Raw genomic sequence first — 111,607 nt, forward strand, 5'->3', positions numbered from 1 at the left:
GCAGTTGCGGCTCGGCCGCCAGCGCACGCGCCAGCTCGACGCGCTTCTGCGTGCCGAACGGCAGGTCGGCCACTTCGCGTTCGGCCACGGCCTCGAGGTCGAGAAAGTGGATCAGCTGGTCGGCCCGCGCCCGCGCCTGCGACTCGATGGCCGCCACGCCGGGCAACCGGAAGGCGTTGCGCAGAAAGCCCGCGTGGTGCTTGCTGTGGCAGCCCACCAGCACGTTGTCGCGCACGGTCATCGTGCGAAACAGCGCCAGGTTCTGGAAGGTGCGCCCGATGCCCAGGCCCGCCATGCGGTGGCGCGGCAGGCGCGTGAGCGGATGGCCGTCGAACTCGATGCGGCCGGCGCTGCACTCGTACAGGCGCGAGAGACAGTTGAACAGCGTGCTCTTGCCCGCCCCGTTCGGTCCGATGAGGCCGCAGATCTGGCCCCGCCGCACGTCGAACGAGACGCCGTCGAGCGCCACGATGCCGCCGAAGCGCACCGACACCGCGTCGATGCGCAACAGGGGGGTGTTCGTCTTGTCTCCGCGATCGTTGTCATGAATCATGCGTCGATCTCTTTTTGTGAGGGAACGGAAAAGGTCAGCGCCGCCCCCGCGGGCGCTGCCAGGTGGCGGCGCAAGGGCCGCCCTGCTTCGTCAGAGCCGCTCGATGATGGTCACGTTGGCCATGCCGCCGCCTTCGCACATCGTCTGCAGGCCGTAGCGCTTGCCGCGCTGGCCCAGGGCGTTCACGAGCGTGGTCATCAGCTTGGTGCCCGAGGCGCCCAGCGGGTGGCCCAGCGCAATGGCGCCGCCGTTCACGTTGATGCGGGCCGGGTCGGCGCCCAGCGCCTTCAGCCAGGCGATGGGCACGGGCGCGAAGGCTTCGTTGACTTCGTACAGGTCGATGTCCTCGATCTTCATGCCGGCCTTTTGCAGCGCGCGCTGCGTGGCGGGCAGCGGGGCCTCGAGCATGATGACCGGGTCGTGGCCCAGCACGCTCATGTGGTGGATGCGCGCCAGCGGCTTCACGCCCAGCGTCTTCAGGCCGCGCTCGTTCACGACCATGAGGCCGCTGGCGCCGTCGCAGATCTGGCTGGCGGTGGCCGCCGTGCAGCGCCCGCCTTCGGCGATGAGCTTGACGCCGGCGATGCTCTCCAGCGTGGCGTCGTAGCGGATGCCCTCGTCGGTGGTGTGCAGCTCGCCGGTCTCGGTGCCGTCGGCCATGCGCACGGCCACGGGGACGATCTCGCGCTCGAAGTGGCCGGCCTTGGTGGCGGCGATGGCGCGGTGGTGGCTTTCGAGCGCGTAGCGGTCGAGCGCGTCTTTCTCGATGCCGTAGTTGCGGGCGATCATCTCGGCGCCCGTGAACTGGCTGAACTGGATGCCGGGGTAGCGCTTTTCCATGCCGGGACTCACGTAGAAGCCCAGGTTGTTCTTCAGCGGCAGCGTGGTGGGCAGGCCCATCGGCACGCGGCTCATGCTCTCGACGCCGGCGGCGATCACGATGTCCATCGTGCCCGACATGACGGCCTGCGCCGCGAAGTGCAGCGCCTGCTGCGACGAGCCGCACTGGCGGTCGACCGAGGTGGCGGGCACCGACTCGGGCAGGCGCGAGGCCAGCACGGCGTTGCGCGCAATGTTCGAGGCCTGCTCGCCGGCCTGGCCGACGCAGCCCATGATGACGTCTTCGATCAGCGCAGGGTCGGCGTCGGTGCGCGCCACGAGCGCGTTGAGCACCTGTGCGGCCAGGTCGGCCGGGTGCCATCCGGCGAGGCGGCCGTTGCGGCGGCCTCCGGCGGTGCGCGCGGCGGCGACGATATAGGCTTCGGGCATGTGAAATCTCCGGTGATGGGTTCGGTTCGACAGTCCAGCGCATTGTTGGCGCCGCGCCGCCGCACAGCGTCGTCGGAACCGACGATTTTGGGCGACATGCCGCGCGCCCTCACCCTCTCAGCGGTGGCCGAACACGGGCGGGCGCCGCGCCAGGAAGGCCTGCAGGCCTTCGCGTGCATCCTCGGTGGCAAAGCGCGCGTGCAGCTGGCGCCGCTCGAACAAAATGCCCTCGGACAGCGACGATTCCCACGCCCGGTTGACCGACTCCTTGATCGCCACGAGCGCCGGCAGCGAGTAGCCCGCGATGCGCGCGGCCAGCGCCAGTGCCTCGGGCATGAGCGCCTCGGGCGCGACCACGCGCGACACCAGGCCGTAGCGGTCGGCCTCGGCCGCATCGAGCACGCGTGCGGCCAGGCACATCTCCATCGCCTTGGCCTTGCCGATGGCGCGCGGCAGGCGCTGGGTGCCGCCGGCGCCCGGCAGCATGGCGAGCTTGATCTCGGGCAGCGCGAAACGCGCCGATTCGGCGGCCAGCACGATGTCGCAGGCCAGCGCCAGCTCGCAACCGCCGCCGTAGGCAAAGCCGGCGACCGCGGCGATCACGGGCTTGCGCACACGGCGGATGGTTTCCCAGTTGCGGGTGATGAAATCGTCGCGCACCACGTCGGCGTAGCCCCAGTCGGCCATCGCCGCGATGTCGGCACCGGCGGCGAAGGCGGTGTCACCGCCGGTGACGACGATGGCACCGATGCCCGCGTCGGCATCGAAGGCCAGCAGCGCAACGCCGAGGGCGTCCATGAGCGCGTCGTCGAGCGCGTTGAGCTGGCGCGGGCGGTTCAGGGTGATCACGCCGACGCGGCCGTCGACATGGGTGAGCACGGGAGCGCTGGGTGTCGTCATCGGCTCAATCGACCACGATCTTCTGGCGCGCGATGAGCGCGGACAGCATGGCGCCTTCGTCGGCCAGCAGCTTGCGAAACTCGGGTGTGCTCATGGCGATGGGCTCCGCGCCCAGGTCGCCGTAGCGCGACTTGACGCTGGGCAGGGCCAGCGCCTTGCCAAGCTCGGCGCTCATGCGGGCCAGCACCTCGGGCGGCGTGCCGTTGGGCGCCCACATGCCGAACCAGATGTCGAGGTTGGCGCCCGGGAAGCCCTGCTCGCCCACGGTGGGCACGTCGGGGAAGAAGGGTGAGCGCTTGGCGCTCACGATGCCCAGCAGCTTGGCCTTGCCGGCGCGGATGTGCTGGAAGGCGATACCCGGGTCGCAGACGAAGTCGGCCTGGCCCGAGAGCACGTCTTGCAAGGCAGGCGCGGCGCCGCGGTAGGGCACGTGCGTCACCTGCGTGCCGGTGGCCTGCTTGAACAGCTCGCAGGCCAGGTGCGGCGGCGTGCCCGCGCCGGCCGAGGCGTACGAGAGCGTGCCGGGCTTGGCCCGTGCCAGCGTGACCAGCTCGCGCACGTCTTTCGCGGGCAGCTGCGGCTTGGCGACGAGGTACATCTGCGTGCGCCCGACCGTGGCCACCGGCGTGAGGTCGCGCGAGGGCAGCAGGCTCGCCTTGAAGAGCGAGGGGTTGGCGGTCTCGACCGAGGTCGGCGCGATGAGGAAGGTGTGGCCGTCGGGTGCGGCGCGCACCACCTCGGAGGCCGAGATGTTGCCGCTGGCGCCGGGCTTGTTGTCGATCAGCACGGTCTGGCCGAGCGACTCCGACAGCGACTGCGCGAGGATGCGCGCCATCACGTCGGTGCTGCCGCCGGGCGCAAAGCCGACGACCACGCGGATGGGCTTGGATGGCCACGCGCCAGCTGGCGCGGTGGCGGGCGCCTGGGCCCAGGCCGCGTGGCCGGCGAGTGCGAGGCCACCCAGTGCGGCCACGGCGCGGCCCAGCCGCCGGCCCACGCCGGCGGCGAATTGCTTCTGTTGCATGACTTGTCTCCGTTGTTGTGTCGAAAGGATCGGCAGGTGCGCTCAGGCGGCCGGGGCGCCCGATTCGTCCGCGCGCAGCAGGTCGCGCAGCTTGAATTTCTGGATCTTTCCGGAGGGCGTGGACGGCATGGTCTCGCGCACCACAAGGCGCTCCGGGATGTACTGCAGCGCCACCTTCTCGGCCTTGAGGAAGGCAACGATCGACGGCAGGTCGACCTGCCGCCCCGGCTTGGGCACCACCACCGCGCAGGCGCGCTCGCCCAGGCGCTCGTCGGGGTAGGCGACCACGGCGGCCATGGCCACGTCGGGGTGGCGGTACAGCAGCGACTCGATCTCGACCACGGGGATGTTCTCGCCGCCGCGAATGATCACGTCCTTGGTGCGCCCCGCGATGCGCACGTAGCCGCGCTCGTCGATGCGCGCGAGGTCGCCGGTGTCGAACCAGTCGGCCGCGTCGGTGCCGTTGAGCTGCGGGCGCTTCAGGTAGCCGCCGAAGTTGGAACACGCGCGCAGCAGCAGCTTGCCGATCTCGCCCGCCGGCAACGCAAGGCCGTCGACATCGACCACCTTCAACTCCACGCCAGGCAGCGGGCAACCGTCGGTGTGGATGGAACGCTCGTCGTCGTCGTCCAGCCGCGTGAGCGTGACGGCGCCGTTCTCCGTCATGCCCCAGGCCGATACGATCTTGGCGCCCAGCGCCTGGCGCGCCTGCTCGACCAGCGCGCCCGGAATGGGCGCGCCGGCGCAGAGAAAGGCGCGCAGCGTGGGCACGGCCTCGCCCGACTCGGCCACGGTCTTCGACAGGTCGGACAGGAAGGGCGTGGACGCCATGGTGAAGCTCACGCCCTCGGCGTTGATCGACGCAATGGCCTGCTTCGGCTCCCAGATGTCCTGCAGCACCACCGAGGCCTGCAGCAGGATGGGCATCATGAGCCCGTACATGAAGCCGGTCTGGTGCGCCATGGGCGAGGCCATGAGCACCACGTCGCCGGCACCCAGGCCGAGCCGCTGCGCGTAGGGCACGATGTTGGCCATGGTGGTGTTGGCCGAGTGCATCACGCCCTTGGGCTCGCCGGTGGTGCCCGAGGTGTAGATGAGCTGGGTCACGTCGTCGGGGCCGGGCCGGTGCTGCTGCAGGACCTGCGCAGCATCGGGCTCGTTCTCCCAGGCGGGGCCGGCCAGCAGCGCCTCGAAGCTGTTCGCGCCGCTGCCGCCGACCACCACCACCTGCGCGAGATCGGGCAGGTCGGCCTGCAGGCCCATGGCCATCTGCGCGAAGTCGAAGCCGCGGAAACGCGACGGCACGATCAGCACCTTGGCCGCGCCGTGCCGCAGCATGAACGACAGCTCGCGCTCGCGGAAGATGTGCATCAGCGGGTTCATCACCGCGCCGATGCGCGAGCAGGCCAGGTAGGTCAGCGTGAACTCCCACCAGTTGGGCAGCTGGCAGGCCACCACGTCGTTGCGGCCCACGCCCAGCCGCGTGAGGCCGACGGCGATGCGGTCCGCCATGCGGCCCAGCTCGCGGTAGGTGAAGCGCACGGTGGCGCCCTCGCCCTCCCCGTCCTTCACGCGCACCGCGGTGAGCGCCACCTTGTCGGGACAGGCGGCGATGCAGGCGTCGAGCGCATCGTTGATGGTGCGGTCGTGCCACAGGCCCTGGGCCACCATGCGCGCGCGGCGCGGAGGCAGCAGTACGGCGTCGAATTCCATGATGTCTTGTCTCCTCTTGTTGTGCGAACCGGAAAGCCAGGGATGCGACTACGCGGGCACTGCCGAGCGCCCCGCACGCGTGCGGGCGACGATGGTCTTCATGATCTGGGCCGTGCCGTCGCCGATCTGGAAGCCCAGCACGTCGCGCAGGCGCTGCTCCATCGGCCCGCGGTCGTAGCCGCCGTGGCCGAACATCAGCAGGCACTGGTGGATGGCGTCGTAGGCCAGCTTGGGGCCCCACCACTTGCACATGGCGGCCTCGGCGGTGTGCGGCGCGCCCTTGTCCTTGAGCCACAAGGTCTGCAGGCACAGCAGGCGCGCGGCCTCGATCTGCGTGTCGAAGTCGGCCAGCGGATGCGACACGCCCTGGAAGGCCGACAGCGGCTTGCCGAAGGCTTCGCGCTGCGCGACGTACTCCCAGGTTTCTTCCAGCGCCACGCGCGCCACGGCCAGCACCTGCAGCCCGATGAGCGCGCGCGAGAAGTCGAAGCCCTGCATGACCTGCACGAAGCCCTTGTTCTCCTCGCCCAGCCGGTGGTCGACGGGCACGCGCACGTTCTCGAAGAACAGAGAGCCGCGTCCGATGGCACGCTGGCCGTGGCAATCGAAGCGGTTGCGCGTGACGCCGGGCAGGTCCATCGGCACCAGCAGCGCGGTCACGCCGTGGGCGGCCGACTCGATGCTGCCGGTGCGGCCGAACACCACGGCCGCGTCGGCCTGGTCGGCGGCCGAGATGGAGGTCTTCTCTCCGTTGAGCACGTAGTGATCGCCCACGCGCTCCACGCGCAGCCGCAGGTTGGCGGCGTCGGAGCCGCCGCGCGGTTCGGTGAGCGCAATGGCGAACAGCGCCTCGCCCTGCGTGAGCTTTGCCAGCCACGGCGCCACCACCTCGGGCCGGCCGTGCTCGCACAGGATCTGCCCGTTGAGCGAGGCCAGCAGGTTGATGTAGCTCAGGCTCAGGTCGGCGCGGGCGATCTCTTCGTGGATCACGCCGGCGGCCAGGCAGCCCAGGCCCTGGCCGCCGTGGGCCTCGGGCAGCTCGGGCGCGATGAAGCCCATCTCGCCCATCTCACGCATGAGCGTGCGGTCGAGCACGCGCGTGGCGTCGCGCTCCAGGAAGCCGGGCGCCACGCGCCCGGTGGCAAAGCGGCGCGCATGCTCGGCCAGCGTCGCCAGGTCGTCGTCGATGTACGGGTTCATCGCGGTGGTCCTGCTGCGGCTACTTGGCGTACTTGCGGAACTCGGGCTTGCGCCGTTCCTGCAAGGCCGCGACGCCTTCGCGCGACTCTTCGGTGTCGTAGTACAGCTTGAGCGCGTACATGCCCAGGCCCGCGATGCCGGCCTGGTGCGCGGTGTCGGCGTTGAAGCTGCGCTTGGCAATGGCCAGCGCGGTGGGGCTGCGCTCGCAGATTTCCTCGGCCCACTTCTGCACCTCGGCGTCGAGCTGCTCGTGCGGCACGACGGCGTTGGCCAGGCCCATGGCCACGGCCTCGGCGCCGCTGTAACGGCGGTTGAGGTACCAGATCTCGCGCGCCTTTTTCTCGCCGACCACGCGGGCCAGGAAGGCGGTGCCGTAGCCCGGATCGACCGAGCCCATCTTCGGGCCGACCTGGCCGAACACGGCTTTCTCGGACGCGATGGTCAGGTCGCAGATGGTGCACAGCACGTTGCCGCCGCCGATGGCAAAGCCCTGCACGCGCGCAATGACGGGCTTGGGCACGTTGCGGATGGCGTCGTGCAGTTCTTCCATCGGCAGGCCGATGGTGCCGCGGCCGTCGTAGTTGCCGTTGTGGGCCGACTGGTCGCCGCCGGTGCAGAAGGCTTTCTCGCCGGCGCCGGCCAGCACGATGGCGCCCACGCCGCGGTCGTAGCCCGCGCGGTTGAGCGCGCGGATGATCTCGTCGCAGGTCTGGCCGCGGAAGGCGTTCATCTTCTCGGGGCGGTTGATGGTGATCCACGCCACGCCGTTGCGCACGTCGTAGAGGATGTCTTCGAAGTCGGGGGATGCCATGTGTGTCTCCGGAAAGGTGTCGGTGGTGTGCGGGTCAGCCGTTCATCGTCAGACCGCCCGAGACGCTGAGCACCTGCCCGGTCACGAAGGCCGCGTCGTCGCTGGCGAAGAAAAGAATGGCGCCCGGCAGGTCGTTCGGCTGGCCGATGCGGCCCAGCGGAATGGAGCGCGTGAAGGCCTCCATGAGCTTCTCGGGGTTGCCCGCGCCTTCCTTGTATTCGGCGAAGAGCGCGGTGTCGGTCGGGCCGGGGCACACGACGTTCACGGTGATGCCGTGGCGCGCGTGCTCGCGGGCGATGGTCTTCGAGAACGCCACGAGCCCGCCCTTGCAGGCCGCGTACACCGCTTCGCCCGACGAGCCCACGCGCGCCGCGTCGGAGGCGATGTTGACGACGCGCCCCGCCTTGCGCGCGGCCATGCCGGGCAGCACCGCGTGGTGCATGTGCAGCGCGCCGGTGAGATTGATGGCGATGAGCTTGTCCCACTGCGCGGGCTCGGTCTTGGTGAAGGGCTTGAACACGTCCCAGCCGGCGTTGTTGACGAGCACGTCGACCGGGCCGAAGCGCTCCACCACGGCGGCCACGGCCGCATCGACGCCGGGGCGGTCGGTGATGTCGCAGCGGAAGGCCTGCGCCTGGCCGCCGTCGGCGCGGATCTGCGCGGCCACCGCTTCGGCGGCCTCGAGGTTCATGTCGAACACCGCCACGCGGGCGCCGTCCTGGGCGAAACGGCGGCTGGTGGCGCCGCCGATGCCGCCACCGCCGCCGGTGACGATCACTGTCTTGTCCTGAAATCGCTGCATCTGGTTCTCCTGGGGTGCGAGGGCTTGCTATATCGTTGGGCCGTTGGGCGCCACTTTTGAGGCATTTACGTAAATACGTTGACGTATTATTAAATGCTGCTGTGGCGTCGCGCAAGCCTTTCCGAAAGAAAAAACATGCCAAACACTAGTGAAAACACCGACGCAGCGCGCATGGCGCTGGCAAACAGGGTGTTCTTCCGCCTCTATCAATGCGCAAACATGTTGCATAAAACCGGCAGCCGCGCGGTCGAAGCCGAGGGCCTGACGACACAGCAATGGGCCGTGCTCGGCGCGCTGTCGCGCGACGAGGCCGTGGGGGGAATGAGCGTGGGAGACCTGGCGCGCTACCTGAAGGTCAGCCGCCAGAACCTGTCGGGCCTGGTCAGCCGCATGGAGCGCGACGGGCACGTGACGACCGCGCCCGACAGCCGCGACCGGCGGTCACGGCTGGTCACGATGACCGGGTCGGGGCAACACGTGTGGAAGGTGGAGGCGCAGCCGAAGATCTACGCCTACTACGAGCAGGTGCTTGACGGGTTCTCGGTGAACGACGTCACGCACACCCTGCACTACCTGCTGAAGCTGCTCGACAACATGCAGCGGGTGGACGATGCGCAGGGGGGAGCGGAAGAGCCGGCGGAATGACGCCGGCCCCCGCAGCCTGAATCAGGCCTTGGCCAGGCGCTTGGCCATGCTCCAGCGGTGCACCTCCGACGGGCCGTCATAGATCCGGAAGGCCCGCATGTCACGGAAGATGCGCGCGGCCACGGTCTCGTCCGACACGCCGCTGGCGCCGAGGATCTGCACCGAGCGGTCGACCACGCGCCACTCGGCCTCCGAGCACAGCACCTTGGCCACGCTCGACTCGTGCCGGCCCTTGCCGCCCTGGTCGAGCACCCACGCGCAGTGCCAGATCGTCAGGCGCGAGACGTGCAGGTCCATGTCGTTGTCGGCCAGCATGAAACCCACGCCCTCGTGCTCCACCAGCGCATGGCCGAAGGCCTGGCGGCGGCGGGCGTAGTCGGTGGCGAGTTCGTGCACGCGGCGCGCGGCGCCGAGCCAGCGCATGCAGTGCGTGAGGCGCGCGGGCGCGAGCCGCACCTGCGCGTAGCGAAAGCCCTCGCCGATGGCGCCCAGCACGTCGGCGGCGGGCACGCGCAGGCCGTCGAAGCGCACCACGCCGTGGCCGCCGGTGAAGCAGCTGTCGAGCGCGTCGATCTGCCGCTCGATCACGATCTCGGGCTGGTTCATGTCGGCCAGGAACATGGTCGACGAACCGTCTTCCATGCGCGCCATGATGATCGCGAAGCCCGCGCCGGTGGCGCCGGTGATGAACCACTTGCGCCCGGTGATCACGTAGTGGTCGCCGTCGCGCACGGCCACGGTCTGCATCATCGACGGGTCGGAGCCGGCGCCGGGCGGCGGCTCGGTCATGCAGAAGCACGAGCGCACGTGGCCGTCGATGAGCGGCTGCAGCCAGCGCGCCTTCTGCGCCGGCGTGGCGACCACTTCCATCAGATGCACGTTGCCTTCGTCGGGCGCGTGGATGTTGAGCGCCACCGGGCCGAGCGGCGAGTAGCCCGCCTCCTCGAACACAATGGCCTTGTCGATGTGCGACAGGCCCAGCCCGCCGTGTTCCTTCGACGCATGCGGCGTGAGCAGGCCGGCGCGGCGTGCACGCGCCACCAGCTCGTCGCGCAGCGCCTCGGCGGGGCCGTGCGAATCCTGGCGGGGGTCGGATTCGAGCGGCATCACCTCCTCGGCGATGAAGCGGCGCGTTCGTTCCTGCAGGTCGAGCTGGGCCGGGGTGAGGCTGAAGTCCATGGGGGACGCTCCTTCTTTCTCTCAGTGGATTCAATGAAGACAATGCGGCGCATGGTGCCGATGCGGGCGCGGGTTTTGAGTCGTGAGCGGGACAAGCCCGCCGGATTCGTCCGTTCCGACGATGCCGCGGCACGGCCTGCGCCCAACACTGACACGCCATGAACACACCTGCAACCGACGACGCCGACATCCTCCTGCTCACCCGCCCGCAGGACGGCTGCGCCTGCCTCACGCTGAACCGCCCGCAAGCGATGAACGCCTTGTCGCTCGCGCTGCGGCGCGCCCTGGTGCGCGCGCTCGACACGCTCGCGCAGGACGACAGCGCGCGCGTGCTGGTCCTCACCGGCGCGGGCCGCGCCTTCTGCGCCGGCCTCGACCTGCGCGAGATCGACCCGGGCGCGATCACCGGCGACGCCGGCACCGACGTGGCCACCGCGCTCGCGAACTTTCCGCGTCCGGTGATCGGCGCCGTGAACGGCGCGGCCATCACGGGCGGCCTCGAGGTGGCGCTGGCCTGCGACCTGCTGATCGCGTCGAGCGAGGCGCGCTTTGCCGACACCCACGCGCGCATCGGCGTGATCCCGGGCTGGGGACTGTCGCAGCGGCTGTCGCGGCTCATCGGCATTGCCCGTGCCAAGGAGATGGCCTTCAGCGGCAACTTCGTCGGCGCCGAGCAGGCCGAGCGCTGGGGGCTGGTCAACCGCGTGACGACGCCCGAACAACTGATGCCCGAGGCGCTCGCGCTGGCCGCCGACATCGCGAGCGCGCTGCCCGAGATGCTGCCGGTCTACAAACGCCTGATCGACGACGGCCATGCGCGCAGCTTTGCCGAAGGCATGGCGCTGGAGCAGGCCGCCACGCGTGAATGGGCGGCGGCGCTCACGCCCGAGGTGCTGCGCGCGCGGCGCGAGGCGGTGCAGGCGCGGGGGCGTGCGCAGAAGGGCTGACGACGGCCCCTCTGCCCCGGCGTCAGCGCGGCGCCATCCGGATCGCGCCGTCCAGCCGCACGCTCTCGCCATTGAAGTAGCCGTTGGTGATCATCAGCTCGGCCAGCGTCGCGTACTCGGCCGGGTTGCCCAGGCGCTTGGGGAAGGGCACCGAGGCGGCCAGCGCGGCCTTCACGTTGTCGGGCGCGCCCTGCAGCAGCGGCGTGTTGAAGATGCCCGGCAGGATGGTGTTGACGCGGATCCCCTCGCCCATGAGGTCGCGCGCAATGGGCAGCGTCATGCCGACGATGCCGGCCTTCGAGGCCGTGTAGGCGGCCTGGCCCATCTGGCCGTCTTGCGCCGCGACCGAGGCGGTGTTGACGATGGCGCCGCGCTCGCCGTCTTCCAGCGTGTCGAGCGTGAGCATGCCGGCCGCCGACTTGGCGATGCAGCGGAAGGTGCCCACGAGGTTGATCTGGATGATGCGGTCGAAGTTGGCGAGCGGAAAGTGCTTGATCTCGCCCGAGGCCTTGTCGCGGCTCGCGGTCTTTACTGCGTTGCCGGTGCCGGCGCAGTTGACCAGCACGCGCTCTTGCCCATGTGCGGCGCGGGCCTTGGCGAAGGCCGCGTCGACCTGCTCTTCCGACGTGACATCGACCTTGCAGAACACGCCGCCCAGTTCCTTGGCCAGGGCCTCGCCCTGCGCCTCGTTGAGGTCGAACAGCGCGACCTTCACGCCGTGGCTGGCCAGGCGGCGCGCGGTGGCGGCCCCGAGGCCCGAGGCGCCGCCCGTGACGACGGCGGCAATGCTGGAATCGAGTTGCATCTCTTGTTGTCCTTGGAGAGTGAGAGAGAGGAAGAGAAAAAAGAAAAACGAAACGCCTGCCGTTCAGACCGGGTAGTAGCGCAGCTTCTGCGCCGCCATCTCGCGCATGCGCGCCGTGGGCACATACGGCGCGCCGAGCGCCGCATGTTTGTCGCACAGCGCCACCACGCGGTCCAGCCCCAGCCAGTCGGCGTACTTGAGCGCACCGCCCGCGTAGGCCGGAAAGCCCACGCCGAGCAGCAGCGCCATGTCGAGCTCGGCCGGCGTGGCGACCACACCGTCTTCGAGCGCGTGCGCGGCCTCGACGACCATCGGCAGCATCATGCGTTCGACGATCTCCGCATCGGCGAAGTCGCGCCGGCCCTGCGGCTGCAGCGTGGCAACCAATGCATGCGCCTCGGGCGCGGCGGACTTGCGCGGTCGGCCCGTGGGGTCGTTCTCGTAGCGGTAGAAACCGGCGCCGTTCTTCTGGCCGTAGCGCTTGTTCGCCACCATGAGCTTCACGGCATTGCGTTCCAGGGCCGGCATGCGTTGCGGGTAGCCCGCGGCGATCACGTCGCCCACGTGCGCGCCCACGTCCATGCCCACCACGTCCTGCAGGTAGGCCGGGCCCATGGGCCAGCCGAAGGCTTCCATCGCGCGGTCGACGGCCTCGAAGTCGGCGCCATCGGCCACCAGCTGCACGAAGGCGTTGATGTACGGCGTGAGGATGCGGTTGACGAGAAAGCCCGGGCAGTCCTTCACCACGATGGGCGTCTTGCCCATGGCCACGGCATAGCCCACGGCGGTGAACACGGCCGCGTTGCTCGTCTTCGCGCCCTGGATCACTTCCACCAGCTGCATCACCGGCACGGGGTTGAAGAAGTGCATGCCGACAAAGTCTTCGGGCCGCGCGAGCGGCTGGGCGATGTCGTCGATGCGCAGGCTCGAGGTGTTCGACGCGATCACGGTGCCGGGCTTCACGCTGCCTTCCAGCGCGGCCAGCACCTTGCGCTTGACCTCGAGGTTTTCGACGACGGCCTCGACCACGCAGTCCACCGTGTCGAAGCCGGCCTCGTCGAGTTGCGGCACGATCGACGCCTGAATGGCATCAGCTTTTGCCTGCGCGAGCCGGCCGTTCTTCACCTGCTTGGCGAGCTGCTTGCCGGCCTCGGCCATGCCCAGGTCGAGCTGCGGCTGCGCGATGTCCTTCATGCGCACCGGCGTGCCGCGCAGTGCGCTGGTGTAGGCGATGCCGCCGCCCATGATGCCGGCGCCGAGCACGGCCGCCTGCTTCACCGGACGGCCTTCGCGCGCGTGGCGCTTGTAGAGCTTCTTGAGCGCCTGGTCGTTGAGAAAGGCCTGCACCAGCGAAGCCGCGGCCTGCGTCTTCGCGACGCGGCCGAAGGCGGCCGACTCGAGGTCGAGCGCGCCCGCGCGGTCGCGGCCTGCGGCCTCGGTCATCATTTCGAGCGCGATGAGGGCTGCGGGCTGGTGCTTGCCGCTGCGCGCCACCACCTGCGTGCGCGCGGTCTCGACCAGCGCGCCCGCCTCCTGCGCCGACAGCGCCAGCGGCGCGCGCTTGCGTTGCTGCGCGGCCTGCCAGTCGATCTCGCCGCGCACCGCACGCTGCAGCAGCGCGAGCGCGCGGTCGCGCAACGCGTCGGGCGCCGCGACCTCGTCGATCACGCCCGCTGCGAGCGCGGCCGGCGCCTTGGCCGGCTTGCCGCTCGCCACCCAGTCGATGGCCGTGGCCAGGCCTGCCAGGCGCGACAGCCGCACCGTGCCGCCGAAGCCGGGGAACAGGCCCAGTTTCACTTCGGGCACGCCGACCTGGGCCGTGTCGGCCATCACGCGCAGCGGCGCGAGCATCGCCAGCTCCAGCCCGCCGCCGAGCGCGAAGCCGTTGATGGCGACCACGCTGGGCACGGCCAGGTCTTCGAAGGCGTTGAACAGTTCGTTGCTGGCACGCACGCCGCGCGCAATGTCGGCCTCGGCCTGTTGGAAGGTGGCGCCAAACTCGGTGATGTCGGCGCCGACGATGAACACGTCTTTCGCGCTCGTCACGAGCACGCCGCGCACATCCGGCGAGGTCGCGATGCGCTCGGTGGCCTGGCGGAATTCGTCGACGGTGCGCGCGTCGAGCTTGTTGATGGCCTCGCCGCGCCGGTCGAAGCGCAGCTCCACCAGCCCGTCCTGCAACAGCAGGACTTCGATGCTTTCGCCTTGGAACAAAGGGGGTCTCCTCGCGGCCGGCGACACGCCAGCCTGTGGGAAAAAGTTTAGGGACGCGCCCTGCGCGCAGGCATCGTCCGAAGCGACGATTACAGGCGGCCGCGCGCCTGCAGGTAGTCGCGCACCGCCTCGGCGGCAGGGTCGCCGACCACGGCGAACTCGTCGGTGAAGAAGATCGGCGAGGCGGCCAGGTCGATGAAGCGGCGCTCGTCCGCCAGCAGCTCGGCGCTGGCGCGGCGGGCTTCGTCGCGCCGCGCGCCGGTGCGCGCCTCGAGGCTGTCCCACCACAGCTCGGCCACGCCGTCGAAGGGCGCAGGGCTGCCGCGCGGCACGGCCAGCGGCTGCACCAGTGCGTCGTCGAGCGTGTGCGACTGCACGTAGCGGCGCAGGCCCAGCACCTCGGCGCGCTCGGCGACGAGCGGTGCATGCACATGGCGCCAGTGGTGCTGGAACTGCGCGCGGTCCAGGTGCGGCAGCCGGCGCAGGCAGAAGACGAGCTTGATCATCGACGCACCCGGATCAGGCCTTCCTGCGCGACCGAGGCCACGAGCCGGCCCGCGCGGTCGAACAGCGCGCCGCGGCAGAAGCCGCGCGCATGTTCAGCGGAGGGCGAGTCGGCGTCGTACAGCAGCCAGTCGTCGCAGCGGAAGTCGCGGTGGAACCACATCGCGTGGTCCAGGCTCACGCCCTGCACGCCGGGTTGTTGAAACGCCAGGCCGTGCGGCTGCATCGCCACGCCCATGAAGCTGTAGTCGGAGGCATAGGCCAGCATGGCCTGGTGCAGCAGCGGGTCGTCGGGCAACGCGTCGGCCGTGCGCAGCCAGAGCTGGCTCTGCGGCGGGCGCGGGCCAGCCGTCACCGGGTCGCGCGGATCGACGTAGCGGAACTCGATCGGCCCCTCGACCCGTATAGGAGGTCCAGCGCGCGAGCCGGCACGCGGCGTCAGTGCTTCGGGCGGTGGCGCCTCCGGCATCGCGCACTGGTGCGACACGCCCTCCTCGCGCCGGTGGAACGAGGCCGACATATGGAAGATCGGCTCGCCATGCTGGATGGCGACCACGCGCCGCGTGGTGAAGCTCGCGCCGTCGCGGATGCGGTCGACGTCGTAGACGATGGGCGCGGCCTTGTCGCCTGCTCGCAAGAAGTAGCCGTGCAGCGAATGCGCCGCATGCCCGTCGACCGTGCGGGCCGCGGCCATCAGCGCCTGCCCGAGCACCTGGCCGCCGAAGACGGCGGGCGCGCCGATGTCGGTGCTGGTGCCGCGAAACAGGTTCTTCTCGAGCTGTTCGAGCTGCAGCTGCGCGACCAGCGACTGCAGCGCTTCCGCGCGGCCTGTGCTCACGCGGCCTGCTCCGTCGGATAGAACAGCGTGTTCGATTGCGCACGCTCGCGCAACGCTGCCGTAGGCTTGAAGCGCTCGCCGTGACGCTCTGCGAGTGCGTCGCAGCGTGCGACAAAGGCGGCGAGGCCGACGGTCTCTATGTATGAGAGCGTGCCGCCGGTCCAGTCGGGGTAGCCCGATGCGAGCACGGCGCCGAGGTCGGCTTCGACCGGCTGCTTCAGCACGCCTTCTTCGAGGCAACGTGCCGCTTCGAGCGCGAGCAGCGACAGCAGGCGTTCGCCCACGGCGCGTGCGTCGGGCTGCGATGCGGCGGACTGTGTCGCGACGACTTCAGCGGTCAGCGGACTCTCGCCCAGCCCAGCCTGCCGCGCGGCATTCGCAATCAGCGCAGGCGACACGCCCTCGCTCAACAGCGCCTGGCCTTCACTGCGGTACAGCTGCCGCAGACGTTCGACATACGCGGTGTTGACCGCACTCAAGTCGCCCTTGCGCCGCAGCGCCGCGCCCCGGTTCACGAACAGCGTGCGCATCAGGTTGCGCGCCACCGGGCCGGCGAGCAAGGGGCCGAAGCACTGTGCCTCGACCGCCAGGCCCGCGTCCATCGGCAGCTGCGTGCCTTCGTACACGGCCGACAGGATGGCCAGCGGCGCCGGCAGGTTGTCGTGCGTGTCGCGTCGCACCTGCGCCAGCGTGGCGCCGAAGCTCGCACCCGCGTGCGGCGCCAGTGCGCCCGCGCCGCCCGGCACCTTGAAGCCCTTCACGTCCCACGGCTGCTGGCCGGCCTCGGGGTGGTCGAGCACCCAGCGGCGCGCGACCTGCACGAGCTGGTCGGCCGGCGCGAGCGCATCGACCATGCCCAGCGACAGCGCCTCGGCCGGCGCCACGTGCTGGCCCGAGAGCAGCAGCGGCAGCGCGCGCGCAATGCCGATGAGGCGCGGCAGCCGCTGCGTGCCGCCGCCCACTGGCAGCAGGCCGACCGTGACCTCGGGCAGCCCGACCACCGAACGCGGTTCGTCGAGCAGCACGCGGTGATGGCAGGCCAGCGCCAGTTCAAAACCGCCGCCCAGCGCCACGCCGTTGATCGCCACCGCCACGGGCTTGCCGCAGCGCTCCAGCTCGCGCAGCGCGCGCCCGCCGGGCGCGATGGCCTCGGCGGCATCGGCCGCGCTGCCGCCCGTCGCATGAAAGCCCACGAGGTCCTTGAGATCGGCCCCGGCCATGAAGCCGCTGGCCTTGCCCGAGGTGATGACCGCGCCGCGCACGTCGGCGCGCTGCGCGATCTGCGCCACGGCCGCGCGCAGGTCGGCCGTGAAGCCGGGCGTGAACACGTTCATCGGCCGGTCGGGCACGTCGAGGGTGAGGAGCGCGACGCCGTCGGCATCGACCTCGAATCGGATGTTGGAGTGCATGAGAAAAGAAAACTTGAAGCAGAAGACGCGCTCAGACGCGCTCGATCACCAGCGCGGTCGATTGCCCCGCCGCGGCGCACAGCGTGACCAGGCCCAGGCCCGCGTCGCGCCGCTCCAGCTCGTCGAGCAGCGTGCCCGTGAGGATCGCGCCGGTCGCGCCCAGCGGATGGCCCAGCGCAATGGCGCCGCCGTTCACGTTGATGCGCGCGGGGTCGATGTCGAAGTGCCGCGCATAGCGCATCGGCACCACCGAGAAGGCCTCGTTGACCTCGAACAGGTCGATGTCGCCGATGCGCAGGCCGCAGCGCGCCAGCAGGCGTTCGGTGGCCGGCATCGGGCCGCCCAGGCTCAGCAGCGGCTCGTCGGCGCACGAGGCACTGCCGACGATGCGCGCGCGCGGCACGAGGCCGTTGCGCGTGCCGTAGTCGCGGTTGCCCAGCAGCACCGCGCAGGCGCCGTCGACGATGCCGCTCGAATTGCCGCCCGTGTGAATCGGCGCGATGTGCGAGAGCTGCGGGTAGCGCTGCAGCAGGATCGCTTCGTAGCCCTGCGCGGCCACGCCGGCGAAGGCGGGCTTGAGCTTGGCGAGGTCGGCCATGGTGGTGCCGGGGCGGTTGGCCTCGTCTTTGGCGAGCACGGTGCGGCCGAGCCGGTCGCGCACGGGCACGAGCGAGCGGTCGAAGCGGCCCTCGGCCTGCGCCACGGCGGCGCGGCGCTGGCTTTCCATCGCGTAGGCATCGACCGCCTCGCGGTCCACGCCGTCGAGCATGGCCATGAGGTCGGCCGCCACGCCGTTGGGGATGTAGGGGTAGCGCTGGCCCACGGCGGGGTCGGTGTAGACGGCGCCGCCGTCGCTGCCGATGGTCACGCGCGACATCGACTCCACGCCGCCGCCGATCACCGCGTCGGCCTGGCCCGAGGCCACGAGGCCGAAGCCCATCTTGAGCGTGTCGAGCGCCGAGGTGCAGAAGCGGTTGAGCTGAAAGCCGACCACGCTGTCGCCGTAGCCCGCCGACAGCAGCGCCACGCGCGCGATGTCGGCGCCCTGCTCGCCCACGGGCATCACCACGCCCAGGCCCACGTCCTCGATCTGCGTGGGGTCGAGCGCATGGCGTTCGCGCAGCGCCTGCAGCACCTGCGTGGCCAGTTGCACCGGCGTGATGGGGTGCAACGCACCGTCGGCGCGGCCCTTGCCGCGCGGGGTTCGCACGTGGTCGTAGATGAAAACGTCGTGGGTCATGGGCAGGGCGCTGCCCGGGTGCGCAGGGCCACCGGATGCAGGGGAATTCAGTTTGTCTGCGGCCAGTTTAGGAAGCAGAATCGGTTGCCGGAATCGTCGGAAGCGACGGAATTTCCAGGCATTCACTCCCCCTTCGCGATGCCTGCACCAGCCCCCGTTCCCCCTTCCTCGCTCCGGATTCTCGAGACCAAGCTCAACCCGCCGGCCTTCGTGGCCACGCAGGTGCCGCGCACCGCCATCAGCGAAGAAATCGCGGCCGCGACCGTCAAGCTCGTGCTGGTGCGCGCACCCGCCGGCTTCGGCAAGACCACCGCCATGGCGCAGATCCGCGAACGCATGGACGCGCAGGGCATCGCCACCGCGTGGCTCACGCTCGACCGCGCCGACAACGACGTCTCGCGCTTTCTCAACTGCCTGGCCGAGGCCGTGCAACGCATCGGCGTGGACGAGCCCGCCAGCCACGCGCCCTTCGATGCGGTGGCCGCGCTGGCCGCGCACGACTCGCCCTTCACGCTCTTTCTAGACGACTTCGAGGTGGTGCAGGAACCCGCCGTGCTCGGCCTCGTGCGCGAGCTGGTCGAGCACCTGCCGCGGCGCGGGCAGATCGTGATCGGCTCGCGCAGCCTGCCCGACCTGGGCCTGGGCCGGTTGCGCGCGCGCGGACAGCTCATCGAGATCGACACCGACCGCCTGCGCTTCACGCTGGAAGAAACCAGCGCCTTCATCGGCCTGCGCCAGGCGCATGCGCCGCACGCCACCGCGCAGCCGCCGCAGGCGCTGCCGGCCGACATGCTTTCGCAGCTGCACCGCAAGACCGAAGGCTGGGTCGCGGCCATCTGGCTGGCGTCGATGGCGCTGGAGCGGCACGGCATCGAGACCGGCTTCATCGAGCGCTTCTCGGGCTCAGACCGCGCCGTGGCCGACTACCTGGCCGAAGACGTGCTCGCGCACCAGCCGCCCGAGATCCGCGACTTTCTGCTGCGCACCAGCATCCTGCGTCAGCTCGATGCGTCGGTGTGCCAGGCGCTCAGCCCGCGCGGCGACAGCGCCGTCATCCTCGAACAGCTCGCCGCCGCCAACCTGTTCCTCACGCCCGTGAGCGGCGACGCGGGTGGCGAGGTGCGCGCGTGGCGCTATCACAGCCTGTTCGCCGACTTTCTGCGCGCGCAACTCGCGCGCGAACGGCCCGACGAACTCGCGCGGCTGCACCTCGCGGCCTCGGGCTGGTACGAGTCGCACGGCCGGCCCGTGCCCGCCATCGACCATGCGATCGAAGGCGGCGACCATCCGCATGCGCTCACGCTGCTCGACAGCTACGCCGAGCAGTTCCTCGAACAGGGCCGCATGCGCATGCTGGCGCGCTGGTTCTCGGCGATTCCCGAGCATCAGCTGCGCGAGCATCCGTTCTTGCAGCTCATCGCGCTGTGGGCCACCTGCTTCACGCACGGCCCGTGGGACGCGATGCGTCTGCTCGAACAGTCGGGCTGCCTCGAGAGCCCCATTCCCGAGGTGCGCGCCAACGCCCACACGCTCATTCCGCTGCTGCTCGCGATGGAAGACCAGCACGACGCGGCGTATGAAGCCGGCCGCGAAAGCCTCGCTCGCATGCCCACCGGGCTGGCCTTTGCCGAAGGCGTGCTGCTCAACGCGATGGCCCACATCCTCGCGGTGCGCGGCGACCAGCGCGAGGCACAGCGCCTGCTCGAGGCCGCACGGCGCGAGCAGGGCAACAGCACCTTCAACCGCATGTACACCGAGTCGCTCGCGGGCCTGTTCGACCTCACCGAAGGCCGGCTGCGCCAGGCGACTGCGCGGCTGCGCATGGCGGTCGATTCGACGCATGCCGTGTCGTACAACCACAGCCACGGCAACGCCTGGGCCGGCGTGCTGTACGCGGGCGCCGTGTACGAGACCAACCAGCTGGTGCAGGCCGAGCACCTGCTGAACGTGTACCTGCCGCTGGCGCGCGACGTGGGCCTGCCCGACCACATGATCCTGAGCCACGTCATGCGCTCGCGCATCGCCTTCCACGCCGGCGACATCGACGCCGCGTTCCAGGCGCTCACCGAACTCGAATACCTGGGCCACCACCGCCAGCTGCCGCGCGTGGTCGCGGGCGCCAAGCTGGAGCGCGCGCACATGCTGCTGCTGCAGGGCAACGGCCCTGCCTCGCGCGACGAGCTGCAGCGCGCCGACGACCCCGAGCTGTGGGAGCGCGAACGCCGCCAGCGCCTGCCCGCGCACGACCTCGACTACCTCGCCCTCGCCAAGGCACGCTGGGACATCGCCTTCGGCGACGCGCGCGCGGCCCTCACCGTGCTCGACGCCGAACTGCACGCCGCCGTCGCCGCCAATCGCAACCGCCGCGCGCTCAAGCTGCGCGTGCTGCGCGCGCTGGCACTGCAGCGCGCAGGCGACCTCGCCACCGCCATCGAAGAAATCGGCGCCGTGCTGCAGACCGCCAGCCAGGAAGGCTTCGTGCGGCTGATCCTCGACGAAGGCCCGTCCGTGGGCACGCTGGTGCACCGCTATGCCGCCGCCATGCAGCAAGAGGCCAGTGCCGTGGCGCCCGTGCTGCGCAGCGACCCGATATTGGCCGACTACCTGCAGCGGCTGCTGCAGGTGCTCGGCCCGCCGCCCTCACCGATCGACGCCGAGGCGCCCTCGGGCGATGCCACCAAGGAGCCGCTCACGCGCAAGGAGATCCGCGTGCTGCAGCTGCTGGCCGAGGGCTACTCGAACAACGCGATGGGCGAGAAGCTGTTCGTGTCGGAGAGCACGGTGCGCACGCACCTGCGCAATATCAACATGAAGCTGGGGGCCAAACGCCGTACCGAGGCGGTGGCGATTGCGCGCAAGCTCGGCGTGATTCGCTGACCAGCCAGCCAGTCAAGCCGCCAGCCGCTGCCGCTTGTCCTGCGCATCGCGCCCCGCGATGTTCTCGCGGGCACGCTGCCAGTCGTCGTCCTTCCATTCCGACATGCGCGAGAAATTCCCGCCCGTGGCCTGGAACTGCGCGCCGTCGATGGCGATGGTCTGGCCGTTGACGTACTCCGAGCCCGGGCCGAGCAGGTAGGCCGCGAGGTTGGCCAGCTCGGGCATGCGGCCGTTGCGTTCCATCGGGTTGCGCTCTGCCTTGTGCTCGCCGCCGCCGGGGTTCAGGCGCGCGCTCATGCCCTCGGTGGGGAACAGGCCCGGCGCGATGGCGTTGAAGCGGATGCCGCGGCCGGCCCACTCGACCGCGAGCGATTGCGTCATGGCGTGCAGCCCGGCTTTCGACATGGCCGAAGGCACGGTGAAGGGCGAGCCGTTCCACACCCAGGTCGTGAGAATCGACAGCACCGACGCGGCCTTTCCCTCTGCGAGCCAGCGCTTGCCGCATTCGAGCGTCATGCAGAAGCTGCCGCGAAAGACGATGCTCGAGATGGCGTCGAAGGCGCGCGGCGACAGGTCTTCTGTGCGGCTCACGAAGTTGCCTGCAGCGTTGTTGACGAGGCCGTCGAGCGCGCCGCCGTCGGCCCAGATGGCGTCGAGCATCTCGGTGATCTGCGTGTCCTGGCGGATGTCGCAGGTCTTGGGGATCACGCGCCCGCCATGCAGGTGCATGAGCTCGGCGGCGGTTTCTTCGAGCACGGGCGCGCGGCGCCCGCAGATGTACACGTCGGCGCCGAGCAGCAGCAGCGCCTCGCTCATCACGCGGCCCAGGCCGCTGCCGCCGCCGGTCACGAGGTAGCGGCGGCCGGCGAGCAGGCCGGGCTTGAACATCAGGTCGTCGAGGGTCATGGGAATCCTTGTGTGCTTGCTTGCATGCACGCGAAGACGTGCGGGATGAAGATGAAGCTCAGCGCCCCGTGTAGACGGGCGCGCGCTTCTCGAGGAAGGCGGTCATGCCTTCGCGGAAATCGCGGGTCTGGGTGCACAGCACCTGGTTGCGGTCTTCCATGGCGACGACCGCTTCCATGCTGCCGGCGTCCACGGCAAGGCCCAGCGCCTCCTTGGTGAGGCGCAGCGCCACGGGCGTCGCGTTGCGCATGTCGTCGGCCAGCGCCTGCGCCTCGGCCTGCAGCGCGGGCAGCGCATCGACGCGGCTCACGAGGCCCAGCGCGTAGGCGCGCTGCGCGTCCATGAAGCGGCCGGTGAGCATGTATTCGGCCGCGACCGAGCTGCCGACCATGCGCGGCAGGAAGTAGCTCACGCCGACGTCGCAGGCCGACAGGCCGATGCGGATGAAGGCGGCGTTCATGCGGGCGTCGGGCGTGGCCAGGCGCACGTCGGATGCCAGCGCGAGCGCAAAGCCGCCGCCGCTGGCCGCGCCCTGCACCACGCACACGATGGGCTGCGGGCAGCGCCGCATGGCCAGCATGATGTCGCGGATGCCCTTCTGCTGTTCGAGCATGTCGGCCACGCCGAGGTCTTCGCCGCCCGCCTGTTCCTTCAGGTCGAGCCCGGCGCAGAAGGCGCGGCCCGCGCCCTGCAGCACGACCACGCGCTCGGGGCTGCGCGCATTGAGGCCTTCGAAATACTCGCGCAGCGCGCGAACCAGCACCGGGTCGAGCGCGTTGAGGCGTTCGGGGCGGTTCAGCGTGAGCCAGGCGACACCGTCGCGCCGTTCGATCTGCAAGACGTCGCTCATGACGTGGACCGCATTCACAGCGCGCGCGAGATCACTTCTTTCATGATCTCGTTGGTGCCGCCATAGATGCGCTGCACGCGCCCGTCGGCGTACATGCGCGCGACCATGTACTCGGTCATGAAACCGTAGCCGCCGAAGAGCTGCAGGCATTCGTCGACCACGCGGCCCTGCGTCTCGGAGGCCCAGAGCTTGGCCATGGAGGCGGTGGCGGTGTCGAGCCGGCCGGCCACGAGGTCTTCCACGCAGCGGTCGATGAAGGCGCGGCCGACCTTGATCTGCGTGGCGATCTCGGCCAGCTTGAACTTGGTGTTCTGGAACTCGGCGATCGGCTTGCCGAAGGCCTTGCGGTCGCGCACGTAGTCGAGCGTGGCCTGGTAGGCGCCTTCCATAGTGGCCAGCGCGTTCACGCCGATGATGGTGCGCTCGTACGGCAGGTCGCTCATGAGCTGGAAGAAGCCCTGCCCTTCCTGGCCGCCGAGCAGCGCGTCGGCCTGCACATGCACGTCGTCGAAGAACAGCTCGGAGGTGTCCTGCGCCTTCATGCCGATCTTGTCGAGCACGCGGCCCACGCGGTAGCCCTCGCAGCCCTCGGTCTCGACGATGAGGATCGAGGTGCCCTTGGCGCCCTGCGTCGGGTCGGTCTTGGCCACGACCAGCACCACGCCCGCAAGAAAGCCGTTGGTGATGAAGGTCTTGGAGCCGCGGATGCGGTAGCTGCCGTCGGGCTGCTTCTCGGCGCGCGTGCGCACGCCTTGCAGATCGGAGCCGGCGCCGGGCTCGGTCATGGCGATGGCACCGACCAGCTCGCCGCGCGCCATGCGCGGCAGGTAGTTCAGCTTCTGCGCCTCGGTGCCGTGGTTCAGGAAGTAGTGCGCAACGATGGTGTGCACCGAGCTGGCCATGCCGCTGAGCGCGCGGCGCGCCTTCTCTTCGTAGAACACGGCCTCGTGGCGGAAGTCGCCGCCGGCGCCACCGTAGGCCTCGGGAATGTCGGAACACAGCAGGCCGAGGGCACCGGCCTTGCGCCACACCTCGTGGCCAACGTGGCCGCGCTTGCGCGCCTCTTCGTCGTGCGGAACGATCTCGGTCTCGACGAAGCGCACCACGTTGTCGCGGTACAGCTCCAGCTGTTCGTCACTCCACGAGCGGCTGAAATCGATGGGCATGGGGTGGTCCTTCAGTGTCTTGAAATGAGGGGAATGGGGTCAGCCGACGCGGCGCTCTTTACCGGCCCAGAAGGGCTCGCGCAGCTGGAACTTCTGCAGCTTACCGGCGGCCGACAGCGGCAGCGCCTCGCGGAACTCCACGCTGCGCGGGCACTTGTAGTTGGCGATCTGGTCGCGGCAATGCGCAATGACGTCGTCGGCCGTGAGCGACATGCCTTCGCGCAACACGATCACCGCATGCACGCGCTCGCCCCACTTGTCGTCGGGCACGCCGATGACGGCGGACATGAGCACCTGCGGCATCTGGGCGATGGCGTTTTCGACCTCGGCCGAGTACACGTTCTCGCCGCCGCTCACGATCATGTCCTTCATGCGGTCGACCACGAACAGCAGGCCGTGCGCGTCCATGTAGCCGCCGTCGCCGGTGTGCATCCAGCCGCCGCGCAATGCGGCCTCGGTTTCGGCGGGCTTGTTCCAGTAGCCCTTCATGACCATGGGGCCGCGCGCGACGATCTCGCCGACCTGGCCGGGGGGCACCTCGTTGTCTTCGCCGTCGACGATGCGGATCTCGGCCACCGGCACCGGCGTGCCGGCCGCGCGCAGCAGGCGGTTGCGGTCGGGCCCGGGCAGGTGGAAGTGCGGCATCAGCACGGCCACGGTGGGCGACAGCTCGGTCATGCCGTAGGCCTGCGAGAAGCTCGTGGCGGGCAGCGCGGCCATGGCCTGCTCGAGCAGCGCCACGTCGATGGGCGCGGCGCCGTACAGCAGCATCTGCAGGCTCGACAGGTCGAACTCGGCAAAGCGCGGGTGCTCGATCACGCGCTTGATCATGGTGGGCACCAGGAACATCTCGGTGGCGCGCGAGGCCTGGATGGCCTGCAGGATCGCCACCTCGTCGAACATCGGCACCACGTGCTGCGGCACCAGCCGCAAGATGCTCTGCAGCGACAGCCCGCAGCCGGCCACGTGGAACATGGGCACGGCGATGACCACGGCCGCGTTGCGCGTCTCGCGCGGCACCGCCGCCACCGAACTCAGCGCGTTGATGTAGAGGCTGCCGTGCGTGAGCATCACGCCCTTGGGCCGGCCGGTGGTGCCGCCGGTGTACATGATGGCGGCCAGCTCGTCGGCGCTGTGCGGCGCATCGTCGATGGGCGTGGCCTCGGCCAGCAGCGCCTCATAGCCGACCATGCCCTCGGGCACAGGACCATCGCCGCAGTACACCACGGTGCGCAGCGAGGTCGAGAGCTTGCGCAGCTCGCCGGCCATGGGCGCGAACAGGTCGTCGACCAGCAGGATGCGCGTGTCGCAGTCGTCCAGCGAGTAGGCGACCTCCTTCGGATTCCAGCGGATGTTCACCGGGTTGATGACGCCGCCGCCCCACCAGGTGCCGAAGAAGAACTCGACGAAGCGGTGCGAGTTCAGGCTCATCATGCCGACGCGGTCGCCGCGCGCCATGCCGAGCTGCTGCAGCACGGCACCGAGGCGCGCCACGCGGTCGGTGAGCGTCGCGAAGTCGAGGCGATGGGCGCCGCAGACCACGGCGGTCTCGCGGGCCTTCTCGCGGCGGCCCTTGTGCAGGGGCTGGGTGAGGAACATGGGTGTCGTCTCCTTGGTGGTTTTGTCAGGCAACCCGGCGTGCATGGCCGGCCCAGTGCGGCTCGCGCAGGCGGTACTTCATGACCTTGCCGGCGCCCGAGATCGGCAGTGCCTCGGTGAACGCCACGCTGCGCGGGCACTTGTAGCCGGCGATCAGTTCGCGGCAGTGCGCGATGAGCGCCTCGGCATCGGCATCGCTGCCGGCCTTGCGCACCACCACCGCATGCACGGCCTCGCCCCAGCGGTCGTCGGGCACGCCGATGACGGCGGCGGCGGCCACGGCGGGGTGACGTGCGAGCGCGCCCTCGACCTCGGCGCAGTAGATGTTCTCGCCGCCGCTCACGATCATGTCCTTGTAGCGGTCGACGATGAAGACGAAGCCGTCGTCGTCCATGCGCGCGGCGTCGCCGGTGTGCATCCAGCCATCGCGCAACGCGGCGGCCGTCTGCTCGGGCAGGTTCCAGTAGCCCTGCATCACGCACGGGCTGCGCACGGTGAGTTCGCCGACGGTGCCGCGCGGCACCTCGCGGCCGTCGCTGTCGCACACGCGCAGGTCGATGCCCGAGAGCGCCTGCCCGGCCGAGGCCAGCTTGCCGAGCTTGCGGCCTTCGGGCGAGTGGTAGTGGCGCGTGAGGTAGCTCACGCCGGCCGACAGCTCGGTCATGCCGTAGCCCTGCGCGAACTCGGCCTGCGGAAAGGTGGCGAAGGCGCGCTCCAACAGTGCCTCGGTGATCGGCGAGGCACCGTAGCCCACGAAGCGCACGCTCGACAGGTCGGCCTGCGCGGTGCGCGGGTCGTCCACCAGCATCTGCAGCATCGCGGGCACGGCCATGAGGTTGGTGGCGCGGTCGCGCTCGATGGCGGCGAGCATGCCGTCCACCGAGAAGCCAGGCAGGATGATCTGCGCGCAGCCCATGAGCACGCCGCGCAGCAGGAACGACAGCCCTGCCAGGTGAAAGAGCGGCGCCACCTGCAACAGCCGCGCACTGTCGTCGAAGAACGCGCCGAGCATCGAGACCTGCGCATTGATCACCAGCGCCGCCTGGCTGAGCATCACGCCCTTGGGCCGGCCGGTGGTGCCGCCGGTGTAGAACACGCCGGCCAGGTCGTCGCCGCCGCGCAGCGCGTCGGGCACGGGCGCGCTCTCGCGGATCAGCGCTTCGCAGTCGGTCATTCCGGTGGGCGCCTGGCGCTCGCCCATGTAGACCCAGGTGGTGACGGCGCGTGCGGCGGCGCGCAGCTCGGCGGCCACGGGCAGGAACTGGTCGTCGACGAAAAGAATGCCGGTGGCGCAGTCGTCGAGCGAGTGCGCCATCTCGGCCACGCTCCAGCGCGTGTTGACCGGGTTGACCACGCCGCCCGCCCACCACACGGCCAGGTAGTACTCCAGCGTGCGGTCGGCGTTGAGCGCGAGCACGCCCACGCGGTCACCGGGCCGCACGCCCAGCCGGCGCAGCGCGCCCGCGAGGCGCGCGACGCGATCACCGAGTTCGCCGTAGGTGCGCGTGCGCCCCTGGAACACGGTGGCGACGGCGCGCGGGCTGCACTGCACGGCGCGGTGCAGGGCCTGCGTGAGGTACAGCTTCGGTTGCGTGGATTGCATGGTTTGCATGGTTTGCATGGGCACGGGCTCCTGTCGGTGCGTGAATGCCATGCATGCGCCAACGCGCATGCCCAGGGAAGAAGGAAGACGTCAGCGCGCTTCGGCCACAGGCGCAGCGGCGCCCCAGCGCTGCAGCAGCGCCTGCCCGTCGTCGGGCGACACGGCCGGCGGCACGACCGGCGCGGTGCGGCTGAAGCGCGGCGCAGGCGCGGGCTGCACCACGCCGCCCACGGTCGCGAAGGTGCCGCGCGCCACGTTGTGCGGGTGCTGCGGGGCTTCATCCCAGTCGAGCACGGGGGCGAAGCAGGCGTCGCTGCCTTCGAGCAGCACGCACCACTCGTCGCGCGTGCGGGTGCGGAACACGTCGGCCAGGCGCAGCTTGAGCAGCGGCCAACGGTCGGCGTCCATCTGGGCATCGAAGGCGGGGTCGTCGACCAGGCCGCAGCGCTCGCGCAGCAGCGCATAGAACTGCGGCTCGATGGAACCGATGGCCACGTACTTGCCGTCGGCGCAGGCGTAGGTGTCGTAGAAGTGAGCCCCGCCGTCGAGCATGTTCTCGCCGCGCTGGTTGCTCCACTGGCCGGCCGACTTGAAGCCGTACATCATGGCCGACAGCAGTGCGGCGCCGTCGGTCATGGCCGCGTCGACCACCTGGCCCTGGCCCGAGGCCTTGACCTCATGCAGCGCCGCCAGCAAACCGAAGGCCAGCAGCATGGCGCCGCCGCCGAAGTCGCCCACGTAGTTCAGCGGCGGCACGGGCGCCTCGCCCGAGCGGCCGATGGCGTGCAGCGCGCCGCTGATGGCGATGTAGTTGATGTCGTGGCCGGCCGCGTGCGCCAGCGGGCCGTGCTGACCCCAGCCGGTCATGCGGCCGTAGACCAGGCGCGGGTTGCGCGCGTGGCATTCGGCCGGGCCCAGGCCCAGGCGTTCCATCACGCCGGGGCGGAAGCCCTCGATGAGGATGTCGGCGCGCGCAATGGCGTCGAGCACGGGGGCGGCGGCGCCGGGGGCGCGCAGGTCGACCTCCCAGGTGCTGCGCCCGCGCGCCAGGATGTCGTGGGGGTCGCGCCGCGTGCCGGGGCGCGTGATGCGAAGCACCTCCGCGCCCATGTCGGCGAACAGCATCGCGCAAAAGGGGCCGGGGCCGATGCCGGCCATCTCGACGACCCGAAGTCCTTTCAGGGGTCCTGCCATGTGTGTCTCCTCTGGCGCGCACCCGGCGGCCTGTTGTGTAGAGGCATCTTGGCGCGCGGGCGCCGGCGTCGCATCGTCCGAAGCGACGAAAGCGAGGCAGACCCGTTCAACGGCCCGTGAAGACGGGCGCGCGCTTGGCCGCGAAGGCGGCGGCAGCCTCGCGGAAATCGTCGGTCTTCAGCGCCAGCACCTGGGCGCGGTTCTCCACCTCGAGCGCGGCGTCGAGGCTCGGCGCTTCGAGGTTGGCCCACATGAGCTGCTTGGTGTGGCGCGTGGCGTAGGGGCTGTTGCGCAGCACGTCGGCCGCCATGGCGAGCGCACGCGGCAGCAACGCTTCGTCGTCGACCAGCGCGGCGACCAGGCCGATGCGCTCCGCTTCGTCGGCCGGCACGGGTCGGCCCGTGAGCATGAGTTCGAAGGCGCGCGAGGCGCCCACCAGCCGCGGCAGGTGGTAGCTGATGCCGCACTCGCCGGCCGTGAGGCCGATGCGCACCGCGCCCACATGGAACGACGCCGAGCGCGCGGCCACGCGGATGTCGGCGCCCAGCGTGAGCGCAAAGCCCGCGCCCACGGCCACGCCGTTGACGGCGGCGATCACCACCTTGTCGAGCGCGCGCAGCCGCCGCACCATGCCGGCGAACAGCTCCTGCCCCGCCATCAGGTCGGCCACCGAAGGCTCGCCGTCGAGCGGCTGGTCGTCGCGGCGCGTGAGCGGCGTGGTGAGGTCCCAGCCGGCGCAGAAGCCGCGACCGGCGCCGGTGAGCACCAGCACGCGCACGCTGTCGTCCTGCGCCAGCGCGTCGAGCGCGGCGCACAGGCGCCGCACGGTGGGCTGGCTCAGCGCGTTGAGGCGCGCCGGGCGGTTCAGCGTGAGCAGCGCGATGCCTTCGCGGCTGCGGTCGATGAGGATGTCATCGGTGTCGGACATGGGGGGCTCTTTCCTTTGGGGATTCAGCGACCGCTCCAATGCGGCGCGCGCTTTTCGATGAAGGCGCGTGGGCCTTCCTTGAAGTCTTCGCTCGCGGCCACGCGCTCGAAGGCGTCGCGCGTGAGGGCGCGCAACGCGGCCTCATCAAGTCCGCTGTTCGCCTCGCGCGCCACGCGCAGGCTCTGGCGCACCGCCACCGGAGCGTTGCGCGCGATCTCGGCGGCCAGCGCCAGCGCGGCTTCGCGCAACCCATCGACGTCAGCCACAAGACGATTGACCAGGCCGAAGCCGTGCGCGCGTTCGGCATCGAGCTGGCCCGCCGTGAGGATCAGTTCGAGCGCGATGTTCGGCGGAATGGCGCGCGGCAGCCGGTACAGCCCGCCCGCCGCAGCGATCAGCCCGCGCAGCACTTCGGGGAGGCCGAAGGCGGCCTGCCGCACGGCCACCACGAGGTCGCAGGCCAGCACGAGTTCGGTACCGCCGGCCAGCGCCTTGCCGTTGACGGCGGCGATCCACGGCTTGCTGCGCTCGCGGTACACGAAGCCCGCGAAGCCGCCACGCTCGGTGCGCAGCGCGCTGCCGCGGCCGGCCGACACCTCCTTCAAGTCGGCGCCCGCGCAGAAGGCCTCGCGGCCGGCTCCGGTGAGCACCACGGCGCGGATGTCGTCGTCGGCCTCGGTGGCATCGACGGCGGCTTCGAGCCCCGTGGCCACGTCGCCGTTGACGGCGTTGCGCGCCTCGGGGCGGTCGATGGTGACGAGGGCGACGTGGCCCAGCAAACGTTCGACAGTCACTGCAGTCATGCCACGCTCCAGTTCAAAAGATCGTCCGCGCCTGCCGTCACCGTGCCGCCGCAACCGACGGGGCTGCGGTCAAGGTCGGTCAGCACCTTCAGCGAAGCCGCATCCGTCGCCTCGACGCGCGCCATGAGCCGTTCACCGGCCGGCGTGCGCGCGATCACGATGCCCTGCGAAGGCTGGCCGTCGCGGCCGTAGACCACGGTGAAGGTCTCCAGCGTGGCGGCGCCCGCGTACTGCAGCACCAGCGGCGGCACCGGCCCGCGCCGCGCATCGGCGGCGGCCTGCACGCTGTAGTCGGGCTTCGGTAGCCCCTGCGGCGGCGGGCTGGAGCCGAGCACCAGCGCATGGTGCTTGGTGACGTACTCGCCCTGCCCGTAGAGCAGCGCGGCCTTGCCCTTGGGTGCGTCGCGCAGCGCGCGCACCAGGCCGGCGGCGGCGTGCGTCATGTAGTCGTTGAGCGGCGCGCCGAAGAAGCTCAGGCCGCCGGTGGAGGTCATGCGCGCCTCGGGCGCGAGGCCCAGCGTGCGGCGCGCCATCTTGGGCACGATGGGGAAGCAGCTGTAAAGCTCCAGCATCTCGAAGGCCGAGGCGTCGCCGCCGACCTGCGCGAGCACGGTTTCCATCACCAGGTCCTGTGCGTGCGAGCGGTGGTACTGGTCGCGCTGCAGGTAGTCGCGCGGCTCGCGCGCGGCGGCGCCGTCCCACACGTAGACCCAGCGGTCTTCGGGAATGCCGAGTTCGCGCGCATGGCCCACGCTGGTGAGCAGCACGGCCGCGCCCATGTTGACCAGCGGATTCGCCACCATGTGCTTGGTGTACGGCCAAGCAATGAGGCGGTTGGCCGCATCGATGCGCGCGATGTCTTCGGGCGTGAAGGGCTTGCGCAGCCAGGCGTAGGGGTTGGCGGCGGCCACCTCGGAGTAGCGCGCCCACAGGCGCGACGACTCGTCCTGCGCCTGACGCGGCGTCTGGCCCCAGTGCGCGAGCGCGGCGTTCTCGTAGAAGGGGTAGATGGTGGTCGGCATGGCGGCGCCGAGCTTGATCGCCACGGGGTGGCAGATGTCGGTGCCGCGCACCAGCTTCACGCTGTCGTCGCGCGGCGTCCAGGCCAGCGGCGTGCCGAGCTTGGCGGCGGCATCGACCGTGTAGCGCGCCTCGGCGCCGGTGACGGCCGCCACGGTGCTCTCGCCGCGCGCGATGCGCAGCGCGGCCTCGTGGATGTAGCGCACCGGCGATTCGCCGCCGGTGACGCCGTAGACGCTGCGCGCCGGGCTGCACCCCAGGCGCGCGTTGAGCAGCGCGGGCGCATCGGTGTAGGGCCACGAGTACTCGCAGACGATGTCGAGCGAGTCGAGGCCGGCCAGCAGCGCGGCGGCGCCGCTGTCCTGTTCGGCCGCGCGCATGGCACGCGCCATCAGCTCGATGGGTTCGAGGCCTTCGGCGGCCTCCTTGGTGCGGTGCGTGATCTCGCCGACGCCGACGATGACCGGCGTGCGGTCGTCCAGTGCTGTCATGGGGTTACTGCTGCTCTGAGAGTTGTTGCTGTTGTTGCTGAAGCTGCGCCACGCGGCGCAAATGCCACGCGGGCGGGCCGAACTGGCCTTCGATGAGGGTGGCGCGGCGCACGTAATGGCCGACGGCGAGTTCTTCGGTCATGCCCATGCCGCCGTGCAGCTGCACCGCGCCCTGCCCCACGGCGCGACAGGCCTTGGCGACCGCGACCTTGGCGGACGACACGGCGCGGGCGCGCGACGCCGCATCGGCGCCCGAGGCCAGTGCCTCGCCCACGCTGGCGGTGAGCGCGTCGGCTTGTTCGAGCGCCATGTGCATGTCGGCGAGCCGGTGCTGCAGCACCTGGAAGCTGGAGATCGGCACGCCGAACTGCTTGCGCTGGCGCACGTAGTCGAGCGTGTCGCGCATCAGCCGGCGCAGGATGCCGATGGACTCGGCGCAGACCGCGAGCGTGGCCTCGTCGAGCGCCTGCTCGATCTGCGGCAGCGCGCCGCCTTCGGTGCCGAGCAGCGCATCGGCATTCAGGCGCACCGCCTCGAAGGCGATGTCGGCCGCGCGGCCGCCGTCGCGCGTGCGGTAGGCGCGCAGCTGAACGCCGGGCGCGTCCTTGGGCACGACCAGCAACGACAAGCCCTTGTCGCTGCGCGCCGTGACGATGAAGTGGCTGGCCCACGGCGCGGCCTGCACCACGGCCTTGCGGCCGTCGAGCCGCAGCCGGCCGTCGGCCTCGCGCACGAGCGTCGTGCGCACGTCGTCACGCGCATGGCGGCTGTGCGGCTCGTCGTGCGCGAAGGCCAGCACGGCCTGCCCCGCGACGACGCGCGCGAGCAGCGCATCGGCCATCGCGCCCGGATGGCGCTGCAGCAGGCCGGCACCGATCACCAGCGTGGAAAGATAAGGCTCGGCTGCGAGTTCGCCGCCCAGTGTGGGCAGCAACGCGAGGTGCGCGGCCAGGCCAAGACCCAACCCGCCCTGCGCTTCGGGCAGGGCCGCGCCCAGCAGCCCGAGGTCACGCGCCAGGCCTTGCCAGAACGGCGGCGGTGCGTCGTCGGCAGCGGCCAGCGCATGCAGCCGTTGCTCGAAGCCGTGCTGGTCGTCGAGGTAGCGCGCGAGGCTGTCGCGCAGCATCGCGAGGGTGTCGTCTTGTTCGGTGAGGGTGGTCATGAAAAAACGAGCCTCAGCGTGATTGCAGGAGCTGCGCCGCGATGATGTTGCGCTGCACTTCGTTGGAGCCGGCATAGATCGACGCCGCGCGGTCGTTGAGGTAGGCAGACATCGAGAACACCGCCTCCTCGGGCACGGCGAGCGCGCCCTGCAGGCTGTCGTCCAGCGGCAGGTCGGCCGCCGCGTAGTGGGCGGCGATTTCCACGCCGAGTTCGGTCAGGCGCTGGCGCAGCTCGGAGCCCATCACCTTGCCCATCGAGGGCCGGATGCCATGCGGCTCGCCGCGCGCCTGGGCGCGCAGCGACTGCAGCTCGGTGGCCTCGACCGCGTCGATGGCGCAGTCCACCTCGGCCAGGCGCAGCGCCATTTCGCGCGCCTCGTCGGCGGCGGACTCACCTGCGGCCGAGAAGGCGCTGTCGGCGGCGGTGCGCAGCCGGCGCAGGCGCGCGCGCAGCATCGGCGCCCAGGCCCCGCCGCGCTCGTGCTGCAGCAGGTATTTGGCCACCGTCCAGCCCTGGTTCTCCTCGCCGATGAGGCCGCTGGCGGGCACGCGCACGTCGTCGAAGAACACCTGGTTGAGCTCGTGGTCGCCCGAGATGCTGATGATCGGGCGGATCGTCAGACCGGCCCGGGGAATGTCGAAGCACAGGAAGCTGATGCCCTGCTGCGCCTTGCCGCCCGAGGCGGTGCGCACGAGGCAGAACATGCGGTTGGCGTACTGCGCGTGGGTGGTCCAGATCTTGGTGCCGTTGATGACGTAGTCATCGCCATCGCGCACCGCCTTGCATTGCAACGAGGCGAGGTCGGAGCCCGACTGCGGCTCGGAGTAGCCCTGGCACCAGTAGCCCTCGCCCGAACGGATGCCGGGCAGCCAGGCCTGCTTCTGCGCTTCGGTGCCGAAGGCGATGATCACCGGCGCGACCATGCCGGGCCCCATGGGCGCACGCGGCGGCGCGTCGGCCGCGGCCAGCTCGCTCGCGAAGAGGTAGTGCTGCATCGGCGTCCAGCCGGTGCCGCCGTGTTCCACCGGCCAGTGCGGCACGCTCCAGCCGCGCTGGGCCAGCACGCGGTGCCAGCGGTTGCCGTCGGCGTAGTCGGTGAAGATGCCGGAGCAGCGACGCCCTGCGGCGCGCAGCTCAGGCGTCAGCTCGCGCGCAAGAAAATCGCGAACCTCGTCGCGAAACGCGGTCTCTGCCGCGCTGAGTGTCCAGGCCATGGTGTTGTCTCACAGGGTTCACACCTGGCAAGTGTGCGGCGCGCGCGCCCGCGCGGCATCGTCGGATCGGACGAACGTGCGCGCCCCATGGCGGCAGTGAGCGCTTTTTTCTTCAGTCGAGGCCCGTGCAGGGCGTGCAGGGCCGAACGTTCAGGCCGCGACCGCTTCGCGCGCCGGCACCGCCTGCGTCCCGACCGGCATGTGCTGCGCCCAGTCGATGATCTCGAGCGTCCCGTCGGCATGCTCGGCCAGCGCGGTGAGGCTTTCCACCCAGTCACCGTCGTTGCAGTACAGGATGCCGTCGATGTCGCGCATCTCGGCGTGGTGGATGTGGCCGCAGACCACGCCCTGCGCGCCGCGGTTGCGGGCCTCGCGGGCCACGGCGTTCTCGAAGTCGCCCACGTAGCTCACGGCGCGCTTGACCTTGCCCTTGAGGTACTTCGAGAGCGACCAGTACGGCAGCCCCATGCGCGCGCGCAGCGAGTTGAGGTGGCGGTTGAGCTTGAGCGTGAATTCGTAGAGCGAGTCGCCCACGTAGGCCAGCCACTTGGCGCACTGGATCACGCCGTCGAACAGGTCGCCGTGGATGATCCACAACTTGCGGCCGTCGGCGGTTTCGTGGATCCATTCGTCGGCCACGTCGATGCCGCCAAAGTTGTGGTTCAGGTACTTCCGGGCGAACTCGTCGTGGTTGCCCGGAATGAAGATCACGCGCGTGCCCTTGCGCGCCTTGCGCAGCAGCTTCTGGATCACGTCGTTGTGCGCCTGCGGCCAGTACCAGTGGCGCTTGAGCTGCCAGCCGTCGATGATGTCGCCGACCAGGAACAGGGTCTCGCACTCGGTGTACTTCAGGAAGTCGAGCAGTGCCCGCGCCTGGCAGCCGGGCGTGCCCAGGTGCAGGTCGGAGATCCAGAGGGTGCGATAGCGCAGCGCCGGACGCGCCGCATCGTCGTCCTCCGGCTCGGGAGGCTGGATCGCGGTGTCGCGCCAGGCGCGAAGGAAAGCGTCGTCGCGTTGCATGGTCCGGTAGGTTCGCAGCCGCGCGTGACCGCACGATGGCGACTCCGTGACATCCCGGTGACGCGTGGCCGCAGGGCAACGCCACAATCGCACGATGCGCCCTGGCCAGATCATCGTTCTCGCGTCCCCCGTGTTCTTTTTGCTCATCGCGATCGAGTTCGCGGTCGGCCGCGCGCGCGCGCGCCGCGGCACCGGACAGGACACCTACCGCCTGGCCGACGCCGTGAACAGCATCGGGCTGGGCATGCTGAGCCAGATCAGCGCGGTGCTCACGGGGCTGCTGCGCATCGGCATCTACACGGCGGTGTACACGGCAGTGGCGCTCTTTCCGCAAGACGCGGCGCGCGAGTTCTGGACCACCTGGTACGGCTGGCTGCTGGCGCTGGTGTTCTACGACTTCTGCTACTACTGGCTGCACCGCATGGGCCACGAGTCGGCCGTGCTGTGGGCGGCGCACGTGGTGCACCACCAGAGCCAGCACTACAACCTGTCGACCGCGCTGCGCCAGACCTCGAGCGGCGCTTTGCTGGGCTGGATCTTCTACCTGCCGATGGCCGTGGCCGGTGTGCCGCCGCTGGTGTTCGGCGTGGTGGCGCTCATCGACCTGCTCTACCAGTTCTGGGTGCACACCGAGCAGGTCGGCAAGCTGGGCTGGTTCGACCGCTGGTTCTGCTCGCCCTCGAACCACCGCGTGCACCACGCGGTGAACGACACCTACCTGGACCGCAACTACGGCGGCGTGCTGATCGTGTGGGACCGCCTCTTCGGCACCTTCCGTGAAGAAGACGAACGCTGCGTCTACGGCACGCGCGGCGAACTCAAGAGCTGGGACCCGCTGTGGGCCAACGCCGAGGTGTACTGGGCACTGGCGCGCGATTCGTGGCGCGCGCGCCGCTGGTCCGACAAGCTGCGCGTGTGGTTCAAGCCGCCCGGCTGGCGGCCGGACGACGTGGCGGCGCGCTACCCGAAGCCCGCCTTCGACATCGCGCAGGTGACGCGCTACGAGCCCGTGGTGGGCCGCGGCGTGCAGTGGTTCGCGGGCCTGCAGTTCCTCGGGCTGCTGGCTGCGGTGACGGTGTTCCTCTGGTTCTCCGACGCCCTGCCGCTGCCGCAGGCCGCCGTCTGGCTGGCCGCGCTCACGGCCGGGCTGTGGGCGGTGGGCGCGGTGCTGCAGGGTCGGCTCTCGGTCACCGAGGTGCTGCTGGTCGAAGCGGCCGCGCTGGCCACGGCGAGCGCGGCGCTGGGCATCGGCTGGCTGCACCTCCTCTGCAAGCCGCTGGCTTTGGCAATCGCCATCGTCTTCGCGGCCCGCCGCGCGCAACAGCAAGCCGGCGGCGTGACGCGCTTCGATGCATTGCTGCTCACCGGCCTGGTCGCCTCGCTCGTGGGTGACGTGCTGCTGATGGGGCCGGCGAACCTGTTCGTGCTCGGGCTCGTGTGCTTCCTGCTCGCGCACCTGGCGTACATCGCGCTGTTCCGCATCGGCGTCGGTTTGTTCCCGCGTCCCCGCGCACTGGCGGCCACGCTGCTGATCGGCGTGGGCATGTACGCCTTTCTCTGGCAGGGCGGCCTGCCAGTGGCACTGCGCATTCCGGTCGGGTTTTATGTGGTGGTGATCGCCTGCATGGCGGCGCAGGCCATCGGCCGCGCGGCGGTGCTGCGTTCAGGCGACCCAGCCGCGCTGTGGGTGGCGGTGGGCGCCTGCTTCTTCATGCTGAGCGACGCGCTGCTGGCGATCAACCGGTTCGTGTCGCCGCTGCCGCTGGCGTCGCTGTGGGTGCTGTCTACCTATTACGTGGCGCAGATGTTGATCGTGCGGCACATCCGTCGGCCGGGGGCCTGAGCCTGTTGCTGACCTCCCACGAACGACCGACTGCGGTCATGAAACCCGCGTTCATACGAAGAAGCGCCGGCTTCGTGAACTACGTCCACGCGCAGGGCTTACCCGCTCTCCACAATGCCCCACCAAAACGATCCTGGGAGGGAAAAGTGGAGAGAAAAATCATTGTGGTGGGCGATCCGCCAACGCCCGGAGGCCGAGTGCTGCCCTACGGCGGACCCACCGCCGAAATTCATGGTCATCAGGTCGCACTCATCGGAGGACGCGCGTACTGCGAGGGATGCAACAGCGTCGGCATCATTGCGAAAGCAGGCGGGCCACGGCGCATGCAATTCCTAGGGGAAGTGGCACTGGAGGGCGACGTGGTGGTTTGTCACTGCCCGATTCCTCCGGCGCTCGTGGCCACGTTGCAGCAATCGGCGAACTTCGATGACGGCATGAGCACCGCAGCGGGAGCGTTCAACGCCAGCGCGATTCCACCACAGGGATGGTTCTCCGGAGATTCCGCGGCCGTTGCGGCGAGCAAGAAGCTGGTCGACGCCGCAGTGAGTCATCCACCCGAGGCCGAGCAGACGGAGAACATCTGTCCGAACATGACCAACAAGGAGTTCGCGACCAAGGTCTTGGGGCTGCGAGACCTCGCCGTTGGCCTGGTCGAAAAACGCGTCAAAGACCTGGCAGTGTGGGGAAAGCCGGAACGGGAACGCGCGACCAAGTGGTTCGGTCAGGACGACGAAGATTTGCGACGCCACCTCGACACGGGCCTGAAAGCATGCATCCGTGTACTGAAGGGACTGACAGAAGCCAACTTCGTTCGCTACTCAGAGGAAGCGATGCGCAATGTCGGCTGCATCCCTTCAGGCAATATCGGTCGCCTTGCTGCTGAAGTGTGCAAGCCCGACCTCAAGACGCGCACGATAGGGATCGGGTTTCCGTTTTGCGAACTCCCCGATATCTCTTACAGAATCGACTCGAAGCTGGCCACCATCCTCCACGAGGTAACTCACTTTGATGATGTGTTTTCGTCGACCGATACGGTCTACCAAATGGCGCAGAGCCTGAAATTGATGGCATCCAATCCCAGCGCGGCAAGGGTCAACGCGGACAGCGTCGTGGGGTTCGTTCTGTATGGCGACTAGACCCTTCTTCTTCGCTCTGGCCGTCCTGATCGGGTCGGGCATCGGCAATGCGGCGCAAGCATGCAAGCCGCCACTGATGATCATGCTGGCCTTTGACGAGGGCTCCGCGACCTTGAGCCGGGATCAGGTGGTTCTGCTGGCCAACAAGCTGGATCACTTCCGTCGCCTGTACCCGCACCTGGACACGGCAGACATCGAGGGCGTCGCACGCGACACCGCCCCCGATGCGAAACAGCTGGCGCAGCGCCGCGCCGTGGAAGCGGCGCGTGCAGTTCGCGTTCTTTTCGATGGCGTGAAGTTGAATGTCTCGTCGAATGTCTATCCCGCTGCATGGTCGACCCTTGACGGCAACTACGCAGGCATCAACGTGGCGCCGCCCATGAAAGACATACCCGACTGCTTGCCGGTGCCGATTCCCGGCTTCAAGCGCTGAAGGCGCTGCGCTACTCCGCGCAGCGCTGGATTTCCACCGTCGAGTGCCGGATCTCCTCGTGCATCGAGAAGCACGCCCGCACTTGGTCGACCGTGAGCGTGGTCGAGTGCGTCACCACCGTCAGCGCGCAGGCGTACGCATCGCGGCCGACGCGCCAGACGTGCAGGTCGGCCACGCGGGTTTCTGAATCGGCCAGCATCGTCTCGACGCCTTCGCGGATTTCTTCGGTAACGGGGTGGTCCATCTCGCGGTCGAGCAGGACCTTGCCGGTTTCCTTCAGCAGGCCCTTGGCCCAGACGGCGACGAGCACGGCGCCGACGATGCCCATGGCCGGGTCGAGCCAGGACCAGCCGTAGAACCAGCCGCCCAGCAGCGCCGCGATGGCGAGCACCGAGGTGGCGGCGTCGGCCACCACGTGCAGGTAGGCGGAGCGCAGGTTGAGGTCGTGGCCATGCGCGTGGTCGTGATCGTGACCGTGGTGGTCATGACCGTGCCCGTGGTCATGGCCGTGGTGATCGTGCGAATGCCCCAGGAGCCGCGCGCAGACCAGGTTCACCACCAGGCCCAGCACCGCGATCGAGATGGCTTCGGGGTAGTGGATGGCCACGGGCGACCACAGCCGCTCCAGCGAACCGACCACCATGAGCGCGGCGACGCCGAGCAGCAGCAGCGCGCTCGCGAAGCCGCCGAGCACCTCGATCTTCCAGGTGCCGAAGGCAAAGCGCGGGTCGCGGGCGTAGCGCCGTGCGGCGGCGTAGGCAAAGGCGCTCAGGCCGATGGCCAGCGCGTGCGAGCTCATGTGCCAGCCGTCGGCCAGCAGCGCCATGGAGTTGAACCACCAGCCGGCGCCGATCTCGACCACCATCATCGCGGCGGTGATCCACATCACGAGGCGGGTGCTGCGTTCGGCGGCGGCATTGCCGGCGCCGAAATGGTGGTCGTGCTGCCAGGCGCTCAGGTCATGGGTGTGCATGGAATTCTCAGGCTCCGAAAAGGTCTTGTCCGTCCGAGCGGCTCGATGGCGGCGTCACGCCCAGGTGGCGATACGCCGCGAGCGTGGCGATGCGCCCGCGCGGTGTGCGTTGCAGATAACCCTGCTGGATGAGGTAAGGCTCGATCACGTCTTCGATGGTGTCGCGCTCTTCGCCGATGCTGGCGGCCACGTTGTCCAGGCCGACCGGGCCGCCGTCGAAACGGTGGATCACGGCCTCGAGCAGCTTGCGGTCCATGAGGTCGAAACCCTGCGGATCGACGTCGAGCATGGCGAGCGCCTTGTGGGCGATGTCTTCGGTGATGCGGCCGTCGCCCTTCACCTCGGCGTAGTCGCGCACGCGGCGCAGCAGGCGGTTGGCGATGCGGGGCGTGCCGCGCGAACGGCGCGCGATCTCGAAGCCGCCGGCCGCGTCGGTCTCGACCTTGAGCAGGCGGGCGCTGCGGGTCACGATGAGCGCGAGTTCTTCGGGCGTGTAGAACTCCAGCCGCGCGACGATGCCGAAGCGGTCGCGCAGCGGGTTGGTCAGCATGCCGGCGCGGGTGGTGGCGCCCACCAGCGTGAAGGGCTGCAGGTCGAGCTTGATGCTGCGCGCCGCGGGGCCCTCGCCGATCATGATGTCGATCTGGTAGTCCTCCAGCGCGGGGTACAGGATTTCTTCGACGACCGGGCTCAGGCGGTGGATTTCGTCGATGAAGAGCACGTCGTTGGGCTCGAGGTTGGTCAGCAGTGCCGCCAGGTCCTTGGGCTTCTCGAGCACCGGGCCCGAGGTCTGGCGCAGGTTGACGCCCAGCTCGGCCGCAATGATGTGCGACAGCGTGGTCTTGCCCAGGCCCGGCGGGCCGAACAGCAGCACGTGGTCGAGCGCCTCTTTGCGCTTGCGCGCCGCGCCGATGAAGATCTCGAGCTGCTCGCGCACCTTGGCCTGGCCGACGTACTCGTCGAGCAGTTTGGGCCGCAGGGCCCGCTCGATCGCCTCCTCGTTGGGCGAGGCCGGGGCGGCGGACACCACGCGTTGCGGGGCGGGGGCGAAATCGTCGGTCTGGATGGTCATTTGGGGTGGGTGTTCACAGACGAGTTTAGTCCGCGCGCTGCGCCGGGCCGCCCCAAGCAAGCGAGCGCCCCCTCGGGGGGCAGCGAGGACACGAAGTGCCGAGCGTGGGGGCCATTTTTCACGCTGGCAGAATGCCTGTAGAACATAACAAGAGAGGGAAGTCAGAACGTGTCCATCTACGAACTGAAACCGCGTTTCCAGGCACTGCTGCGACCGCTCGTGGTCCGGCTGCATGCGATGGGCGTGACGGCCAACCAGGTGACGCTGGCGGCCTGCGCGGTGTCGGTCGTGCTCGGGCTCTGGCTGTTCTTCGCCGCACCCTCGCTGGCCGCCTTCGGCCTGATTCCCGCCTGGATGTTCCTGCGCATGGCCTTCAACGCCATCGACGGCATGCTGGCGCGCGAACACCACCAGCAGAGCAAGCTGGGCGCCTTCCTCAACGAACTCACCGACGTGGTCTCCGACGCCGCGCTCTACCTGCCCTTCGTGCTCGTGGTGCCGTTTGTGCCGTTCTGGGTCGGCACGGTCATCGTGCTGGCCGGGCTGAGCGAATTCGCCGGCGCGCTGGGCCCGACGGTGGGCGCCTCGCGCCGCTACGACGGGCCGATGGGCAAAAGCGACCGGGCCTTCGTGTTCGGCGCGCTCGGGTTGTATGTGGCCCTTGGCGGGCCGCTGCCGGGCTGGACGGCGCTGCTGATGCCGTTGCTGGCTGCATTGGTGGCCTGGACGGTCGTCAACCGCATCCGCCGCGCCTTGGCCGAGGCCGAGGCGCCCGCCGCCTGAAACACCCCCACACAAATAAATAGAAAAGAACCCGCTCCATGACCCTTTCCGCACCCCGCGTTGCCGCCGAGCACCACTTCCGCACGCACGACGGCGAATCGCTGTTCTATCGCCACTGGCCCGCCACCAGCGGCGCACGGCGCGGTGCCGTGCTGCTGTTCCACCGCGGCCATGAGCACGGCGCGCGCATGGCGCACCTGGTCGACGAGCTGAACCTGCCCGACTTCGATTTCTTCGCCTGGGACGCGCGCGGCCACGGCCGCTCGCCGGGCCAGCGCGGCTACAGCCCCAGCTTCGGCACCTCGGTGCGCGACGTGCAGACCTTCGTGCAGCACATCGCCGCCGCACACGGCGTGCCCGAGCACGACATCCACGTGGTCGCGCAGAGCGTGGGCGCGGTGCTGATCGCCACCTGGGCGCACGACTACGCCCCCAAGGTGCGCGGCCTCACGCTGGCCTCGCCGGCCTTCAAGGTCAAGCTCTACGTGCCGTTCGCGCGGCCGGGGCTGGCGCTCATGCACAAGCTGCGCGGGCTGTTCTTCGTGAACAGCTACGTGAAGCCGAAGTTCCTCACGCACGACCCCGAGCGCATCGAGAGCTACAAGAATGACCCGCTGATCTCGCGCCCCATCGCCGTCAACATCCTGCTGGGCCTGTACGAGGCGGCCGACCGCGTGGTGGCCGACGCCAACGCGATCACGCTGCCGGTGCAGCTGCTCATCTCGGGCGCCGACTGGGTGGTGCACCACAAGCCGCAGCACCAGTTCTTCGACCGGCTGGGCAGCGCCGTGAAGACGAAGACGGTGCTGCCGGGCTTCTTCCACGACACGCTGGGCGAGAAAGACCGGGCGCCCGCGGTGGCGTCGATCCGCGAATTCATCCTGCAGCGCTTCGACGAACCTGCCGTGCCGGTCGACCTGCGCGAGGCGCACCTGCACGGCCACACCGCCGACGAGTCGCGTGCGCTGGCCGAACCGCTCTCGCCGCTGTCGCCGCGCGGCGCCTACTGGGCCATGACGCGCGGCGGGCTGCGCGTGGGCGGTGCGCTGTCCAGCGGCGTGGCGCTGGGCCACGCCACCGGCTTCGACTCGGGCAGCACGCTCGACTACGTCTACCGCAACCAGCCGCAGGGCAAGGGCGCGCTGGGCCGCTCGGTCGACCGCACCTACCTCGACTCCATCGGCTGGCGCGGCATCCGCCAGCGCAAGGTCCACGTGGAAGAGCTGCTGCGCATCGCGATGGAACGGCTGGTCGAAATGCACCGCGAGGTGCGGCTCATGGACATCGCGGCCGGCCACGGCCGCTACGTGCTCGACGCCGTGCTGGCCAGCCCGGTGAAGGCCAGCTCGGTTTTGCTGCGCGACTACAGCGACATCAATGTGCGCGACGGCACAGCCCTCATCGCCGAGAAGGGCCTGGAAGACGTCGCCCAGTTCGTGCAGGCCGACGCCTTCGACCGCGTGAGCCTCGCCAGCGTCACGCCGCGGCCCACGCTGGCCGTGGTCTCGGGCCTGTACGAGCTGTTCCCCGACAACGAGATGGTGCGCCGCTCGCTCGCGGGCGTGGGCGACGCGGTGGAAGACCGCGGCTACCTGGTCTACACCGGCCAGCCCTGGCACCCGCAGCTCGAAATGATCGCCCGCGCGCTCACCAGCCACCGCCAGGGCGAAGCCTGGGTGATGCGCCGGCGCACGCAGGCCGAGATGGACCAGCTGGTCGAAGAGGCGGGCTTCCGCAAGATCGACCAGCGCGTCGACGAGTGGGGGATCTTCACGGTGTCGCTGGCGGTGCGCGTCGCGCAATGACCGCCCGGCTGGCGCCCCGGCCGTGGAAGCGCGCCGCCGCGTGGCTGGTGTTTCTGGGGCCGCTGTTCTACGCGACCTACGGCTTCGCCAACTGGTGGGCCACCACGCGCGCCAGCGTGCCCTCGATGGCCTTCGACTGGGAGCGGCAGGTGCCTTTCTGGGCCTGGACGATCTTTCCGTACTGGACCATCAACGTCTTCTACGCGCTGTCGCTGTTCCTGGCGCGCGACCGCCACACGCTCGACCGGCATGCGCTGCGGCTCGTGAGCGCCACGCTCATCGCCTGCACCTGCTTCATCCTCTGGCCGCTGCACTTCAGCTTCGGCCAGCCGCCGGTGGAGGGCGCACCGGCCTTCCTGTTCAATGCGCTGCGCGGCTTCGACCAGCCGTACAACCAGGCGCCCTCGCTGCACATCGCGCTGGCCGTGATCCTGTGGGACTGGTACCGGCGCTTCATCCGGCCGCTGTGGGCGCGGCTCGTGCTGCATGTGTGGGCCTTCGCGATCTGCGCCTCGGTGCTCACGACCTGGCAGCACCATTTCATCGACATCCCGACCGGCGCGCTGCTCGGCATCTTCTGCGTGTGGCTGTGGCCGATGGCGCGCCGCGTGTCGATGCTGCGCGCGTGGCGCCTCGCGCGCGATCCGCAGCGGCTGAAGCTCGCGGGCTTCTATGCCGTGGGCGCGGCGCTGTGCCTGGGCGCAGGGCTGGCAACGGGCGGCGTGGCGCTGTGGCTGGCGTGGCCTGCGGCGGCGCTCGCGCTGGTGGCGCTCAATTACCTCGGCTTCGGCGCGCGCGGCTTCCAGATGGACGGCCACGGCCGCATGGGCTGGGCGGCGCGCTGGCTGTTGGCGCCCTACCTCCTGGGCGCGGCCTTCAACGTGTGGCTCTGGACGCGCAAGCTGCCCGCCTCGGTCGAGGTGGTGCCGGGCCTGCGCCTGGGCCGTCGCCCCACGCAGGCCGAATGGCTCGCCGCCGGCCAGCCGCGGCTCGTGAGCCTGTGCGCCGAACTTCAACTGCCGGCCGGCGTGCCGTCCACACACGCGCGCTGCGTGCCGCTGCTCGACCTCGTGGTGCCGCCACCCGTGCGCCTGCGCCGCGCCGCGGCCGTCATCGAAGGCCAACGCCGCGCCGCAGTGGCCGACGGTTCGGCCGTGTGGGTCTGCTGCGCGCTGGGCTTCTCGCGCAGCGCCGCCGCCATGATCGCCTGGCTGGGCCGCGACCACGGCCTGGCGCAGGCCGAAGACACCGTGCGCCGCGCACGCCCGCAGATCGTGCTGCGCGCCGCCTGGCGTGCCGCACTCGAACCCCTTGGAGGACCTTCGCGCCATGACTGACAACGAACGCGCCACCTGCACCTCCCTGGCCGGCCTGTTGCGCGCGGCGGCCGCGCTCGCCCTCTGGGGCTTCGCGCTCACCTGCATCGCCGCGCTGGTGCTGGCGCTCACGCTGCGCGCGCTGTCGAACACCGCCATCCTGGCGTTTGCCGCGGTGATGGTGCTGGGCGTGCTCGAACGCTACTTCGCCTTCCGGCTGCGGCTGGACCAGGCGCTGTTCGAAGGCCTGGCCAACGGCCAGATCGCCACGTTGGGTGCGCTGGACAACGCGCTCTCCGTGCTCGGGCTGCGCGACCCGCCGCCGCACCCCAGCGCCCGCGCGCTCGCCGACCGCGTGCAGGGAACCCGCCAACTCATGCAGCGCCACGCCATCGTGATCGCCTGCCAGAACGCGCTGTTCCTCCTCGCCCTCATGACACAGGAACTCGCTTGAACAACAACGACAACGGCACCAACAAGAACGACAGCAGCAGCGACGACAGCGCCCGGCCCGGTGCCATCGTGCGCCGCGGGCTCGCCGTGGTGGCGGGCCAGCTGATCATCGGCGCGGCCGGCCTGCTGACGGGCGTGCGCGCGATCTGGTCGGGCACCACGCCCAAGGCCGAGCAGACGCTGTACTTCGCCAACCACACGAGCCACGGCGACTTCGTGCTGCTGTGGGCCACGCTGCCCTCCGACCTGCGCGCGCTCACGCGACCCGTGGCCGGACAGGACTACTGGGAGGCCTCGAAGCTGCGCAACTTCATCGGCAAGGACGTGTTCAACGCGCTCATGATCCGCCGCGACGGCTCGGGCCAGGGCGGCAACCCGGTCGACCAGATGAAGGAGGCGCTGGAAGGCGGCGACTCGCTCATCATGTTCCCCGAGGGCACGCGCAACACGGGCGACGACATCCTGCTGCCGCTCAAGAGCGGTCTCTTCCACCTGGCGCGCGCCTGCCCCACCGTGCGGCTGGTGCCGGTGTGGATCGAGAACCTGAAGCGCGTGCTGCCCAAGGGCACGCTGGTGCCGATTCCGCTGGCCTGCACGGTGCGCTTCGGCGCGCCCATCCGGCTCGAGGAAGGCGAAGACAAGGTCGCCTTCCTCGCCCGCGCGCGCACCGCCATGCTCGACCTGCGCCCCGAGTACGACCGCATCGAACAAAACGGAGGGACCGCCTCGTGATCGAACTCTCTCCCTTCGCCTGGACCACCTTCAAGCTCTTCGGCGGCGTCTTCGGCGTGCTCGTGCTCGCCTCTTCGATCGGTGCGCTGCTCAAGTGGCGCGTGGCGCACGGCCAGCCGCACTCGGTGATCGACAACCTCAACTCGCGCGTCAATGCGTGGTGGGTGATGGTGGCGGTGATCGGCCTGGCCTTTGCCTTCGGCAAGGGCGGCGTGATCGTGCTGTTCTACCTGATCTCGTTCTATGCGCTGCGCGAGTTCATCAGCCTGGCCTACACGCGGCGCGGCGACCACGGCGCGATCGCGCTGGCCTTCTTCGTCGCGCTGCCGGGCCAGTACTTCCTGATCTGGATCGACTGGTACGGGCTGTACTCGATCTACATCCCGGTCTACGCCTTCCTGCTGCTGCCCATCCTGGCGGCCGTGGGTGGCGACACACAGCGCTTTCTGGAGCGCACCTCGAAGATCCAGTGGGGCCTGATGGTGTGCGTGTTCTGCATCAGCCACGTGCCGGCGCTGCTCACGCTGCAGATCCCGGGCTTCGAAGGCCGCAACCTGCTGCTGATCGCCTTCCTCGTCATCGTGGTGCAGGGCAGCGACGTGCTGCAGTACGTGTGGGGCAAGCTCTTCGGCAAGCGCAAGGTGGCACCCGAGCTGTCGCCTTCGAAGACCTGGGAAGGCCTGATCGGCGGCGTGGCCAGCGCCACCGCCATGGGCGCGGCGCTGTACTGGGCCACGCCCTTCAACCCGTGGCAAGCGGCGCTCATGGCCTTCATGATCTGCCTGCTGGGCTTCTTCGGGGGGCTCGTGATGTCGGCCATCAAGCGCGACCGCGGCGTGAAAGACTGGGGCTCCATGATCGAAGGCCACGGCGGCATGCTCGACCGGCTCGACTCGGTGATCTTCGCGGCGCCGATCTACTTCCACGCGCTGCGCTACTGGTGGGTGCCGTGAGCCCGGCGGCGAAGAAGACCGCGGTCAAGGTGGACCGCATCGTCGACGACACGCCGTTGGATTGTGCCGACGCTGCGGCACTGCTGCGTTGGTACCAGAAGCACCATGCCACGCACGCCGGCGTCTGGCTGCGCATCGCGAAGAAAGCCAGCGGCATCGCCTCCGTCGACCACCCCGAGGCGCTGGAGATCGCGCTGTGCTTCGGCTGGATCGATGGCCAGCGCAAGAGCCAGGATGCGCAGTTCTTTTTGCAGCGTTTCACGCCGCGCACCGCGCGCAGCATCTGGTCGAAGATCAACCGCGACAAGGTACTGAAGCTCATCGACGACGGCCGCATGCAGCCCGGCGGCCTGGCCGAGGTGGAACGTGCCCGCGCCGACGGCCGCTGGGACGCGGCCTACGACGCCGCGAGCGTGGCGACCGTGCCGCCCGACCTGCAGGCCGCGCTCGACGCCAACCGCACCGCCAAGGCCTTCTTCGCCACGCTCGACGCGCGCAACCGCTATGCGGTGCTGTTCCGCACGCAGGGTGCGAAGAAGCCCGAGACGCGCGCCCGACGCATCGCGCAGTTCGTCGAGATGCTCGCCAAGGGCGAGAAGATCCACCCCTGAGCTGACGCAACGCCTCTCATTGCGGCTCGGCGCCGGTCGCGATGAGCGTGAGCTTGTCGGGGTCCACGATGCGGATGCGCTTGTAGCTCATGTCGATCACGCCTTCGGCGACCAGCCGGCCCAGCTCCTTGTTGATGGTCTGGCGCGACAGCCCGAGCATCGCCGCGAGGTCGTACTGCGACAGGCGCACGGGCAGGCTCGCCGCCGCCTTCACCTGCATGCCGTAGAAGTGGATCACGCTCGTCAGCGTGGCGGCCACCCGCGCACGCACGGAGTTCAGCATCTGGCTCTGCAGCAGCATCACGCTCAGCCGCTGGCGCTGCAGGGCCAGCTTGGCCACGTCGCGCCACAGCACGGGCTCGGCGTCGAGCAGCGCGATCACGGCATCGCTGGGCAAGTGGACGATCACCGAATCTTCGTGCGCGTGGTAGTCGTAGGGCAGCGGCACGTCGGCCAGCAGGCGCACCAGCGGCGCCACCTGGCCGGGGCCGAGCAGCGCGTTGACGTACTTGCGCCCCTGCGGGTTCATGTTGCTGATTTCGAGGCAGCCTGACACCACCGCCAGCAGCTCGCGCTTGCGGCGGTCGCTCGCCAGCACCTGCGTGCGACGGCGGTAGCGCACCAGGCGCGCCGACTTCATGAGTTCGGCGCGCAACGCGTCGGGCCAGTGCGAAAAGATCTCGTTCCAGCGCAGCGCGCGCTCGAGCAGGTCGGCGCTCTCTTCGGCGTTCAGCGCGTCTTTGGGGGTGGAAACAGTCGATCGGGCCAGCGGGTTCTCCCTGCCTTGATGTTCACGAATCTGTCAAAGCGTTGACAGATTCGGCGGGTCTTCATTTCTATCGTAAGCCCCGGACATCGACAAGCACACAAGCGGCACCGCCCTGCTCCCGCAGGCGGCACGCCACACCCGGAGACAACACCCAATGAAGAAGACAGCCACCGCGGGCCTCGCGCTCGCGGCCTCCACCCTTGCGTTCGCGCAGAGCACCGTCACCGTCTACGGCACGGTCGACCTGTACGTGGCGCACGCCAAGTCGGGCCCGGCCTCCTCGACGCGGCTCGAGGACGGCGGCCAGACCGCCTCGCGCCTGGGCTTTCGCGGCACCGAAGACCTGGGCGGCGGCCTGGGCGCGCACTTCACGCTGGAGAGCGGCTTTGCGCCCGACACCGGCAACGGCACGCTGCCCGGCCCGGCGATGTCGTTCAGCCGGCAGTCCTTCGTCGGATTCTCGGCGCCGTGGGGGCAGATCGACGCGGGCCGCATGTACACCCCGATGTTCTACGCGCTGTTCAAGGCCGACCCCTACGGCCTGAACTCGGTGTTCTCGCCCATCAACCTCGTGGCCGCCACCGACGCGCAACCGGGCATGACGCCCTTCGCGGCGCGCGCCAGCAACATGGTGCGCTACCGCACGCCGGCGAGCATGGAGTTCTTTGCCGACCTGGCCTACGCACCCGGCGAATCGAGCGCGCCGAGCCACCAGAGCGGCAACGTCTACGGCGGCAACATCGGCTGGACGCGCAAGCCCTACTACATCGCCTACGCCTTCCAGCGCGCACGCTCGGGCTCGGCGGCGGCGCCCGTGGCCTCGCCCGCCACCACGACCTACCAGGCGTTGACCGGCTCGTACGAGCTGCCGTCGATCGGCCTGCAGCTGTACGCCAGCTACGTGCGCAACGCGTCGAGCCTGCCGAACGTGCCGACCGCGAAGCTCGTGAACCTGGGCGTCACCTACAACGTGACGCCGGCCTCGAACCTCATCTTCGGCGCCACGCAGCGCAAGGTGGCCGAGAGCGAACGCTCGCAGCTGGCGTGGACGCTGGGCTACGACTACTACCTGAGCAAGCGCACCGTGGTCTATGCGCGCTGGCTGCGCCTGCTGAACCGGCACGGCGCCTCGGCCTCGCTCGGGACCATTCCGGTGATCGCCAACAGCGGCAACGACGTGCGCGTGCTCGCCACCGGCATCCGCCACAACTTCTGACCTTCGACATGCCCATGGATTTCTTCTCTTCACAAGCCGAGTCTTTGTCGGCCCTGTTCACGCCGCGTTCCATCGCGGTGGTCGGCGCCTCGTCCAACGCGCAGAAGATCGGCGGCATCCCCGTCGACTACCAGCGCCGCTTCGGCTTCGAGGGCGCGCTCTACCCGGTCAACCCGAACGCCGACCGCATCCAGGACCTGCCGGCCTTCCCGAGCCTGCGCGCCATCGGCCAGCCGGTGGACCTGGCGATCCTCGCGGTGCCGTCGGCGCTGGTCGACGGTGCGCTCGACGACGCCATCGCGGCGGGCGTGAAAGGCGTGGTGCTGTTCTCTTCGGGCTTCGCCGAAGTGGGCGCCGAGGGCGCCGCGGCGCAGGCGCGGCTCGGCGACAAGGCGCGTGCCGCCGGCGTGCGGCTGGTCGGCCCCAACTGCCTGGGCTTCATGAACGTGGCGCGCCATGTGTACGCGACCTTCTCGCCGGCGCCCGGCGTGGGCCGCGTGATGCCGGGGCGCATCGGGCTCGTGAGCCAGTCGGGCGCGTTCGGTGCTTATGCCTACGCGATGGCGCGGGCGCGCGGCGTCGGGCTGTCGCTGTGGGCCACCACCGGCAACGAGGCCGACGTGCAGGTCGCCGACTGCCTGGCCTGGCTCGCACAGGACCCCGACACCGACGTGATCATGGCCTACATGGAAGGCTGCCGCGACGGCCCCCGCCTGCGTGCGGCGCTGGCCCTGGCGCAGGCCAACGGCAAGCCGGTGGTGATGGTCAAGGTCGGGCGCACCGCACTCGGCGCCGAGGCCGCCGCCTCGCACACCGCCGCGCTGGCGGGCGACGACGCGGTGTACGACGCCGTGTTCCGCCAGTACGGCGTGCTGCGCGCGCGCAACCTCACGGAGTTCTTCGACCTGGCGCACAGCGCGGCCGTGGCGGGCCGCCCGCGCGACCGCTCGATCGGCCTGTTCACGCTCTCGGGCGGCGTCGGCGCGCTGATGGCCGACGAGGCTTCGGCGCAAGGCCTCGATGCCCAGCCGCTGAGCGATGCCGCGCAGGACACGCTGCGCAGCTGGGTGCCCTTCGCGGCGCCGCGCAACCCGGTCGACATCACGGGGCAGGTGACCAACGACATGACGCTCATCGAGCGCACGGCGCGCGTGATGCTGGACGACCGCGGCTTCGCCTCGTGGATGGGCTTTCTCGCCGCCGCCGGTGCGTCGGACGCGTTCTGGCCGGTGCTGCGCTCGCTGGTGACCTCGCTGCGCGAGGCTTATCCCGACACGCTGCTGGCGGTGAGCACGCTGCTCTCGCCGGAGCGCCGCGCCGAGCTCGAGGCGATGCGCTGCCTGGTGTTCGCCGATCCGTCGGACGGCATCCGCACGATCGCTGCGCTGGCGGGGCTGAAGCCTGCGGCGGCGGTGGCTGCGGCGCCCGCATCCATCAAGGCGTCATTGACGCTCGCGCCCGGCACGATGTCCGAGCCCGACGCGCTCGCGCTGCTCGCCGACGCCGGCGTGCCCGTGGTCGCGCACCGCGTGGTGCAAAGCGCCGAAGAAGCCGCTGCCGCCGCCGAGGCACTCGGTGATGCGGTGGTGGTGAAGATCGTCAGCGCCGACATTCCGCACAAGTCGGACGTCGGCGGCGTGGCGCTCGGGCTGCGCGGTGCGGCGCAGGCGCGCGCAGCCTTCGAGCGCACGCGCGACCACGCGCTCACGGCGCGGCCCGAGGCGCGGCTCGACGGCGCGCTGGTGGCGCGCATGCTGACCGGCGGCGTCGAATGCATCGCCGGCGTGCACCGCGACCCGGTGTTCGGGCCGGTGCTGATGTTCGGCCTGGGCGGCATCCACGTCGAGACGCTGCGCGACGTGTCGCTGCGCGCATTGCCGATCACGCGCGACGACGCACTGGCGATGGTGCGCGAGCTGCGCGCCTTCGCGATCCTGAACGGCGCGCGCGGCCGGCCACCGGCGGACCTCGATTCGATCGCCGACGCGCTGTGCGCGCTCGCCGACTTTGCACAGCGCGCGGGCGACTCGCTCGACAGCGCCGAGATCAACCCGCTGATCGCACGCCCGCAGGCCGAGGGCGGCTGCATGGCGGTCGACGCGCTGGTCGTCGGCCGCGCGCCCTGACGAACCACCACAACAACCACCGGAGACATCGCATGACGACGACATCGAAGAACGGCCTTTCGCGCGCACTCGGCCTGAGCGCGGCGCTGGCGCTCGCGGCAGGCGCGGCGGCGGCCGCCACGGAGGCGCCCTTCCCCTCCAAGCCCGTGCGCATCATCGTGCAGTACCAGGCGGGCGGCTCGACCGACATCCTCGCGCGGCTCGTGGCCGAAGGCCTGTCGAAGCGGCTCGGCCAGCCGGTGGTGGTCGAGAACCGCAGCGGCGCGGGCGGGATCATCGGCACCGACTACGTCGCCAAGAGCCCGCCCGACGGCTACACGCTGCTGCTCACGGTGCCGGGGCCCGTCACCGCAAACCTGGTGCTCTACAGCAAGCTGCCCTACGACCCGCGCACTGACTTGCGCATGGTGTCGGACATTGCCACCACGCGCACCGTGCTGGCGGTGCACCCCTCCGTTCAGGCCACCGACTTCAAGAGCCTGATCGCCACCGTGAAGGCCACGCCCGGCAAATATTCGATGGGCTCGTGGGGCCCCGGCACGCAGCCGCACCAGGTGCAGGTGTACATGGACAAGGCCTACGGCCTGCAGACCATGCATGTGCCCTACAAGGGCGAGAGCCCGATGGCGATCGACCTGATCGGCGGCGTGATCCAGATGACCGTCGGCTCCATCACCACGCTGCAGCCGTACATCAAGGCCGGCAAGCTGCGCCCGCTGGCCGTGGCCGGCACCCGGCGCGCCCGCGCGCTGCCCGACGTGCCGACCTTCGCCGAGCAGGGCTACCCCGACGAGGTCTACGCCATGACCGGCCCGACCTCGCTGATGGCGCCGGCCAAGACGCCCGACGCCGTCATCGAGCGCCTGGGCCGCGAGGTCAGCGCGGTGGTGCGCCAGCCCGAGGTGAGCCGGCGCATCGAGGAACTCGGCGCCGAGCCCGTGGGCAACCTGCCGCCCGAAGCCACCGCGGCCTACAAGGCCTTCCTGCCCGTGACGCTGAAGCTCACGCAGGCCACGGGCGTGAAGCTCGACTAACCCCATCTCCCTTTCGAACCCCAGTCCCGAGGTCTTTCCCATGAACGCTCCCGTCTCCGCTCCCGACATCGCCGTGGCCCGCAAGGCGCTCGCCCGCTCCATCGGCCTGGCCGCCTTCGTCTACGGCTATCCGCTCACCGAGACCCACCGCACCTGCGCCATGCAGACCGCGCCGCGCGCCGAACGCCGCAGCGGCGCCTCGGCCGGCTCCGACGTGCGCGCGCCGATGAACACGCTGCACCACGCGCCGCGCCCCTCCACCGACCAGGACCGCGACGTGGTCACGCCCGCCAACGACCTGCTCTACACGATGGCCTGGCTGCACCTGGCCGACGGGCCGATGCTGCTCACGGTGCCGGCGTCGTCGCGCCATCCGGGGCGCTACTTCGTGCTGCCGCTGTACGACGCCTACACCGAGAACTTCGAGAACCTGGGCCCGCGCAACTGCAACCCCGACGGCGAGACCGTGGTACTCGTCGGTCCCGGCGGCACCGTGCCTGAATCGCTCGCCGCCCACCGCGTGGTGCGCTGCCCGACCAACCTGGTCTGGCTCATCGGCCGCATCCTGGTGGGTGATGAAAGCGACTGGCCGGCCGCGCGCGCGCTGCAGTCGGAGATCCTTCTTGCGCCCGCGCCCGGCACCGTGCTGCAGGGCCGCCCGGCGGCCATCGAGCAATGGGCCGGCCCGCACGAGGACGCCATGGCCGCCGCCTTCGAACACGGCGAGCCGGCCGCCGAAGTGGCGCCGCGCTTCTTCACCAACGTGTGCCACGCGCTGGCCGAGGCGCCGGGCCGCGTGGAAGACCGCGGCCTCGTCGCGTGGTTCGGCCAGGGCGGGCTGCTGGCGAACGCCGCGTTCTCGTGGGACGCGCTCGAAGCACCGCTGCGCGAAGGCCTCATCGAAGGCTTCGCCGAGGGCGTGCAGCTGGTCGGCGCGGTGGGTCGCAACCGCCGGCCCAAGCCCTGGTCGATGACGCCGGCCACCGGCCGCTACGGCAACGAGTTCCTCGGCCGCGCGCGCACCGCCTACCTGGGCCTGGGCGCGCTGGCCACCAGCGAGGCGGTGTACGCCGCCGCGCACCACGATGCCAAGCAGGAGCCGCTGGACGGCCAGCACCGCTATGCGATGCGCTTCGAGGCCGGCGACCTGCCGCCCGCGGACGCCTTCTGGTCGGTCACGCTGTACGACACCGACCGTTTTCTCTACCCCAACGAGATCCGCCGCCATGCGATCGGCGACCGCACGCCCGGCCTGAAGCGCAACGCCGACGGCAGCCTGGAGTTGGTGGTGAGCCACGCGCGCCCCGCCGATGCCGCCAACTGGCTGCCCGCACCGGCCGGGCGCTTCTACCTGATCCTGCGCATGTACTACCCGCGCGAGGGCGTGCAGAGCTGGCGCATCCCCGCGCTGCAGGCACAGCAGGACTGAGCGCGATGCAGCCGCACACCGACACCCTGCACGCCGTGGCCGAAGAGGCCGTGGTCTACGCCTACCCGCTCTACGAGATGTGCCGCATGCGCGCGGCCACCTCGCCGCAGCGCACCGACGCCGCCGGCGAGGCGCCGCGGCCGCTGCGCTGGTGCAACGTGTTCACGCACGCGCGCCAGCTGCTGCGCGCGGGCAAGAGTCGCGTCGTCACGCCGAACAACGACACGCTCTACACCAACGCCTGGCTCGACCTGGGCGACGGCCCACTGGTGATCGACGTGCCCGACACCGCCGGGCGCTACTACGTGCTGGGCCTGCTCGACTTCTTCACCAACCCCTTCGCCCACCTCGGGCAGCGCCTCACCGGCACGGCGGCGCGCTCCTTCGTGATCACGCCACCGGGATGGCGCGGCACGCTGCCCGCCGCCTTCGACGCGCCGGGCGCGCACATCGAAGCGCCCACGCGCTGGCAGTGGATCATCGGGCGCCTGCTGGTCGACGGCCCGCAGGACGTGCCCGCGGTCAACGCGCTGCAAGACGACTTTCTCGTGCGCCCGCTGGCCGACTGGCAGGCCGGCCGCGCCTCGGCGCCGCGCGCCTTCGATCCGGCCTGCGACCCGAAGGCACCGCTCACGGCCGAGCACTTCGCTGCGCAGGTGAACGCGGCGCTGCGCGACAACGCACCGCCGGCCGGTGATGCGGCGCGGCTCGCGCGCTATGCCGCGCTCGGGATCGGGCCCGGCGCGGGCGCGCTCGACGACGGCCAGCGCGCCGCCCTGCAGGCCGCGCTCGACACCGTGCTGCCGCGGCTGCGCGAGGCGCAATCGGGCCGCACCACGGCCTCGGGCTGGGTGCAGATGCCGCTGGTCGAAGGCTCTTTCGGCGACGACCACCTGGCGCGCGCGCTGGTCGCGCTCAAGTACATCGGCATGCTCGAAAGCCGCGAGGCCACCTACCCCATGGCCTGGCACGACGCCGCAGGCGAGGCCCTCACCGGCCAGCGCCGCTACACGCTGCGCTTCGCGCCCGACGCGCTGCCGCCGGTCGACGCCTTCTGGTCGCTCACGATGTACGACACGCGCGACTACATGCTGGTCGACAACCCGATCGACCGCTACGCCATCGGCGACCGCACGCCGGGGCTGCGGCGCGATGCGGACGGCGGGCTCACGCTGCACATCCAGCACGCGCGTCCCGAGGGTGAGGCCGCACTCGCCAACTGGCTGCCGGCGCCCGAAGGCAGCTTCTACCTCTGCCTGCGCGCCTATGTGCCGCGCGCCGAACTGCTCGACGGCCGCTACGCGCTGCCGCCCCTCACCGTCACCAAGGATTCCGCATGACCGCCACCGTTGAAAAACCCCAAGCAGCAGAAGAAAAAGAAAAGCCGTTCCTCATCGTCGGCACCGGCACCGAGACCGTGGCGCCGGGCCTGCACATCCTGCGCGGACAGGGCCAATCGTTCGTGGCCGAGACCGACGTGGGCCTGGTCGTGGTCGATGCCGGCCCGGGCGGCTCGGTGACGCAGGGCATGATCGATGCGCTGCGCCAGCTCAGCGATGCGCCGGTGCATGCGCTGTGCTTCAGCCACGGCCACATCGGCTACAACGCCGGCGTGCCGATGTGGCTGGCCCATGCGGCCGCGCGCGGCGATGCGCCGCCGCGGATCATTGCGCACCGCCACGTGCCGCGCCGCCTCGCGCGCTACGGCGAGACGATGGCCCTGCAGCACCGCATGGCCGAGATCCAGTTCAACCGCCCGCCGGGCTTCTTCGACCACCGGCTCGTGACGCACCCGCCCACCGAGACCTTCGACGACGTGCTGCAGATCGGCAGCGGCGAGCGCTGCATCGAGTTGCGCTGGGCGCCCTCGGAAACCGACGACGCGATCGCGCTGTGGAGCCCGGCGCAGCGCGTGCTGTACGGCGGCGCGGCGCTGATCGACTCCATTCCCAACATCGGCACGCCCTTTCGCACGATGCGCGACACGGTGCGCTGGGCCGACACGCTGGAGGCGCTGGCAGCATTGAACCCGCGCAAGGCGGTGCGCGAATTCGGCGCCACGCTCGAAGGCGAAGACCAGGTGCAGCACGTGCTCGGGCACACGGCCCGCGCGCTGCGCTGGCTGCGCGCCGAGGTGGTGCGGCTCATGAACGAGGGGCTCAACGAGCGCGACATCCTGGCGCGCATCCGCTTTCCCGACGAGCTGTTCGCGGTCGACTGGATGAAGCCCACCTACGGCGACCCCGGCTACATCGTGCGCGACATCTACCGCTCGGAAAACGGCTGGTGGGACCGCAACCCGACCTCGCTGCATCCGGCGGCGCCCGAGGCCATCGGCCGCGCGGTGGCCGACGCCATCACCGACAAGCGCAGCGTGATCACGCAGGCGCGCGCGCTGGCGGCAAGCAAGCAGTGGCAGCTCGCGCTGCACGTGATCGACCTGCTGGCCACCGCCGAGGGCGACGCGCTGGAGATCGCCGAGGCGCGTTCGCTCAAGGCCGAATGGCTGCGCGAGCGGGCGCGCGAAGTGCCCAGTTACGTCTCGCGCAACCTGTACCGCGTGGGCGCGGACATGATCGAACAGGGCACGCAGGCGCGCTTCGGCATCCGCTGAGGCCTTTCCATCGGAGACACGGACCATGACGACAACCACACAACAACACTTCCGCTTCGGCCTGCGCACGCTGGTCGCCTGTTCCCTGGCCGCGCTGGCCGTTGCCAGCCATGCGCAGGGCGACAACAACTACCCCGACAAGCCCGTGACGCTGGTGGTGCCCACCGCGCCGGCCGGCGGCACCGACACCATGGCGCGGATCATCGGCGACGGCCTCGGCAAGATCCTCAAGCAGCCCTTCGTGGTCGACAACCGCCCGGGCGCCAACGGCATCCTCGGCAGCGAGGTGGTGGCGCGTTCCACGCCCGACGGCTACCGGCTGCTGTTCACCTACGCCGCAACGATGGTGGTGAACCCCAGCCTCTACAAGAAGCTGCCCTACGACCCGCTGAAAGACTTCGTGCCGATCGCGCAGGTCGGGCGCGGCGGCAACCTGCTGGTGGTGCGCAAGGACCTGCCGGTGAAGACGATCCAGGAGTTCGTCGCCTACGCCAAGGCGCGCCCCGACAAGCTCAGCTACTGCTCGTGGGGCAACGGCTCGGGCGGCCACCTGGCGATGGAAAGCCTCAAGAAGCAGGCCGGCCTCGTGATGACGCACGTGCCCTACAAGGGCAGCGGCCCCTGCGTGCAGGACCTGGTGGGCGGCCAGGTCGATGCGGCCTTTGCCGACATCTCCTCGACCGTGGAGATCGTGCGTGCCGGCCGCATCCGGGCGCTGGCCAACAGCGGCCCGTCGCGCATCCCCATGCTGCCCGACGTGCCGACCATGACCGAGAGCGGCTACCCCTTCACCACCTACGCCTGGTACGGCCTGATGGCGCCAGCCAAGACGCCGCCGGCCATCGTGAAGAAGCTCAACGAGGCCGTGAACCAGGTGCTGCGCGACCCGGCGGTGGTGCGCCGCATGTACGAGCTGAACTTCAACGACCTGCCGCAGAACACGCCCGAGCAGTTCGCCACCACCATCCGGAACGACCTGCGGGACTGGGGCGCGCTGGTGAAGGACATCGGCCTGACGCTCGAATGACCGCCCGCGCCGGCCTGACCAAGGGTTAGCAACGTGGTCGGCCGGCGGCGCTTCCCACACACTGCGCGCTGACAGGCACGGTTTCTGCTCATCGGCTGGGCGATGGCAACTGCGCCAGCGCGCACCATGACCGAGCTTCTTCATTTCAGCCGACAACTCACCGCCGAAGCCCAGGCCCAAGCCTCGGGCGTGGGCAGCTGGAAGCAGCACTACGAGCAGCTGTCGAACGGCCGCTTCGAGGGGCTGTCCGAAGACCTGCACCTGGATTTCGTGCAGGTGTTCCACGAACACGCCAACCAGACAGTGCTGCAGCACGGCCTCGGCCGACCGGGCGCGCTGTGCCTGGCCGTGATCGACGTGACGGCCCCGGGCAGCTGGTACTGCGGCCATGACCTGGACGGGCGGCGGCTCATTGCGCTGTCGCCGCAGCGCGAGTTCGAGCTGCTGGCCGGTGCCGGCATGGACCTGATGGCCGTGTGCGTCGACACCGAGCCGCTGGCCGACCTGGCCGCCACGCTGTTCGGCCCCGACTTCGCGCTGCGCATGCCGGTGCCCGCGCCGGTGCAGCACCCCGGCTTCGACGAGACCGCTTTCACCCGCCTGCTGGGCGCCGCCCTGTCGCTGGCGCGCGACAACCTCGCGCAGCTGGAGCAGCCGGCCGCGCGCCACATGCTGTCGCTGTCGCTGGCCGACGCGGTGCTGCAGTGCATGGGCTCGGAGGCCTTCGAGGCCCGGCTGCCCGCCAGCTCGGCGGCGCGCCGCCACATCGTGGCGAAGGCGCGCGAGTACATGCAGGCGCACGCCGACGAGCCCATCAGCGTGCCCGACCTGTGCGCGGCCACGGGCGTGTCGCGCCGCTCGCTGCAGTACGCCTTCGAGGACGTGCTGCACCTGAGCCCCGTCACCTACCTGCGCGTGATGCGCCTGAACCGCGTGCGCTGCGAGATGCAGGCCTGCCGCGGCGACACCATCGGCGACATCGCCGCGCGCTGGGGCTTCTGGCACCTGTCGCGCTTTGCCATCGACTACGCGCGCCTGTTCGGCGAACTGCCATCGGCCACGCGCGCGCGATGGTTTGCCAAATCTTGATAACGCCTGCGCCGGCAGCGCTCTTAACTTCGCGGTTGTCCACCACAACACGCGAAGAAGGATGCAGCCATGCGCAGCAGTTTCCACCGAACGCCGGTCCGCGGGGCCGCGCGGCGTCTCCTGGGCACCGCCCTGGCCACCGCTTTGGCGCTCGCCCTGGGCACCCTGAGCACTGAGCCGGCCCGGGCCCACGGCGGCGCGGCCCACATGGTGCCGCTCAAGAAAACGGTGGAAGACTTCGGCGGCACGCTGCGCTGGGACAGCTTTGCCAACGTGTTCACCGTGGCGCGCAACGGCACGCTGGTGCGCCTGAAGCCCGGCTCGAAGACGGCGCTGGTCAACGGCCAGCCGATGCAGCTCGACGTGCCCGTGACGATGCGCAAGGGCGCGGCCTACGTGCCGCACGATTTCGTGAACCAGGTGTTCCAGTCCAGCCTGGACACCACCTTCGTGGTCGAGCGCGTGCCCAACCCGCTGAACCCGCTCACCGAGGCCGAGATCCAGACTGCACTCGCGGTGCTCAAGGCCTCGGGGCGCTACAAGACCGGCCTGCGCTTCACCGAGATCAGCGTGAAGCGCCCGCCCAAGGACGAGGTCTGGAACTTCGCGCTCACCGGCCAGCCCGTGCGCGCGCCGCGCCAGGCGGCGTTCGTGGCGCTCGACGGCAAGAAGGTCATCGAGGGCACGGTCGATCTCGCGGCGCGCACGCTCACCGCGTGGAAGCCCATCGAGGGCGCGCACGGCATGGTGCTGCTGGACGACTTCGCCACCGTGCAGACCGCCATCGAGGCCAGCCCCGACTACGCCCGTGCGCTCGCCACGCGCGGCATCGACGACGTGAAAAAAGTGGTCGCCACGCCGCTCACCGTGGGCTACTTCGACGGCAAGGATTCGCTGCGCCAGGAAGACCGCTTGCTGAAGGTGGTGAGCTACCTGGACGTGGGCGACGGCAACTACTGGGCCCACCCCATCGAGGGGCTGGTGGCGGTGGTCGACCTCGAACAGAAGAAGGTCATCAAGATCGAGGACGGCGGCCTGGTGCCCGTGCCGCTCAAGCCCACGCCCTACGACGGGCGCGACCGCGCGGCCACGCCCGCGCCCAAGCCGCTGGAGATCACCGAGCCCGAGGGCAAGAACTACACGATCACCGGCCACACGATGCACTGGCGCAACTGGGACTTCCATGTGCGGCTCGACTCGCGCGTGGGCCTCGTGCTGTCCACCGTCACGTACAACGACAAGGGCACCAAGCGCAAGGTGATGTACGAAGGCTCGCTGGGCGGCATGATCGTGCCCTACGGCGACCCCGACACCGGCTGGTACTTCAAGGCGTACCTCGACTCGGGCGAGTACGGCATGGGCACGCTCACCTCGCCCATCGAGCCGAACAAAGACGCGCCGCAGAACGCCGTGCTGCTGGACGCCACGCTGGCCGACTACACCGGCGCCCCCACCAAGGTGCCGCGCGCCATCGCCGTCTTCGAACGCTATGCCGACCCCGAGTTCAAGCACCAGGAAATGGGCAAGCCCAACATCAGCACCGAGCGGCGCGAGCTGGTGGTGCGCTGGATCAGCACGGTGGGCAACTACGACTACCTGTTCGACTGGGTGTTCGCCGAGAACGGCACCATCGGCATCCACGCCGGCGCCACCGGCATCGAGGCCGTCAAGGGCGTGAAGGCGCGCACCATGCAGGACCCGACGGCCGCCGAAGACACGCGCTACGGCACGCTGCTGGACCACCACATCGTCGGCACCACGCACCAGCACATCTACAACTTCCGCCTCGACCTCGATGTGGACGGCGAGCAGAACACGCTCACCGAGGTCGACCCCGTGGTGCTGCCCAACACGCGCGGCGGCCCGCGCACCAGCACCATGCAGACGGTGCAGCGCACGGTGCGCACCGAGCAGCAGGCGGCGCAGAAGTTCGACCCCTCGACCATCCGCCTGCTGAGCAACCCGTCGCGCAACAACAAGGTCGGCAACCCGGTGTCGTACCAGCTGGTGCCGTACGCGGGCGGCACGCACCCGATTGCCAAGGGCGCGAACTTCGCGAAGGACGAGTGGATCAACCACCGCCTGAGCTTCATGGACCGCCAGCTCTGGGTGACGCGCTACGACCCCGAAGAACTGTTCCCTGAAGGCAAGTACCCGAACCGCTCGAACAAGGACACCGGCCTGGGCCAGTTCACGGCCGACAACCAGGAGATCGTGAACACCGACAACGTGGTGTGGCTCACCACCGGCACCACGCACGTCGCGCGCGCCGAGGAGTGGCCGATCATGCCGACCGAGTGGGTGCATGCGCTGCTCAAACCGTGGAACTTCTTCGACGAGACGCCGACGCTGGGGCTGAACCGGCCGGCTGCGAAATGACAGCAGCGAACGACGCGGCCATCGGCCGCTACGACAACCTGATGACGCTGCCGCCCGCGCTGCAGGCGCCGACCTACCGCCACATGGACCGGCTCTACGCGACGCGCGCGATCCGGCGCGGCACGCACGTGCATCCGCTGCCGGAGGGCAGGCCCGTCGATGCGCAGCGCTTCGGCGTCGATGGCTTCATGGCGCGCAACCACACAGCCGGGCTGCTGGTGCTCAAGGACGGGCACGTCGTGCTCGAGCGCTACGCCATGGGCAACGGCGCGGCGACGAAGTGGCTGTCGTTCTCGGTCGCGAAATCGCTGACCTCCACGCTGGTCGGCGCGGCTGTGAAAGATGGTCACATCGCCAGCCTCGACGACCCGGTCGTGCGCTACCTGCCCGCGCTGCGCGGCTCGGCGTATGACGAAGTCACGGTGAAGCAGGTGCTGCAAATGAGCTCGGGCGTGGCCTGGAACGAGGACTACCTCGATGCCGACTCCGACCGGCGGCAGCTGCTTCGTGTTCAGCTCACGCAGGAAAAGGGTGCGGTGTTGAAGTTCATGGCGCAGCGCCCGCGCGTGGCACCGGCGGGCACGCGCTTCAACTACAGCACCGGCGAGACCTGCCTCGTCGGCGAGATTTTGGCCAGCGCGATCCGCCGGCCGATCAGCGACTACCTCTCGCAAAAAATCTGGGCGCCCTTCGGCATGGAGGCCGATGCCTACTGGCAGCTCGATGCGGTCGATGGCCAGGAGTTCACCGGCAGCGGCGTGAACGCCACGCTGCGCGACTTCGGGCGCTTCGGCCTGTTCGTGCTCGGCGGCGGCGTGGCCGGCGGCCAGCAGGTGCTGCCCGACGGCTGGGTGGCCGACGCCACGCGCGTCGATGCGGCCAGCCACCTCGCGCCCGGCACGCTCGCGGGCTTCGAACCGATGGGGTACGGCTACCAGTGGTGGACCTTCCCGACCGGCGCGAAGGCACTGCCCGAGCTCGACGGCGGCCTGTTCGCCGCGCTCGGCATCTTCGGCCAGCAGATCTACATCCATCCGAAGGAACGGCTCGTGGTCGCGCTCCACAGCACGTGGCCGGCGCCGATCCATCCACCGAGCCTGGTCGAGACAGATGCGCTGCTCGGCGCACTGACCGCCGCGCTGCGCACCTAGCCTGTTGAGCGTGGCGCATGCCACGCTCAACAGGGCGTCAGGAGAAGATCACCTGCGCGTCGGTGTACTCCTTCAGCCCTTCTTCCGCGAACTCCACGCCGAGCCCCGAGGCCTTCACGCCGCCGAAGGGCGCGTTGGGCTGGATGGCGCCGTGCTTGTTGATCCACACCGAGCCGCACTCCAGGCGTGACGCGATGCGCTTGGCGTGTTCGATGTCCTTCGACCACACGGAACCGCCGAGGCCGTTCTCGCTGTCGTTGGCGGCGCGGATCGCTTCTTCGACGTCGGTGTAGCGAATGATGGGCAGCGCGGGACCGAACTGTTCTTCGTCGACCAGCGCATCGCCGTTCTTCAGGCCCGCAACGATCGTCGCGGGGAAGAACAGGCCCTCGCCGGGCTCGCCGCCGGTGAGCAGCTGGCCCTTGGTCTTGGCATCGGCCACGAGGCGCGCGACCTTGTCGAACTGCATGCGGTTCTGCACCGGGCCGAGCACGTTCTTCTCGTCCATGCCCTCGCCCATCGGCACCTGCTTGGCAAAGGCTGCGAGGTGCTCGCACACGTCGTCGTGAATGCTCGCATGCACGTACAGCCGCTTCATGGCCGCGCAGGTCTGGCCGTTGTTGAGGAACGCGCCCCAGAACAGGCCTTCGGCGATGGCCTTGGGGTCGGCGTCGGGCAGCACGATGCCGGCGTCGTTGCCGCCGAGTTCGAGCGTGAGCCGCTTCATGGTGCTGGCGGCCGACTGCATCACCTTCTTGCCGGTGGCGCAGGAGCCGGTGAACACGATCTTGCGGATGACGGGGTCGCTCGCCATGTCAGCGCCGAGGTTCGAGGTGCGGTCGTCGCAGCTCACGCTGTTGACCACGCCTTCGGGCAGCACCTCGTTGAGCAGCTCGACAAAGCGCAGCGTGGCCAACGGCGTGTACGGCGAGGGCTTGATGACGACCGTGTTGCCCGTGCGCAGCGCCGGCAGCACGTGCCACACGGCGATCAGCACGGGAAAATTCCACGGCGTGATCGATCCGACCACGCCCACGGGCTTGCGGAAGATCTCGACGTGGCCCTGCGCGTTGTCCTGCAGCACGCGCGGCGGCAGCGACAGCGCCGCCGTGGCGCCGGCCCAGGCCGCGGCGCCGCCCAGCTCCCAGCGCGAACCCAGGCCGTTGAGCGGCTTGCCCTGCTCCAGCGTGAGCAGGCGCGCCAGCTCTTCGGCGTGCGCGCCGATCTTCTCGGTCACGGCGCGGCAGGCGGCGGCCAGTTCGTCGTCGGACTTGCGCGACCAGCTCGTGAAGGCTTTCTGCGCGGCGGCCACGGCGGCGGCGAGGTCGTCGCGCGAACCGTTCGGCGCGGTGCCGATCACCTGGCCGTTGGCGGGGTTGCGCACTTCGAAGGAAGCCGTGCCTGGCACTGCGCGACCGCCGATCGTCATTCTTGTCTCTTGCATTGCTTTGTCCTTGTAGGTTGACGCTGGAACGCGCCGCCGCAGGGCGGGCGCGCCAGGTCAATGTAGGAAAAGCAGGGGCCGGCGTCTTGGAGCCAGACGTCAGCGAATGGACTCAGGCGTCAGTGCGTCAGTGGTCCAAGCGCCAGACGCCCCGGCGGCACGCCGTGGCGCTTGCGGAACTCGCGGTAGAAGAACGACAGGTCGTTGAAGCCGCAGTCGTAGGCGACCTCGGCGATGGCCGGCGCAGGCCCGCCGCGGCGGGCTGCGGCATCGAGCGCGGCGCGTGCCGCCGCCAGCCGGGTGTCGAGGATGTGGCGGCTCGGCGAAACGCCCAGTGCCTCGAAGGCCCGCTGCAGCAGCCGCGGCGACACGCCCAGGTGCCGCGCCAGTTCGCCCGCGTGAAAGGCCGGGTCGTGGAACTGCAGCGCCACATGGTCCATCGCGCGGCGCAGCACGCCCTCGCCGGCATTGCGCGACAGCAGCGCGGGCGCCTGCCGCGCGCGCTCGACCAGCACCGAGCCGAACACGCCGAGAAAGGCCTCCACGAGGTGGTCGTCGTCGGACTGCCCGCTGTCGAGCATGCGCGCCAGGATGGCGCGCATCGCAAAGCCCAGCGCGTCGCCGCGCCGCACGCACACGCCGCCCTGCAGCGTGGGGCCGAAGCGCGCGAGCATGTCGGCGCGCGGCAGGTGCACCGACACCTGCTGCGAGCTGGCGCCGTCGTAGACGAATTCCGAGGGCCGCGCCGAATCGATCAGCACGATGTCGCCGGCCTGCACCGCGATCTGCTGCGCGCCCTGGCACATGAGTGCACCGCCGTGATCTTGGAACACGAGAAAGAAATGTTCGCGGTCGTCGCGCCGGATCGCCTGCGCATCGCGGTGCACGCGCTGCAGGTTCTGGCCGATGAGCGCCACATCGACCCCGCCGGCGCGCCGCACCTCGATGCCGCCCGACACGGTCTGCTGGCGCGGCATGGGCACGGGCGTGAAGTTGCCGCACACGGCCTGCAGGCGCGGGCCGACGAGCTCGAACGGCATCTCGGCGCGCATCAGCGGCGTGAGGGGGCCGCCGGTCATGCTTGCAGGCAGCGGGGCGAAAGAGGAAGCGCTCACGGGGTGTCTCCTTGCAACACATGCTCGCCGGGCTTCCAGGGGCCCAGGGCCACCCCGGACTTCCACAGCGTGAGCGCGCCCGGCAGTATGGCTCGGCTGCCGATCTTTGCCACGCCCTGCTTGCGGATCTCGCGGTTCAGGCGCGACGAGAAGGCGGTGATCTTGCCGAAGTCCCAGGCGCCGACGTCGCCCATCTCGCTCACCGTGCCCGACCAGGCCTGGGCACGCTTCAGTGTGTTGTGGTTGGTGTGGGAGTCCTCGAGCCGCGCGTCGCCCTCCGACAGCGCGGCCAGGTACAACTGCACCAGGCCCCAGCCGTCGGCGCTATAGCGGAAGGTGGCGCCATCGCAGGCCTTCGGGTCGAGCGCCACGCGGCGAGGCGCAAAAGGCGGCCCTGCCCCGCGCACGTAAAGCTGCAGGTGCACCGCGCGCCACTTCCTGCCATTGGGGTAGCGCCGCTCGAACTGCGCCAGCACCTCGGCGGCCGAATGGAAGCGTTTCAGGGGCTGACCGAAGTCGGAGCCCAGTTCATGGACCTCGCAGCTGCCTTCGGCCAGCAGCCACGTGAGCACGCCCTCGTGGTCTTCGGGCGTGGCGTAGAAGTCGCAGTTCGGCATGTCGTGCCTGCCTTCGATGGCCCGCGGTTACTTCGCCAGGGCTTTCAGTGCCATCTTGATGCCGTCGCTCACGCTCGCATCGTTCGGCAGCGCCTTCAGCGCGAGCGCGGCTTCCTTGTCGCTGTAGCCCAGCGCCACCAGCGCCTGCAGGATGTCGGCCTGCGCGTCGGACGCGGCATGCGCCGGCAGGCCGATGTCGGCGCCCAGCTTGCCCTTGAGCTCCAGCAGCAGCCGCTCGGCGGTCTTCTTGCCGATGCCCGGGATCTTCACGAGCCGGCCCAGCTCCTGCGTGGTGATGGCCTGCGCCAGCTCGCCCACGCTCATGCCCGAGAGCAGGCCCAGCGCGGTGCGCGGGCCCACGCCGGTGATCTTGATGAGCTGGCGGAAGGCCGCCCGCTCCTCGGCGGTGCCGAAGCCGTAGAGAATCTGCGCGTCTTCGCGCACGACGAAGTGCGTGAGCAGCGACACCTTCGCGCCGACGTTCGGCAGGTTGTAGAACGTGCTCATCGGCACATCGACCTCATAGCCGACGCCGTTGCAGTCCACCACCACCTGCGGGGGATTCCGCTCTGCCAGCGTGCCGGTCAGTTTGCCTATCATGGGTGCCCTTTTTCCTTGAAATGTCCGGCGTGATTCTGCGACACACCTTTACCCCCCTGAACAATTCGCGCCTCGGCCACCTGTGCGGCCCGCTGGACGCGCATCTGCGCCGCATCGAGGACGCCCTGGGCGTGAAGATCGCGCACCGCCACGAGCAGTTCAAGGTCGACGGCCCCAAGGCCACCGCGCAGCGGGCCATGGACGTGCTGCAGGCGCTGTACGAGATCGCCCAGCGCGCCATCGACCCGGCCGTGGTGCAGCTCACGCTGGCCGGCGACGGCTCGATGAGCGACGAGGACGCGGCCATGCTCGTCACGCGCCGCGCCGACCTGCGCGCGCGCACGCCCACGCAGGCGCTGTACCTGGACAACATCGCCAAGCACGACATCACCTTCGGCATCGGCCCGGCCGGCACCGGCAAGACCTACCTGGCGGTGGCCTGCGCGGTCGATGCGCTGGAGCGCGCGGCGGTGCAGCGCATCGTGCTCACGCGCCCGGCCGTCGAAGCGGGCGAGCGCCTGGGCTTTCTGCCGGGCGACCTGACGCAGAAGGTCGACCCCTACCTGCGCCCGCTGTACGACGCGCTGTACGACCTCATGGGCTACGAGAAGGTGCAGAAGGCCTTCGAGCGCAACGTGCTCGAGATCGCGCCGCTGGCCTTCATGCGCGGGCGCACGCTGAACAACGCCTTCGTGATCCTCGACGAGGCGCAGAACACCTCGGTGGAACAGATGAAGATGTTCCTCACGCGCATCGGCTTCGGCGCCAAGGCGGTGGTGACGGGCGACGTGAGCCAGATCGACCTGCCCAAGCAGCAGTTGAGCGGCCTGATCGACGCCGAGCGCGTGCTCAAGCGCGTGTCCGGCATCGCCATCACGCACTTCACGAGCGCGGACGTGGTGCGCCACCCGCTGGTGGCGAAGATCGTCGATGCCTACGACGGCCAGCGCAAGCGCGCGGGAGGCCACTGAGATGGCGGCCTCGTTGCTTCCCGCCCTGTCGCTGTCGCTGCAGTTCGGCCGCTTCAAGGGCGTGGAGCGCCACCGCGCCGCGCTGCCGCGCCACAGCGTGAACCGCTGGATTCGCCACGCACTCGACATCGACGGCGAGATCACCGTGCGCATCGTCGATGCCGAAGAAGGCCAGCGCCTGAACCGCGAGTTCCGCGGCAAGGACTACGCCACCAACGTGCTCACCTTCGACTATGCGCAAGGCCCGGTCGTGATGGCCGACCTGGTGCTGTGCGCGCCCGTGGTGGCACGCGAGGCCAAGGAAAACCGTAAGACCCTCGCCGCGCACTACGCGCACCTGCTGGTGCACGGCACGCTGCACGCGCAGGGCTGGGACCACGAGACGAGCGACGCCGACGCGGACGAGATGGAAGCGTACGAAATCGAGATCCTCGCGGGCCTGGGCATTCGCAGCCCGTACGGGCGCTGACAGGGGCCGCGGCAGTGCAGGACACCGATCCCTGGTTGCCGCGCTGGCTGCCGCTGCTGCGCGAATGCGCCGGCGAGGGGCCGGTGCTCGAACTGGGATGTGCAGCCGGTCGCGACACCGCCACGCTGGTCGAAGCCGGCTTGGACGTGGTGGCGATCGAGTTGTCGTCCGACGCCTTGGCGCAGGCGCGGCAACGCGTGCCGGTGGGCGCCGAGTTCCACTGCGGCGATTTCCGCGAGGCGTGGCCACTGGCGCAGGGCGCCACGGTCGGCGCCGTGCTTGCGAGCCTGTCGCTGCACTACTTCGCGTGGGACGAGACGCTGGCGCTGGTGCAGCGCATCCACCGCGTGCTGCGGCCGGACGGCGTGCTGCTGTGCCGCCTCAACTCGGTCAACGACCTGCACCACGGCGCGCGCGGCCCGTCGGCCAGCGAGCGCGATGAAGATTTCTTCTACACGGTGGACGGCATCCCCAAGCGCTTCTTCGATCGCGCAGCAGTCGAGCGACTGTTTGCCGACGGTTGGGCGCTGCAGCACCTCGAAGAAGTGCGCGTGCTGCGCTACGACGAACCCAAGGTGGCGTGGGAGGCCGTGCTGCGCCCTGCGCCGTTCACGCCGTCATCTGCAGCGGGATCGTGACCGGCCCGTCGTTCAGCAGGTGCACCTGCATGTCGGCGCCGAATTCGCCAGTCGCCACCACGGGGTGCGCCCCGCGCGCCTGCGCCACGAAGTAGTCGTAGAGCCGCCGGCCTTCGTCGGGCGGCGCTGCGAGCGTGAAGCTGGGGCGGTTGCCGCCGCTCACGTCGGCGGCCAGCGTGAACTGGCTCACGACCAGCAGGCCGCCGCCGATGTCCTGCACGCTGCGGTTCATCTTGCCGGCCTCGTCCGAGAAGATGCGCAGCTTGAGGATCTTGGCGAGCAGGCGGTCGGCCACGCTGTCGACGTCGCCGCGTTCGGCGCACAGCAGCACCAGCAGGCCGGCCTCGATGGCGCCGACGGTCTGGCCTGCGATGTCGACGCGCGCGTGCGCCACGCGCTGGAGCACGGCTTTCATGAATGGTGGTCCTCGAGTCGGGTGGCGCGCGCTTCCATGGTGAGCGGCAGCAGTTGGATGGTCACGCGCAGGCCGGGCACGGCGTCCATGAGCGACTGTTCCAGTTCGTCGCGCAGGTTGGCGGCCCGCTGCAGGGTCCAGTCGCCGGGCACGTGCATGTGCAGGTCGGCAAAGCGGCGCTGGCCGGCGCCGCGCGTCACCATGTCGTCGAAGCGCAGCCGGTCGCCCTCGGCATGGTTTGCGGCGAAGGCGTCGAGCGTGGCGCGCACGGTGGCGAGCGTCTCGGCATCGAGCGCCTCGTCCATGAGGCCTTGCGACGAGCGCCACACGAGCTTGAAGCCCTCGCGCACGATGTTGAGCGCCACGCCGATGGCGATCAGCGGGTCGAGCCAGAGCCAGCCGCTGAAATGCACGGCCACGATGCCGACCAGCACGCCGACCGAGGTCCAGACGTCGGTCATCAGGTGGCGCCCGTCGGCCTCCAGCGCGATGGAGCGGTGCGCGCGCGCCGCGCGGAACAGCGCCAACGCCAGCGCCGCGTTGAAGCACGAACTGAGCACCGACAGCGCCAGGCCCCAACCCAGCTGCTCGAGCGGTTGCGGCGCCATCAGCCGCAGCACCGACACCCAGAGGATGGCGATGGCGGCGCCCACGATCAGCAGGCCCTCGAAGCCCGACGAGAAGTACTCGGCCTTGTGGTGGCCGTAGGGATGGTCCGCGTCGGCCGGGCGCTCGGCGATGGTCACCATGGCCAGCGCGAACATGGCGCTCGCGAGGTTGACGCACGATTCCATGGCGTCGGAGATCAGGCCCATCGAGTTCGTCAGGTAGCCGGCCCAGCCCTTCAGGAGGATGGTGAGCAGGGCCACGCCGACAGAGACGCGAAGCAGCGTTTTAGGGGTCAACGTCATGCAGAAAGAACAAGATCAGGTAAAAAGGGCCTGTGCGGGCGGGCATTACGTCGCAGGAATCGGCTGAATTATCAGCCGCGTGACCATATGTAACGCCTTCGCCTTAATATTTGCGCTCATTGCGAAGCAATCAGTCACAGAGAGGCAAATGATGAAGAACTTTTTGACCGCCGCCCTCGGGCTCGCCATCGTCGGCGCAGCCACCCTGGCCCAGGCCCAGGCACCCGCTGCGGCGCCCGCAGCCGCAGCAGCGCCCCAGCAGGCCGGGTTCGTGAAGTCGGTGCGCGGCAGCGTCCAGCTGCTCGACGGCGCCGGCGCCACGCGCAACGCAGCCCCCGGCGACGCGCTGGGCGCGGTCGATCGCATCGTGACCGGCCCGGATTCGTCGGCGGCCGTCGTGCTGCGCGACAACACCACGCTGATGGTCGGCCCGTCCTCGCGCATGGACCTCAAGGAATTCCACTTCGACGGCACCACCCGCGACGGCGGCATGCTCGTGTCGCTGTTGCGCGGCTCGATGCGCATGATCACCGGCCTCATCGGCAAGACCAATCCCGACGCCGTGCGCGTCGAAACCCAGACCGCCACCATCGGCATTCGGGGCACGGACTTCATCGTGCAGACCGACGGCCAACCCTGAAAAGATGCAGACACTGTTACGCCGCTCCTCCCTTCTTCTTGCGACCACGGTCGCCCTGTTGCTAGCCGCCTGCTCCACGCCGGGCACGCGCGTGGTGCTGCTGCCCCAGGCTGACGGCGCGCCCTCCGCCGTGGTGGTGCGCGCCAAGGACGGCGAAGAAGTGCTCTCCAAGCCCTACCAGCGCGCCACGGCCGCAGTGGGCAAGAGCGGTGCACCGGTGGTCGACCAGGCCGACGCGGCCAAGGTCCAGGCCGAGAACAAGCCCCTGTTCGACATGCGCCCGCCGCCTCCTCAGCGCTACACGGTGTTCTTCGAGGTGGGCACGGCCACGCTCACGGCGGCGTCGCAGCAGATCATGACGGAGGCCCTGACCGCCGCGCTGGCCCGCAGCGGCGGCGACATCGTGGTGACCGGCCACACCGACACCAAGGGTGCCGGCGAGCAGAACGACCAGCTGTCGCGCCGCCGCGCACAGGAAGTGGCCCAGCTCTTCGTGGAGCGCCAGTTCCCGGCGGCCCGCATCGAGGCCGTGGGCCGCGGCGAACGCGACCTGGCCGTGCCGACCGCCGACGACGTGGACGAGCCGCGCAACCGGCGCGTGACCATCGAGGTCCGCTGACCCCGCGCTGCTGACCCCCATTGAAAAAGGCCCCGAGGGGCCTTTTTTGTCGATCAGCTCAGGGTCACCCGCGCAAATTTGCGCTTGCCGACCTGCACTACATAACTGCCCGCAGGCAGTTTCAGGCCCTTGTCGGACACCACGACCGAATCGACCCGCACGCCGCCGCCGTCGATCAGGCGGTTGCCCTCTCCCGACGACGACGCCAGGTTGGCCTGCTTGAGCAGCTGGCCGATGCCCAGCGGGGCACCGCTCAGCGCCACCTCGGGAATCTCGTCGGGCACGCCGCCCTTGCTGCGATTGATGAAGTCCTGCTCCGCCGCCTCGGCCGCCGCCGCGCTGTGGAAGCGCGCGGTGATTTCCTTGGCCAGCGCGACCTTGGCGTCCTTCGGGTTGCGGCCACCGGCGATCTCGGCCTTGAGCGCCTCGATCTGCGCCACCGACTGGAAGCTCAGCAGCGTGTACCAGCGCCACATCAGCGTGTCGGAGATCGACAGCACCTTGGCGAACATGCTGTTGGCGTCTTCGCTGATGCCGATGTAGTTGCCCTTGCTCTTGGACATCTTCTCGACGCCGTCGAGCCCTTCGAGCAGCGGCATAGTGAGTATGCACTGCGGCTCCTGGCCGTATTCCTGCTGGAGATGACGGCCGACGAGCAGGTTGAACTTCTGGTCCGTGCCGCCCAGTTCGAGGTCGCTTTCGAGCGCCACCGAGTCGTAGCCCTGCATCAGCGGGTACAGGAACTCGTGCACCGAGATCGACTGGCCGGCCTTGAAGCGCTTGTTGAAGTCGTCGCGCTCCATCATGCGCGCCACCGTGTACTTGGCCGCCAGCTGGATCATGCCGCGCGCGCCCAGCGGGTCGCTCCACTCCGAGTTGTAGCGGATCTCGGTCTTCGACTCGTCCAGCACCAGCTTGGCCTGGGCGAAGTAGGTCTCGGCGTTGGCGCGGATCTGTTCGGCCGTGAGCGGCGGGCGGGTGCTGTTGCGGCCGGAGGGGTCGCCGATCAGCGAGGTGAAGTCGCCGATCAGGAAGATCACGCGGTGCCCCAGGTCCTGGAGCTGGCGCATCTTGTTGAGCACCACCGTGTGTCCGATATGAATATCCGGTGCGGTCGGGTCCAGGCCCAGCTTGATGCGCAGCGGCTTGCCGGAGGCTTCCGCCTTCTGGAGCTTCTTCACCCATTCGTCCTGCGGCAGCAGTTCGTCAGCGCCGCGGAGGGATATTTCGAGGGCTTGTCTTACACCATCCGAGAGGCTGGTGGATGTAACAGATTCGGCGTTCATGGGCTTTTTTGGCGGTTTTTCCGGTGGCCGAAGCTATACTCAGCCCGACTTTCAAGCGCCGGATTCTAAGCGGCGCTTTTTTCCGCACCGTCTCCTGCCGCCCTGAACGCACTGGGCCTTGCAGCACGGACCTGCAGAACCTGAGTTGGAATCCACAGTTTGATCAACGGCATTCTTGCCGCCGAGGAGCTTCTCGCTTCTCGCGTGGCCTATACATTCCGGACGTACCCCAAGCAGATCACCGCGGCGATCGCTGCGATGCTGCTCAGCGCCGGCACCCTCGCGGTCGCCTCGCTCGGTCCCGACGCGTCCGACCTCCCCATCCAGCAAGTGCTCGAAGCCACCGCGCCGGTGTCTTTCGCCGACCAGTCGGCGTCGCTCGAGAACTTCAGCTTCACGCTGTTCCGCACCGACGTCTCGCGTTCGAGCGACACGGCCGAGGGGCTGATGAAGCGCCTGGGCATTTCCGACCCCGCCGCCACTGCCTTCGTGCGCGGCAACGCCGAAGCGCGCATGGCGCTGTTCGCGCGCGTGGGCCGCACCGTGACGGCCGAAGCCACGCAGGAAAACCAGCTCGAGAAGCTCAGCGCCCGCTGGATTCCCGATGCCGACGGCGGCTTCAAGCGTTTTGTCGTCGAGCGCACGCCCACCGGTTTTGTCGCCCGCACCGAGCGCGACATGCTGACGCCGGGCACGCGCCTGGCCAGCGGCATCATCCGCAGCTCGCTGTTCGCCGCCACCGACGACTCGCGCATTCCCGACGCCGTGGCGAGCCAACTGGCCGACATCTTCGCGGGCGACGTCGACGTGCGCTCGCTGCGCAAGGGCGACCGCTTCGCCGTGGTCTACGAGACCTTCGAAGCCGACGGCCAGGCGCTGCGCAGCGGCCGCGTGCTCTCGGCCGAGTTCGAGAACAACGGCAAGATTCATCAGGCGGTCTGGTTCCAGCCCCCGGGCGCGGGCCAGAAGGGCAGCTACTACCGCCCGAACGGCGACAGCCTGCGCAAGGCCTACCTGGCCACGCCGGTCGAGTTCTCGCGCGTGTCCAGCGGCTTCGCGATGCGCATGCACCCGATCTTGAACAGCTGGCGCCAGCACAACGGCATCGACTACGCGGCGCCCACGGGCACCGCCGTGCGCACGGTCGGTGATGGCACGGTCGACTTCGCCGGCACGCAGAGCGGCTACGGCAACATCGTCATCATCAACCACCGCAACAACCAGCAAACGGCCTACGCGCACCTGAGCCGCATCAACGTAAAAGCCGGCGAGAGCGTGAGCCAGGGCCAGACCATCGGCGCCGTCGGCTCGACCGGCTGGGCCACCGGTCCGCACCTGCACTTCGAATACCGCGTCGGCGGGGCCTACCAGGACCCGACCACGATCGCGCAAGAAGGCGGCGCACCGATCACCGCGGCCCTGCGTCCGGCCTTCGAACGCATCGCCGTGGGCGCCCGCACCGAGCTGGCTGCCGCCTTCTCGGTGATCCAGGCCAGCGCCGACTGAGCCTCGCTCCCCTGGGCATGGCCGCCGCACCGCAGCAGCCGCAGCAACGCTTCATCGGCCTGATGTCGGGCACCTCGCTCGACGGGGTCGACGGCGTCATTGCCGATTTTTCCGACAGCGGCCACCTCGCGGTGATCGGCCACGCCAGCGCCGACTTTCCCGCCCCGCTGCGCGCCGAGCTGATGGCGCTCAATACCCCCGGCGACAACGAACTGCACCGCGCGGCCCTGGCCGGCAACGGCCTGGCGCGGGTGTATGCCGACGTGGTCGCGCAGCTGCTGGCCAGCACCGGCACCGCCCCGAAAGCCGTCACCGCCATCGGCGCCCACGGCCAGACCGTGCGCCACCGGCCGCTCGACTTCGACGGCACCGGCTACACGCTGCAGATCAACAACCCCTCGCTGCTGGCCGAACTGAGCGGCATCGACGTGGTCGCCGACTTCCGCAGCCGCGACCTCGCGGCCGGCGGCCAGGGCGCCCCGCTGGTGCCGGCCTTTCACCAGGCGCTGTTCGCCCGGCCCGACGCGCCCGTCGCGGTGCTGAACCTCGGCGGCATCTCCAACCTGAGCCTGCTGCCCGCCACGAACGCGCCGGCGGGCACTGCGCCCCTGCTGGGCTTCGATTGCGGCCCCGCCAACGCGCTGATGGACCACTGGTGCCAGCGCCACCTCGGCCAGCCCTTCGACCGGGGCGGCCAGTGGGCGGCCAGCGGGCGCGTGCTGCCCGAGCTGCTCGCCCGATTGCAGGCTGAACCGTATTTCGCCAAGGCGCCGCCGAAGAGCACGGGGCGCGATTTATTCCATCCGGACTGGCTGGCCGGCCATCTGGGTACGGCCACCTGGTCGCCTGTTGACGTGCAGGCCACGCTGGCTGAGCTGACTGCGAGCACCTGCGCGGCAGCTTTGACCAGCTATCAAAAAGAGAGCATCTTGCTGATCGTCTGCGGCGGCGGCGCGCTCAACGACCATCTCATGGCTCGCCTGCGCGCCCTGCTGCCCGGCGTGCAGGTGCAGGCGTCGTCTGACCACGGCCTGCCGCCCCAGCAGGTCGAGGCAGCCGCCTTCGCGTGGCTGGCCCGGCGCACCGTGCGGCGCGAACCCGGCAACCTCGCGAGCGTGACCGGCGCGCGCGGGGCGCGGGTGCTCGGCGCGATCTACCCCGCCTGAAACCCGTCAGCCCTGGCCGGAGACTTCCGGCTGCGCGGGCTGCGCCGCCCGCACTTCCGCGGGCAAATGCCAGAAGATCAGCGCAGAAGCCACCGTGATGAGCCCCATCGTCGCGAACGTGGCCTGAAACGCGTCGAGCGTCTGCACTGGCGTTGCCGTGCCGAACACGCCGTTGTAACCCGCCAGCACCGCGCCCGCCGCGGCCACGCCCAGGCTCATCGCCAGCATCTGCACCATCGACAGCAGGCTGTTGCCGCTGCTGGCCATGCCGCCATCGAGGTCCTTCAGGGTGATCGTGTTCATCGCCGTGAACTGCAGCGAGTTGACCGCGCCGAACACCAGCAGCTGCAGCAGGTGCAGCGCCAGCGGCTGCCCCGGCGCCGTGAGGCCGAAGCTGGCCATGGTGCAGCCGACCAGCACCGTGTTGGCCACCAGCACGCGGCGGTAGCCGTGGCGCGTGATCAACGGCGTGGCAAAGCGCTTCATCGCCATGCCGGCCAGCGCCACCGGCAGCATCATCAGCCCGGCGCGCACCGGCGAATAACCCATCGACACCTGCAGCAGCAGCGGCACCAGGAAGGGCATGCAGCTGCTGCCCAGGCGCGAGAACAGGTTGCCCAACAGGCCGATGCTCAGCGTCGGAATGCCGAACAGCGCGGGCGAGAACAGCGGCTCGGGCGTGCGCGCCGCGCGCAGCCAGTAGGCGACCACGGCGGCGAAACCGAAGATCAGCACCGCCATCACCCCGCCCTGGCGCAGCCCGAGCCCCGAGACGCCATCGACCGCCAGCGAGATCGCCACCATGCCGAAGGCCAGCAGCGCGTAGCCCACGCTGTCGAAGCGCTTTTGAATGGCGCCGCGCAGGTCCGGCATGTAGCGCAGCGTGGCGATGCAGCCTGCCAGACCCACCGGCACGTTGATCAGGAAGATCCAGTGCCAGGAGGCGTACTGCACCAGCCAGCCACCCAGCGTGGGCCCCAGCAGCGGCCCGATGAGCCCCGGAATGGCCACGAAGCTCATCGCCTGCAGGAACTCGCCGCGCGGCACCGTGCGCAGCAGCGCCAAACGCCCCACAGGCAGCAGCAACGCCCCGCCCAGGCCCTGCACCACCCGCGCCGCCACAAGCTGCCCCAGCCCCTGCGAGAGCGCGCACAGCACCGAGCCGGCGGCGAACAGCACGATGGCGCAGAAGAAGATGCGCCGCGTGCCGAAGCGGTCGGCGATCCAGCCCGAGGCCGGGATCAGCATCGCCATCGTGAGCGCGTAGGCCACCACCACCGACTGCATGCGCAGCGGGCTCTCGCCCAGGCTGGCGGCCATCGCGGGCAGCGCGGTGTTGATGATGGTGGCGTCGAGCGTCTGCATGAAAAAGCCGACGGCCACGAGCCACAGCAGGCTCTTGCGGGAGGGATCGACGGGGACGGCGGTTCCGGGGCTCATCGGGAAGGCGTGGACTCAGCAGGAAAACGACAGGCAGCAAAAAGCCGCCCGGAGGCGGCTTTTTCGAGGGGGCTGGTCAGCAGCATCCAGGCATCAGGCCGAGAAGCTGGAACCGCAGCCGCAGGTGCTGGTGGCGTTCGGGTTCTTGATCACGAACTGGGCGCCCTGCAGGTCTTCCTTGTAGTCGATCTCGGCGCCGAGCAGGTACTGGTAGCTCATGGCATCGATCAGCAGCGACACACCGTTCTTGGTCATGGTGGTGTCGTCTTCGTTGGTGATCTCGTCGAAGGTGAAACCGTACTGGAAGCCCGAGCACCCGCCGCCCTGCACGAACACGCGTAGCTTCAGGTCGGGATTGCCTTCTTCGGCGATCAGGTCGGCGACCTTGGCGGCCGCGCTGTCGGTGAAGACGATCGGCTCGGGCATCTGGGTCTGGATGTTTTCGGCAACAGCGCTCATGGGGTGAAACTCCTTGGGGGGCCGCTTGGGCGGCCAATGGGACGGATGCTACTGCAATGCCGCATTTTCGGCAGGCCGACTGTGGCGAGCACCCATCGCAAGTGGGGTCGAACGCCGCATCCGCCAAGGGTGCCTGGGGGACGCGGCCACGAAAAAGCCGCCCGAGGGCGGCTTCTTGTCTCGCAACGAGCAGGGGATCAGCGCTTGCTGAACTGCTTGCGGCGACGGGCGGAGTGCAGACCGACCTTCTTACGTTCGACTTCACGCGCGTCGCGCGTCACGAAGCCGGCTTGGCTCAGGACGGGCTTGAGCGTTGCGTCGTAGTCGATCAGGGCACGGGTGATGCCGTGGCGCGTGGCGCCGGCTTGACCCGATTCGCCGCCGCCGTTCACGTTGACCATCACGTCGAAAGCTTCGAGGTTGTTGGTCAGCGCCAGGGGCTGCTTGGCGATCATGATCGAGGTTTCACGGCCGAAGAACGCTTGGATGTCCTTGCCGTTGACCGTGATCTTGCCGGTGCCTTTTTTCAGAAACACACGGGCGACGCTGGATTTGCGACGGCCGGTGCCATTGTTCCATTCACCAATCATTCTCAAGGCTCCTTACAGTTCCAGCACTTTGGGCTGTTGGGCGGTATGCGGGTGCTCAGCGCCACCGTACACCTTGAGTTTCTTGATCATCGCGTAACCAAGCGGGCCCTTGGGCAGCATGCCCTTGACAGCCTTTTCCAGGGCACGGCCCGGGAACTTGTTCTGCATGTCGCGGAAGTTCGTCGCCGTGATACCGCCCGGGTAGCCCGAGTGACGGTAGTACACCTTGTCGATCGACTTGGCGCCGGTGACGCGCAGTTGCGCGGCGTTGATGATGACGATGTAGTCACCGGTATCGACGTGAGGCGTGTAAATGGCCTTGTGTTTGCCGCGCAAACGGAGAGCAACTTCGCTGGCTACTCGTCCGAGGACCTTGTCGGTCGCGTCAATCACAAACCACTCGTGCGTCACGTCAGCGGGCTTGGCGCTGAACGTTTTGGTCATGAGTTTTTCTCTTCAAAAGAGGGTTTGGCGAGCCCTTTTCCACGGTCGGCGTTCCTCTGCTGGGAATCTCTTAGGTGGGTTTTCATGCCCGCCCGCCCAATGAAAGGGGGCTGGCATGCCTTCGCCGCGGGGCTACAAAAACGCTGCGAAGCCCGCGATTATATGAAGAAATGGCCAAACGGCCAATTTCCGGGCTTCCGGGGGCCTCAGCGCTGGATGCGGACCAGCTCCAGGCTCTCGTTGGCCCCCGAGGAGACCCCACGCTGGTATTCGCCCTCGAAACGGACGATCCGACCCAGTTCGGGGCTGTACCAGGCGGCGCCCCGAAAGCGCGTACTGGCACCGGTCAGCGGCAGGCTGGTGGTGCTGGAGGCAAAGATCCAACCCTCATAACCGATGCGCATCACGTTCAACTCCATGCCGTCCACGCGCATCGTGTGCTCGCCGCCCACCGAGGCGGTGAGTTCGTGCCGCAGCCGGTCGCCGGTGGTCGTCACGTAGTCGAGCTGCCAACGCATGCCGGGCTGGATATCGTCCTTGCGCAAGGCCCAGCCGCCCGGCGGCGATGCGGTGTCGAACAGGCCACCGGCTGGCGACGTGATGGACACCACCTGCCCGTTGGTCTTCTCGATCCGGCTGCCGGCGTTGAACGACACCTCGTCGCCCTGGACCCGGTCCACGCGGTAGATCACCGGCGTGCGGTTGCCGGTGAGACGGTCGGTGCGCACGTATTCGAGCGCGTCACCGGCGCGCAGTGGCTCCGCCAGCGCCACGCCGACGCGACGGCGGGCGGCGCCTTCGGGTTCGCTGGCCCGCGCCGCCAACTGCGCCTGGGCGCGCGCCGGCAGTTCCGCCAGGAACTCGGCCGGCATCGCGAAATTCAGGTTGCCGCCGTCGCGGGCGGAAAAAGTGGTGATGCCCAGCAGGCGACCGTCGCTGTCGAACAGCCCGCCGCCGCTCGACCCGAGGGCGATGGCGGCCGTGGTCTGCAGCAGCCGCGCCTCGCCATCGCCGCCGCGCAGGCCCGACAGCAGGCCTTCGCTCAGCGTGTTTTCCAGCCCGCGCGGGTTGCCGATGGCGTACACGCGCTGGCCGACGCGCGCACCGCCCGCTGGCGCCATCGCCACCGGCGGCGCCGTGAAGTTGGCGACCTTGATCTGGCACAGGTCGCGCCCCGGGTCCGGGTACTCGAGCGTCGCGCCGTAGGTGACGTTGTCCCGCTTGACCACGAAATTGCTGGCCTTGGCCAGCACGTGGCAGTTGGTGACGAGGCGGCCGGGCGCGATCACCACGGCGCTGCCGGCGCGCAGCGGGCGCTCCTGCGCGTCGAAGGTGCGCACGGCCCAGACGCTGCCCGTCAGCTTGGCGAACAAGGCGTCGGGCTCCAGCGCGGCGGCGTGACCGGCGGCCAGCAAGGCGCCTGCGGCACACAGCCACGGCGCGGGGGTCGTCCACATCAGCTTCACGGCTTGGCAGGCAGCAGGCCGCGCAGGTCGTCCATCGAGACGCGAGCGTCGGGCGCCGCGGACGGTGCTGCAAGCGCGGGACGCGCTGGAGCGGCCGGTGCGACCGCCACGGGCGGAGGAGGCGGAGGCGCCACCGCGGCCGGCGCAGGCGCGGGCACAGGCGCCGCGGCCGTCTTCGGCGCCGGCGCGGCCGCCATCTCGGTCGTGCCGATCTTCATGCCGACCGTCGCCTCGTCGCCGGTCTGCGCGGTGCGGTCGAAACTGCGCACCTCGCCAAAGATCAGCCGGATCCAGCTCGGGTAGTTGAAGCCCGCCCCGGTGCCGGTGTCGATCGCCACGCCGACCAGGCCGCCGATCATCACGTTGCCGACCAGGCCCACGTTGACGCGCGAAATCGCCTGGCCGCGGGCCGGAGGCAGGCCGGCCTGGGTGCATTCGATGCTCAGGTTCTCGCCCGAGCGCCGCACCGGCAGGGTCTGGCCGGAGCGCACCACGGCATCATTGCGGTCGTTGGAGACCCGGCAGCGGGCGCCGTCGACGACCTTGCCCTCGGGCGACAGGGTCTCGAACTTCACGTTCTGGGTCGTCCCGTGGGTGACCGAGGCGCAGCCCGTCAAAATAGACAAAACGCCCGCGCCGACGCACAGGCCCCAAAATCGCCATCCGGCTCCTCGCATTTGCTGCCCCTCGTTGTGTTTTGTAAATCAATGTAGCGCCGCGCGAGTCTAGCGCTCCCCTTTTCACTTTTTCAGGCCTCATTCCATGTTCAGTTACCGCCACGCGTTCCATGCCGGCAACCACGCCGACGTGCTCAAGCACACGGTCCTGATTGCCACCCTCGACCATCTGCTTGAAAAAGACGCCGCGCTGACCGTCGTCGACACGCACGCCGGCGCCGGCCTGTACCGGCTCGACGGCGACTACGCCGGCACCAGCGGCGAAGCGGCCGACGGCGTGCTGCGCTTCTTCCCCGAGGCAACCAAAACGGCCGCCACGCCTGCGCCAGGCGCTCCGGCCGCGAAATCGGCTGGCAAGAAAGCGGCAGCGCCCGCCGAAGAAAAGCCGGTCGCCGAAGCCATCGCGCGCTACCTCAGCGTGATCCACGACTTCAACCCCAAGGGCGGCGCCCGCGTCTACCCCGGCTCGCCGTTCATCGTGCAGCACCTGCTGCGCGACCACGACAAGCTCAAGCTGTTCGAGCTGCACCCGACCGATTCGCGCACGCTCGGCGCCAACATCGCGCAGCTCGAAGCCGGCCGGCAGATCGCCGTGTTGACCGAAGACGGCTTCGGCAGCGCCACCAAGTTCCTGCCGCCGCCTTCGCGCCGCGCGCTGGTGCTGATGGACCCGAGCTACGAAATGAAGACCGACTACGGCCGCGTGCTCGACTTCGCGGCCGAGGCGCTCAAGCGCTTCGCCACGGGCACGTATGCCGTCTGGTATCCGATCATTCCGCGCCCCGAGGCGCACGACCTGCCGCGCCGCCTCAAGACGATGGCGACCAAGGCCGGCAAGCCGTGGCTGCACGCCACGCTGACCGTCAAGTCGAGCAAGATCACGAAGGACGCCGCCTCGGGCGAAACGCAGCGCCCGGGCCTGCCGGCGAGCGGGATGTTTTTGATCAACCCGCCCTACACGCTGAAGGCGCAACTGGCCGAGGCGCTGCCCCAGCTGGCCGAGCGCCTGGCGCAAGACCGCAACGCCGCCTACTCGCTCGAGAGCGGCGGCTAAGGCAGGCCGCTCAGCGGCGCTTGCGCGGCGGCACGACCGCCCGCTTGCGCGCAGGTGTCGGCGCACGAACGCGTGCGGTCGGCGCCTCCGGTGCAGCCTGCAGGTCGTCGGCCGCCACGGCTTCGCCACCGCAGCGCATGCCTTCGCGGTCGATGACCGACAGCGCCACCTGCTTGATGCCCATGCTCGTGAGGCCGATGCGGTCGGCCGCGGCGCGGCTCAGGTCGATGATGCGGCCCGGCGTGAAGGGCCCGCGGTCGTTGACGCGCACCAGCACCTCGCTGCCATTGACCAGGCTGCGCACGCACACGCGCGTGTTGAAGGGCAGGCTCTTGTGGGCCGCCGTCATGGCGCCCATGTCGAAGCGCTCGCCGTTGGCGGTCTTGCGCTGGTGGAACTGGATGCCGTACCACGAGGCGCCACCACGCTCGAAGATCTCGCGCGGCTCATCGCCGGGCACGCCATCGTCGAGCGACTCGCCAGTGCCCGACACCGCGAGGTCGTAGCGCACCGACGGCACGGCCGAGCGCGGGGCGGCACCGGGCGGCACGGCCAGGCCGCGTCCGAGCGGCTGCAGCCGCTTGCCGGACGCCGCCGGTGTGGCGGCGGTGTCCGCATCCTTGTCCTGCGTGGCAGGCGGCATGGTGCAACCTGCGAGCACGCAGGAGACCGCGACGGCGACCGCGCGCAGCCCTCTCAATCCAGGCGCTCCAGGATGGCCAGCGTGGCCGCCGACTGGTTCATCGTGTAGAAGTGGATCGCGGGTGCGCCACCCTCTTGCAGGCGCGCGCACAGGTCGGTCACCACGTCCAGGCCGAAGGCCTTGATCGAGGCCGTGTCGTCGCCGAAGCCCTGCAGCCGCAGGCGAATCCAGCGCGGAATCTCGGCGCCGCAGGCGTCCGAGAAACGCATGAGCTGCGTCGAACTCGTGATGGGCATGATGCCCGGCACGATCGGCGTGTCGAGCCCCAGCTTGCGCGCGTCGTCGACGAAGCGGAAGTAGGCCTCGGGGCTGAAAAAGTACTGCGTGATGGCCGAGTCGGCCCCGGCCTTCATCTTGGTGGCGAAGGCCTGCAGGTCGGCTTCGGGCGAGCGCGCCTGCGGATGAATCTCGGGGTAGCAGGCCACCTCGATGTGAAAGTCGCGGCCGGTCTCTTCGCGGATGAAGGCGACCAGGTCGCTCGCGTACTGGAACTCGCCGCCGATGCCGTAGCCGCTGGGCAGGTCGCCACGCAGCGCAACGAGCCGCTTCACGCCCATCGCCTTCAGCTCGGCCAGCTGCTCGCGTACCGTGGCGCGCGTGGCGCCGATGCACGAGAAGTGGCTGGCCGCGTCCACGCCCTCGGCCAGGATCTCCTGCACTGCACCGAAGGTGCCCTGGTGTGTGGAGCCGCCCGCGCCGTAGGTGACCGAGCAGAACTGCGGCTTGCGCACATAGAGCTGCTGGCGCACGGTGCGCAGCTTGACCGCGCCTTCGGGCGTCTTGGTCGGGAAGAATTCGAAACTCAGCGGAAGGCGCACCTGCGTCTCCTTAGGAACCGTCGCCGGCCTTGGCAGCACGAACGGCGTGAATGAAAAACTCGCGGTTGCCGTCGCCCCCGGCGATCGGGCTGTCGAACCAGCGCAGCACCTTCAGCTCGAGCGCCGCGCAGGCGTCGTGCAGGCGCCTCTCGACCACCGCGTACATCGCCTCGTCGCGCACGATGCCGCCCTTGCCGACCTGGCCGGGCTGCAGCTCGAACTGCGGCTTGACCAGCATCAGCAACTGGCCGTCGTCGGCCAGGAACTGCACCACGGCCGGCAGCACCAGCGTGAGCGAGATGAACGACAGGTCGCCAACGATGAGGTCGAAGCGCGGTTCGGCCGGGGCCTCGACCACTTCAGCGACCTCGCCCACTTCGGCGTCTTCGTCCTCGTCATCGCTCACCTGCAGATCGGCCGGCGACAACGCCCGCGCATTGACGCCTTCGATGGCGACCACGCGTTCGTCTTCGCGCATGCGCGGATGCAGCTGCCCGTGGCCCACGTCGATGCCCACCACCTTGGCGGCACCGTGCTGCAGCAGGCAGTCGGTGAAGCCGCCGGTCGACTGGCCCACGTCCAGGCAGAGCTTGCCCGTCGGGTCCACGCCGCTGGCCTTCAATGCACCTTCGAGCTTGAGGCCGCCGCGCGACACGTAGCGTGCCTCGGCGGCGTCGGCGAGCTCGAGCTCGGCCGACTCGGGCACTTCGTCCTTGTTCTTGACGACATTGCGCCACGCGTCGCTCGTGCCCGCGTCACGCCAGCGCATGCCGCCGGCGATGAGCCGGACGGCTTGCGAACGCGAGGCGGCCATGCCGCGCTCTACCAACAGTTGATCGGCGCGCACGCGAATCAATAACGGTAGGTGTCCGGCTTGTAAGGGCCGTTCTTGCTCACGCCGATGTAGGCGGCCTGGGTGTCGGTCAGCTCGGTGAGCATGGCGCCGACCTTCTTCAGGTGCAGGCGCGCGACCTTCTCGTCCAGGTGCTTGGGCAGCACGTAGACCTTGCCGGCCTGGTACGCGTCGGGCTTGGTGAACAGCTCGATCTGGGCGATGGTCTGGTTGGCGAACGACGACGACATCACGAAGCTCGGGTGGCCCGTGCCGCAGCCCAGGTTCACGAGGCGGCCCTTGGCCAGCAGGATGATCTTCTTGCCGTCCGGGAAGGTGATGTGGTCGACCTGCGGCTTGATCTCTTCCCACTCGTACTTCTCGATCGACGCGACGTCGATCTCGTTGTCGAAGTGGCCGATGTTGCAGACGATGGCCTGGTCCTTCATCTTGGCCATGGTGTCGTGCGTGATGACGTCCTTGTTGCCAGTGGTGGTCACGAAGATGTCGGCCTTGTCGGCGGCATATTCCATGGTCACGACCTTGTAGCCTTCCATCGCGGCCTGCAGGGCGTTGATCGGGTCGATTTCAGTCACCCACACTTGCGCCGACAGTGCGCGCAGCGCCTGGGCCGAGCCCTTGCCCACGTCGCCGTAGCCAGCCACGCAAGCCACCTTGCCGGCGATCATCACGTCGGTTGCGCGCTTGATGCCATCGACCAGCGATTCGCGGCAGCCGTACAGGTTGTCGAACTTGCTCTTGGTGACCGAGTCGTTCACGTTGATGGCGCGGAACAGCAGCGTGCCCTTGGCGCTCATCTCGTTCAGGCGGTGCACGCCGGTGGTCGTCTCTTCGGTCACGCCGATGATTTCAGCGGACTTGCGGGTGTACCAGGTGTCGTCCACGGCCAGCTTGGCCTTGATGGCGGCGTAAAGAATGCGTTCTTCTTCGCTGGTCGGGTTGGCGAGCACGCCCAGGTCCTTCTCCGCGCGCTGGCCCAGGTGCATGAGCAGCGTGGCGTCGCCGCCGTCGTCCAGGATCATGTTCGGGCCTTCGCCCTTCGAACCCTTGGGGCCGAAGTCGAAGATGGCGTGGGTGTAGTCCCAGTAGTCGGTCAGCGACTCGCCCTTGATGGCGAACACCGGCGTGCCGGCGGCGGCGATGGCGGCGGCGGCGTGGTCCTGCGTCGAGAAGATGTTGCACGAGGCCCAGCGCACTTCGGCGCCCAGGGCTTGCAGCGTCTCGATGAGCACGGCCGTCTGGATGGTCATGTGCAGCGAGCCCGTGATGCGCGCGCCCTTGAGCGCCTGGCCCTTCGAGAACTCTTCACGGATGGCCATGAGGCCGGGCATCTCGGTTTCGGCGATGCGGATTTCCTTGCGGCCCCAGGCGGCAAGGGACAGGTCGGCAATCGCCTGGTCGGCGGTCGAGACGGGGGTGGGCTTGAGTACAGCGCTCATGAGAACTCCAAAACTGGTTTGAAAGATGCCACTGCGTACGGGGAAGAAAAACTCACCGCGAGAACAGCGGATGAGCGTGGTTGCGATGTGGTCCGAGCCTCACGCCTGACGGCGCTGCAACGCTCCTCGGAGCGCCGGATTGTAGTCGCGGGCCGTTCCGCCCGCCAATCGACCGGGGCATCCCACATCACGGAAAGCGCGGGCGGCTTCGGCGTCACATGGGCCACCTCGGGAAACTCCGCAGGCAAATCCGCGCTTCGACCGCCCTCGGCCGCGCCGGCCCGGCGTATCGTGGCGGCGGGCCCCGGCCGCCCGGCCGCTGCCTGCATCCACCCGTTTGATTGTTTTCATCACCCGACACAGGAGATTCCGCACCATGGCCACTGCCAAGAAAGCCGCCGCGAACAAAACCACCGCCAGCAGCGCCGGCGCAAAGCAGGCGGCGCCGTCCGCCGCGGACATGCTCGATCCGATGAAGAACCTCAAGGGCATGGCCGAGCGCCTGCAGAACCTGAACCTCACCGGCGGCGCCGGCAAGCTGCTCGACAGCGGCCGCAAGGACCTGCAGGCGCTGATGCAGGCCAACGAGAAGTCCTACCAGGGCCTGCAGACCGTCGTGCAGCGACAGACCGAAATGATCAAGACGGCCATCGGCGAATGGCAGACCGCCGCCAAGGCGATGCCGGGCAAGGACCCCAAGGAAAACCTCGCCAAGCTCGACGAACTGGGTCGCCAGTCGTTCCAGCGCGCCGTCGACGACATCAAGGAGCTGGCCACCCTGGCCGCCAAGTCGCAGGCCGATGCCTTCGACGTGGTGCGCCAGCGCATCCAGTCCAACGTGGACGAGGTCACGAAGCTGCTGCAGCGCAAGTAAAACAGCAGCCCGCATGACCGCCGTCCCACCCCGCACCGAATGGCGCACCCGCGCCAACGGCATCGACCTGGCCTGGGACAGCTTCGGCGACCCCGAGGCGCCGCCGCTGCTGCTGGTCATGGGCCTCGGCGCCCAGATGGTCGCCTGGGACGACGCGTTCTGCGCCGGCCTGGCGCAGGCCGGCGGGCACCACGTGATCCGTTTCGACAACCGCGACATCGGCCACTCCACGCACCTGCCGCACGCCGGCGTGCCCGACATCCAGGCGCTGATGCTGCAGGCCATGGCGGGCCGGCCGCTGCAGGTGCCCTACACGCTGCGCGACATGGCCGACGACTGCGCCGGGCTGCTCGACGCGCTGGGCATCGCGCGCGCCCACATCGTGGGTGCGTCGATGGGCGGCGCCATCGGGCAGGAGATGGCCATCCACCACCCGGAGCGGATGCGTTCGCTCACCAGCATCATGTCGAGCACGGGCGACCCGGCCCTGCCGCCGCCGACGCCCGAGGCGCTGGCGGTGCTGTTCGCGCCCACCCCGACCAGCTTCGAGGCCTACCTGCCGCACCACGCCAAGGTGTGGCGCGTGCTGCGCGGGCCCGACGCTTTTCCGCTCGACGAGGCACGCGATGCCGGGCGTGCGCAGCTCGCCTTTCTGCGCGGCCTGAACCCGGGCGGCGTGGCGCGGCAGCTGGCGGCGGTGTTCGCGTCGGGCAACCGCAAGCCGGCATTGCGTGCGGTGCAGGTGCCCACGCTGGTGATCCACGGCGACGTCGATCCGCTGGTGCCCGTGGCCTGTGGCATCGATGTGGCCGAGGCCATTCCCGGCGCGAAGCTGCTGCGCATTCCGCGCATGGGGCATGCGCTGCCGATCGCGATGTGGCCGCAGATCACCGAGGCCATCGCGGCGCACACCGCGCAGGCGGCGCGACGCGACGATCACTGAAGAAAAAGAGACAACGACAAACCCAGACGGAGGTGTTTTTCATGAACCAATTTCCGTCCCTCGATCCCATGGCGATGTGGCGCGAGCTCACGGCCCAGTGGGAAAAAAGCACCAACGAATTCGCCAACGAAACCATGGCCTCGGACCCGTTCCGACAGGGCATGCACGGCGGCATGAACGCCTCGCTCACGGCGCAAAAGGCGCTGGGCGACCTGATGGCGCGTTACCTGACGCTGCTGAACCTGCCGACGCGCGGCGACCTGCAGGCGCTGGGCGAACAGCTGCACCGCATCGACGATCACCTGGCAGGCATTCGCCGCGCGCTGGAAGGCGGGGCTGGCCCGGCCACACGGACCGCCGATGCCGCCACCGCGCCGCCCCGGCCACGTCGCACCAAGCAGCCACCCGCGGCGGCGGCGCCTGCACCGGCCGTCAAGGCCGCCGCCCCAAAGAAACGCCCCGCCGGAAGGCGCCGCCCATGAGCGCGCTGCCCGACATCCGCGGCGAGATCGAGCGCACCATCCAGCGCAACATCAAGGGGCTGGACTTCCTGACCTCGACCGCGCCCGCCGTCGGCCTCACGCCCAAGGACGAGATCCACCGGCGCGGCACGCTGAGCCTGTACCACTACCGCCCGATGGTCGACGAGATCTACCGCGTGCCGGTGCTCATGGTGATGGCCACCACCAACCGCGCCTACATCTTCGACCTCGCGCCGGGCCAGAGCATGGTCGAGTACCTGCTGCTCAAGGGCTACGACGTCTACGTGATGGACTGGAACGCGCCGCGCCCCGACGAGAAGCGCCTGCGCATCGAGGACTACGTGCTCGACTTCATTCCCGACTCGATCCGCCGCGTGCAGGAAGACTCGGGCGAAGAAGACGTCACCCTCGCCGGCTACTGCATGGGCGGCGTGCTCTCCACGCTGTACGCGGCGCTGCACCCCGACGGGCCGATGAAGAACCTGGCGCTCTTCACCACGCCGATCGACTTCAGCCGCATGACGCTGTTCCATGCGTGGTCAGACCGGCGTTACTTCGACGTCGACCGCCTCATCGACACCGTGGGCAACGTGCCGCCCGAGATGCTGTTCGCCTCCTTCGACATGCTGCGACCGGCCGGGCGCGGCGCCGGGCTGGTGCAGCTGTGGGACAACATGGCCAACGACGAGTTCGTCAAGTCGTACCGCATGTTCGACCGCTGGGGCGCCGAAATGCTGCCGCTGGCCGGCGAGTACTTCCGCCAGACCGTGAAGGAGCTCATGTGGGACAACAAGCTGCACAAGGGCGAGCTGGTGCTCGGCGGGCGCAAGGTGCTGCTGAAGAACATCACCGTGCCGGTGCTGCACGCGCTGGCGCAGCACGACCACATCGTGCCCTACGAGGCGGGGCAGCCGCTGATTGCCGGCATCGGCTCCACCGACAAGGAAGAGGTGGTGCTCAAGGGCGGCCACGTCAGCCTGGCGGCCGGCACCAACGCCGTGCGGCGGCTGTGGCCCAAGCTCGACGAGTGGCTGGGCGTGCGCTCCACCTGACGAACACAACCCTCCCCCTACGCTCATGACCGCCTCTTCTTCCCGCACCTACCCGCGCACCGTCGCCCACGCGGACGGCGACATCGCCCTGCGCCTCATGACCGGCGCCGACACCCCCGCCGTGCTGGCCTTCGCGCAGGCGCTGCCGGTGCACGACCTGCTCTTTCTGCCGCGCGACATCACCGAGCCCAAGGTGATGGCCGCCTGGGTCCGCGCCATCGAGCGCGGCGACATCGACAGCGTGCTCGCCGTGCGCGACGGCGCCGTGCTGGGCTGTGCCGCCGTCATCCGCGACCCGCACTCGTGGTCGGGCCATGTCGCCGAGCTGCGCGTGCTGGTGTCGCCCACGCTGCGCGGCGGCGGCCTGGGCCAGCAGCTGGCGCAGGAGGGCTGCGCGCTGGCCTTCGCGCACGGGCAGGAAAAGATCGTCGCCCAGATGACCGTCGACCAGCGCGGCGCCATCGCCGTCTTCCAGGCCCTGGGCTTCCGGCCCGAGGCCCTGCTGACGCGGCACGTGAAGGACCGCGAGGGCAAGGCGCACGACCTCGTGGTGCTGAGCCAGGACGCGGCGCAGGTCGAGGCGCAGATGCGGGCGTACGGGGTGACCGAGGCGTTTTAGGCCCATCGACGGGGGATTGAGGGGGTTTGCGGGGCGGCCTCCTAAAATCGGGGGATTCCCCTGCAGATTGCCCACCTTGTCTTTTCTCGCCGAAACCCGCCGCCGTCGCACCTTCGCGATCATTTCCCACCCCTAGCGCATCCTTCGCGACAAGGGGTCGCAAGCCAGGACGTTCCGGCCTGCGAACCGGGCGGTTTCCGAGGGAAACTGGCCGAGGCAGGCTGACAGGCGAAGACAGGACATGACAGGTCGTGCCACGCGTTCCGCGTACATGACTGCGTACATAAACGCACGCCTTCCGCTTGCCTCAAAATATGTACGCAAGCGAGGTGCATCATGGGTCTCACCGATACGTGGCTGAAGGCGAACGCCGGCAAGCCGCGCGACAAGCTCACCGAATTCGCCGATCGCGACGGGCTCGGCGTTCGCATCACGCCGAAAGGCAAGGTCGTCTTCCAGCTGCGCTACCGCTATGACGGACAGCACAGCCGCGCCGACCTCGGGTCCTACCCGGCGCTCGGACTCAAAGCTGCCCGCGCCGAAGCCGAACGCCTCCGGGGCCAACTGGAGCAGGGGCACGATCCGCGCATCGTGCGGGCGCTCGCCAAGCAGGCAGTGCTGCGGGCAGATTCAGTCGAGGCGTTGTTTCGGACCTGGTACGAGGCGTACTGCAAAAAGAACAAGAAGGGCCATCACGACGTGCTGCGCTCCTTCGAGCTGCATGTCTTTCCGCGGATCGGCAAGCTTCCTGCCAACAAGGTCACGCTACATGAATGGCTCGACCTTCTGGAGAAGCAGGCATCGGTTCGACCTGGCATCGCCGATCGCATCCTGACCAACGCGAAGCAGATGCTGAAATGGGGCGTCAAGCGGCAGATGATCCCGTCGAACCCGCTCGTTGAAATCAATGCGCGCGAAGATCTGCAGATCAAGAAGGTCGCTGGCTCGCGGTCGTTGTCGCAGGAGGAAGTGATCCGCGTCTGGCGCGCGATCGAGCTTTCCCGCATCACGCTGAAGAACAAGATCTTCCTCAAGCTTTGCCTGATCTATGGCTGCCGCAACGGCGAGCTGCGCGCCGCCGAGAAGGCGCATTTCGACTTCAAGAAGAAGATCTGGACGATCCCGCCAGAGAACCACAAGCTTGGCAAGAGCTCCGGCAAGCCGTTGCTCCGCCCGATCACGCAGCACACGCAGGCACTGATCGAGGAAACCATGCAGCTCAGCAAAGACAGCGTTTTCGTCTTCACGAACAGCGGCAGCAAGGACGCGATGGGCACAAGCGCTCCCCTCGCTCTCCCCTACAACGTCATGCAGTGGCTGCGCCGCCATGAGAAATACGAGATGGAGCATTGGTCGATCCACGACCTGCGCAAGACGGCAAGGACCAACTTTTCGACGCTGACGGAGCCACACGTCGCAGAAATCATGCTCGGGCATCGGCTTCCCGGCACATGGCGCGTGTACGACCACTATGACTATCTTGCCGAACAGGCGGCGGCACTCGACGCCTGGGTCAAGCGGCTGCAGTCCTGGACCAGCGGCCAGCCCGTTGCGGCCGTCTCGCCGCAATCCTGACCGCCGATACTTCAGCCATGACGCTACCGAATGAAGTCTTGCTGGCCTTGCGGCCGACGCACTCGCCGCCAGTGCGTCAGCTTATCGAACAGGCCGGCGTGGACGTGAGCGGCTGGGCCGTCGACAAGAATGGCGAAGAGATTCCCAACCCGAACACGAATACCTACAAGAACTCCCAATGGACGTTTGGCGGGAGCGGTGAGCCGATCGTCGTCTGCGTGTGGTGGAAGGATCTTGCTGTTAAGGGCGATCACCTGAGCCACGATGGAAGCTCGAAGGGCTACTCCAAGGACCTTGGGAATGCGCTCGCTGCTCCGGATCGAACGTCGAGCGAGGCTCAGCGCCTCAGGGGCAAGATCGTAAAAGCGCACGCTTTCGATCGCGCTGTCTACGAGGCCAGCAGTAAGGAGCTGCCCCTGCGGATGGTCGTGCTGGATGGCGAGACCCCCGATGAGGAAGATTCGGCGCAGGTGTCCGCCCGCGCGTCGAAGCGGCTTCTGGACGATGCCGACTGGTACGCCCATACGTACGATCCCTTCAGTGGCAACTACGAACTTGTGCGCGGTATTCCTCCCGTCCATGCGCCGCCTCCCGATCCGTTTGGCGGCGCTGAGGACCCTGCAGAAGATCCGGCGTTTCAGCAATTTCTGGCCGACGCGCCGCTGAGTGAAACCGAGAAGGACGCGCTCATCAAGGCCCGCGTTGGGCAGGGATGGTTCAGGGATGTCCTCGTGAAACGGTGGCGCGGTTGTGCGGTGACGAACTGCACCGATTCCGCCTTGCTGATTGCATCGCACATCCTGCCTTGGCGTCTTTGCACCACCCGTGTCGAAAGGCTTGGCGTCTCGAACGGTCTCCTGCTCGCGCCTCACATCGACAAGGCGTTTGATATCGGGCTGATCTCGTTCGATGATGCCTTCAGGATCTTGATCAGTGAAAAGATGCGAAAGGGGGACGAGATCGCCCTCAACATCCATCCCGGCATGACGCTGAAATCACGCGAGCACAGCGACATCCGCCCGTTCCTGAAACGGCATCGCGAGGAAATTTTTCAGGCTCCGGCGCGTGTGCTGACAACGCGATGAACTGAACTTGAGCAGCAGGGTCGATCGACCTCGAAACCGAGATCCCTCAGGATCGTCAAGGCAGGCAGGCCTCAGAGGAGTCAGTTTCGCGACGCATGGGCTTGATCACCAGCCCGCTCGGACAGAGTAGGCGAAAGTCTTCCTCAACTTCTCTGTCATTGGTGGCAATGCCGCCGACCATTGAACCGGCCGACACGTATTCCAGATCATGCATCGCATGTTCGGCTCTGAGCCGGACTCCCGCCGTGACATCGATGTTTCCCTGATGTTTGCCGAAGAGGCGGAGTGCCGCAAGCAGGTGGCACTGGAGGAAGCGGTACGAAACCCAATCGGGTCCGACAGTTTCGGGCGGCAGCATCGAGGTCGCGTCCTGCGCTCGCAGTTGCGCGTAAATCTCCATCACTCGCTCCTGGCTCGTCGCAACTGTCCGCCGCGCGGTTGCGATCGCAGCAGGAAAATCTCGAAATTCAATGCCGCTGAGCTCTGGGAAAAACTGATGCACCGACTGGCACATTTCCAGAAAGGTTTGTGTGGAACTTACGACCTCAGCTTCCCATGCACGCAGGTCGCCCAGAACCTGGGCAGTTGGGACGTAGTTTCCGTCGCGAAGCCCATCATTGAACTTGTGCACCCCTTCGATCGCACACCCTTCCAGTCGCCGCAAGGGCTCGCGTCCTTCAAACTCGTTGCGCAGCAAGGTTCCAATGTTGGGAATCAGACTAAACGCTCCTGGCTCTGAAGGAAATTTTGCAAACGCCTTGCGCTGCATATCGGGCTTCTCTGTCGTCATCAACTCATAGAAAAGCGGCTCAATGACGAGAGCGTGATACCGTGCGACAACGTCACGGACCTGCGTCGTTGACGCGCCATCAAGGAAGCTCTTGTCGATGACAAGTTTCTGAGTCATGCAATCAGTCAAACAGCCCTCCATTTTAAAAAACTTTCCCTTGCGCAGACGAGCCCGCGCCGCCGACTATAGGCGCCCGTTGTAGAGACCGAGCTCCCGCATCACGCGGACATAGGCATCCGTCATGGCGGCGCGCCTCTCGCATGGATGCTGGATATCAAGCGACGCGCGAAAGCATTGCACGGGATGCTTGCGGATTGAGCGGTCTTCGATCCAGTGCAGGACCTCGTCGAGCTCGGCGCTGCGCACGTCGTCGTCCTTGCAGCGGGCGATCGCGTCGCGCAGGATCGTCAGCGCGGCCTTGGCCATTTCGTGGTCACGGCATTCGTCGGCCCACAGGCCGAAATGCGTCACCTTTTGCTTGTCGAGAGTTGAGAACATAACAAGAACATAGCAACCTGCCGCGGCCCGCGAAAGAGAAACTTTTGCGAGCGATTTCAGAGGGTTGCGGGTCGCCTTTGGTTTACGGAAAGCATCGCTTACCAGAAGCCGCGCGCGCCTTCGAGCGTCCAGCAGTCAGGGTCGTTGAACAGGCCGGCCGGGTTTACGTCACCATGCGCCCACGGCGGCGCATCGGTCGGGGCCTCATACAAACCGCTCCTCGCGTTCTGCACGAAGGTCCGGCAGACCCACATCATTGATTGCACTTGCGGCAGCTCGCAGGCTTCCATCAGGAAGCCCACCGCGCCTTCCAACGTCACCACGCGCTCGCCCTGAAACAGCTTCGGGAACGCGGCGCGCTCTTCCTCGCGGAAGTCCGCGAATTCAAGGTCGGTGCAGTCCACCATGTCCTGATAGCGCACCCACCCGATCACGAGCGCGTTCAGCAGCGAAGGCTCGATACCGAAGACCCAGGCTTCCAGCGGCGAAAGGTCGCACCACCATAGCTCGGCATCGGTCAGATCGGTGTCCTTGCAGAGTTCGATCGTGCGCTCGTTGGCTTCGGCGACGAGCTTGCGGTACAGCGCATAGGCGCGGGGAGATTTGGTGCTGGCGTTCATGGCTGACCTCCAAAGGAAAGGGTGGACGGGAGATTGCGGGCTTGAGTGCGGGTCCGCTCGCGCTCGCGCAGCTCCCATGCGGCGATGTCGCCGGCATCCCAGAGATTGAAACTGCCGGCGTGCACGATCGCCGGCAGCGGGAAGGGATTGAGCGGCCTGCGCATCCGCCGAAAGAGTGTGCGGCTGGAGCAGCGAAAGCGCTCGCAAAGGTCCTGGGTCGAAAGATACGAAGTTGACATCGAGGCCTCCAAGGTCGTGGTCCGATGCCTGCACTTTAGGTTTGCCTGCCAGCGCCGTTCCTCTCCTGTTCCTCGCGCCGCGGGCGGTTCCGGACTGCTGCGGGCTGTCCCGGACTGACCACCTCGCTTTTCTGTTGTGCCGTGCAACCAGAAATATGTGAAATTAAGGAATCCTCAACTTTCGGGGATCAGACTCAAATTAGATCAATGGTTTGGGGTAGGAGCCTCGCATGCAGATCACGATACGCGGCGAGCTCACCATGGCCCAACTTCGGCAGGCCATCTTCGAACAACTGGTACAGCTGGAAAACGTCCACGCGCTGGCGTTCTCGCAAGGTGCGACGCTTTATGTGAATCCCAGCGATGGTTGCGGCTCTCCCGTCGAGCTGAAGGCAAAAGACGGGCGGAAGGTCACCAAGATCCTCAGTGATGGTCCGTATCGCAGTGCTGCCGAGGATTACAAAATCTGAGCCTCAAGGGGGAGCCAGATGAGCACACCAACCTATATCGGCATCGAAGGAGCGCGGCTCGCGCTCGCAGACATCGGCATCCATCTCACATACCGGCAGATCAAGCGTGCCGCTGACCCGGACCCCAGCGGCCAGCGAAAACTGCCCTTCTTCGTCGACCCGATCGACAAGCGTCTCAAGATCGACAAGAACACGCTGCTCGACATCTATATCCGCATGCAGGTCAACGCCGAAAATAACGCGAAGATAAGTGTCGCGACCCTTCGAAAAGGACTTGAACCGCGACTCTGAGGCATGTATGCAGAATCATGTCCGACATCAGAAAGAAGACCGGCAGGAAAGGCGTCACGTACCAGGTTCGCTACGCGGATACCGGCCCGCCCTTGTCTTACGGTGACACCATGAGCCGCAAGAAGCGTGAACCGACGATCTCCCTCAGGCTGCCCGAAGGCGGGCGGGCGGATCTCGACGCGCGGGCGCGGGCTGCCGGTAAGACGCGCAATGCGTACATCGTGGAGGCCGCGCTCGGCATCACCGCATCCAGAAAGCGCCCGGTGCCGTCTGCCGAGAAAACCATGTTCGGGCTTGTCCTCGCGCATGCGGCCGGTGCGAAGGCAATTGTGGAGCTGCTGCAATCCCAGCTTGACGACAGCATGCGGATTCAGCTGCGCGCGTATCTCCAGCACCTCGACGACATCAGAACCTGCGCAATGCTCGGGCTTGGCAAAGAACCATGATCCCGTTTGCGTCGCAGCGCGGCGGGGGCCAGGACCTTGCCTCCCATCTCCAGAATGCCTACGACAACGAACTGACGGAGGTTGTCGAAATCCGCGGTGCCGTCGCGAGTGACCTGCACGGCGCATTCAAGGAATGGGAGGTCCAGGCCGAGACGCTGACGCGCTGTCAGAAGTACCTCTACAGCATGTCCATCAACCCGGACCCGGCACAGGGGGAGCTAACGCGGGCGCAGTACCTCGAATACATCGGCCGCGCCGAGGCAGCGCTCGGGCTCGCAGATCAGCCGCGTGCCGTGGTCTTTCATGTGAAGCACGGCCGGGAGCACTGCCACGTTGTGTGGTCGCGAATCGATGCCGAACATCAAAAAGCCGTTCATATCGCCTTCGACCGCGAAAAGCTGATGCAGGTGACGCGCTCGTTCGCCCGGGACAACTTTCTCGATCTGCCGGCCGGATACCAGAAGTCGCGGCAGAAGGGGCAGGACACGCTCTACGAACGGACGCAGCAGAACCAGACAGGCCTTTCGAAGACTGATCACAAGCAACAGGTGACGGAAGCGTGGCGGCACAGCGATGACGCCCGGTCTTTTGTTCAGGCACTGGCTGAGCGAGGCTACATCCTCGCAACCGGGAAGCGACCCTACGTTCTCGTTGATCTCTACGGCGGCATGCACGCGCTGTCCAAACTGATCGACGACAAGGCCGTCAGAACAAAGGACCTTCGCGCGTTTCTGGCCAAGGACTTTCCGGAAGAGTCGTTGCCGAGCGTTGCAGAGGCGGAGGAGCTTGCGGCCAGGCACAGGAAACAGATCGAGCAAACGCAGACAGACGATCGCCTTGCGGATCGTCTGACAGCCCTAAAGCACGCGCAACAGCTACGTCGCCTTGCGCTGACCCAGGAACAGGTGGCTCGACATCGACAGCATCAGCAGGAGCGGGAGCAGTTAGTTTCCCGGCACCGCGCCGAACGGCATGCACAGCGGCATGAGCACACGTCCCGCATGGAGTCGACAAGGGTCAAACGGCATGAGATGCGCGTCACGGGCCTCGCCGGATTTCTTGGCAGGGTGACCGGCGTTACCGCAGTGCGCCGCGCCGTGCATCGCTACCGAGACGGCAAACTCTTGGAAGCACAGAGGCAGCAGCGAACAGAGCTGGCGAATCACCAGGATGAGGAGAAAAAACTGCTCGCTGCCCGGCAACAGCGCCAGACGCTTGCCGGCGAAAGAAAGATCACGTCTTTGGAGAAAGTGGAAAAGCGAGAAGTCGCCGCGCTCAAACGAGACGAAATTCGCAAAGAGCGCGTGCGAGAGCGAGGCCCCGGCAACGACATGGCGTCTCTTGCTCAACCGCATAAGACGCAGGCTCCGGAGATCGAGCCGAATAAGGCATTTTTGCAAGCTGCAGCACCAGCCAAGGAAGAGGTGCCGGATTTACGCGGTGAGTTCTGGCGAGCGGCAGATGAACGCGAAGACAACTCCCGTGAAGATGACGATCGAGGCCAACAGCCAGAGAAAGATAAGCCTCAACGACGACGCTGATCTAGGCGAACGTTTCGGGAATGCCCAGCATTGGCAGCAGAGTCACCAATGCCCTATCGCAGCCGGCAGCAAGATCCTTGAACTGTTCGCGAAGGGTGCCGAATTCGCGGCGCGCGTCCTGCTCCGCCTTTTTGCTGTCCGTTGTAGAGGAATGACCTCGCAAAATAGTTCGCAATGCGTGGAGTCTCCGCAAAGGTTCAGCCAGCGCTGCAGCCTCATCCGCGCCGATCTTTGTGGCGGCCAATTCCTGCAGAATTTTTAATGAACCCCACTTGTCATCGATTGATGCTCCTTCAAGCTTGGCAGCAGCGCGCAGAGGTTTTTGCAGGAAGCCTTCTACCAAGAGCTGATCGAATGCGAGGATTTCGTCTCCCCACTCCTTGGTAGAGTCCGCGACCGGGTATAGCACTGCGGCAACTAACTTATCGCTTCTAAAACTCCACCACGCCGGTTTTCTCTCATTCAAGAATGCGATCTTCCTTTTGATCTCATCAAGCGGTTCATATTCAGAACTAAACTCTCCGAGAATGTCATTCTCGTGAGCCCGCTTCGAAATTGGCCCTTTCGGCCATTCGTTGAAGGTTTGCCAGTACCGCTGCTCCTCAATGGGCAAATCAGCGAGATAGCCGATATAGGTATGAACCTGGCCTGCTTCATTTATGTCGTACGTTTTGAGGAACCACGCATTGCGGCAGCTGATCGTCCTGTCATCAAGTGAATATTTCTGTGGATCAGCTTTAAAACGATGCAACACGTCTGGACGGAAGAAGGCGGGAGAAATGTGCCACGGGAGATCATTCTTCTCGAAGTAACTTGAGATGCAATCGGGGGCACACGAGGTCTCGACCTCTTTGTTGTTTTTGCGGTCGAGGATCTTGAAAACCGCATATTCCTTTTTCTTGGGGTTGAATTCTTCCTTCCATTCCTCGATCAAATCTTCTTTTGTGATCTGTGGTCTTACGATCATGCAGCCGTTGGCGAAACTTGCCAGAGGTCCTTTTCCTGTGTGATAAAAAAGATCCGGTGATGAGAAGTTGTCCCTCGCGCCCTCCGACCATTCACTAAACCGGGCAGGGATGAAGCGGGTGAAATCGAACCGGTACATGAGTGCCATGTCGCTCAGCGCCATATAGGTCGCCAGATCTTTTGCCAGAATCGTCACGGCTTCAATCTTCTTACGGTCATCGTCACGATGCCGCGTGACGACGCGGATAACTTCTTCAACGTCGCCTCTCGCATCAAGCCGGCAAAACGCGGACCGATCCGCCAGCCAGTGAAGAGCAAGGCAGTGGACCAGCTTTTGGCTGAGTTCGAGTTCCGGACGCACTTCGTCCATTCCGTAAAAGCTCCGCCGAAAGACAAGCATCTCGCCGCCTGCTAAGGATTTGCATCCCGGCGAATGCAAAGGAGGCTCGATGTAGACACGGTGGCCTTCGCCGCCGCCGTAGCTTTTTTGAATGCACCAAGTGTCATCGCTCTGGATGAACGAGTGCATCAAGTCCTCCTGATCGGCGGGCGTCACTTGCGCGATCGGTGCCAGTACACCCTTGATCAGGAGCGCTGACCCAACGGCGTAAATCAGAATCTCGTCTCCAGCCGCAGTAGTTTTCAACAGTTCAATCGAGTCGACTGCCGCACCAAGCCATGCTGGATCGTCAGGCGAGTTCGGGAACGCGATGGTGTCTAGCTTCGCAACGTCCAGTCTGCGAGTCATGCGTCTCTCATCGAGTTTTCCGTGCGCTGCCGGAATCCTTCATAGGCGAACGCTCCGGAGATTCTTTCGCACTGTGCAGGCGACACGCCGGCCTCGCGCGCTACGCTGAACCAGCGCGCTCTCACTTGCTCTTCCATCTCGTCGATGATTCGCGCCGCATGATCCGGCTTCAGCAAGAAGCGGGCGCTCTGCGATAAGAGGTTGTCGGCATTCGCGAAGCGACCGGCGTCGCCGCATTCCATCGCAAGATCGCGGCGTGCAACGCTGACGGGAACAGCCGGCGTCAGGTCGTATGCCGGGGACAGCTTCCAGTCTTTCTCCTTCGCAATCAGTGCGTGATTGCGCGGGTGATCGTCGATGTTGGAAATCAGCGCGTTGAAGCACATGCGGCGGAAAAGTTCTTCTGCGTTTGCCTCGGGGTCCGCGCAGGCCCGGCGCAGCTCTTCAGCAAGCTGCACATAAGACCAGCGGTCGCGTGATTGAGGGGCTTCATCTGCACGCAGCAATGTCAGGGCACTGATCATCCGCGCGCGCAGGTAACCTGCTTCTGTCTTCTCGCGGTCAAAGCGTTTAACGAGCAGCACATCGCGGCCCGCGACTTCGACGACGCGGCTTTCCGCCGTCGTCAGCCCGCAGTCCCGCGCAAGAACAAGCATGGCGTGCTCCACGCGGGCGCTGTTCCAGGGATCAGTCGGAACGTTGAACTTGGCGATCCAAAGGCCGGCCTCATCCTCAACGACGGCTTTCGGCCGGGCTCCGCCCATGGACGTTCCAACCAGCAGGAGGTTGCCGACCTGTTCGGCGATGGCGTCCTTTGGCGCGTCTTCTTCGGCGACGATCGCATCGGCGCTCGCCTGCACCTGTGCAAGATCCAGTGTCTGGTTAAAGGCACGCTTTGGCGCTGGCGGGATCTGATTGAGGCCGAAGCCGAGCGCGCCCGCCCGGTCGTCCGGTGAGTAGAGGAGGTAGTCGAGTTCGCCGAGCTGTGGTTTGCCCAGGTGCCGCTGAATGACGCGGCGGCCCCAGAAATCAGGGCTTGCATCGCGCAAGGCTCCGAAGACGCCGTTCAGGGCTGTCGTTGTATAGGTCCGGTCTGTGAGCTTCAGCTCGGCTGGATCGAGAGGCACTGCGTCCTGCCGCGCCAGATAGGTACGGCCATAGACGAAACGGCCTTCCGGTACACCGCGCCGGTCCTTTTCAAGGGCAAACCGCCCTGCGGTCACCGGCTCTGTCTGCCCCGGTAGCGTGATGTAGACGAAGCACTCCGTCGCTGTCTCAGAAGTCATTGCTGAGCCCCGGCTTGGCACGCGCACGAGCCCGCTGGTTGGAGAGCGCCAGCGTCTGGCCCTCATCATCGTTTTCCGGGCGCGCGACTTCATCCAGCTGCGACAGCAAATCGAGCGCCCAAAGCATTGCGGTGTAGGTTCCGATGCTGGTCGAAGTCTTGCCGTGCTCGGCGTCTCCCACGGCACGTTTGCCCGCGCCAATCTTTTCTGCCAGCTCTTCAATGGTGAGGTTCCTGCGCAGCCTCGCTGTACGCAGGTCAGCCCCAAGCCTTTTGAGCGCTTGCTCAACGGCGTAGGGCGGTGCAGTTAGTAGCTTGTTTCTTGCGGTCATAGCGTCACCTGGGACAATCTTCTATCGCCCAAGGTAGCACGACCAAGGGTTCAAAAACAAGAAAAAACGCTCTTGACGGCGCTTAACATGCCAAAAGAAGCTTTCAAGAGCGCTTTCTGCGTCAAGCAGACGCCGACGGTCAGGTCATTGAGAGACAATAGCGTTCATTCGGGCCTGTCGGCCTACCCCCGCTGGCTGCGTACATAGTTGCGTACATAAACTGAGTTTTGCCCTGATGTCGAACGACAAATTCCTCGAAGAAACAAAGCGGAGACGCACTTTTGCTATCATCTCCCACCCTGACGCCGGCAAGACCACGCTGACCGAAAAACTGCTGCTGTTCTCGGGCGCGATCCAGATCGCCGGCTCGGTGAAGGCCCGCAAGGCCTCGCGCCACGCCACCTCCGACTGGATGGAAATCGAGAAGCAGCGCGGCATCTCGGTGGCCTCGTCGGTGATGCAGATGGTGTACCGCGAGCACGTGATCAACCTGCTCGACACCCCCGGCCACAAGGACTTCTCGGAAGACACCTACCGCGTGCTCACCGCCGTCGACTCGGCGCTGATGGTGATCGACGCCGCCAACGGCGTGGAAGCGCAGACGCGCCGGCTGATCGAGGTCTGCCGCCAGCGCGACACGCCCATCATCACCTTCGTCAACAAGATGGACCGGGAAGTGCGCGAGCCGCTGGACATCCTGGACGAGGTGGAGCGCGAACTCGGCATGCCCTGCGTGCCCATGACCTGGCCCGTGGGCCAGGGCAAGAGCTTCCGCGGCATCATGAACCTGCGCACGCAGGCGATGACGGTGTTCGAGTCGGGCAGCGAGCGGCTGCCACACGACTTCGAGACCATTCCGCTCACTGAGCGCGACACGCTGACCAAGCGCTTCGGCGCCGACTTCGAGCACGCCATGGAAAGCATGGAACTCGCCACCGGCGCCTCCCCCACCTGGGACCGCGAGGCCTTCCTGGCGGGCAAGCAGACGCCCGTGTTCTTCGGCTCCGGCGTGAACAACTTCGGCGTGATGGAAGTGCTCGACGCGCTGGTCGACCTGGCGCCGCAACCGCAGTCGCGCACCAGCACCACGCTGGTCAACCGCCAGCCGGTGGTGAAAGAGATCCAGCCCGAGGACAAGGACTTCGCGGGCGTGGTCTTCAAGGTGCAGGCCAACATGGACGCCAACCACCGCGACCGCATCGCCTTCGTGCGCATGGCCTCGGGCAAGTACACGCCGGGCATGAAGCTCAAGGTGCAGCGCACCTCGAAAGAGCTGCGCCCCACCAGCGTCGTGACCTTCATGAGCCAGCGCCGCGAGGCGGTGGAAGAGGCTTACGCCGGCGACATCGTGGGCTTCACCACCCATGGCGGCGTGCAGCTGGGCGACACCATCACCGACGGCGCGAACCTGCAGTTCACCGGGCTGCCCTTCTTCGCGCCCGAGCTGTTCATGACCGTGATCCTGAAGAACCCGCTGCGCACCAAGCAGCTGCAGCAGGGCCTGGCCCAGCTCGGCGAGGAAGGCGCGATCCAGGTCTTCCGCCCCGAGGTCGGCGGCCCGATGCTGCTGGGCGCGGTCGGCCAGCTGCAGTTCGAAGTGGTGCAGCACCGCCTGAAGGCCGAGTACGACGCCGATGTGCGTCTCGAAGGCTGCCAGTACACGGGCGCGCGCTGGATCACGGCCGACACCCCGGCCGAGCTGCGCGAGTTCGTCCACGCGTACCCGGTGCGCATGGCCAAGGACGCGGCCGACACGCTGGCCTTTTTGTGCACCTCGCCGTACGACGTGCGGCTGGCGCAGGAGCGCTTTCCGAAGATCCACTTCCATCCGCTGCGCGAGCACGCGGGGCTGGCGCTGCAGAGCGCGGGCTGATCGGATCGATCGTCGGGTGCGTCAGCTGCCCGACGAGGTGTAGTGGCGCAGCCCGATGCGCCACGCACCGAACGCCGCCGCGAGGAACACGAAGCCCGCGAGCGGCGACACCCATCCCACCCAGGCCGGCGCGCCCAGCGGGTCGGTCTTGCCCAGAATCGCCAGCACCGGGTAGTACGCCACGCAGGCCAGCGGCACGATGAAAGTCAGCACACGGCGGAACCACTGCGCATAGAGCGCCAGCGGGTACTGCGCCGCCTGCACGCCGCCGTAGGTGAGCACGTTGGCGATCTCCAGGCTCTCGACGGTCCAGAACGACAGCGTGCCCTGCAGCACGAGGATGCCGAGGAACAGCGCGATGCCGCCGGCCATGGCGAACACTGCGACCGCCACGGCGCCTGGCGTCCACGCGATGTCGGCCTGCACGGTTGCGAAGGCCAGCACGAGCAGGCCCTGCAGCAGCCGGCCCAATCGGCTGATGCGCACGTCGTGGCCCATGAGCTGCAACGCGAGCGGGCGTGGGCGCAGCAGCAACCGGTCGAAGGTGCCGGTGCGCAGGAACTCGGTGCCCAACACGTCGAAGCCGCGACCCAATGCGTCGGCGAGGGCGAACATGCAGTTCACGAGGCCATAGAACAGCGCGACCTCGCCGATGCCCCAGCCTTGTACCTCGCCGAAGCGATGGAACAGGGCCCAGACGGCGACCACTTCGATGCCTGTGCCGAGGAACTGGCCGAGGGTGAGCAGCAAAGCCGATGCGGGGTATCTCGCCTGGCCGCTGATGGACGCGGCCATGAGGCGGAAGAAAAGGGGAAGTGCGCCCATCTTCAGTGGCTCTCTTGACTTGGTTTGCCGCTGTTCAGGGCGCATGCACAGGCCACCGGGTACTTCCCTCCGCGAATGTCCCCCGGGCTTCGCCCTCCTCCTTGATTTCGCTGCGGGAAGCACCCAGTGGCCTGCGCACACTGAGTGCGGTCGTTGTGCTGGTCGAACCACCGCTGTGCGGATTGCGTCATGCCACTCATTGCTCGTAGCAGATGTCCAGCCGGATCAATGCGCCGCGGGCATCGATGCGATCGGCTCGGAAGTAGAAGCGGCCGCGGTAGCTGTCGAGGTGAAGGGGTCCGGTGACCGGGTCGCCCCAGCTCGTCACCGAGAAGCCCTGCGCGCGCAGCCATCGCAGCAAGGTGTCCAGGCGCTGCGGGTCGGCGTCGACGCGGATGTCGGCGTCTGCGGGCGGGGTGCCTTGCGGGTCTTGCTGCCAGCGCGCGAAGCTGCCGAACAGCGTGAAGGCGTGTCCTTCTGCGCGCATGGCATCGAGCAGCGCGGCGGTGGCTGGCAGGTCGATGCGCTCGCGCTGCTTGCGAAAGACCAGCGCGTGTTCGTGGCGCCGGTCAGTGCGGGGATCGGCGTCGCTGTCTTCCACGTCGTGCGGATAGACCAGCACGCGCTCTTCTTCCATCGTGAAGAGCGACCCCAGGATGCGTGCGAGATCGAAGACCAGCGGCAGCACGCGATCGCCGATCCGCAGGTTCTCCACCATCGCGATGCAGGCGCCGCCTTCGCGCAATCCGGCGCGGACGCGGTGGAAGACGTTGCGCAGGCCGTCGAGGTGCTGCGCATAGCTCGGGCTGTCGTAGAGCTGGGACGCTGCCTGCGCACCGGTCCAGCGGCAACCGAAGTAGGGCACGTTCGTCAGGCACAGGTCGAAGGGCGGGAGCGCGGCGTCTTCGAGCGCATCGCACGAGGCGTGCAGGAGCGTCGTGCCGTGGGCGAAGCCATGGCGTGCCAGCCGCTCGCGGACGAGGTCGATGCGGCCGGCATCGACTTCGCAGCCCAAGGCCTGTCGGTCTTCGAGGCGCGCCGCGAGCAGCGTCGTGCCGAAGCCGGCGAACGGATCGAACACCGTGTCGCCCGGCTGCGAGAACCGGCGCACGAAGGGCAGCATCTGCTCGACCCATCCGCAATCGCGCCCGCCCATCGGGTCGCGCGCGCGCAGGTCGTCCGGCAGCCGGTAGCACGGCGATTCATGGTCGAGCCTCAGCCAGCTGTGGGTGGTCATGGACAGGCCTGTGCGGTGCGCGTGTCGAGCAACACGTCGTGCCCCGGCTCCCAGCCGGCGCAGAGCTGGCCGTCGGCAAAGTAGACAAGCTTGTAGACGTCGCCGGTCGCGTGGCGCGCGTGCATGGCGCCGTAGTCGGCGCTTTCGAAGACGACCGTCAGGCCGTTGTCGGTGCGCAGGCGCAGGTTCCAGAAGTAGTAGCCCTCGGTGAGGCTTTCGAGGGTCCACCCGCGCGAGACCTCGGGGTCGTCGAGGCAGGCCGTCAGCAGCGCATCCATCGAGACTCGCTGTGCACGCAGGTAGCGCGCGGTGGCGTTGTCGCGATAGCCGTCGTCGAGCCGCGAGAACTCCCGGAAGACGACGGTGCCCGCGCCGCATTGCCGTGCCCACGCGAGGTACGCGGCCACGTCGGGCGGCTGCGCGACGCCGCCGCGCTGGAGGATGCACACGAACCGCAGCGCCGCCGCATCGGCGAGCTGGCGCGCGGTGCGTTCGAACACGGTCTGGTCACCGATGGCCACCTCGGGCCTGAATCGCATGATGGCCTGGTTGAGCGCGCCGTCGTGGTGGTGGCGGGACAGCTCCAGCCAGCTCATGCCGAAGCTTGGCAGCGCACTCCGCAGCACCTCGCCATGCGGTCCGGCGAAGCCTGCGCCGTTGGTATAGAGCACGCGGTCTTCGACCACCGGGCCCTCGCCTTCGCTCGCGGCCAGCGTGTGGAACAGCCGAAGCATCCAGTCAGCGTCGTCGCTCGTCTCCAGGCCCGAGAGCGACCACGACAGCGGCACGCCGTGCAACGCCCGCAGCGCGCGGGACAGGCCGTCGAAGTAGTCGGGCGCCGGACGCAGCCGGGACGCCGACGTTCCGCCCTCGGTCTTGCGCAGGTTTTCCGAGCAGAAGCCGCAACGTGCCGAGCAAGGCTTCACGGACGCGTACGGCGTGAACGTGAGGGGCAGCGCAAAGCGTCGCTCAATGCCGCCGATCGTGTGCGTGTGCCAGCGCGCGGCTTCGTGCGAAGGCGGCGCGCGAAGGGTCACCCCGCGCACGGACCGGCGAAGGCGCTCGAAGAGCGGGGAGCTCGCGCTGCGCGGCAAGTCGGCGACGGCGATCTGGTCGATCGCGCAGGTCACGGTCCGCGTAACGAGGGACGTTTGCGCATCGGCTTCAACGGGAATGACGGGGCGCATGGCAGGAGCGGGGTTGTCGCAACCGCCACCATACGACAGCGCTGCCTCTGCTGGTTGAAGTGGTCCCGTGCGCACGCCCGTCACCCTAGCCACCTTGCACCTGCAGGCTGCGCATCGTCCGCCCCATCGTCACCTTCCCGAACGCCACCAGCGCGACGATCCAGAAGCACTGCAGGCCCAGGCCACCCAGCGCATACCAGCCGCTCAGTTGCCCGAAGTACAACCGCGCCGGAATGTCGATCAGCCCGGCCAGCGGCTGCACCAGCAGCGCGGTCTGCCAGGCGTCGGGCAGCAGCGCCAGCGGCAGCAGGTTGCCCGAGAACACGATGACCACGGGTGTCGCCACCGCCTGGATGCCGCGCTCGTTGAGTGCCGCAGTGGTCGCCACGTTGAGCAGCATCACCATCGCGGTGGAGAGCAGGAGGCCGAGCACCACCGACAGCAAAAATGCCGCACCGGCCACCGCGTTCGCGGGCCCTTGCCAGGCCCAGTCGCCCAGCCCCATCAGCGGCAGCGCGATCGCCGCAAAAGCCGCCATGAGCGCCACGCGCGGCAGCAGGCGCGCCGCGATCCAGCCTGCGGTGCGCGCAAACCACAGCGCGTACGCGTCCACCGGGCGCAGCCGGTCGTAGGCGACCGCGCCGGTGCGCGCGGCCTGCGCCACCTCCGGGTCGCCGAGCCAGGGCATCAGCACCAACAAACCTTGCGCGAGCCAGGTGTAGGTGATGGCCTGGGCCAGCGACATCGACGAGGCCGCGCCCGCGATGGCGCTGCCGCTGTAGAACGCGGCGAACACCATCACCTTGATGCCACCCCACCAGCACTGCGTGGCAAAGCCCGCGAGTGCCGCGGTGCGGTACTGCAGCATCTGCAAGAAGCGCGAGATGAACGCCGCGACATACGGCCGGGCGAGGTCGCGCGGGCCCATGGCCGGCTTCACGCCTCGGCCGCTCCGTGCATGGCGTAGAAGCGCGCGATGACGGCTTCGATCGCGAGGCCTTCGAGGCGGATGTCTTCCACGGCGTGCGCACCGGCGATGCGAGCGATGAGCGCAGGCGCTGGGGTCTGCTTGGGGTCGAAGTCGAGCACCAGCGTCTGGCCGTCGCGCGAGTGCACGGTGGCGCCGTCGACGTGCGCGGGCAGCGTGGCGTCTTGTGCAAAGTCGACCACCAGCCGGCGCTCGGCCAGCACCTGCGCACGCAGCGCCTCGACCGGGCTGTCGGCCAGCACGCGGCCGTGGCCGATGACGATCACGCGCTGGGCCAGGGCCTCGATGTCGTGCATGTCGTGCGTGGTCAGCAGCACGGTGGTGCCGCGCTCGCGGTTGGCGCGGCGAACGAAGTCGCGCACGGCGAGCTTCGAGGGTGCATCGAGGCCGATGGTCGGCTCGTCGAGGAACAGGAGGTCGGGCTCGTGCAGCAGCGCCGCCGCAATCTCGGCGCGCATGCGCTGGCCCAGCGAGAGCTGGCGCACCGGCTGGTCGAGCACGCGCTCCAGGTGCAGCAGCGCGACCAGCTCGTCGCGTGTGCGGCGGTAGCGCTGCGGGTCGACGCGGTAAATGTCTCGTAGCAGATCGAAGCCGTCGCCCACGGGCAGGTCCCACCACAGCTGCGTGCGCTGGCCGAAGACCACGCCGATGCGCGCCACGTGCCGCTCGCGGTCGGCAAAGGGGTCGCGGCCGTCGACTTCCACGCGTCCGCCGTCGGGCCGCAGGATGCCCGACAGGATCTTGATGGTGGTCGACTTGCCCGCACCGTTCGGCCCGATGAAGCCCAGCAGCTCGCCGCGCTCCAGTGCGAACGACACGTCCGACAGCGCCTCCACCGTGCGGTGGCGGCGCTGCAGCAGGCCGCGCAGCGCCCCGCGCAGACCGGGGTCGCGCTCGGACACCTTGTAGGTCTTGCGGAGGTGGTCGACGAGGATGTGAGGCATGGTGAGAGAAACAGAGCGAGAGCGCCGCGCCGGCCCTGAAAGCGCGGCGGGGGCGGGATGCTACACGAAAGCGCCGGTACGATCACGGGCCCTCCCGAGAATCCAGCCCCATGTCTTCGATGTCTTCGCCTCCCCTGCCCGCCTCGCCCCACCACCTGCTGCCGCTCGCACGCTGGCCCGCCGACGCGCGCGCGGCGCTGACCGGCGTGTTCACCGACATCGACGACACGCTCACCACCGACGGCGCGATCACGCCCGACGCGTTGAAGGCGCTGGCCGACCTGAAGGCCGCGGGCCTCGCCGTGGTCGCGATCACCGGCCGGCCCGTGGGCTGGAGCCTGCCCTTCGTGAACAGCTGGCCGGTCGATGCCATCGTGGCCGAGAACGGCGCGGTGGCGCTGCGCCCGGCGGCCGATGGCGGTGTCGAGAAGCGCTACCAGCAGGACGCCGCCACGCGCGCCGCCAACTTCGCGCGCATGCAGGCCGTGCTGGCGCGCATCGAGCGCGAGATTCCCGGCGCCGGCCGCGCCACCGACTCGCCCGGACGCGAGACCGACATCGCGATCGACCACAGCGAGTTCGTGACGCTCGACGACGACACCATCGCCCGCGTCGTCGCGCTGATGCGCGGCGAAGGCATGCACGCCACCGTGAGCAGCATCCACATCAACGGCTGGTACGGCGACAACGACAAGCTCGAAGGCGCGCGCTGGATCGTGCGCGAACTCTGGGGCCGCACGCTCGACGACGAAATGGACCGCTGGGCCTACGTGGGCGACTCCACCAACGACCAGCTGATGTTCCGCAGCTTCGCGCACAGCATCGGCGTGGCGAACGTCGCGCGCTTCGTGCCGCAGCTGGAACATCTGCCGCGCTACGTGACGCAGGGCGAGCGCGGCGCGGGGTTTGCCGAGGCTGCGCACGCGGTGCTGTCGGCGCGCTGAGCAGCGCCTTCTTCCAAGGTCGCAGACGAAAAAAAGGCCCGCACAGGGCGGGCCGAATGGACCGGTTGAACGACCCTTGGAGAAACTTGCGGGGGTGCGGTCGCGCAGCACGCGACCGCTCAAACCATCAGAACGTGTGGCGGATGCCGAACTCGTAGCCCATCGAGCTCTTGGCCTGCAGCGCCGTGCGGTTGAACGTAGTGGCGTACGACGGGCCTGCACCCACCGTGAGGCCCGCGCCGTTCTTGTTGCTGACGCGTGCGACCGTGCCGTACAGCGCGGTGCGCTTGGACAGGTTGTGCACGTAGCCCAGCGCGAGCTTGCTGGCCTTCGGGTCGGCGTTGTTCACGCCGAAGACCGGCACGCGGTTGAAGTCGTACTTGACCTGCGAATATGACGCGCGGATCACGCCCGGGCCGACCGGCACGGTCACGCCCAGCAGGTAGCCCGTGAGGTCCACGTCCTGGCCGGTCGTGAAGATGTTCAACGCGTTGCGCTCGTCCTTCGAACGCGAGATTTCGCCGAACAGCTTGGCCACGCCGAAGTCGTAGGTCGCGCCGAGGTTGAAGGTCTTGATCTTGCCCGGACGTGCCACGGCGGCGGCGCCGCTGCCGCTCGTGAAGCTGGTGTCGTTCTGCGCGTAGCTGGCGGCGATGTCGAACGGACCCGTCGTGTAGCCCAGGCGCCCGCCGATGTGGCGGCCGGTGTTGGTGCTGGCGGCGGTGTCGGGCGACAGACGCGTCTGCTCGGCCAGGCCGTAGGCCACGTTGCCGTACAGACCGCCCAGGCGCGGCAGGAAGTACTGCACCATGTTGCTGGCGCGCTTGTAGGTGCTGTTGCTGCCGTAGCCGCTGCCCGACACGCTGGCTTCGTTGGCGTCGATGATCAGCGAGCCGCCGATGCCGGTGTCGCCGAACGGATCGAACTGTTCTTCGTTCATCACCGTCGCGGTCTTGTCGCGGCCCAAGCGCAGTTCACCGAAGCTGCCTGCCAGGCTCACCGTCGAACGGCGGGTGAAGCTCGACACGCCGGTGGCGCCGTCGTCGTTGGTGATCGGGGCTTCGAGCCAGAAGCTGGCCGACAGGCCGCCGCCCAGGTCTTCCACGCCGCGGAAGCCGAGACGGCTCGAGCTCAGGCCCGAATTCGCCAGCTCGGTGCGGCTGGCCTTCACGCTGTAGGCGGGGCCGAAGGGGTTGGTCGAAACGCTCTTGTTCGCTACGTTGCGGTAGGCGGCATCGACCACGCCGAACAGGGTCACGGTCGATTGCGCCGACGCGGCGCCGCAGGCTGCGATGGCAGCCAGAACAAGCAGGGATTTTTTCATTCGTGTCACTCCAGGATGGGAAAGTCGCTGCGCCGACATCGGGCGCGACAGTGGGACGTCCGGGCGATGCCGCCGCGAGACTGGGTCCGAGTTTTCCTTCGCTGGAAGACAAAGGGATTACATAGGGTTAACGCCTAAATTACTGAGGGTTTTAGGGGGTGAGTTTGGGACACCGATCGGGGATCGGGGTAGGCGCTGCATGGCGCAGGCCGAAACGTGCATAGAAAAATCGAATTTCTATGCACGTCGTCGACGACATGCATAGAAATGAGAAATGGACGGAATCCATGTTCAGCAGCGACCGTGGCCGCTGCCGTGTTCCCCCGCCTCACTTCTCCTTCGCCAACCCCAGCTTGTCGATGATCACCTTCTCGCGCACCACCGTGTCCTGCGCGAACTTGGTGTACGTGGCCGAGCTCATGTAGTTGGGCAGCATGTCGTAGCGGCCGAGCGACGCGACGTAGCTCGGTTCTTCCATCGCCTGCTTGAAGGCGTCGTGCAGCTTCTTCACGACCTCGGGCGAGGTGCCCTTGGGGGCGCCGATGCCGAAGGGCGAGTTCTGCACCACGTCGTAGCCCAGCTCTTTGAGCGTGGGCGCGTCGGGGAACTTGGCCAGGCGCTTGTCGCCCCAGGTGTTGAGCACGCGCAGCTTGCCGGCCTCGACCTGCGGCGCGAAGCCGGTGCTGTCGGCCGCCGCCATGAGCTGGCCGCTGACCACGGCCAGCATCAGGTCGGCGCTGCCCTTGTAGGGCACGTGCTGCAGCGTGATGCCGGCCTTCTGCGCAATGATTTCGGTCGTGAGATGCGGGCTGGTCAGGTTGCCGGTCGAGCCGTAGGTGAGCTTGCCGGGGTTGGCCTTGGCGTAGGCGACGAAGTCGGCCCAGGTCTTGAACGGGCTGTCGGCCGGCACGACGATGCCGAAGGCATAGCCGGTGACGTTCAGCACGTACGTGATGTCCTTGAGCGGGTCCCAGTTGATCTTGGTGGTGTAGCCCAGGCGGAACACGCCCAGCGGAATCTGCGCGACGGTGTAGCCGTCGGGCTGCGCGGTCTGCAGCGCCTGCGCGGGCAGCGTGCCGCCGGCGCCGGGCTTGTTGTCGATGATCACGGGCTGGCCCAGGATCTTGCTGGCGTTGTCGGCCAGCTGGCGCATGGTGATGTCGGTCGGGCCACCGGCGGGGAATGCGATGACCAGCTTGATGGGCTTGGAGGGAAAGGCCTGCTGCGCAAAGGCCGCCAGCGGGGAGACGAGGCCGCACGCGGCAAGCGTGGCGGCACAGAGGAGCGAAGAGCGGCGGAGCATGGCGGACGAATTCCTGAAACTTGGGAAAGCGCCGATTGGGCCCGGCCCGGTGGTCGAAGGCAATCGGGGCTCCCCTGATTTCCCGGGGAAACCAGGGCCTATTCAGGCAGCGCAGTCGCCTGCGCGTCAGCAGCGGCGCCTGGGTGGCTCCCGCTGCTTCGGTTGCTTACTTCTGCGCGAAGCCTTCGAGAACGTTGACGGCGTTCACACCCACCTCGGCGACCGCGTAGCCGCCCTCGAACACGAACACGGTGGGCAGGCCCGCGCGCGCGAGGTCTTCGCCCATGCGCAGGTAGTCGTCGCTCTTCAGCCTGAAGCCCGAGATCGGGTCGCCCTCGAAGGTGTCGACACCGAGCGAGACCACGAGCGCGCCGGCTTTCACCTTCGCGATGCCGTCGAGTGCCGTGCCGAGCGCCGCGCGCCAGGCCGTGAAATCGGTGCCGCGCGGCAGCGGCAGGTTGTGGTTGAAGCCCTCGCCCTTGCCGGCGCCGCGCTCGTCGGCATGGCCCAGGTAGTACGGGTAGTCGGTGAACGGATCGCCGTGCAGGCTGGCGAAGTGCACGTCGCTGCGCTCGTAGAAGATGGCCTGCGTGCCGTTGCCGTGGTGGTAGTCGACATCGAGCACGGCCACGCGTTCGACGCCCGTATCGCGCAGCGCCTGCGCGGCCACGGCGGCGTTGTTGACGAAGCAGTAGCCGCCGAAGAAGTCGGCGCCCGCATGGTGGCCCGGCGGGCGCGTGAGCGCGAAGGCGCTGCGCTCGCCGCCGGCGATGACGCGCTGCGCCGCGGTCCACGCACAGGCGGCGCCGTGGCGTGCGGCGGTCCAGCTGCCGGCCATCAGCGGCGTACCGGCATCGAACGCAAAGAGGCCCAGGCGCGCGGGAAAACTCTTCGGCAGCACATCGGTGCGCATGCCCCGCGTGGGCCAGTACGAGGGCAGCGCGTCGCGCGTGGCGTTGGCGGCGTCGAGCGCCACCCACTCGTCCCAGGCATGGGCGATGAAGTCGAGGTAACGCGGTGCGTGCACCTTTGCCAGCAGTGCTTCATCGAACGCGTCGGGTGCCTGCAGCGGGCCGAGGCCGCGCCGTTCCAGCTCGTGCCTCACATGGTCGACGCGGGCGGGCACCTCGAAGCAGGGCACCAGCTCGCCCCGGAACATTTCGACTTTGCCTTGGTGCAGTGCGTGCTGGTCGTTGTAGATGGTGAGCATGAAGCAGCGAGAAGCGTGACGACAGGGCCCGCCATCATGCCGCACGCCGCAGCACCGCCCGGCGCCGCCCCGAGGCGGTGAGACCGAACAGGTCCTTCGGGTCGTCGAGCTCGGGCACCAGCGCGATCTGCCGGCCCACGCCGCGCTCCAGCGCCAGCTGCTGGATGCAGCGCAGCGCCGTGTAGTCCTCCAGCGCGAAGCCGACCGAGTCGAAAACCGTCACCTGATCCGGCCGCTCGCGCCCGGGCACTTCGCCGACCAGCACGCGCCACAGCTCGTGCACCGGGAAGTCGGGCGCCAGCTGCTGGATCTCGCCCTCGATGCGGGTCTGCGGCTCGTACTCGACGAACACGCGCGCACCGCGCAGCACGTCGGGGTGCAGCTCGGTCTTGCCGGGCGAATCGCCGCCCACGGCGTTGATGTGCATGCCGGGCTCGATCATCTCGGGCGTGAGCACGGTCGCATGGCCCTGGTAGGCGGTGATGGTGGTCACGATGTCGGCGCCGCGCACCGCCTCGGCGGTGGAGCCGGCGCGCACGATCTCCATCGGCGTGCAGGCCGCGAGGTGGCGCACCAGCTTGTCGGTGGCGTGCGGGTCGGTGTCGAACACGCGCACCTGCTCGATGCCCAGCAGCGCATGGAAGGCCAGCGCCTGGAACTCGCTCTGCGAGCCGTTGCCGATGATGGCGAGGCTGCGCGCGTCGGGCCGCGCCAGCGCCTTGGCGGCCATGGCCGAGGTGGCGG

At 68.5% G+C, this 111,607-nt stretch carries 107 protein-coding genes and 1 riboswitch (2 of these 108 cut by a window edge); of the genes, 44 read left to right on the forward strand and 63 right to left on the reverse strand.

Going from position 1 to position 111,607, the window contains the following annotated elements; all coding sequences use genetic code 11:
• The 8 genes from CY658_RS11705 to badH all read right to left on the reverse strand — a co-directional run.
• Window positions 1-553 carry the 5' portion of an ABC transporter ATP-binding protein gene (locus CY658_RS11705; protein ID WP_101490408.1) on the reverse strand. It extends 269 nt beyond the left edge of the window, so only the first 553 of its 822 coding nucleotides appear in the window; the start codon lies at window positions 551-553; the stop codon falls past the left edge of the window.
• Window positions 554-643: 90 nt separating this feature from the next.
• On the reverse strand, window positions 644-1,822 hold the full coding sequence (locus CY658_RS11710) for an acetyl-CoA C-acetyltransferase (RefSeq protein WP_101490409.1): 1,179 nt from the start codon (window positions 1,820-1,822) through the stop codon (window positions 644-646).
• 117 nt (window positions 1,823-1,939) lie between these two features.
• Window positions 1,940-2,722 (reverse strand): enoyl-CoA hydratase-related protein, encoded by a 783-nt coding sequence (locus CY658_RS11715; RefSeq protein ID WP_101490410.1) that lies wholly within the window; start codon window positions 2,720-2,722, stop codon window positions 1,940-1,942.
• Window positions 2,723-2,726: 4 nt separating this feature from the next.
• On the reverse strand, window positions 2,727-3,746 hold the full coding sequence (locus CY658_RS11720) for a tripartite tricarboxylate transporter substrate binding protein (RefSeq protein ID WP_101490411.1): 1,020 nt from the start codon (window positions 3,744-3,746) through the stop codon (window positions 2,727-2,729).
• 42 nt (window positions 3,747-3,788) lie between these two features.
• A complete protein-coding gene (gene aliA / locus CY658_RS11725) occupies window positions 3,789-5,459 on the reverse strand; it encodes a cyclohexanecarboxylate-CoA ligase (protein WP_101490412.1) in 1,671 nt (556 codons plus the stop codon).
• A gap of 48 nt (window positions 5,460-5,507) precedes the next feature.
• Entirely contained in the window at window positions 5,508-6,659 is a 1,152-nt protein-coding gene (gene aliB, locus CY658_RS11730) for a cyclohexanecarboxyl-CoA dehydrogenase (protein WP_095947988.1), read from the reverse strand.
• A 19-nt stretch (window positions 6,660-6,678) separates the two neighbouring features.
• Window positions 6,679-7,470, reverse strand: a complete 792-nt coding sequence (badI, locus tag CY658_RS11735) for a 2-ketocyclohexanecarboxyl-CoA hydrolase (protein ID WP_095947987.1) — start codon at window positions 7,468-7,470, stop codon at window positions 6,679-6,681.
• 34 nt (window positions 7,471-7,504) lie between these two features.
• Window positions 7,505-8,272: a 2-hydroxycyclohexanecarboxyl-CoA dehydrogenase gene (gene badH, locus CY658_RS11740; protein ID WP_101490413.1), complete on the reverse strand. Its 768-nt coding sequence runs from the start codon at window positions 8,270-8,272 to the stop codon at window positions 7,505-7,507.
• A 135-nt stretch (window positions 8,273-8,407) separates the two neighbouring features.
• Here badH and CY658_RS11745 point away from each other — a divergent pair, with 135 nt between their 5' ends.
• On the forward strand, window positions 8,408-8,917 hold the full coding sequence (locus CY658_RS11745; RefSeq protein ID WP_101490414.1) for a MarR family winged helix-turn-helix transcriptional regulator: 510 nt from the start codon (window positions 8,408-8,410) through the stop codon (window positions 8,915-8,917).
• A 21-nt stretch (window positions 8,918-8,938) separates the two neighbouring features.
• Here the strand turns inward: CY658_RS11745 and CY658_RS11750 are convergent, their stop codons facing one another.
• Window positions 8,939-10,096 (reverse strand): acyl-CoA dehydrogenase family protein, encoded by a 1,158-nt coding sequence (locus tag CY658_RS11750; protein WP_101490415.1) that lies wholly within the window; start codon window positions 10,094-10,096, stop codon window positions 8,939-8,941.
• A gap of 158 nt (window positions 10,097-10,254) precedes the next feature.
• On the opposite strand from CY658_RS11750, the gene CY658_RS11755 reads away from it, so the two are divergent.
• Window positions 10,255-11,043: an enoyl-CoA hydratase gene (locus tag CY658_RS11755; RefSeq protein ID WP_101490416.1), complete on the forward strand. Its 789-nt coding sequence runs from the start codon at window positions 10,255-10,257 to the stop codon at window positions 11,041-11,043.
• Between the two features lie 22 nt (window positions 11,044-11,065).
• Here the strand turns inward: CY658_RS11755 and CY658_RS11760 are convergent, their stop codons facing one another.
• The 6 genes from CY658_RS11760 to CY658_RS11785 all read right to left on the reverse strand — a co-directional run bounded on the left by CY658_RS11760 (window position 11,066) and on the right by CY658_RS11785 (window position 18,053).
• Complete coding sequence (locus tag CY658_RS11760) at window positions 11,066-11,848, reverse strand: SDR family NAD(P)-dependent oxidoreductase (protein ID WP_099793044.1); 783 nt, start codon at window positions 11,846-11,848, stop codon at window positions 11,066-11,068.
• A gap of 63 nt (window positions 11,849-11,911) precedes the next feature.
• Window positions 11,912-14,062 carry a fatty acid oxidation complex subunit alpha FadB gene (gene fadB / locus CY658_RS11765; protein WP_101490417.1) on the reverse strand — a complete coding sequence of 717 codons (2,151 nt, stop codon included), beginning with the start codon at window positions 14,060-14,062 and terminating at the stop codon, window positions 11,912-11,914.
• An 89-nt stretch (window positions 14,063-14,151) separates the two neighbouring features.
• Window positions 14,152-14,568, reverse strand: a complete 417-nt coding sequence (locus CY658_RS11770; protein WP_099793048.1) for an EthD domain-containing protein — start codon at window positions 14,566-14,568, stop codon at window positions 14,152-14,154.
• Entirely contained in the window at window positions 14,565-15,404 is an 840-nt protein-coding gene (locus tag CY658_RS11775) for an acyl-CoA thioesterase (protein ID WP_101490418.1), read from the reverse strand. The genes CY658_RS11770 and CY658_RS11775 overlap by 4 nt, the downstream gene beginning before the upstream one ends.
• Window positions 15,401-16,813, reverse strand: coding sequence for an enoyl-CoA hydratase-related protein (locus CY658_RS11780; RefSeq protein WP_101490419.1), 1,413 nt, complete (start codon window positions 16,811-16,813; stop codon window positions 15,401-15,403). The genes CY658_RS11775 and CY658_RS11780 overlap by 4 nt, the downstream gene beginning before the upstream one ends.
• Before the next feature lie 31 nt (window positions 16,814-16,844).
• The gene (locus tag CY658_RS11785) at window positions 16,845-18,053 is read right to left on the reverse strand and encodes an acetyl-CoA C-acetyltransferase (protein ID WP_101490420.1); all 1,209 of its coding nucleotides are present in this window, start codon (window positions 18,051-18,053) and stop codon (window positions 16,845-16,847) included.
• 138 nt (window positions 18,054-18,191) lie between these two features.
• Here CY658_RS11785 and CY658_RS11790 point away from each other — a divergent pair, with 138 nt between their 5' ends.
• On the forward strand, window positions 18,192-20,930 hold the full coding sequence (locus CY658_RS11790; protein ID WP_101490421.1) for a LuxR C-terminal-related transcriptional regulator: 2,739 nt from the start codon (window positions 18,192-18,194) through the stop codon (window positions 20,928-20,930).
• Window positions 20,931-20,942: 12 nt separating this feature from the next.
• Here the strand turns inward: CY658_RS11790 and CY658_RS11795 are convergent, their stop codons facing one another.
• The 12 genes from CY658_RS11795 to CY658_RS11850 all read right to left on the reverse strand — a co-directional run bounded on the left by CY658_RS11795 (window position 20,943) and on the right by CY658_RS11850 (window position 34,888).
• Window positions 20,943-21,836 (reverse strand): SDR family oxidoreductase, encoded by an 894-nt coding sequence (locus tag CY658_RS11795; RefSeq protein WP_101490422.1) that lies wholly within the window; start codon window positions 21,834-21,836, stop codon window positions 20,943-20,945.
• Between the two features lie 58 nt (window positions 21,837-21,894).
• Complete coding sequence (locus CY658_RS11800) at window positions 21,895-22,686, reverse strand: enoyl-CoA hydratase/isomerase family protein (protein ID WP_101490423.1); 792 nt, start codon at window positions 22,684-22,686, stop codon at window positions 21,895-21,897.
• Window positions 22,687-22,700: 14 nt separating this feature from the next.
• Window positions 22,701-23,852 (reverse strand): acyl-CoA dehydrogenase family protein, encoded by a 1,152-nt coding sequence (locus tag CY658_RS11805; protein ID WP_101490424.1) that lies wholly within the window; start codon window positions 23,850-23,852, stop codon window positions 22,701-22,703.
• Window positions 23,853-23,891: 39 nt separating this feature from the next.
• Window positions 23,892-25,496 (reverse strand): long-chain-fatty-acid--CoA ligase, encoded by a 1,605-nt coding sequence (locus CY658_RS11810; protein WP_257884848.1) that lies wholly within the window; start codon window positions 25,494-25,496, stop codon window positions 23,892-23,894.
• Window positions 25,477-27,072 carry an acyl-CoA synthetase gene (locus CY658_RS11815; protein ID WP_257884849.1) on the reverse strand — a complete coding sequence of 532 codons (1,596 nt, stop codon included), beginning with the start codon at window positions 27,070-27,072 and terminating at the stop codon, window positions 25,477-25,479. The genes CY658_RS11810 and CY658_RS11815 overlap by 20 nt, the downstream gene beginning before the upstream one ends.
• Window positions 27,073-27,144: 72 nt before the next feature.
• Window positions 27,145-28,248, reverse strand: coding sequence for a CaiB/BaiF CoA transferase family protein (locus CY658_RS11820; protein WP_101490426.1), 1,104 nt, complete (start codon window positions 28,246-28,248; stop codon window positions 27,145-27,147).
• Window positions 28,249-28,354: 106 nt separating this feature from the next.
• Window positions 28,355-29,176, reverse strand: coding sequence for an enoyl-CoA hydratase/isomerase family protein (locus tag CY658_RS11825; RefSeq protein ID WP_101490427.1), 822 nt, complete (start codon window positions 29,174-29,176; stop codon window positions 28,355-28,357).
• A 23-nt stretch (window positions 29,177-29,199) separates the two neighbouring features.
• Window positions 29,200-29,979 (reverse strand): enoyl-CoA hydratase-related protein, encoded by a 780-nt coding sequence (locus tag CY658_RS11830; RefSeq protein WP_101490428.1) that lies wholly within the window; start codon window positions 29,977-29,979, stop codon window positions 29,200-29,202.
• Window positions 29,976-31,490, reverse strand: coding sequence for an acetyl-CoA acetyltransferase (locus CY658_RS11835; protein WP_101490429.1), 1,515 nt, complete (start codon window positions 31,488-31,490; stop codon window positions 29,976-29,978). The genes CY658_RS11830 and CY658_RS11835 overlap by 4 nt, the downstream gene beginning before the upstream one ends.
• A gap of 4 nt (window positions 31,491-31,494) precedes the next feature.
• Complete coding sequence (locus CY658_RS11840; protein ID WP_101490430.1) at window positions 31,495-32,652, reverse strand: acyl-CoA dehydrogenase family protein; 1,158 nt, start codon at window positions 32,650-32,652, stop codon at window positions 31,495-31,497.
• Window positions 32,653-32,665: 13 nt separating this feature from the next.
• The gene (locus CY658_RS11845; RefSeq protein ID WP_101490431.1) at window positions 32,666-33,868 is read right to left on the reverse strand and encodes an acyl-CoA dehydrogenase family protein; all 1,203 of its coding nucleotides are present in this window, start codon (window positions 33,866-33,868) and stop codon (window positions 32,666-32,668) included.
• A gap of 150 nt (window positions 33,869-34,018) precedes the next feature.
• Window positions 34,019-34,888: a UDP-2,3-diacylglucosamine diphosphatase gene (locus CY658_RS11850; RefSeq protein WP_101490432.1), complete on the reverse strand. Its 870-nt coding sequence runs from the start codon at window positions 34,886-34,888 to the stop codon at window positions 34,019-34,021.
• A gap of 94 nt (window positions 34,889-34,982) precedes the next feature.
• On the opposite strand from CY658_RS11850, the gene CY658_RS11855 reads away from it, so the two are divergent.
• From CY658_RS11855 to CY658_RS11865, 3 genes are all read left to right on the forward strand, one after another.
• Window positions 34,983-36,731: a lysoplasmalogenase family protein gene (locus CY658_RS11855; RefSeq protein WP_101490433.1), complete on the forward strand. Its 1,749-nt coding sequence runs from the start codon at window positions 34,983-34,985 to the stop codon at window positions 36,729-36,731.
• Window positions 36,732-36,805: 74 nt separating this feature from the next.
• Window positions 36,806-37,867 carry a M35 family metallo-endopeptidase gene (locus tag CY658_RS11860; protein ID WP_257884850.1) on the forward strand — a complete coding sequence of 354 codons (1,062 nt, stop codon included), beginning with the start codon at window positions 36,806-36,808 and terminating at the stop codon, window positions 37,865-37,867.
• Window positions 37,857-38,300, forward strand: coding sequence for a hypothetical protein (locus CY658_RS11865; RefSeq protein WP_101490435.1), 444 nt, complete (start codon window positions 37,857-37,859; stop codon window positions 38,298-38,300). Before CY658_RS11860 ends, CY658_RS11865 begins: the two co-directional genes overlap by 11 nt.
• Before the next feature lie 10 nt (window positions 38,301-38,310).
• On the opposite strand, the gene dmeF is transcribed toward CY658_RS11865, so the two are convergent.
• Both dmeF and ruvB read right to left on the reverse strand, forming a co-directional pair.
• Complete coding sequence (gene dmeF / locus CY658_RS11870; protein ID WP_101490436.1) at window positions 38,311-39,273, reverse strand: CDF family Co(II)/Ni(II) efflux transporter DmeF; 963 nt, start codon at window positions 39,271-39,273, stop codon at window positions 38,311-38,313.
• A gap of 7 nt (window positions 39,274-39,280) precedes the next feature.
• Window positions 39,281-40,345 (reverse strand): Holliday junction branch migration DNA helicase RuvB, encoded by a 1,065-nt coding sequence (gene ruvB / locus CY658_RS11875; protein ID WP_099793082.1) that lies wholly within the window; start codon window positions 40,343-40,345, stop codon window positions 39,281-39,283.
• 168 nt (window positions 40,346-40,513) lie between these two features.
• Between ruvB and CY658_RS11880 the strand changes: the two genes are divergently transcribed.
• From CY658_RS11880 to CY658_RS11910, 7 genes are all read left to right on the forward strand, one after another.
• On the forward strand, window positions 40,514-41,128 hold the full coding sequence (locus CY658_RS11880) for a CDP-alcohol phosphatidyltransferase family protein (protein ID WP_101490437.1): 615 nt from the start codon (window positions 40,514-40,516) through the stop codon (window positions 41,126-41,128).
• A 38-nt stretch (window positions 41,129-41,166) separates the two neighbouring features.
• A complete protein-coding gene (locus CY658_RS11885; protein ID WP_101490438.1) occupies window positions 41,167-42,933 on the forward strand; it encodes a bifunctional alpha/beta hydrolase/class I SAM-dependent methyltransferase in 1,767 nt (588 codons plus the stop codon).
• Window positions 42,930-44,270: a phosphatase PAP2/dual specificity phosphatase family protein gene (locus CY658_RS11890; protein ID WP_101490439.1), complete on the forward strand. Its 1,341-nt coding sequence runs from the start codon at window positions 42,930-42,932 to the stop codon at window positions 44,268-44,270. The genes CY658_RS11885 and CY658_RS11890 overlap by 4 nt, the downstream gene beginning before the upstream one ends.
• Window positions 44,263-44,703: a hypothetical protein gene (locus CY658_RS11895; RefSeq protein WP_101490440.1), complete on the forward strand. Its 441-nt coding sequence runs from the start codon at window positions 44,263-44,265 to the stop codon at window positions 44,701-44,703. The genes CY658_RS11890 and CY658_RS11895 overlap by 8 nt, the downstream gene beginning before the upstream one ends.
• A 65-nt stretch (window positions 44,704-44,768) precedes the next feature.
• Window positions 44,769-45,434, forward strand: coding sequence for a lysophospholipid acyltransferase family protein (locus tag CY658_RS11900; protein ID WP_101491258.1), 666 nt, complete (start codon window positions 44,769-44,771; stop codon window positions 45,432-45,434).
• A complete protein-coding gene (locus tag CY658_RS11905) occupies window positions 45,431-46,387 on the forward strand; it encodes a phosphatidate cytidylyltransferase (RefSeq protein WP_099793091.1) in 957 nt (318 codons plus the stop codon). Before CY658_RS11900 ends, CY658_RS11905 begins: the two co-directional genes overlap by 4 nt.
• Entirely contained in the window at window positions 46,375-46,998 is a 624-nt protein-coding gene (locus CY658_RS11910) for a YdeI/OmpD-associated family protein (protein WP_374221103.1), read from the forward strand. Before CY658_RS11905 ends, CY658_RS11910 begins: the two co-directional genes overlap by 13 nt.
• 16 nt (window positions 46,999-47,014) lie before the next feature.
• Here the strand turns inward: CY658_RS11910 and CY658_RS11915 are convergent, their stop codons facing one another.
• Window positions 47,015-47,653, reverse strand: a complete 639-nt coding sequence (locus tag CY658_RS11915; protein WP_257884851.1) for a Crp/Fnr family transcriptional regulator — start codon at window positions 47,651-47,653, stop codon at window positions 47,015-47,017.
• A gap of 268 nt (window positions 47,654-47,921) precedes the next feature.
• On the opposite strand from CY658_RS11915, the gene CY658_RS11920 reads away from it, so the two are divergent.
• The 10 genes from CY658_RS11920 to CY658_RS11965 all read left to right on the forward strand — a co-directional run bounded on the left by CY658_RS11920 (window position 47,922) and on the right by CY658_RS11965 (window position 61,832).
• Window positions 47,922-48,983 carry a porin gene (locus tag CY658_RS11920; protein ID WP_101490442.1) on the forward strand — a complete coding sequence of 354 codons (1,062 nt, stop codon included), beginning with the start codon at window positions 47,922-47,924 and terminating at the stop codon, window positions 48,981-48,983.
• Window positions 48,984-48,997: 14 nt separating this feature from the next.
• Window positions 48,998-51,109: an acetate--CoA ligase family protein gene (locus CY658_RS11925; protein ID WP_101490443.1), complete on the forward strand. Its 2,112-nt coding sequence runs from the start codon at window positions 48,998-49,000 to the stop codon at window positions 51,107-51,109.
• 32 nt (window positions 51,110-51,141) lie between these two features.
• Window positions 51,142-52,143, forward strand: coding sequence for a Bug family tripartite tricarboxylate transporter substrate binding protein (locus CY658_RS11930; RefSeq protein ID WP_101490444.1), 1,002 nt, complete (start codon window positions 51,142-51,144; stop codon window positions 52,141-52,143).
• Between the two features lie 40 nt (window positions 52,144-52,183).
• The gene (locus CY658_RS11935; RefSeq protein ID WP_101490445.1) at window positions 52,184-53,572 is read left to right on the forward strand and encodes a DUF1254 domain-containing protein; all 1,389 of its coding nucleotides are present in this window, start codon (window positions 52,184-52,186) and stop codon (window positions 53,570-53,572) included.
• A gap of 5 nt (window positions 53,573-53,577) precedes the next feature.
• Window positions 53,578-54,912: a DUF1254 domain-containing protein gene (locus CY658_RS11940; protein WP_101490446.1), complete on the forward strand. Its 1,335-nt coding sequence runs from the start codon at window positions 53,578-53,580 to the stop codon at window positions 54,910-54,912.
• Window positions 54,909-56,186 carry an alkyl sulfatase dimerization domain-containing protein gene (locus CY658_RS11945; RefSeq protein ID WP_101490447.1) on the forward strand — a complete coding sequence of 426 codons (1,278 nt, stop codon included), beginning with the start codon at window positions 54,909-54,911 and terminating at the stop codon, window positions 56,184-56,186. The genes CY658_RS11940 and CY658_RS11945 overlap by 4 nt, the downstream gene beginning before the upstream one ends.
• Window positions 56,187-56,211: 25 nt before the next feature.
• Window positions 56,212-57,213 carry a Bug family tripartite tricarboxylate transporter substrate binding protein gene (locus CY658_RS11950; RefSeq protein WP_101490448.1) on the forward strand — a complete coding sequence of 334 codons (1,002 nt, stop codon included), beginning with the start codon at window positions 56,212-56,214 and terminating at the stop codon, window positions 57,211-57,213.
• A gap of 126 nt (window positions 57,214-57,339) precedes the next feature.
• On the forward strand, window positions 57,340-58,302 hold the full coding sequence (locus CY658_RS11955; protein WP_101490449.1) for a helix-turn-helix domain-containing protein: 963 nt from the start codon (window positions 57,340-57,342) through the stop codon (window positions 58,300-58,302).
• Between the two features lie 69 nt (window positions 58,303-58,371).
• Entirely contained in the window at window positions 58,372-60,681 is a 2,310-nt protein-coding gene (gene tynA, locus CY658_RS11960) for a primary-amine oxidase (RefSeq protein ID WP_101490450.1), read from the forward strand.
• Window positions 60,678-61,832 carry a serine hydrolase domain-containing protein gene (locus CY658_RS11965; RefSeq protein ID WP_219589593.1) on the forward strand — a complete coding sequence of 385 codons (1,155 nt, stop codon included), beginning with the start codon at window positions 60,678-60,680 and terminating at the stop codon, window positions 61,830-61,832. Before tynA ends, CY658_RS11965 begins: the two co-directional genes overlap by 4 nt.
• Window positions 61,833-61,869: 37 nt before the next feature.
• On the opposite strand, the gene CY658_RS11970 is transcribed toward CY658_RS11965, so the two are convergent.
• The 4 genes from CY658_RS11970 to ruvA form a co-directional block, all read right to left on the reverse strand.
• Window positions 61,870-63,276 carry an aldehyde dehydrogenase family protein gene (locus tag CY658_RS11970; protein ID WP_219589594.1) on the reverse strand — a complete coding sequence of 469 codons (1,407 nt, stop codon included), beginning with the start codon at window positions 63,274-63,276 and terminating at the stop codon, window positions 61,870-61,872.
• Between the two features lie 119 nt (window positions 63,277-63,395).
• Complete coding sequence (locus CY658_RS11975) at window positions 63,396-64,391, reverse strand: helix-turn-helix domain-containing protein (RefSeq protein WP_101490452.1); 996 nt, start codon at window positions 64,389-64,391, stop codon at window positions 63,396-63,398.
• Window positions 64,388-65,008, reverse strand: a complete 621-nt coding sequence (locus CY658_RS11980) for a hypothetical protein (protein WP_101490453.1) — start codon at window positions 65,006-65,008, stop codon at window positions 64,388-64,390. Before CY658_RS11980 ends, CY658_RS11975 begins: the two co-directional genes overlap by 4 nt.
• Before the next feature lie 27 nt (window positions 65,009-65,035).
• Window positions 65,036-65,608, reverse strand: coding sequence for a Holliday junction branch migration protein RuvA (gene ruvA / locus CY658_RS11985; RefSeq protein ID WP_101490454.1), 573 nt, complete (start codon window positions 65,606-65,608; stop codon window positions 65,036-65,038).
• Between the two features lie 20 nt (window positions 65,609-65,628).
• Between ruvA and CY658_RS11990 the strand changes: the two genes are divergently transcribed.
• The 3 genes from CY658_RS11990 to CY658_RS12000 are packed head-to-tail and all read left to right on the forward strand — an operon-like array spanning window position 65,629 to window position 67,686.
• The gene (locus CY658_RS11990; RefSeq protein WP_180838937.1) at window positions 65,629-66,579 is read left to right on the forward strand and encodes a PhoH family protein; all 951 of its coding nucleotides are present in this window, start codon (window positions 65,629-65,631) and stop codon (window positions 66,577-66,579) included.
• A gap of 1 nt (window position 66,580) precedes the next feature.
• Window positions 66,581-67,048: an rRNA maturation RNase YbeY gene (gene ybeY / locus CY658_RS11995; RefSeq protein WP_095947949.1), complete on the forward strand. Its 468-nt coding sequence runs from the start codon at window positions 66,581-66,583 to the stop codon at window positions 67,046-67,048.
• A gap of 14 nt (window positions 67,049-67,062) precedes the next feature.
• Window positions 67,063-67,686 carry a class I SAM-dependent methyltransferase gene (locus tag CY658_RS12000; protein WP_257884852.1) on the forward strand — a complete coding sequence of 208 codons (624 nt, stop codon included), beginning with the start codon at window positions 67,063-67,065 and terminating at the stop codon, window positions 67,684-67,686.
• Here the strand turns inward: CY658_RS12000 and dtd are convergent.
• Window positions 67,658-68,101, reverse strand: coding sequence for a D-aminoacyl-tRNA deacylase (dtd, locus tag CY658_RS12005; RefSeq protein ID WP_101490456.1), 444 nt, complete (start codon window positions 68,099-68,101; stop codon window positions 67,658-67,660). The two genes, CY658_RS12000 and dtd, sit on opposite strands and share 29 nt — an antisense overlap.
• On the reverse strand, window positions 68,098-69,012 hold the full coding sequence (locus CY658_RS12010; protein ID WP_101490457.1) for a cation diffusion facilitator family transporter: 915 nt from the start codon (window positions 69,010-69,012) through the stop codon (window positions 68,098-68,100). The genes dtd and CY658_RS12010 overlap by 4 nt, the downstream gene beginning before the upstream one ends.
• A 148-nt stretch (window positions 69,013-69,160) precedes the next feature.
• Between CY658_RS12010 and CY658_RS12015 the strand changes: the two genes are divergently transcribed.
• Together CY658_RS12015 and CY658_RS12020 are read left to right on the forward strand one after the other, a co-directional pair.
• Window positions 69,161-69,652, forward strand: a complete 492-nt coding sequence (locus CY658_RS12015; RefSeq protein ID WP_101490458.1) for a FecR family protein — start codon at window positions 69,161-69,163, stop codon at window positions 69,650-69,652.
• A 4-nt stretch (window positions 69,653-69,656) separates the two neighbouring features.
• Window positions 69,657-70,271, forward strand: a complete 615-nt coding sequence (locus CY658_RS12020) for an OmpA family protein (protein ID WP_101490459.1) — start codon at window positions 69,657-69,659, stop codon at window positions 70,269-70,271.
• A gap of 53 nt (window positions 70,272-70,324) precedes the next feature.
• Here CY658_RS12020 and tyrS read toward each other — a convergent pair whose 3' ends face one another.
• Entirely contained in the window at window positions 70,325-71,557 is a 1,233-nt protein-coding gene (tyrS, locus tag CY658_RS12025) for a tyrosine--tRNA ligase (protein ID WP_101490460.1), read from the reverse strand.
• Window positions 71,558-71,716: 159 nt separating this feature from the next.
• Between tyrS and CY658_RS12030 the strand changes: the two genes are divergently transcribed.
• On the forward strand, window positions 71,717-73,063 hold the full coding sequence (locus CY658_RS12030) for a M23 family metallopeptidase (RefSeq protein WP_101490461.1): 1,347 nt from the start codon (window positions 71,717-71,719) through the stop codon (window positions 73,061-73,063).
• A gap of 17 nt (window positions 73,064-73,080) precedes the next feature.
• Entirely contained in the window at window positions 73,081-74,229 is a 1,149-nt protein-coding gene (locus tag CY658_RS12035; RefSeq protein ID WP_101490462.1) for an anhydro-N-acetylmuramic acid kinase, read from the forward strand.
• Window positions 74,230-74,235: 6 nt separating this feature from the next.
• Here CY658_RS12035 and mdtD read toward each other — a convergent pair whose 3' ends face one another.
• The 6 genes from mdtD to CY658_RS12065 all read right to left on the reverse strand — a co-directional run bounded on the left by mdtD (window position 74,236) and on the right by CY658_RS12065 (window position 79,203).
• Window positions 74,236-75,669 (reverse strand): multidrug transporter subunit MdtD, encoded by a 1,434-nt coding sequence (gene mdtD, locus CY658_RS12040; protein ID WP_101490463.1) that lies wholly within the window; start codon window positions 75,667-75,669, stop codon window positions 74,236-74,238.
• A gap of 93 nt (window positions 75,670-75,762) precedes the next feature.
• On the reverse strand, window positions 75,763-76,128 hold the full coding sequence (gene erpA / locus CY658_RS12045; protein ID WP_056577477.1) for an iron-sulfur cluster insertion protein ErpA: 366 nt from the start codon (window positions 76,126-76,128) through the stop codon (window positions 75,763-75,765).
• Between the two features lie 197 nt (window positions 76,129-76,325).
• Entirely contained in the window at window positions 76,326-76,718 is a 393-nt protein-coding gene (gene rpsI / locus CY658_RS12050; RefSeq protein ID WP_056577474.1) for a 30S ribosomal protein S9, read from the reverse strand.
• A 12-nt stretch (window positions 76,719-76,730) separates the two neighbouring features.
• Window positions 76,731-77,162, reverse strand: a complete 432-nt coding sequence (gene rplM / locus CY658_RS12055) for a 50S ribosomal protein L13 (RefSeq protein ID WP_056577471.1) — start codon at window positions 77,160-77,162, stop codon at window positions 76,731-76,733.
• Window positions 77,163-77,368: 206 nt separating this feature from the next.
• On the reverse strand, window positions 77,369-78,619 hold the full coding sequence (locus tag CY658_RS12060; protein WP_143713676.1) for a S1C family serine protease: 1,251 nt from the start codon (window positions 78,617-78,619) through the stop codon (window positions 77,369-77,371).
• Between the two features lie 5 nt (window positions 78,620-78,624).
• Window positions 78,625-79,203: a hypothetical protein gene (locus CY658_RS12065; protein WP_101490465.1), complete on the reverse strand. Its 579-nt coding sequence runs from the start codon at window positions 79,201-79,203 to the stop codon at window positions 78,625-78,627.
• 187 nt (window positions 79,204-79,390) lie between these two features.
• Here CY658_RS12065 and CY658_RS12070 point away from each other — a divergent pair, with 187 nt between their 5' ends.
• On the forward strand, window positions 79,391-80,359 hold the full coding sequence (locus CY658_RS12070) for a 23S rRNA (adenine(2030)-N(6))-methyltransferase RlmJ (protein ID WP_101490466.1): 969 nt from the start codon (window positions 79,391-79,393) through the stop codon (window positions 80,357-80,359).
• A gap of 10 nt (window positions 80,360-80,369) precedes the next feature.
• On the opposite strand, the gene CY658_RS12075 is transcribed toward CY658_RS12070, so the two are convergent.
• The 4 genes from CY658_RS12075 to ahcY are packed head-to-tail and all read right to left on the reverse strand — an operon-like array spanning window position 80,370 to window position 84,172.
• Entirely contained in the window at window positions 80,370-81,002 is a 633-nt protein-coding gene (locus CY658_RS12075) for a septal ring lytic transglycosylase RlpA family protein (RefSeq protein WP_101490467.1), read from the reverse strand.
• 53 nt (window positions 81,003-81,055) lie between these two features.
• Entirely contained in the window at window positions 81,056-81,880 is an 825-nt protein-coding gene (gene metF / locus CY658_RS12080) for a methylenetetrahydrofolate reductase [NAD(P)H] (protein WP_101490468.1), read from the reverse strand.
• A 10-nt stretch (window positions 81,881-81,890) separates the two neighbouring features.
• Window positions 81,891-82,727: a TlyA family RNA methyltransferase gene (locus CY658_RS12085; RefSeq protein ID WP_101491262.1), complete on the reverse strand. Its 837-nt coding sequence runs from the start codon at window positions 82,725-82,727 to the stop codon at window positions 81,891-81,893.
• A 5-nt stretch (window positions 82,728-82,732) separates the two neighbouring features.
• The gene (ahcY, locus tag CY658_RS12090) at window positions 82,733-84,172 is read right to left on the reverse strand and encodes an adenosylhomocysteinase (RefSeq protein WP_101490469.1); all 1,440 of its coding nucleotides are present in this window, start codon (window positions 84,170-84,172) and stop codon (window positions 82,733-82,735) included.
• Window positions 84,173-84,237: 65 nt separating this feature from the next.
• A riboswitch (S-adenosyl-L-homocysteine riboswitch) is annotated at window positions 84,238-84,306 on the reverse strand.
• Between the two features lie 242 nt (window positions 84,307-84,548).
• Here ahcY and phaP point away from each other — a divergent pair.
• The 7 genes from phaP (at window position 84,549) to CY658_RS12125 (ending at window position 90,802) form a co-directional block, all read left to right on the forward strand.
• Window positions 84,549-85,046 carry a TIGR01841 family phasin gene (phaP, locus tag CY658_RS12095; RefSeq protein WP_101490470.1) on the forward strand — a complete coding sequence of 166 codons (498 nt, stop codon included), beginning with the start codon at window positions 84,549-84,551 and terminating at the stop codon, window positions 85,044-85,046.
• A 13-nt stretch (window positions 85,047-85,059) separates the two neighbouring features.
• Complete coding sequence (locus CY658_RS12100) at window positions 85,060-85,989, forward strand: alpha/beta fold hydrolase (RefSeq protein ID WP_101490471.1); 930 nt, start codon at window positions 85,060-85,062, stop codon at window positions 85,987-85,989.
• A gap of 41 nt (window positions 85,990-86,030) precedes the next feature.
• Complete coding sequence (locus CY658_RS12105) at window positions 86,031-86,471, forward strand: hypothetical protein (RefSeq protein WP_101491263.1); 441 nt, start codon at window positions 86,031-86,033, stop codon at window positions 86,469-86,471.
• Window positions 86,468-87,523 (forward strand): alpha/beta fold hydrolase, encoded by a 1,056-nt coding sequence (locus CY658_RS12110; protein WP_101490472.1) that lies wholly within the window; start codon window positions 86,468-86,470, stop codon window positions 87,521-87,523. The genes CY658_RS12105 and CY658_RS12110 overlap by 4 nt, the downstream gene beginning before the upstream one ends.
• Window positions 87,524-87,548: 25 nt before the next feature.
• A complete protein-coding gene (locus CY658_RS12115; RefSeq protein WP_101490473.1) occupies window positions 87,549-88,142 on the forward strand; it encodes a GNAT family N-acetyltransferase in 594 nt (197 codons plus the stop codon).
• 336 nt (window positions 88,143-88,478) lie between these two features.
• Window positions 88,479-89,717: a tyrosine-type recombinase/integrase gene (locus CY658_RS12120; protein WP_101490474.1), complete on the forward strand. Its 1,239-nt coding sequence runs from the start codon at window positions 88,479-88,481 to the stop codon at window positions 89,715-89,717.
• 17 nt (window positions 89,718-89,734) lie between these two features.
• On the forward strand, window positions 89,735-90,802 hold the full coding sequence (locus CY658_RS12125) for an HNH endonuclease (protein ID WP_101490475.1): 1,068 nt from the start codon (window positions 89,735-89,737) through the stop codon (window positions 90,800-90,802).
• 55 nt (window positions 90,803-90,857) lie between these two features.
• Here CY658_RS12125 and CY658_RS12130 read toward each other — a convergent pair whose 3' ends face one another.
• The 4 genes from CY658_RS12130 to CY658_RS12145 all read right to left on the reverse strand — a co-directional run bounded on the left by CY658_RS12130 (window position 90,858) and on the right by CY658_RS12145 (window position 92,949).
• Window positions 90,858-91,709 (reverse strand): hypothetical protein, encoded by an 852-nt coding sequence (locus tag CY658_RS12130; RefSeq protein WP_101490476.1) that lies wholly within the window; start codon window positions 91,707-91,709, stop codon window positions 90,858-90,860.
• 66 nt (window positions 91,710-91,775) lie between these two features.
• Window positions 91,776-92,090, reverse strand: a complete 315-nt coding sequence (locus tag CY658_RS12135; protein WP_101490477.1) for a hypothetical protein — start codon at window positions 92,088-92,090, stop codon at window positions 91,776-91,778.
• Between the two features lie 98 nt (window positions 92,091-92,188).
• The gene (locus CY658_RS12140; RefSeq protein WP_101490478.1) at window positions 92,189-92,710 is read right to left on the reverse strand and encodes a hypothetical protein; all 522 of its coding nucleotides are present in this window, start codon (window positions 92,708-92,710) and stop codon (window positions 92,189-92,191) included.
• Entirely contained in the window at window positions 92,707-92,949 is a 243-nt protein-coding gene (locus CY658_RS12145; protein WP_143713678.1) for a hypothetical protein, read from the reverse strand. Before CY658_RS12145 ends, CY658_RS12140 begins: the two co-directional genes overlap by 4 nt.
• Window positions 92,950-93,179: 230 nt before the next feature.
• Between CY658_RS12145 and CY658_RS12150 the strand changes: the two genes are divergently transcribed.
• From CY658_RS12150 to CY658_RS12165, 4 genes are read left to right on the forward strand one after another with little or no spacing between them, the layout of a single operon-like run.
• A complete protein-coding gene (locus tag CY658_RS12150; protein ID WP_101490480.1) occupies window positions 93,180-93,419 on the forward strand; it encodes a hypothetical protein in 240 nt (79 codons plus the stop codon).
• An 18-nt stretch (window positions 93,420-93,437) separates the two neighbouring features.
• Window positions 93,438-93,710 (forward strand): hypothetical protein, encoded by a 273-nt coding sequence (locus CY658_RS12155; RefSeq protein WP_101490481.1) that lies wholly within the window; start codon window positions 93,438-93,440, stop codon window positions 93,708-93,710.
• Between the two features lie 17 nt (window positions 93,711-93,727).
• Complete coding sequence (locus CY658_RS12160; RefSeq protein WP_101490482.1) at window positions 93,728-94,156, forward strand: hypothetical protein; 429 nt, start codon at window positions 93,728-93,730, stop codon at window positions 94,154-94,156.
• A complete protein-coding gene (locus tag CY658_RS12165) occupies window positions 94,153-95,697 on the forward strand; it encodes a relaxase/mobilization nuclease domain-containing protein (protein ID WP_101490483.1) in 1,545 nt (514 codons plus the stop codon). The genes CY658_RS12160 and CY658_RS12165 overlap by 4 nt, the downstream gene beginning before the upstream one ends.
• A gap of 1 nt (window position 95,698) precedes the next feature.
• Here CY658_RS12165 and CY658_RS12170 read toward each other — a convergent pair whose 3' ends face one another.
• From CY658_RS12170 to CY658_RS12180, 3 genes are read right to left on the reverse strand one after another with little or no spacing between them, the layout of a single operon-like run.
• Window positions 95,699-97,411 (reverse strand): hypothetical protein, encoded by a 1,713-nt coding sequence (locus CY658_RS12170; RefSeq protein ID WP_101490484.1) that lies wholly within the window; start codon window positions 97,409-97,411, stop codon window positions 95,699-95,701.
• The gene (locus tag CY658_RS12175) at window positions 97,408-98,697 is read right to left on the reverse strand and encodes a type II toxin-antitoxin system HipA family toxin (protein WP_101490485.1); all 1,290 of its coding nucleotides are present in this window, start codon (window positions 98,695-98,697) and stop codon (window positions 97,408-97,410) included. Before CY658_RS12175 ends, CY658_RS12170 begins: the two co-directional genes overlap by 4 nt.
• Window positions 98,687-99,028 carry a helix-turn-helix domain-containing protein gene (locus tag CY658_RS12180; RefSeq protein ID WP_101490486.1) on the reverse strand — a complete coding sequence of 114 codons (342 nt, stop codon included), beginning with the start codon at window positions 99,026-99,028 and terminating at the stop codon, window positions 98,687-98,689. Before CY658_RS12180 ends, CY658_RS12175 begins: the two co-directional genes overlap by 11 nt.
• 235 nt (window positions 99,029-99,263) lie before the next feature.
• Between CY658_RS12180 and CY658_RS12185 the strand changes: the two genes are divergently transcribed.
• A complete protein-coding gene (locus tag CY658_RS12185; RefSeq protein WP_101490487.1) occupies window positions 99,264-100,901 on the forward strand; it encodes a peptide chain release factor 3 in 1,638 nt (545 codons plus the stop codon).
• 21 nt (window positions 100,902-100,922) lie between these two features.
• Here CY658_RS12185 and CY658_RS12190 read toward each other — a convergent pair whose 3' ends face one another.
• From CY658_RS12190 to CY658_RS12210, 5 genes are all read right to left on the reverse strand, one after another.
• Complete coding sequence (locus CY658_RS12190; protein WP_101490488.1) at window positions 100,923-101,726, reverse strand: ABC transporter permease; 804 nt, start codon at window positions 101,724-101,726, stop codon at window positions 100,923-100,925.
• Between the two features lie 196 nt (window positions 101,727-101,922).
• Window positions 101,923-102,963, reverse strand: coding sequence for a DNA methyltransferase (locus CY658_RS12195; protein WP_101490489.1), 1,041 nt, complete (start codon window positions 102,961-102,963; stop codon window positions 101,923-101,925).
• On the reverse strand, window positions 102,960-104,093 hold the full coding sequence (locus CY658_RS12200) for a hypothetical protein (RefSeq protein ID WP_101490490.1): 1,134 nt from the start codon (window positions 104,091-104,093) through the stop codon (window positions 102,960-102,962). Before CY658_RS12200 ends, CY658_RS12195 begins: the two co-directional genes overlap by 4 nt.
• A gap of 142 nt (window positions 104,094-104,235) precedes the next feature.
• Window positions 104,236-105,078, reverse strand: coding sequence for an ABC transporter permease (locus CY658_RS12205; protein WP_101491264.1), 843 nt, complete (start codon window positions 105,076-105,078; stop codon window positions 104,236-104,238).
• A gap of 8 nt (window positions 105,079-105,086) precedes the next feature.
• On the reverse strand, window positions 105,087-106,082 hold the full coding sequence (locus CY658_RS12210; RefSeq protein ID WP_101490491.1) for an ABC transporter ATP-binding protein: 996 nt from the start codon (window positions 106,080-106,082) through the stop codon (window positions 105,087-105,089).
• Window positions 106,083-106,201: 119 nt separating this feature from the next.
• Between CY658_RS12210 and CY658_RS12215 the strand changes: the two genes are divergently transcribed.
• Entirely contained in the window at window positions 106,202-107,026 is an 825-nt protein-coding gene (locus CY658_RS12215; protein WP_101491265.1) for an HAD-IIB family hydrolase, read from the forward strand.
• Between the two features lie 127 nt (window positions 107,027-107,153).
• On the opposite strand, the gene CY658_RS12220 is transcribed toward CY658_RS12215, so the two are convergent.
• From CY658_RS12220 to CY658_RS12235, 4 genes are all read right to left on the reverse strand, one after another.
• Window positions 107,154-108,350, reverse strand: coding sequence for a porin (locus CY658_RS12220; protein WP_101490492.1), 1,197 nt, complete (start codon window positions 108,348-108,350; stop codon window positions 107,154-107,156).
• A gap of 328 nt (window positions 108,351-108,678) precedes the next feature.
• Entirely contained in the window at window positions 108,679-109,653 is a 975-nt protein-coding gene (locus tag CY658_RS12225; protein WP_099793160.1) for a Bug family tripartite tricarboxylate transporter substrate binding protein, read from the reverse strand.
• Window positions 109,654-109,819: 166 nt separating this feature from the next.
• Window positions 109,820-110,863 (reverse strand): histone deacetylase family protein, encoded by a 1,044-nt coding sequence (locus tag CY658_RS12230; protein WP_101490493.1) that lies wholly within the window; start codon window positions 110,861-110,863, stop codon window positions 109,820-109,822.
• A 34-nt stretch (window positions 110,864-110,897) separates the two neighbouring features.
• On the reverse strand, window positions 110,898-111,607 hold the 3' portion of the coding sequence (locus tag CY658_RS12235) for an ornithine cyclodeaminase (protein ID WP_101490494.1). The gene runs 340 nt beyond the window's last position; the window shows 710 of its 1,050 coding nt (coding positions 341-1,050); the start codon falls outside the window, past its right edge; it ends in the stop codon at window positions 110,898-110,900.

This window comes from Variovorax sp. RO1 (genome assembly GCF_002849325.1).
GTDB lineage: Bacteria > Pseudomonadota > Gammaproteobacteria > Burkholderiales > Burkholderiaceae_C > Variovorax.

Excerpts from the sequence above, each read along its gene's own strand:
- CY658_RS11710 (WP_101490409.1), bottom strand. The coding sequence starts at position 1,822 with ATGCCCGAAGCCTATATCGTCGCCGCCGCGCGCACCGCCGGAGGCCGC.
- CY658_RS11715 (WP_101490410.1), bottom strand. The coding sequence starts at position 2,722 with ATGACGACACCCAGCGCTCCCGTGCTCACCCATGTCGACGGCCGCGTC.
- CY658_RS11720 (WP_101490411.1), bottom strand. The coding sequence starts at position 3,746 with ATGCAACAGAAGCAATTCGCCGCCGGCGTGGGCCGGCGGCTGGGCCGC.
- aliA (WP_101490412.1), bottom strand. The coding sequence starts at position 5,459 with ATGGAATTCGACGCCGTACTGCTGCCTCCGCGCCGCGCGCGCATGGTG.
- aliB (WP_095947988.1), bottom strand. The coding sequence starts at position 6,659 with ATGAACCCGTACATCGACGACGACCTGGCGACGCTGGCCGAGCATGCG.
- badI (WP_095947987.1), bottom strand. The coding sequence starts at position 7,470 with ATGGCATCCCCCGACTTCGAAGACATCCTCTACGACGTGCGCAACGGC.
- badH (WP_101490413.1), bottom strand. The coding sequence starts at position 8,272 with ATGCAGCGATTTCAGGACAAGACAGTGATCGTCACCGGCGGCGGTGGC.
- CY658_RS11745 (WP_101490414.1), top strand. The coding sequence starts at position 8,408 with ATGCCAAACACTAGTGAAAACACCGACGCAGCGCGCATGGCGCTGGCA.
- CY658_RS11750 (WP_101490415.1), bottom strand. The coding sequence starts at position 10,096 with ATGGACTTCAGCCTCACCCCGGCCCAGCTCGACCTGCAGGAACGAACG.
- CY658_RS11755 (WP_101490416.1), top strand. The coding sequence starts at position 10,255 with ATGAACACACCTGCAACCGACGACGCCGACATCCTCCTGCTCACCCGC.
- CY658_RS11760 (WP_099793044.1), bottom strand. The coding sequence starts at position 11,848 with ATGCAACTCGATTCCAGCATTGCCGCCGTCGTCACGGGCGGCGCCTCG.
- CY658_RS11770 (WP_099793048.1), bottom strand. The coding sequence starts at position 14,568 with ATGATCAAGCTCGTCTTCTGCCTGCGCCGGCTGCCGCACCTGGACCGC.
- CY658_RS11780 (WP_101490419.1), bottom strand. The coding sequence starts at position 16,813 with ATGCACTCCAACATCCGATTCGAGGTCGATGCCGACGGCGTCGCGCTC.
- CY658_RS11785 (WP_101490420.1), bottom strand. The coding sequence starts at position 18,053 with ATGACCCACGACGTTTTCATCTACGACCACGTGCGAACCCCGCGCGGC.
- CY658_RS11790 (WP_101490421.1), top strand. The coding sequence starts at position 18,192 with ATGCCTGCACCAGCCCCCGTTCCCCCTTCCTCGCTCCGGATTCTCGAG.
- CY658_RS11795 (WP_101490422.1), bottom strand. The coding sequence starts at position 21,836 with ATGACCCTCGACGACCTGATGTTCAAGCCCGGCCTGCTCGCCGGCCGC.
- CY658_RS11800 (WP_101490423.1), bottom strand. The coding sequence starts at position 22,686 with ATGAGCGACGTCTTGCAGATCGAACGGCGCGACGGTGTCGCCTGGCTC.
- CY658_RS11805 (WP_101490424.1), bottom strand. The coding sequence starts at position 23,852 with ATGCCCATCGATTTCAGCCGCTCGTGGAGTGACGAACAGCTGGAGCTG.
- CY658_RS11810 (WP_257884848.1), bottom strand. The coding sequence starts at position 25,496 with ATGCACGCCGGGTTGCCTGACAAAACCACCAAGGAGACGACACCCATG.
- CY658_RS11815 (WP_257884849.1), bottom strand. The coding sequence starts at position 27,072 with ATGCAAACCATGCAAACCATGCAATCCACGCAACCGAAGCTGTACCTC.
- CY658_RS11820 (WP_101490426.1), bottom strand. The coding sequence starts at position 28,248 with ATGGCAGGACCCCTGAAAGGACTTCGGGTCGTCGAGATGGCCGGCATC.
- CY658_RS11825 (WP_101490427.1), bottom strand. The coding sequence starts at position 29,176 with ATGTCCGACACCGATGACATCCTCATCGACCGCAGCCGCGAAGGCATC.
- CY658_RS11830 (WP_101490428.1), bottom strand. The coding sequence starts at position 29,979 with ATGACTGCAGTGACTGTCGAACGTTTGCTGGGCCACGTCGCCCTCGTC.
- CY658_RS11835 (WP_101490429.1), bottom strand. The coding sequence starts at position 31,490 with ATGACAGCACTGGACGACCGCACGCCGGTCATCGTCGGCGTCGGCGAG.
- CY658_RS11840 (WP_101490430.1), bottom strand. The coding sequence starts at position 32,652 with ATGACCACCCTCACCGAACAAGACGACACCCTCGCGATGCTGCGCGAC.
- CY658_RS11845 (WP_101490431.1), bottom strand. The coding sequence starts at position 33,868 with ATGGCCTGGACACTCAGCGCGGCAGAGACCGCGTTTCGCGACGAGGTT.
- CY658_RS11850 (WP_101490432.1), bottom strand. The coding sequence starts at position 34,888 with ATGCAACGCGACGACGCTTTCCTTCGCGCCTGGCGCGACACCGCGATC.
- CY658_RS11855 (WP_101490433.1), top strand. The coding sequence starts at position 34,983 with ATGCGCCCTGGCCAGATCATCGTTCTCGCGTCCCCCGTGTTCTTTTTG.
- CY658_RS11865 (WP_101490435.1), top strand. The coding sequence starts at position 37,857 with ATGGCGACTAGACCCTTCTTCTTCGCTCTGGCCGTCCTGATCGGGTCG.
- dmeF (WP_101490436.1), bottom strand. The coding sequence starts at position 39,273 with ATGCACACCCATGACCTGAGCGCCTGGCAGCACGACCACCATTTCGGC.
- ruvB (WP_099793082.1), bottom strand. The coding sequence starts at position 40,345 with ATGACCATCCAGACCGACGATTTCGCCCCCGCCCCGCAACGCGTGGTG.
- CY658_RS11885 (WP_101490438.1), top strand. The coding sequence starts at position 41,167 with ATGACCCTTTCCGCACCCCGCGTTGCCGCCGAGCACCACTTCCGCACG.
- CY658_RS11890 (WP_101490439.1), top strand. The coding sequence starts at position 42,930 with ATGACCGCCCGGCTGGCGCCCCGGCCGTGGAAGCGCGCCGCCGCGTGG.
- CY658_RS11895 (WP_101490440.1), top strand. The coding sequence starts at position 44,263 with ATGACTGACAACGAACGCGCCACCTGCACCTCCCTGGCCGGCCTGTTG.
- CY658_RS11920 (WP_101490442.1), top strand. The coding sequence starts at position 47,922 with ATGAAGAAGACAGCCACCGCGGGCCTCGCGCTCGCGGCCTCCACCCTT.
- CY658_RS11925 (WP_101490443.1), top strand. The coding sequence starts at position 48,998 with ATGGATTTCTTCTCTTCACAAGCCGAGTCTTTGTCGGCCCTGTTCACG.
- CY658_RS11930 (WP_101490444.1), top strand. The coding sequence starts at position 51,142 with ATGACGACGACATCGAAGAACGGCCTTTCGCGCGCACTCGGCCTGAGC.
- CY658_RS11935 (WP_101490445.1), top strand. The coding sequence starts at position 52,184 with ATGAACGCTCCCGTCTCCGCTCCCGACATCGCCGTGGCCCGCAAGGCG.
- CY658_RS11940 (WP_101490446.1), top strand. The coding sequence starts at position 53,578 with ATGCAGCCGCACACCGACACCCTGCACGCCGTGGCCGAAGAGGCCGTG.
- CY658_RS11945 (WP_101490447.1), top strand. The coding sequence starts at position 54,909 with ATGACCGCCACCGTTGAAAAACCCCAAGCAGCAGAAGAAAAAGAAAAG.
- CY658_RS11950 (WP_101490448.1), top strand. The coding sequence starts at position 56,212 with ATGACGACAACCACACAACAACACTTCCGCTTCGGCCTGCGCACGCTG.
- CY658_RS11955 (WP_101490449.1), top strand. The coding sequence starts at position 57,340 with ATGACCGAGCTTCTTCATTTCAGCCGACAACTCACCGCCGAAGCCCAG.
- tynA (WP_101490450.1), top strand. The coding sequence starts at position 58,372 with ATGCGCAGCAGTTTCCACCGAACGCCGGTCCGCGGGGCCGCGCGGCGT.
- CY658_RS11965 (WP_219589593.1), top strand. The coding sequence starts at position 60,678 with ATGACAGCAGCGAACGACGCGGCCATCGGCCGCTACGACAACCTGATG.
- CY658_RS11970 (WP_219589594.1), bottom strand. The coding sequence starts at position 63,276 with ATGCAAGAGACAAGAATGACGATCGGCGGTCGCGCAGTGCCAGGCACG.
- CY658_RS11980 (WP_101490453.1), bottom strand. The coding sequence starts at position 65,008 with ATGCCGAACTGCGACTTCTACGCCACGCCCGAAGACCACGAGGGCGTG.
- ruvA (WP_101490454.1), bottom strand. The coding sequence starts at position 65,608 with ATGATAGGCAAACTGACCGGCACGCTGGCAGAGCGGAATCCCCCGCAG.
- CY658_RS11990 (WP_180838937.1), top strand. The coding sequence starts at position 65,629 with ATGTCCGGCGTGATTCTGCGACACACCTTTACCCCCCTGAACAATTCG.
- ybeY (WP_095947949.1), top strand. The coding sequence starts at position 66,581 with ATGGCGGCCTCGTTGCTTCCCGCCCTGTCGCTGTCGCTGCAGTTCGGC.
- dtd (WP_101490456.1), bottom strand. The coding sequence starts at position 68,101 with ATGAAAGCCGTGCTCCAGCGCGTGGCGCACGCGCGCGTCGACATCGCA.
- CY658_RS12010 (WP_101490457.1), bottom strand. The coding sequence starts at position 69,012 with ATGACGTTGACCCCTAAAACGCTGCTTCGCGTCTCTGTCGGCGTGGCC.
- CY658_RS12015 (WP_101490458.1), top strand. The coding sequence starts at position 69,161 with ATGATGAAGAACTTTTTGACCGCCGCCCTCGGGCTCGCCATCGTCGGC.
- CY658_RS12020 (WP_101490459.1), top strand. The coding sequence starts at position 69,657 with ATGCAGACACTGTTACGCCGCTCCTCCCTTCTTCTTGCGACCACGGTC.
- tyrS (WP_101490460.1), bottom strand. The coding sequence starts at position 71,557 with ATGAACGCCGAATCTGTTACATCCACCAGCCTCTCGGATGGTGTAAGA.
- CY658_RS12035 (WP_101490462.1), top strand. The coding sequence starts at position 73,081 with ATGGCCGCCGCACCGCAGCAGCCGCAGCAACGCTTCATCGGCCTGATG.
- mdtD (WP_101490463.1), bottom strand. The coding sequence starts at position 75,669 with ATGAGCCCCGGAACCGCCGTCCCCGTCGATCCCTCCCGCAAGAGCCTG.
- erpA (WP_056577477.1), bottom strand. The coding sequence starts at position 76,128 with ATGAGCGCTGTTGCCGAAAACATCCAGACCCAGATGCCCGAGCCGATC.
- rpsI (WP_056577474.1), bottom strand. The coding sequence starts at position 76,718 with ATGATTGGTGAATGGAACAATGGCACCGGCCGTCGCAAATCCAGCGTC.
- rplM (WP_056577471.1), bottom strand. The coding sequence starts at position 77,162 with ATGACCAAAACGTTCAGCGCCAAGCCCGCTGACGTGACGCACGAGTGG.
- CY658_RS12060 (WP_143713676.1), bottom strand. The coding sequence starts at position 78,619 with ATGTGGACGACCCCCGCGCCGTGGCTGTGTGCCGCAGGCGCCTTGCTG.
- CY658_RS12070 (WP_101490466.1), top strand. The coding sequence starts at position 79,391 with ATGTTCAGTTACCGCCACGCGTTCCATGCCGGCAACCACGCCGACGTG.
- CY658_RS12075 (WP_101490467.1), bottom strand. The coding sequence starts at position 81,002 with ATGCCGCCTGCCACGCAGGACAAGGATGCGGACACCGCCGCCACACCG.
- ahcY (WP_101490469.1), bottom strand. The coding sequence starts at position 84,172 with ATGAGCGCTGTACTCAAGCCCACCCCCGTCTCGACCGCCGACCAGGCG.
- phaP (WP_101490470.1), top strand. The coding sequence starts at position 84,549 with ATGGCCACTGCCAAGAAAGCCGCCGCGAACAAAACCACCGCCAGCAGC.
- CY658_RS12100 (WP_101490471.1), top strand. The coding sequence starts at position 85,060 with ATGACCGCCGTCCCACCCCGCACCGAATGGCGCACCCGCGCCAACGGC.
- CY658_RS12105 (WP_101491263.1), top strand. The coding sequence starts at position 86,031 with ATGAACCAATTTCCGTCCCTCGATCCCATGGCGATGTGGCGCGAGCTC.
- CY658_RS12110 (WP_101490472.1), top strand. The coding sequence starts at position 86,468 with ATGAGCGCGCTGCCCGACATCCGCGGCGAGATCGAGCGCACCATCCAG.
- CY658_RS12115 (WP_101490473.1), top strand. The coding sequence starts at position 87,549 with ATGACCGCCTCTTCTTCCCGCACCTACCCGCGCACCGTCGCCCACGCG.
- CY658_RS12120 (WP_101490474.1), top strand. The coding sequence starts at position 88,479 with ATGGGTCTCACCGATACGTGGCTGAAGGCGAACGCCGGCAAGCCGCGC.
- CY658_RS12125 (WP_101490475.1), top strand. The coding sequence starts at position 89,735 with ATGACGCTACCGAATGAAGTCTTGCTGGCCTTGCGGCCGACGCACTCG.
- CY658_RS12130 (WP_101490476.1), bottom strand. The coding sequence starts at position 91,709 with ATGACTCAGAAACTTGTCATCGACAAGAGCTTCCTTGATGGCGCGTCA.
- CY658_RS12135 (WP_101490477.1), bottom strand. The coding sequence starts at position 92,090 with ATGTTCTCAACTCTCGACAAGCAAAAGGTGACGCATTTCGGCCTGTGG.
- CY658_RS12140 (WP_101490478.1), bottom strand. The coding sequence starts at position 92,710 with ATGAACGCCAGCACCAAATCTCCCCGCGCCTATGCGCTGTACCGCAAG.
- CY658_RS12145 (WP_143713678.1), bottom strand. The coding sequence starts at position 92,949 with ATGTCAACTTCGTATCTTTCGACCCAGGACCTTTGCGAGCGCTTTCGC.
- CY658_RS12150 (WP_101490480.1), top strand. The coding sequence starts at position 93,180 with ATGCAGATCACGATACGCGGCGAGCTCACCATGGCCCAACTTCGGCAG.
- CY658_RS12155 (WP_101490481.1), top strand. The coding sequence starts at position 93,438 with ATGAGCACACCAACCTATATCGGCATCGAAGGAGCGCGGCTCGCGCTC.
- CY658_RS12160 (WP_101490482.1), top strand. The coding sequence starts at position 93,728 with ATGTCCGACATCAGAAAGAAGACCGGCAGGAAAGGCGTCACGTACCAG.
- CY658_RS12165 (WP_101490483.1), top strand. The coding sequence starts at position 94,153 with ATGATCCCGTTTGCGTCGCAGCGCGGCGGGGGCCAGGACCTTGCCTCC.
- CY658_RS12170 (WP_101490484.1), bottom strand. The coding sequence starts at position 97,411 with ATGACTCGCAGACTGGACGTTGCGAAGCTAGACACCATCGCGTTCCCG.
- CY658_RS12175 (WP_101490485.1), bottom strand. The coding sequence starts at position 98,697 with ATGACTTCTGAGACAGCGACGGAGTGCTTCGTCTACATCACGCTACCG.
- CY658_RS12180 (WP_101490486.1), bottom strand. The coding sequence starts at position 99,028 with ATGACCGCAAGAAACAAGCTACTAACTGCACCGCCCTACGCCGTTGAG.
- CY658_RS12185 (WP_101490487.1), top strand. The coding sequence starts at position 99,264 with ATGTCGAACGACAAATTCCTCGAAGAAACAAAGCGGAGACGCACTTTT.
- CY658_RS12190 (WP_101490488.1), bottom strand. The coding sequence starts at position 101,726 with ATGGGCGCACTTCCCCTTTTCTTCCGCCTCATGGCCGCGTCCATCAGC.
- CY658_RS12195 (WP_101490489.1), bottom strand. The coding sequence starts at position 102,963 with ATGACCACCCACAGCTGGCTGAGGCTCGACCATGAATCGCCGTGCTAC.
- CY658_RS12205 (WP_101491264.1), bottom strand. The coding sequence starts at position 105,078 with ATGGGCCCGCGCGACCTCGCCCGGCCGTATGTCGCGGCGTTCATCTCG.
- CY658_RS12210 (WP_101490491.1), bottom strand. The coding sequence starts at position 106,082 with ATGCCTCACATCCTCGTCGACCACCTCCGCAAGACCTACAAGGTGTCC.
- CY658_RS12215 (WP_101491265.1), top strand. The coding sequence starts at position 106,202 with ATGTCTTCGCCTCCCCTGCCCGCCTCGCCCCACCACCTGCTGCCGCTC.
- CY658_RS12220 (WP_101490492.1), bottom strand. The coding sequence starts at position 108,350 with ATGAAAAAATCCCTGCTTGTTCTGGCTGCCATCGCAGCCTGCGGCGCC.
- CY658_RS12225 (WP_099793160.1), bottom strand. The coding sequence starts at position 109,653 with ATGCTCCGCCGCTCTTCGCTCCTCTGTGCCGCCACGCTTGCCGCGTGC.
- CY658_RS12230 (WP_101490493.1), bottom strand. The coding sequence starts at position 110,863 with ATGCTCACCATCTACAACGACCAGCACGCACTGCACCAAGGCAAAGTC.